Raw genomic sequence first — 110,903 nt, forward strand, 5'->3', positions numbered from 1 at the left:
CCCATAGCGTCTCACCATCTGCCGGTCCTCGTTACCGGCACCCTATGAATCACGCAGCGAGCCGCTTGGGAATCCGGCAAATGATGACACGCCCTCGTTTCGGCACCTCCCTGAGCCGCGCGAGACGCCCGCCCCAAGGAGACCCTGAAACAAGTTCAGGGTGACGGCTGATTGATCGAACACCGCCCCGACCCTTTACGCCCCCGCCCCGCGCGCCTACCTCGCCCCCATGCCGATGGATGCCCTTCCGGACCTGGCCACGCTCAGCCTGCCCGAAATTGCGCGACTCGCGGCCGAACGCCGCCTCCCGCCCGTCGAGCAGTGGAATCCGATGCATTGCGGCGACAGCGAGATGCGGATCGCGCGCGACGGCACCTGGTTTCATCAGGGATCGCCGATCGGTCGCGAGACGATGGTACGCCTGTTCTCGAGCATCCTGCGGCGCGAGGCCGATGGCGGTTATGTCCTCGTCACCCCGGTCGAAAAGCTCGACATCGCGGTCGAGGATGCGCCCTTCGTCGCCGTCGAGATGAAGGCGGATGGCGAGGGCCGCGACGCCCGCCTCGTCTTTCGCCTCAACACCGGTGACCTCGTCACCGCCGGCCCTGATCATGCGATGCGTTTCGCCGAGGAAGCGGACGGTCCCCGCCCCTATCTCCACGTCCGTGGCGGCATGGAGGCACTGGTCGCCCGCCCGATCTACTACGAACTCGCCGAGCGCGCCTTGGCCGAGGACCGCGACGTGCCCGGTGTCTGGAGCGACGGCGTCTTCTTCCCGCTTGCCGCCGGGCCCGCATGACGCTGGCCGAACGACTGGCCGACGCCCTAGTGCTCCACGACGATCCGACGCTGCCGATCCTGACCGGCGACGGGCGTGACGTCGAGGTGGCGACCGATCTGGCCGATGCTGCGGTGCTGGTCGCGATCACCGACCGCGCCGATCCCGGCGTCATCCTGACCCAGCGGACCGAGACGCTCAGCCGCCATCCCGGCCAGGTCGCCTTTCCCGGCGGCCGCGTCGACCCGACCGATCCCGATGCCATCGCCGCGGCTTTGCGCGAAGCGGAGGAAGAGATTGCGCTTCCCACCGGCGTCGTCGCGGTGATCGGCGTCGCCGACCGCTATCGCACCGGAACCGGCTTCGACATCACCCCCGTCATCGGGGTCGTCCCGCCCGACCTGCCGCTCGTCCCTGCCGAGGCGGAGGTCGCCAGCGTTTTCGAGGTCCCGCTCGCCTTCCTGCTCGATCCCGCCAACCACCGCCGCGCCTCGGCGATGTGGAACGGTCGCGAGCGTCACTATTACGAGATTCTCTGGCAGGATCGTCGTATCTGGGGCGCGACCGCGGGCATGATCGTCAATCTGTCGCGGCGGCTGGCATGGCATTGACGCTCGACGACGCGCCGTTCCGGCACCGCGAGGGGATCGACACGCTGCTGGCCGCGCTCGATGCCGGGGCGGGCTGCGCGCGCTACGTCGGCGGCATCGTTCGCGACACCTTGCTCGGCATCGACGCCGCCGACGTCGACATCGCCACCGTGTTCCCGCCCGAGGAAACGATGCGCCGGCTGCAGGCGGCCGGCATTCGCGTCGTGCCGACGGGGCTCGCCCATGGCACCGTCACCGCGGTGCTCCCTTCCGGACCGATCGAGGTCACGACCCTGCGCCGCGACGTCGATACCGACGGCCGCCATGCCGTCGTCGCCTTCACCGACGATTGGCGCGAGGATGCCGCGCGGCGCGACTTTACGATGAACGCGCTCTATGCCGATCCCGTCTCGGGGCGACTGTTCGACTATTTCGGCGGCCTCGACGATCTCGCCGCGCGCCGCGTCCGATTCATCGGCGATCCCTATCAGCGCATCGCCGAGGATCACCTGCGCATCCTGCGCTTCTTCCGCTTCCATGCCCGATTCGGCGATACGATTGACGCCGACGGTCTCGCCGCGTGCGAGGCGCGCGCCAACGACCTGATGGCCCTGTCGCGCGAGCGAATCGCCAGCGAGCTGATGAAACTGCTCGTCGCGCCCGGCGCGGTGCCGGTGATGCGGTTGATGGTCGAGCGCGGCATCCTGCGTGCCGTCCTGCCCGAAATCGCCGACGCCGGCCCGCTCGCTGGCCTCGCCACGCGGGAAGCGGCGGCGGGCGTTCGCGCCGATTCGGTCCGCCGCCTCGCCGCGCTGCTGCCGCCGGCCGCGGCGGATGCGGTGGGCGCGCGGCTGAAGCTGTCGAATGCCGACCGCAAGCGACTCGTCGCCGCCAGCCTGGGCGTCGGTGACGAGGGCGCCCGCGGCCTCGCCTATCGCATCGGCATTACCTCCGCGCTCGACCGCCTGCTGTTCGCGGGCGCGCCGGTCGACGACATCCTCGGGTGGGACGTCCCACGCCTGCCGATCGGCGGCGGTGCGCTGGTCGAGCGTGGGCTGTCGAAAGGGCCTGCGGTCGCTGCCGCACTTCGCGCGATCGAGGCGCAATGGATCGCCGAGGGGTTTCCCGACGCCGCTCGCGTCGATCAGATCGCCGATGCGATCGTCGGCACCAGCATCGCCAGCGCATCCGCCTCTTCCAGCGGCCGCGCGTAGTAATAGCCCTGGCCGTAAGAGCAGCCGAGCGCCGCCAGCGTCTGCGCCAGCTCGACCGTCTCGACCCCTTCCGCCGTCGTCCACATCCCCAGCGCCTGCGCCAGGCCAAGCACCGCGCGCACGATCGCGACCTTGTCGCGGTCGGCCAGCATCCCGGTGACGAAGCTCCGGTCGATCTTCAGCACATCGATCGGCAGCCGCTGGAGATAGGCGAGGTTCGAATAGCCCGTCCCGAAATCGTCCATCGCGAGCGTGCAGCCCAGCCCCTTGAGCGATTCCATGATCGTCGCGATTCGATCGGGCTCGCCGACGATCGCGCTTTCCGTCAGCTCGAGCGTGAAGCGATGCCCCTCGACCCGGTGCCGCGCCAGCGCGTCCTCGATCACCCAGGTGATCTGGTCGCGATGGAGCTGGATCGCCGACAGATTGACCGCCAGCTTGATCCCGCAATCGCCGCCGGCCGCCTTGTCCCAGCGCGCCAGCGTCGCCGCCGCCTGGTCGATCGCCCAGCGCCCCAGCGGTACGATCAGTCCCGATTCCTCAGCTACCGGGATGAAATCATTGGGCGAATGCACGCGCCCCTCACGGTCGGTCCAGCGTGCCAGCGCCTCGAACGACACGATCTGGCCCGATGCCAGGTCATAGATCGGCTGATAGGCAAGCCGCAGCTCGTTGCCGTCGATCGCACGGCGCAGCGCCGTTTCCATCGCGAACTGCTCGCGCGCGATCGAGAAGGCGTCGGGCTGGTACAGCTCGACCCGACCGGAGGATTTGGCGCGCTTCACCGCGAATTGCGCGTTGCGAATCAGGTCCTCGGGATCGTCGATCTCGGCATTGCCGACCGCGATGCCGATCGAGGCGGCGACGCCAATTTCATAGTCACTCAGGCGGAACGGGTCGGTCAGCGCCCGATCGATCCGCGCCGCCAGCTGTGCCGCCTCGATGGAGCCCTCGTCGGTTTCGATCAGCACGCCGAACTCGTCGCCGCCGATCCGCGCCAGCGCATCGCGCGCGCGCAGCACGCCCTTGATCCGACGCGCGATCGTGATCAGCAGCTCGTCGCCCGCCAAACTGCCCAGACACGCGTTCAGCCGGCCGAATCGGTCGAGGTTGATGACCAGCACCGCATAGCGTCCGCCGGTCACGTCGACCGCCTCCAGCATGTCGCTGAAGCCGACGCGGTTGGTCAGCCCGGTCAGGCTGTCGGTGGTCATCTCGCGGCGCAGCGTCCGCTCCGAATTCACCTGCGCCGTCTGGTCGAGGAAGGTGATCGCGCAGGCGTCGCGCCGCCGCACGCTCGGCCGCGCCAGCGTGACCTTGTAAAAACGGCAGTCGATGACCGCGCCGAAGCTCCAGTCGAACGTCTGCTGGATGTCGTCGGACAGCAGGAACGCGTCGATCCGCGCCGCCAGTGCTTGCAACATCGGCGATCGCTCGGCGACGATGCCCAGGCCCGCCAGACGATAGGGCGCGTTATAGGCTTCGAAGGCGAAGCCGCTGCCCTCGCGCACCAGATGGGCGGCGGGCACGGGCACCAGGTCGCAGCCGCGCTCCGGCGGCTCCTCTGAAAACGGTTGCTCTCGCGATGGGATTACGCGCGTCATCGCCGAACGCGATAGCCACACGGGAGTTAAGAGCGGCTGAAACAATAAATCGGTTTTAATCGACGAACGCCGCGTTTCACCCATCGAAACGATTGCTCCGGGGAAAGCCGCTCGGCGGCGTCCGTCCCGCCGCACCGCGCGCCGCGCGCCACAGCGACAGGTCTACCTCGGTCCGCGTCCGCCCGCTCTCGCCGCCCATCGGCCAGCTCAGCCCCTCGCTGAACACGAACGTCGTCGCATCGGCCAGCTGTCCCTCGCGGAACCGCTGCAGCTGAATGCCCTGCCCGCGCGTCATTTCGGGCAGCTCGCTCAGCGGAAACACCAGGAACCGGCGATTGTCGCCGACCGCCGCGACATAGTCCGCCCCCGCCGCCACCGGCCGCACCACGATCAGCTTCGCGCCGGTGCGCGGCGTCATCACCGTCTTGCCCTTGCGCGTTTCGGCGATCGTCTCGGCGATCGGCACGATGAAACCGCGCCCGTCGTTCGCCGCGATCAGCAGCTTGTCGACCCCGCGCGCAGTGAACAGCTTCACGATTCCCGTCGCGCCGTCGAGGTCGACCATCGCCCGCACCGGTTCGCCGAATCCGCGCCCGCCGGGCAGCTTGTCGGCGGCGAGCGTGTAGAAACGTCCGTTCTCCGCTGCCAGCAGCAGCTTGTCGGTGGTCTGCGCATGAAAGGCGAAGGCGGGGCCGTCGCCCTCCTTGAACTTCAGCGTCTCCGCGCTTGCCAGGTCGACATGCCCCTTCATCGCGCGGATCCAGCCGCGCTGCGACAGGATGACGGTGATCGGCTCGCGCTCGATCATCGCCTCCAGCGGAATGTCGCGCGTCGGCCCAGCCTCCTCGATCGTCGTCCGCCGCTTGCCCAGCGCCGTGTCGGGGCCATAACGATCGCGGATCTTCGTCAGGTCACGCTTCATCCGCGTCCGCTGCCGCGCCTCGGAACCGAGCAGCGTCGTCAGCATCGCCTGCTCCTGCTCCAGCGCCGCCTGCTCGCGCTTCAGCTCCATCTCCTCGAGCTTGCGCAGCGAACGCAGCCGCATGTTCAGGATCGCCTCGGCCTGGCGGTCGGTCAGGCCGAACTCAGCCATCATCACTGCCTTGGGTTCGTCCTCGGTGCGGATGATCTCGATCACCCGGTCGAGGTTGAGGAAGGCGATGATATAGCCGCCCACCAGCTCCAACCGGTCGGCGATTTTGCCCAACCGATGCTCGGTCCGCCGTCGCAGCACCACGAACTGATGCTCGACCCAGGCGCGCAGCACCTCGCCCAGCCCCATCACCCGCGGCGTGCGATCCTTGTCGAGGACGTTGAGGTTCAGCGCGAAGCGATTCTCCAGATCGGTCAGCCGGAACAGCCCGTCCATCAGCACCTGCGGATCGACCGTCCGGCTGCGCGGCTCCAGCACTAGCCGGATCTCGGCGTCGCTCTCGTCGCGCACATCGGCCAGGATCGGCAGCTTGCGGTCGTTGACCAGCGCCGCGATCGCCTCGATCAGCTTGCCCTTCTGCACGCCATAGGGGATCTCGCTGACCACCACCTGCCAGCCGCCGCCCTTCTCACGCTCGACCGACCAGCGCGCGCGCACGCGAAAGCTGCCGCGCCCGGTGGCATAGGCCTCGCGGATGATCGCCGGTGCATCGACCAGCAACCCGCCGGTCGGGAAGTCCGGGCCCTGGACGTACTGCAACGGATCGATCGTCGGATCGTCGATGATCGCGATCGCCGCGTCGAGCAGCTCGGCGGCATTGTGCGGCGGGATGCTCGTCGCCATGCCCACCGCGATTCCGCTCGCGCCATTCGCCAGCAGGTTGGGGAACAGCCCTGGAAACAGCTCGGGCTCCTGCTCCTCGCCGTTGTAGGTCGGGCGGAACGACACCGCGTCCTCGTCGAGCCCGTCCATCAGGTCGATCGCGACCTGCGTCAGCCGCGCCTCAGTGTAGCGATAGGCCGCGGCGTTATCGCCGTCGATGTTGCCGAAATTGCCCTGCCCGTCGACCAGCGGATACCGCAGCGCGAAATCCTGGGCCAGGCGGACCATCGCGTCATAGACCGACTGGTCGCCATGCGGGTGATATTTGCCGATCACGTCGCCGACGACGCGCGCGCACTTCTTGTATCCCTGGCTCGGATCGAGCTTCAGCAGCCGCATCGCCCACAGCAACCGGCGATGGACAGGCTTCAGACCATCTCTCAAGTCCGGCAGCGAACGCGCCGTGATCGTTGACAGCGCATAGACGAGATAGCGTTCCGACAGCGCACTGTCGAAAGGCGCGTCGAGGATGCCGATCGGCGGTTCGTCGGTGATGTCGGTGGCCATGGTTGGGGCCATGGATAGCAAGCGTGGAAGGCTTTCGCTAGGAACCCGCCATGATCCGTCTTGCGCTCGCCGCCGCGCTCGCCATGCAGTCCGCCATGCCGAGTTACACGCCCATGCGCTGGCCCGCGCTGCTCGACCGCCCGCACCCTCAGCCGAGCGCCACCGTCGCCTATGGCGACGACCAGATGCAGAAGGCCGATGTCTGGCTGCCGCGCGGCAAGGGGCCGTTCCCCGTCGTCCTGATGGTTCATGGCGGTTGCTGGCAGACCGAGATCGCCGACCGTCGCATCATGGACTGGATCGCCGATGACCTCGTCAACAGCGGCGTGGCGGTGTGGAACATCGACTATCGCGGCGTCGATCGTACCGGCGGCGGCTATCCCGGCACCTTCGCAGATGCTGCCAAGGCCGCAGACCAACTCGCTGTCGATGCAGCAAAATACAATCTCGATACGCGGCGGATCGTTGCGGTGGGCCACTCCGCGGGCGGCCATCTGGCGCTATGGCTCGCGGGCCGCGCCAGGCTGCCCCGCACCAGCCCGTTGTGGAGCGCCAGCCCGCTGCGCATCGCCCACGCGATCAGCCTCGGTGGCCTGCCCGATCTCGAGGCGACCGCCGCCAGCCCCGACAACGGCTGCGGGACCGAGGTGGTGAGCAAGCTGATCAGCGGACACTATGCCGACACCTCGGTCCCTCGCCTGCTGCCGCTCGGCGTGCCCCAGGATCTGGTCAACGGGCGCGAGGACAAGATCATCCCCTACCGCCTCGCCACCGACTATGTCACCAAGGCCAAGGCCGCTGGCGACACGGCCACCCTCCACACCGTTCCCGATACGGGCCACGTCGAACTGATCGCCCCCGAAACCCCTGCCTGGGCCGAGGCCAAGCGCCTGATCCTGGCGATCCTAAATCCTCCCCGGCACGGGGAGGGGGACCATCGCGCGACACGCGATGGTGGAGGGGGTTCTCCGCCAAACTCATCGCCCGTGAAACACGTGGCGCCTTCCCATGCCGGAAAGGACTGAGGACATGAACCTCGCCTCCGCCCGCGCCCTCGACGCCGCCGACCCGCTCGCCCGCTACCGCGATCTCTTCGCTCTGCCCGAAGGCGTCATCTACCTCGACGGCAACTCTCTCGGCGCGCTGCCCCGCGCGGTGCCCGCGGCGCTCCAGGACACCGCCACCCGCCAATGGGGCGAGCGCCTGATCCGCAGCTGGAACGAGGGCTGGATCGACGCACCGGCCCGCCTTGGTGCCAAGATCGCCCCGTTGATCGGCGCCGCGGCCGACGACGTGATCGTCGGCGATTCCACATCCTCCAATTTGTTCAAGCTGCTCGTCGCCGCGCTTCGCGTCGATCCGGCACGGCGGACCATCGTCAGCGAGACGGGCAACTTCCCCACCGACCTCCATATCGCCGAGGGTGCTGCCGGCTGCGTCGAGGGCGCCCGCCTCGTGGCCGTTCCCCGCGATGGACTGGCCCAGACGATCGGTCCCGATACCGCCGTCGTCCTGCTCACCCACGTCCACTACAAGACCGCTGAGCAATTCGACATGGCCGCCTGGACCCATGCGGCGCATGAGGCAGGCGCGCTGATCCTGTGGGATCTCAGTCACTCGACCGGCGCCGTCCCCATTGATCTCGACGCTGCGAACGCCGATCTCGCGGTCGGCTGCACCTACAAATATCTCAATGGTGGCCCCGGCGCCCCGGCCTTCCTCTTTGTTGCCAAGCGATGGCAAGAACGGTTTGCAAACCCCCAGTCCGGTTGGATGGGGCATGCCGAGCCATTCGCCTTCACCGACGCCTATGCCCCTGCCGCCGGCATGCGCCGCTGGCTGGTCGGCACCCCACCGATTTTCGGTCTTGCCGCCCTCGAAGCCTCGCTCGACATCTGGCGGGACGTCGATCAGCGCGCCGTCGCCACCAAGAGCGCCCAGCTGTTCGACATAATCGCCGCCGCCGGCGATGGGCTGGGCCTCGACTGCGTCTCGCCCCGCGATCCGGCAAAGCGCGGCAGCCACATCAGCTTCCGCCACCCTCACGCCTACGCGATTACCCAGGCACTGATCGACCGCGGCGTCATCGGCGACTTCCGCGATCCCGACATCCTGCGGCTCGGCCTGACGCCGCTGTATCTCAGCTACGAGGACGTCTTTCACGCCGGCGACATCCTCGCCGACGTCATGACGTCGGAAGCATGGCGCGACCCGCGCTTTGCCGAGCGGCAGACCGTGACCTGACGCCCCCTCGCCTTAATTCCCACGAAGTAGATGGTGATTGAATATCATCGTGGGAGGGCAAGGATGCGCGGACGTCTGCTGATCTCGTCGTTGCTGGCGCTGGCCGCCTGTTCCAAGGCGCCCGACGCCGACGACGCCGCGGACGCGCCTAGCGCCGGCCCTGCCGTCAACGTCACCGCCGCGCCAGGCGTCGCCTTCACCTACGCTTATCGCTTCCGCCTGCCCGCCGCCCGCATCGCCGGCGCGCAGGAGGCGCATGCCCAGGCTTGTGAAAGGCTTGGTGTCAGTCGCTGTCGGATAACTGGAATGCGTTACCAGCTTGCCGGCGAGAACGACATCCGCGCTGCCCTCGAGTTCAAGCTCGATCCCACGCTTGCCCGCGCCTTTGACAAGCGCGGGATCGACGCAATCACCGCCGCCCAGGGTACGTTGGTCGATGCCGACATCACCGGCCAGGATGCCGGCGCCGCACTCGCCCGGCTCGCCACCGACCGCACCCGCGCGATCGACGAACAGCGCCGCCTCGATGCCCAGCTCGCCACCGCCGGCAGCCGCGCCAGTGACCGTGATACCCTCCAAAACCAGCGGGCCGATGCGGCTCGCCGCCTCGCGAGCCTGGACGACGAGGCCGCCGGCCAGCGCGCCAGCCTCGTTACCACGCCGATGAGCTTCGCCTATGATTCGGGGCCCGCGATCGCCGGCTTCGACGCCAGCGCACCCATCCGCAGCGCCGCCGCGATCGCGATCGGTTCGGCCCAGCTCACCCTCGGCGTCGCGCTCGGCACCGCCGCGGCCTTTGGCCCGCCGCTCCTGCTGCTGGTCCTGTTCTGGCTCGGCTGGCGCCGCCTCGGCCCATCGATCCTGCGACGGTTCGTCGTCGAGCGACCCGCCGGCTGACGTGCGGCGCGCTTCACCCATGGCATTCGGTGTGTGAAGAGTCTCAACATTCGCCGTGGGCAAGCGCCCCGTGATTGCACCCCCCGCCCCCATCCCCTATAGCCCGCGGCATCTCAACGGCCCGGCCGCGCCCCTCGCCGCCGGGCCGCTCACTATTTATGCGAGGTAACGCGCATGGCTCGCCGCCGTCAGATCTACGAGGGCAAGGCCAAGATCCTCTACGAGGGTCCTGAGCCCGGCACGCTGATCCAATATTTCAAGGACGATGCGACCGCCTTCAATGCCCAGAAGAAGGGCACGATCAACGGCAAGGGCGTCCTCAACAACCGCATCTCCGAGCATGTGTTCACGCTGCTCGGCACGATCGGCGTCCCCACCCACTTCATCCGCCGCCTCAACATGCGCGAACAGCTTGTCCGCCAGGTCGAGATCGTGCCGATCGAGGTGGTGATCCGCAACTATGCGGCGGGCTCGCTGTCGAAGCGCTTGGGGATCGAGGAGGGCACGCAGCTGCCCCGCACGATCATCGAATATTATTACAAGGACGACGCACTCGGCGATCCGATGATCACCGACGAGCATATCGCCGCCTTCGGCTGGGCCAGCCAGGACGAAATGCACGACATCCAGGACCTCGCGATCCGGGTGAACGACTTCCTGTGCGGCCTGTTCGCCGGCGTCGGCATCCGCCTCGTCGATTTCAAACTCGAATTCGGCCGGATCTGGGACAACGACTACGGCCGGATCATCCTGGCGGACGAGATCAGCCCCGACGGCTGCCGGCTGTGGGACATGGAATCGAACGAAAAGCTCGACAAGGACCGCTTCCGCCGCGATCTGGGCGGCGAGGCGGAGGCGTATCAGGAGGTGGCGCGCCGGCTCGGCCTGCTGCCTGAAGGCGAGGATGGCGCCGTCCTCGATCTCGACTCCCACCGCAAGCGCCGGGGCAAGTAATGAAGCTGAACGTCTACGTCACGCTCAAGCCGGGCGTGCTCGACCCGCAGGGCAAGGCGATCCACCACGCGCTTGGCAGCCTGGGGTTCCAGGGCGTCGAGGATGTGCGTCAGGGAAAGCTGATCCAGCTCGACGTCGCCGATTCGACCAGCGACGCCGACATAGATTCGATGTGCCGCCAGTTGCTGGCGAACACCGTCATCGAAAATTATCGGGTGGAAAAGGCGTGAAGAGCGCGGTCATCGTCTTCCCCGGCTCGAACTGCGACCGCGACCTTGCCGTCGCGTTGAAGGCGGTGACCGGTCGCGAGCCGATGATGGTCTGGCACGGCGACAGCGCACTGCCCGACGGCGTCGACTTCGTCGGCGTGCCGGGCGGCTTCTCCTACGGTGATTATCTACGCTCCGGCGCCATCGCCGCCCGGTCACCGATCATGCGCGCCGTGGTCGAGGCCGCGGATCGCGGCGTCACCGTCTTCGGCGTGTGCAACGGCTTTCAGGTGCTGACCGAAGCGGGGCTGCTCCCCGGTGCGCTGATGCGCAACGCCGGCCTGAACTTCGTCTGCCGTACCGTGCCGCTCACTGTCGCAGGCGAATCGCGGTTCACCGCAGGATACAAGGTCGGCGAGACCATCGCCGTGCCCGTGGCGCACCACGACGGCAACTATGCCGCCGACGAGGCGACGCTGGACCGGCTCGAGGGCGAGGGACGAATCGCTTTCCGTTATGGCGAACCGGTCAACGGCTCTGCCCGCAACATCGCCGGCATCGTCAACGACCGCGGCAACGTACTGGGCATGATGCCCCACCCGGAACGCGCCTTCGAGCCCGCCCACGGCAACACCGATGGCCGCCGCCTGTTCGAGGCGTTGGTGGATGGTGTCGTGGCCTGAGCTACAGCTTGGCGCGGAACGGGGAGAAATCGGTGCCCTGATCGAAGACGTCGACGCCCTCCGCCCGTTTCAGCCAGCCGACGACCAGATAAGTCACGGGGGTCAGCAATACCTCCCAGCCCACCTTCAACGCCCATTGCGTGTACAGCACCGTGACAACGAGGTCGGGCGTCCACCCTGTCGCACCCCAAAAGGCGAGCGGGTAGAAGATCAGGCTGTCAACGCCCTGCCCGACTACCGTCGACCCGATCGTTCGCGCCCAGAGGTGCCGCCCACCCGTCCACAGCTTCATCCGGGCGAGGACATAGGCGTTGACGAACTCGCCCGCCCAGAAAGCGCAGACGCTCGCCAGCACGATCCGCGGCACCTGCCCGAACACGGTTTCGTAGGCCGCCTGATTCGTCCAGCTCGGCGCCGGCGGCAGCGCGACGACGACCCACGACATGCCCGCCATGAACAGCGTGGCGCCGAATCCGGCCCAGATGACCCGGCGCGTGCGACTGTATCCGTAAACCTCGGTCAGCACGTCGCCGATGATATAGCTTAGCGGAAAGAACAGAATTCCTGCCCCAAACGGCCACAGACCGACGACAGGCAGGTTGACCACCGCCACTTTGCCGGCACCCAGCACATTGGATAGCAGCAAAATCGCGACAAATGCCGACATGACGAAATCGAAGTAGCGAAATTGCCCGCCAGCGATCGCGTCCGCTCTAACCTGTGGCTGATCTCCATCCGTCATTGCCCCGCTATGATGGCGGTTTCCGCGCGGCGCAATCCGCGCTACGCGCCCTTCCGTGCGCGCCCGTAGCTCAGCTGGATAGAGCACGAGCCTTCTAAGCTTGTGGTCGCAGGTTCGAACCCTGCCGGGCGCGCCACTGCCTCATACGCGCCCGCCCTCCTCACCCAAAGCGCCGAGCCGCCCCGGTATTGCGGCGGCTCGACCTTAACCCGTGAAGTCAGCGCAAAGAAATTCCGACAAGGGTACGACTCCCCCCTGACGCCACTTGCGAGCAGCTTTCCGAACGCCGGCCCCCTACCGCGGCATTAACTACGAACGTCGAAGCGTGTCATAGTTAAGATCAAGTAAATCCCCCGTTTTTGCTGTGTTTTCAACGAACTTGAGGCCGGCACGATCCACCGCCATTTACGAGATCGCAAGCACTTAAGCCCTATTGAAATCGTCGACGACAGTCGCCCCAGCGGCGGCCACCTCCCGGCTCAGTGCCGAAGCGGAAGGCGATTGACGATGCCCAAAATCGGCATGAATTTGGAAAGCGCGGGCCTTACTTACTATGGTAAGACTTATCCATTCATCGACTTGATGATGACGCATGGTGGCTGGTCCGCTAAGAATTTGTCCTATGACAATCTCCCCGATGGTTCCGTGATTATTAACGCGGTTACCGGACTTCCCGGCGGCCAGGCGTCTAACGTCTCTCAGATCCGGACGGGCTTTGCCATTCAGCCTGCATCATGGTCAACAAGTGATCACTATGTCGTTACGTGGGAAGGTGCGGGATCTGTTCAGATTCTCAACGCCACGAACGTTGTTCAAGGAAATCACAGCTATACCTTTGACTATACCAGTGAGGATACCACAGCGGTCCTTGTCTTAACGGGCCTCAGTGATAGCGACCCACTTAGGGCGATTCACGTTGTACGAAGCGATGAAGTTTCCGCCTTCAACTCGGGCGCAATCTTTGGGCCGGAGTTCTTGGCTAAGGTTTCGCAATGGGGCGTCATACGTTTCATGGATTGGGGTCGGACGAACGGTAGTCAAGTCGTTTCTTGGGGCGAATTGCCGACTGATAAATCGGTCTGGGAAGAAACCGGCGTTCCGCTCAAGACAATGGTCGATCTCGCCAATGCAGCGGGAACCGACATGTGGTACAACATACCCGCGCACGCGAATGACGGCTTGGTGACGCAGGCTCTGACTTATATCCGTGATCACCTAAACCCCAGCCTGAAGCTGCATCTCGAATATTCGAACGAGGTATGGAACTGGTCGTTCGAGCAGACTCACTATGCCCAAGACCAGGGAAGGATTCTTGGTCAGCAGCTAGGCGTATCGAATATTGGCGCGATGGAATGGTATGGTTACCGTTCCGCGCAAATTGCCAAGATGACGGATGACGTCTTTGGCCAACACTCGCCACGCGTCGAGAATGTGATTGCTACCCAAGCGTATTATCGCGGCCTCGAAGATTACATCTGGACGGGTGTCCGCTTGGCGAACGTTGGAACGCCGGGGAGTCTATTCGAAGAATACGCCATCGGCGCCTACTTCGGGCACAATTTCGACGCCCAGAATGCAAGCGACAAGGCCAAGCTGCTAGGTTGGGCGCGCCAAGGCGCGGCGGGACTTGACGCAGCATTTCAGGAGCTGAGTGTCGGCGGCCAACTGACGGACAATTACTCGCTAACAACCCTCCGCTCGGTGGTCGCCTATCAGGCGTCCATCGCCCACCAGTACGGCTTGGATCTGGTCGCCTATGAAGCCGGTCAGCACCTGACCGCTAACGGCTATCAGGGGCAGGATCAGATCGATTTCGTCGCGTTCATCGGGCGGCTCGTCAACGATCCGCGGATGGGTCAGCTATACACACAGATGATCAACGATTTCGCGGCTGCCGGTGGTACGCTACTGACGGCGTTCAACGACATTGGGTCGGCCACGCGGTACGGCGCGTGGGGCGTCCTGGACGACATCCACCTGTCGAGCTCGCCTCGCTATGATGCGTTGGTCAGCGCGCAGCAGGCCGCTGCGGCCAGCACGCCGGCGCCTAGTCCGGCACCGACGCCCACCCCGGCTCCGACGCCTAGTCCGGCACCGACGCCCACCCCGGCTCCGACGCCAACACCGGCGCCAACGCCCACGCCAACGCCAACACCGGCGCCAACGCCAACGCCGACCCCGGCTCCCACTCCAACGCCAACACCTGCGCCCACCCCGGCGCCCACCCCGACGCCTGGCCCCACTCCGGCGCCGACGCCGACACCGGCTCCTACGCCTACGCCTGCTCCCCGGCCAACGCCCACTCCGACGCCGGCACCGGGTCCAACACCGACGCCGACGCCGGTGGTAGTCGCCGTGCCCGCGGTGACGGAGGCGCGCACCGTGATGACTAGCGTCAGCCAGGTACTCGGTGCGGCCGATCTGGTGACAAAGATGGCGGTGGCCGACCCCCTGTCGCACACGGCCATCAATCTGACCGGTAACGCGCTCGACCAGATGATCACCGGCAATGCCGGCGACAACATCATCAACGGCATGGGCGGCAACGATACGATGATCGGCCTCGGCGGCAACGACACCTACTTGGTGCGCGGGCCTGGCGACGTCGTGATCGAGGCGAACAGCGGTGGCCAGGACACGGTGTTCACCACCGTCAGCTACTCGATGGGCGAGTCGGAGGTCGAAATCCTTTCGACCGTCACTCAGATCGATACGACGCCCATCAACCTGACCGGCAACTTCACCAGCCAGACCGTTATCGGCAACTATGGCAACAACGTCATCAGCGGCGGCTATGGCACGGACACGCTGATCGGCCTGAAGGGCGACGACACCTACATCGTCTACGACTCGAACACGCAGGTCATCGAAAACGCCGGAGAGGGCACCGACGTCGTCCTGGTGGGCGTCAACTACACGCTCGCGCCCGGCGCCAGCGTCGAGCAGCTCATCGTCCAGGACCGCAGCTCCACCACCGGCTTCCGGCTCGGCGGCAACGAAGTGTCACAGCTCATCGCCGGCGGCCAGGGCGCCGACACGATCAACGGTGGCGGCGGGATCGACACGCTGATCGGCGGCGGCGGAGCGGATCACTTCGTCTTCTCGACGCCGCTCGGCAACGGCAATGTCGACATCCTCGCCGACTTCCAGCCCGGGGTCGACAAAATTGACCTCAGCCGGAACATCTTCTCGTCGCTGCCCGCGGGCACGACGCTCTCGGCCGACAATTTCGCGATGGGCAAGGCCGCCGACGCCAACGACTATATCATCTATGATCAGTCGAGCGGCCAGATCTTCTACGATGCCGACGGCAGCGGCAGCGGCGCAGCGGTGCTGTTTGCGGTCGTCAGCTCGGGCACCGCGCTGACCTTCAAGGACTTCGAGGTCATGAACACCGGCGTGGGTGCCTGACACCCGCATAGAGATCGAGCCGGACGGGGGCGGTGACCACATCGGTCGCCGCCCCCTTTTGTTATGGGCGCTCCGCCCTCTGCGTGCGCGACACAGGGCGATGATCATCAGGGCGGGATTGAGGCCCTTTATAGGTGAGGTCGAACAGCGCCCCGGCAAGAGCGACACCCGCCCTGCCGAAACGATGGCCCTGCTCCACGCCAACCATAGAAAAGGGGCGGCGACCCATCGGTCACCACCCCGCTTATATCGAACCTTGCCCGGCAGACGGCTCAGGAATAATATTCGGCGTAGGAACCCTGACTGCCATAGCCGAACCCGTAATCCCCGCCGAAGCCCTGAATGTAGCGGTTCAGCACCGTGCCGAGACACTTCTCGGGCCCCAGCAGGCGCATCGAGTCCTTCAACTGCTTCGAGGTGGTCACGCCATCCTCGACCACCAGCAGATAACCGTCGAGCTGCTCGCAAGCGATCATGGCGTCGTCGTTCGCGAACACCGGCGGCAGATCGCACATGAAGATCGACGGCTCGCGCACCGCCCGCATCCCGGCGATCAGCGACGAAAAGCGCGCGCTCGCCATCAGTTCGGACGAGTACATCTCCTTCTCGAAGGTCGGATAGATGATGAGCTTTTCGTCCTCCATCCGCCGCGCCATGCCGTCGATCGTGTCGACGTCGCCGCTCAGATAGTCCGCTAGACCGACGCTGGGTGGAATCCCGAAGCGCTGCGCCACGGACCCACGGCGAAGGTCGAAGTCGAACAGGAACGTCTGCATCTCGGGAATGCGCGACAGCGATGCCGACAGGTTGGAGATGACGAAGGTCTTGCCGACCTGCGGCGTCGGCGATGTCAGGCCGATGATCCGGCGGCCGTCACCCAGCATCCGCACGATCTGCGTGCGCAGCAGGTTGAACGCGCGCGAGCGCTGATCGCGACCCATGAAGCCGACCAACGCCGGATCCATATGTTCGCGCGTGACGGGAGCGGCTTCGGTCTTTGCACGAAGCATCTGCGCGGCGAGCGACGCCGCATCCATGTCTGCCACTGTGTGTCTCCTCAGCCGGCCGTTGCTTCGCGCTGGCGCTTGTTTCGGCGCCACGGCAGCCAGCCGCGCGGTTTGTTGCCCTTCTTGTCGCCGGTGATGATCGGAATCGTGACCAGGGGCATATGACCCGTGACCCGCTGGACCGCACCCACCCCGCGGATCGGCCGCATCAGCAGCTCGATCAGCAGCGCAATGCCGAGCCCGAGCGCCAGGCCGCCGAAGATGCCGCCGGCGACCAGCAGCGGCCGGTTCGGCCAGCTCGGCTCATCCGGCACGACCGGGGGATCGATGACAGAAAGACGCTCGCCCTTCTGCTGATTCTCCAGCTTGGCGGCGCCCTTGGCGTTCATCAGGTTCGTCGAGACGACCTGATAGTTGGCGCGAAGGCCATCGGCCTTCGATTCCAGCTGGGCGACCTGCTCGTTGACCGCCGGCGCCTTCGACTGCGCCGCCATCACCGATGCCGCCTGCGACCGCTCGCTCGACGACAGGCCGCGCAATTGCGCGATCGTCGCGTTGTTGGTGGCGATCTGCGCCTGGATCGACGAGACCGTGGTGCTCTGCTTCTGGTTGCGGGCGGCGAACTGCTTCGCTTCCGCCAGACGCTGCTCGGCCAGGCGGACGTCGGGGTGGTTGTCCGAATAGACTGCCTTGGCTCCCGCCAGCTGCGCCTCGGCCGCCAGCACCGCGGGATCACGCGCCGCGGCATTCGCCTGCAGGCTGGCCGCCTGGGCGAGCTGCGAATTCTCGCGCTGCAGCGACGCGATCTGCGCCTCGTATCCGCCGCCGCCGCTCGGCATCATCATCATGCCGGCGCTCGACAGAGCGGTGCCATTCGCCAGCTTCAAGCGCTGGATCTGCTGCTCGATAGCGGTGATCTGCGCCGACAGGTTCGATGCCTGATCCTGCAGGTAGCTGACGGCCCCGGCGGTCTGCTGCGAGCTTTGCGCCGCATCGAGGCGGATGAGCCGCTCGACGAAGTCCTGCGCGACGAGCTGCGCCTTCTGCGCTTCGGGATAGATGAAGCTCAGCGTGAACGCGATGGTATTGCTCTGGTTCGGCCCCTGCTGGCCGATGTCCGCGCTGACCGGAGCGATCGTCGTGTTCTTGCGCATCCGGTTGATCAACGCCGACAGCGTCTCGGTCTGGCGCTCGTCGGCGTAGAGGTTGTTGTTCTCGATCAGCTCGATCAGATCGGGGCGGCTGAGCACCTGCTGACGGATCTTGGCGACGCGCTTGTCGATCAGCGACGAAACATTGCCGGTCCCGGTCAGCTCGGCAGGCAGCTGGGGCGATTCAACCAGCAGCGTCGCGGTCGACTCATAGCGCGCGGGCAACAGCACTGCCGCTGCCACGCCGCCGACCGAACCCACCACCAACGGCGCCAGGATCCACCATTTGCGCTGCCAGGCGATCGACGGAAGATAGGCGAGGAACCCGCCGTCCTCCTGCTCCTGGTCCGCCTGCATCTGCGCCGCGGCGGTCGAGGTCATGTCGTTCATTGCGTCCTGCCCAGCGAGATCGAGAGACCCGCACGGCCGGAGATATCGGCGCGCGGCGAGAAATTGGCATAGGCCGCGTCGCGATATTGGGCCGTGGCGATCGCAGACAGCCGCTCGCTGAGCCGGCGCGAATAGGTTCCCGACACCACCCAGGTGTCCTGGTCGCCGATCACGAACGGCGAATTGACGAGGCGGCTCGAGAAATCGGATCGAACATAGCTGGCCGTTGCTGACAGCGTCGAATATTGGCCGACGCGCCGCGTGTAGCTGCCGCCGATCGACGTGGTCGTGTTGGTCCCCGCAAAACCGCTGATGCCGGGCGCGCGCGAGGCGAACAGGCAATAGCTCGTCAGCTCGTCGGATCGGCACAGGTTGGCCGAGCCGCTGAAGATCGTGCTGTTACGATCGGGCCCGAACGGACCCGAGGCATTGGTGAAGCTGGCGCCGAGCGACAGATCGAAGGTCAGCCGCTGCGACAGACGATAGGTCAGCGTCCCCTGCGGCGAATAGAAGGTCGAGCTTCCCTGCGATCGGTAATCGGCGCGCGTGGCGGAGCCGCGCAGGCCGATCGACAGCGCCTCGGTGACCCGGCGATTATAGCCGAGCGACCCGCCGTAGCTGGTAAAGTCCTGCACGAACTGGCCGGCCCGCAAGCCCGGATATGTCGTCCGCTCGCCGAAGACATTCGCCGACCAGGTCGAACGAGCGGTCGGCTGATAGGTGATGCCCGTTGCGGCATTCAGCGTGTTGCGTCGTTGACGCAGGCCGATCAGCCCGACGTCGCCGCCCGGCACTACGGGATTGATGCCCGTCTCACCGGGAAGGAAACTACCGTTGCCGACGATCGGATTGGTCGCCACCGGCAGGACACCAGGTGTCGTGACGGTCGTCGCGTCGATACCCGGCACTACTGTCGACACGGCGTTCTGAACCAGGCCGAAGCCATTGCTGTTGCCGATGATCCCGGTCGAGAAGCCCGCCGACGTATTCAGCGAGAAGCGCGGGCTGATCTGGTAATTCGCGCTCGCGGCGACGCCGGCGTTGTCGTTGCCGCCGTATTTCGAGAAATATTGCGACCGGTTGTAGAAGCCTTGGATCACGCCGCTCGCCCGAGCATCGGTGATCGACACCTGCGGGCGCAGGTCGATCTGGGCGGAGGCGGCGCCGGTATCGCGATTGGTGTCGAGCAGGAACGGGTTACGTTCGTAGCCGACGGTGGCGGTGGCGGTGGCCGACGTCCGGACGACCGGGTCGCTCGATGCCACCAGCGGCGTCAGACAGGTCGCAACGGCACCCAGCGTGCCGAAATAGCGGATGGCGCGGCTCACGGGACGATGACCGTGTCACCGCTGACCAGTTCCGGCAGGCCGGACAGGTCACGCTGGTTGGGATTGCCCTTCATCGCATCGGACAGACGGACGCGGATCGGCGCAAGCGCGCCGCCCTGCTTGCGCAGGATCAGAACGTTGCCGAGATCGGCGAACTCGGTGGGGCCACCGGCGACACCGATCGCTTCCAGGATATTGAGATACTTGCCCGGCGTGAACGTACCGGGCGACCGCACCTTGCCGATCACCGAATATTGCAGGCCGGTCGGCGCCCGCACCGACACGGTTACCTGCGGCACCTGGTCGCGGAACTGCGACGCCAGGCCGCGCGAGATCGCCGCCTCGATATCGCTCGGCAGCTTGCCCGCCGCCTCGATGCGGCCCGCAAGCGGGAAGGAAAAGGTGCCGTCCGGCAGAACGCGAATCTCGCGCTGGAGCCGTTCCTCGCCCCAGACATAGATCTCCAGCTCGTCGCCCGGGTTGATTCGATATGGCATCAACCTTGCAGCACTGGCGCTCTGCGCAGTGGCCGTTTGCGCCACCGCGGGCACCCCGATGGGTGCCAGCGACAGTAGAGACGCGACAGAAGCGACGATGATCCGATACATGTTATCCCTCCCCCTTGGGGCAATCCGCGGTTCCATACTGCTCGCCACCGTTACTGACCAGTCGTTTCGGGACTATTGACGTCGCGCGCCATTCGTCTCGCGACGGTACAGGGCGCCATACCCCTCGTTGCTTTTTGTGGCCGTTGCGGCATGAACCCAGCATGTCCTTCCTCCGCATCACGTCTGGACGGCGATTCCGCCGCGCCTTGCTGGCATCCACGTTGCTGGCGCTTGCCGCGTGCCAGTCCCCCAGCGAAAAGGCCGCCGCCCTCGGCGCCCAGGCCCAGCAGTTGTTCGAACAGCAGCGCTATTATGAAACGTCGCTGCTATTGCAGAAGGCGCTGCGCGCGCGCGACGACGTTCCCGAACTCTGGCTCCTGTTGGGCCGCGCGAAGATCGCGATGGGGGATTATCCCGGCGCCTATGCCGCCTATCGCTCGGCGCTCGACCTCGACCGTGCCAATCGCGAGGCGATGGCGGCGGTCGCTCAGCTGTCGCTCAACCGCGGCGACTTTGCCGGTGCCGACGATATCGCGACCCAGATCCAGGCGCTCGCCCCCGACGATGTCCTTGCCGCCCTCGTGCGCGGCTATGCCGCCCTCGGCCAGCAGCGCTACGACGATGCGCTCGGCATCGCCGACGGCCTCATCAAGCAGGATGGCAGCAACGTTGCCGCCCGTGTGATCCGCAGCATGGCGCTGGAACGGCAGGGTCAGATCGACGAGGCGCTCGCTGCGCTCAAGCCGGTCGCCGACCAGACCAGCCCCGACCTCTTGAGCCAGCTTCAGCGCCTATACGAGCGCACCGCCGACCCCCGAGCGATCGCTGGCGTCCTGCACCGCCAGCTCGCCGCCACTCCGCAGCGCGCAGACCTTCGACTCGGGCTCGCGCGCCAGGCCTACACCCTGGGGGCAAACAACGACGGCGCCGAGCAACTGGCGGCCGCCTTGCTGCGCAGCGACAAGGACGATCTTCGCCAGGGCGCGATCGCGGTCTGGATGGAGAGCGGGGCCGCTCCGGCGGCGGTCATCGCCAGCGTCGGCTCACTGTCGCGTGACGTCCCCACTCTGCGGCTCGCCCTCGCCCAATATCTCCTGGCGCGCGGCATGGGAGCCGAAGCACTGGCGCAGCTCAAGGATGTCGGCCCGCCGGCCGCTGCCAAGACCGACGACGCGTCGCGCCAGGGTACGCGGGCGCTGGCGGAAGCGATGAGCGGTCAGTTGCAGAGCGCGGCGACGCGTGCCGCGGCGACGCTTCAGCTCGACGACAACGAGCCGTTCGCGCTGATGGCGCTCGCACGCCTTGCGCTGGCACGCGGCGACACCAACCAGGCGCTGCGTGACTCGCGCGTCGTGCTGCGCGACAATCCCCGCCTGCCGATGGCCTACCGGCTGCTGGCCGAAATCTACACCAAGCGCGACGAAGGGCAGCTCGCCGACCGGACGATCGACGACGGCGCCACCGCCAATCCCGACAGTGGCGAATATCTGGCGATGAACATTCCGCGGCTGATCGCGCAGGGTAACGTCGACGAGGCGATGGATCTTTCACGCGATTTCACGATCCGCAATCCAGCGTCGATGACCGGTTGGCTGACGCGGCTCCAGGCATGCCGGAAGGCGGGCGATGCCGAATGCGTACGCCGCGGCTCGATCATCGCGGCGCGGCTTGCCGGCAAGGGCGGCGCCTTCCCCGCCATCCCCGATGACGAGCGCCCGACCGATCAGCCGCGTTGGACGATCTGACATGACCGGATTTCTCGGCATCGATTATGACGATCGCTCGACAGCCGCGATCATCGACGAGCTGGCCGCGCGCGATCCCGGCGCACCCTTCGCCTATCTGGTGACCCCGAACGTCGACCATGTCGTCCGCCTGCACGAGGATCAGGGCGCCGATCGCGACGCCGTCCACGCCGCCTATCGAACCGCCGACTGGTGTACCTGCGACAGCCGGATCCTTGCCGCGCTCGCGCGGACCAGCGGCGTCGATCTCAGCGTCGTGCCCGGCAGCGACCTGACCGCGGCGATCATCGGCAGCGTGCTGCGTCCGGGCGACCGGATCGCCCTGGTCGGCGGCAGCGACAGTACGACCGCGATCCTGGCCCGCATGCTACCTGGCGTGACGATCGTCGAGCATCGCCCACCGATGGGTCTGCGCCGCAATCGCGCGGCGATCGACGACGCGGCGGCGTTCATCGCCGGCGCTGGCGCACGGTTCGTCTTCCTGGCGGTGGGGTCGCCCCAGCAGGAGCTGGTGGCGGCGGCGACGCGAGCGCGGGGCGATGCCACCGGTATCGGCCTCTGCATCGGCGCCGGTATCGAATTCGTCACCGGCGAGCGGAAACGCGCACCGGTCTTTCTTCAGCGGCTGCACCTCGAATGGGCGCACCGCTTGCTCGGCGATCCGCGCCGTCTGTGGCGGCGCTATCTCGTCACCGGACCGCGCGTATTCGGCCTGGCGCTCGCCGACGCGCGCAGGCGCCGGCGAGGCACGTCGGCCTGATCAGTTCTTGGCAGCGCCGGCCGCGGGCTTCTTCGGCTCGAAGCCCGGCTGATACTCGATCTTCGCGGAGGCGCGGGCGTCCTTCACCTGCTTCTGCGCGGTATCCATCACGCTCTGGCGGCGGACCGCGTCGGCCGCGACGGCCTGGGCCTGCTTGGGATCGAGCGGCTGCGACTGCTTGCCGGTGACGACGCTGACGATCACGCCCTGACCGGCGTTCAGCACGAACGGCTCGCCCGGCGGCAGCGCGTCGATCTGCTTCAGCAAATCGGCGGGGACGCTGGCCGAATCGACCTGACCCTTGCGCTGCTGATACTTGATGCCGAGCGAGTCGAGCCGCTTGGCCACGGCCGCCAGGCTGTGGTCGTCCTTCAGCGCCTGCAGCTTCGACGGATCCGCCGGCGTCGGGAAACCGATCTGGTCGACCGAATAGATCACGCGGTTGGTGAACATGCCGGGGTTCTTGGCCTCGAACGCCTGGATCTGCGACGCGGACGGCACCGGCAGATTGCTCGTCACCTGCTTGCCCAGCATGCCGATCAGGATGTCGTCGCTGGCGCGGTTCTGGGTCTGGAGGAAATCGGGGCTCTTATCGAGGCCGCGCTCTTTCGCCTGCTGAACCAGCAGTTTGCGATCGATCAGCCGCTGCAGGGCGTCGGCGCGCGCAGCCTTCTGCTGTTCGGGCGTAGCGTTGGCGGGGAGGTTCGCGTTCTTGAGTTCGCCGTTCAGCTCGGACAGCGAGATCTCTTGCCCGTTCACCACCGCGACGACCTGGCCGGTCGCCTCGCGCTTGCATGCGGGCAGCAGCAGCACCGTGGCCAGCAGCGCTGCCGTGAGTGTCTTGTTCTTCACATTAACCCCCTTCTTCACTCGCGTGACGACGCACGCACTATACCAAATTGATTGACGTGATACAGACGGCCGACTGATCGCGACAGGAGAGATTTTTGGAAACGGTGTACGACTGGATCACGGTCGCCTTCTTTGCCGGCTTGATCGTATTGTTGCTCCAGCGTTCGGTCGGCGATGGCCCGCCGCGCGACTCCATGCTTCACTATGCGTTTCCGGCGGTCGGCTGCGCGGTGACCAACTATTTGGGCAACCACGATCAGCATGTTCTCGCCATCCTGCTGTTCGTCGCTGTGGTCGGCTATACTTTCTACTTCCTGAAGCCGCTGCAGCTGCGCTGATCAGCGGTCGCCGATCAGCATCTTGCGCCCTGGGGGCTTCAGCGCCCCCAGCATCGACCGGAAGAATCCATCCAGCGTTACCAGCGCATTGTCCGAATCCGGCGAGATCATCGAAACGCGGCCCAGCAATCCGTCGGGCACGAAGCCGTGCAGGTTGTCGATCGCCATGTCGATCCGCTGCTCCGCCCACCGCAGCGGGAAATCGTTGCCGACGCGCGTCCAGTATAACACGTTCTCGATCCGCGGGCCGCGCTGGGTCACCAGGAAGCGGGCGGGTATCGATTTGCCGTCGCCGATCGCAACGGTGACGTCGCGCGAACTGTTGATCGTGAAACCGGCCGCAGGGTAGCACACCTCCGGCCGGTGAACCTGCAACCGGCCTTCCTGCTGGCTGCTGTACGCGGCGAGCAGCATGATCGCGTCGGAATCGTCCGACCCGTCCTGGGTATACACCCGCGTCATGAGCTGCTCGTAGAGCATCTTCGACAGCTGGTCCTGCGGCGGCAGCACGAGGCCCGACGCGGCGGCATAGCTCCACTCGCCCATCTGATGGGGAAAGAGCGCCTCGAACTGCGAGCTGCTGATCGGCTGCGTGTAACGGCGCGGGTATAGGGCTTGGCCGAGCCCGGCGATGCCGAGCATGGCGCCGCCCATCAGCAGGCGACGACGGTCGGTTGCAAGCTTCATGCGGCCTCTCCCGTCCGCGACGCACCCATCAGGCGGGACATTCCCGCGTCGATCAGGAAGATGGCACCAACGGCGACGACGAACATGAACAGCCCTGCGAACTCGTGAAGGAAGCCCTGCGCCATCGCCTCGCCACCGTAATAGGTCAGCAGCACCAGGAACAGAACGCGGATGAAGTTGGCGAACACCGCGATCGGGAAGATCGCGAGCAACAGCACGGCGGTGTATCGCCAGCTCGCATTGTGCCGGAGGTACACATAGAAACTGCCGATCGCGGTCAGGCTGATCAGTGAATTGAGCCCGGCGCACGCCGCCGCGATCAACAGCTCGAACTGGCCGATGAAGATGCTGACCCCCGAACTGGCGACCGGATAACCAAGCGTCGACAGCAGGCCGACGACGGCGTTCGAGATTCCGATCTTCACCGGCTGGGTGCCGATATCGATGAAGGTGTCGGGGATCGGCACCAGGAAGATCGAATAGAGGATCGGGAACCACAGCACCGCCAGCATCGGCCCCCCACCGACGCCGTAGAGCAGGCTGACGAGGATCAGATACGTCGCCAGCGCCTGCACCTCGGTCAGACCGGTGATCGTCGAGGCCAGGTATAGTAGCAGCGACAGGCCGAGCAGCACCGCCGTCAGGGCGGGCGAGCCGGGCACCGCCGCCGCCTTCGCCCGGGCGGCGTGGAGGGCGAACAGCCAGATCGCGGTCCCGAAGACGATCGGCGCATGGCCCGCCGCCTCGGTATTCCAGCCGCGGGTCATCAGGCTGAACAGCGTCGGCACGGTGATCGCGAGAACGCCTAGCCAGAATATCGGATTGCGACGGAACGCGCGCAGGAGCGTCGCCATCTTCTGCTGTGCGACCACGCGAAGGTCGCGCGGCCCTTGCGGCGAAGCGTTACCGGCGGCGTCCACGGCCATCGTACCTGGGGGCGGCATCGCCGTCATACCCCGACCCCGACTAGGCGGCGTTCGTCGAATCGACGCACCTGCAGCACCACCAACACCGCCATTGAATCTCGATCCTTCCCCGCAACCTATGCCGTACAGCGTTCGATACGGAACGACAATCGTTCGCGCCGTGTCGGCACGCCATGGCATCTGCCGCTGAAGAATGCATGAATGACGAGACGATCGGCCGTCCGGCACTTGACGTCGTTCACCGCTCTTCAAGCAAGCGTCGGTAACGGCTACACCCGATGCGTTAATGGAGGCGGCATTGAGCGTTTTACATCTATCGAAGACCGGGACCTATCTGCATTTCGACCGCGCCGAGTGCGAGGCTGCCGGCGAGACGCGCGCTGCCGCCTATCAATCGGCGTCGCCCTTTCCCCACATCGTGATCGACGAATTGCTCGATCCGGCGATGCTGCGCCAGGTCGCCGCCGAATATCCCTCACTCGAGGGCTTCACCCATTTCGATCGCGACCAGGAGCGACTGAAGTACCAGTTCACGCCGGAGAAGATTCCGAGCGCGCTGACCCGCAACCTCCTCGCCGAACTCAACAGCATCGCCTTCGTCACCTTCCTCGAGAAGATGACGGGGATCGACGGCCTTATCCCCGACCCCCATTTCTCGGGCGGCGGCCTCCATCTCACCAAGCGCGGCGGCCATCTCGGCGTCCATGCCGACTTTAACCTCCATGGCGAGATGAAGTTGGAGCGACGGCTGAACCTCATTGTCTACCTCAACGACGACTGGGACGATTCTTATGGCGGCCACCTCGAACTGTGGGACACCGAGATGAAGGCTTGCGAGGTGAAGGTCGCGCCGCATATCGGGCGTGCGGTGGTCTTTTCGACCTCGCTCGACAGCTACCACGGTCATCCCGATCCGCTGACCTGCCCGCCCGAGCGCGACCGCCGATCGATCGCCACCTATTATTACACCGCCTTCGACGAGAAGCTGGCTGACGTGCCGGCGCGCGATACCAACTTCCGGCCCCGTCCCGGCACCGGCGATCGGATCGACTGGGCGGCACGCGCGCATCACTTCATCAACGATTGGGTGCCGCCGCGTCTCCAGCGCTACGCCCGCCGGCTCAATCCGATTCGCTGACGCCCGGCGACTACGCGGGCGATTCGCGATGGAGTCGCCCGGGCACGATGTTGACGTCCGAAGGCTCTGCTCCAGTCTGGCACAGCGCTTTCGGGCGTAAACTTTACGCCTCAATACTTTTGTTACGAACCGTGACAAAATTGTCAGTTAACGCCGCGTCATCGATCCCGGAAATGGTTAAGTCATTGACCGGAGCAACGACTTCCAACACTTTTCCTGCATCACGTCGTTCAGGAGATTTCGGATGTTCAATCGGTTAACGGTCGCTCTGGTGGGCACTGCCGCCGCCGCGATGCTGCCGACCGCGGCCAGCGCCACCGGCTACATCCAATATACCATGAGCGGCAATGTGTCGGGCACGCAGGTGACCCAGCCGATGAACGGCCCGGGATCCAGCCAGACGGTGTCGGGCCGCGCCACCTTCACCTATTACCTGCCCGCTACCGGCACTCAGGGCACCACCGCCTATTTCATGGGCGGCACGAGCAGCTTCGGCAGCAACAGCTTCAACGAAACCGGCATGAGCGGCACCGGGCGCGGCCAGATTGCGGGCACCGCCTGCAGTGGTACCAGCGGCATCGATCCCAGCTGCGGTTTCGCTCGCATTCTCGATGGCTGGCGCGGCGGCAGCTACGACCTGATCGGCACGATCGATACCTTCACCGCCACGGTAATGACGGCGCCGGTGTCGCAGATCGGCTTTTCGTCCTACCTGCTCGACCTGAGGCCGGTGACGGTCGGCACCGGATCGAACACCCGCATCGCCAACGTCGCTGCGGTGCCGGAGCCCGCGACCTGGGTCTCGATGATCGCCGGGTTCCTGCTGCTCGCCTATTCGCTGCGTCGCCGCCCGGCGCGCTCCACGGTCGCCGCCTGAGACGCTAGCGCCGACGGCGGTCCAACTCTGCGTCGATCCCGTCGCACAGCATCGGGTCGCCATCGGCGTCGCGACGCGCTGACTGTAGCTCGTCGTCATCGGCGGTGGCGAGCAGGTCGGCCATTCGCGTCGCGGTCGTCGTCGCAATCTCGGCGTCGAGCATCGGCGGCGGCTGCATTCCCAACGGATCAGTCACCAGCGGCGTCGCCAGATCGGCGCCGCCTGCCGATGACGCGAGCAATGCCTGCATCTGTTCGTAGAGCGTCATCGCATTCTCCTCGCCACCGTTCCGCCCGTCAACCGCCAGCCGCCTCGTCTAGAGCCGGGTCCGCCGCACGCGCGTGATCCACGATCAGCCGCGCAAGCAGCGGCAGCTGTGCCGGCGGCAAGTCATGCGCCATCTGCGCGATCCGCTCCAGCCGTGCGCCGGGGATGCGACGCACCAGATCCTCGCCGGCGGCAACCGGGATCAGCGGGTCCGCCTCGCCGTGGATCACCAGCGTCGGCGCCGTGATCCGCGCCAGCCGCTCGACCCGGCTGCCGTCCGCCAAAATCGCCAGCAGCTGCCGTCGCCCGCCCGCCGGGTCGTAGTTGCGATCGAACGCAGCCGCCGCCATCTCGGCCAGCATCGCCTCGTCGCGCGCCGGATCGGGAAAGGACAGCAGCCGCATGATCTCCGCGCCTCCCCGGATGGCAGCATCGCGTTCGCCGGGCTTCGGTCGCCGCCGCAGCAGCGCGCGGCGCACCTCGGCCGTAGGTCCGGGCACCTCGGGCGCGCCGCTCGACGACATGATCGACGTGAGGCTCGCGACCCGATCCGGCCATCCGGCCGCCATCAGCTGCGCGATCATGCCGCCCATCGACGCGCCGACGACATGCGCGCGGTCTACGCCGAGCGCATCGAGCAGCGCGATCCCGTCCGCCGCCATGTCGGTCAGCGTATAGGCCAGCGGCAATCGGACCCGCAGCTTCAGCGCGACCAGCGCCAGTAGCGGGTTGATCGCGAACGCGCCGTCGAGGTGCGTCGACAGCCCGACGTCGCGGTTGTCGTAGCGCACGACGAAGAACCCCTTCGCCGCGATCCGCTCCACCAAGGCATTGGACCAGGCGATCATCTGCGTGCCCAGCCCCATCACCAGCAACACGCACGGGTCGGCCGGATCACCGGTCGTATCGTAAAACAGCTCGATCCCGTTCGCGCGAACCTTCGGCAATGGCATCCTCCGCAACCTGCCGCCCCAGTGTCGGGGCCGTACCGATCCTCGTCAATTGCCCGGTCGTAACGATCCGAACTGCCGCCGGGTTCTGACGCGCGCGCGCATCAGCCGCCAAGGACGGCCACCACCTCGCCCGCCGCCCGCTCCCCGCTCTCCCAAGCGCCGTGAGCGGTCGAGAAATCGAACGGGTGCGTCGCCTCACCGGCGAAGAACAGCCGATCCTCGATAGGCGTCGCCAGCACGCCGCGTGCGTCGGCATGGCCCGGCAGCGCATGGCTGTACGATCCGCGGACATGCGTCATGCGGCACCAGCTCGACCCGATCATCGGACGCAGGTGCCGCCGGATGCCGCTACCAAGCAGCCCCGCCAACTCGTCGAGCGCGAAGGCGACGGCCGCGCCCAGTCCCTCGCGCTCGAGCATCACCGCGCCGCGCCCACCGAAGAACGCCTCGATCATGGGACGGCCGAAAGGCCGCATATAATAGCTGCCCGTCTCCGCCCGCCGCGGATCGCCGATCAGATGCGTCTCCGCAGCCAGCCCGTGCTCGCCGTCGAGCGCCAGGAACAGCTTGTCCGCCAGCCCCAGCGGCAATCGCGACGCCGCCTCGACATGCCCCCGCGCCGCCTGGGGCAGCGCGATGGCGCCGCCGGCCAGCACGTTGGTCGAAACGGTGACGACCGCCGCCGCCGCCTCAATCGATCCGCGATCGGTGACGATGCGAACGCCGTCCCGCGTCAGCGCGATCTCCGTGACCGCCGTCGCCAGCGCCATCGCCGCGGCCGGCAACTGCGCCGCCACCAGCGCGCCATACCCGGCCGGAACCCGCCAGTTATGATCGGTCGCCTTGGTATCGTAAGCCAGGAAATCGGCGATCGAGAGCCGATCGAGCTCGGCCCCGTTCATATAGCCGCTCAGCGCCTCGGCATAGCCGCGCCACGGATCGTCCACCGGCATCGCCTCGCCCGCGCGATCGCTCGGCGGTGGTGCCGTTTCGATCCGATGCTCGAAACGCTCCCAGGCTCGATGCGCCGCCTCCTGCTCGGCGGCGCTGAAGCTCAGGTCGCGATACTGCTCGCCCCATGCCGACCGCGACCGATCGACCGCGAAGCCCGATCGCTCCGCCAGCGCCACCATCGGATTGCGATCCGCCGAATGGAGCCAGCCGCAGCCGAGGTCGATCGCCATGCCGTCGATGGTCTCGGTCCACGCCCGTCCGCCGATCCGTGTGCTCGCCTCGACCAACAGCACGCGCCGCCCGGCCTCCTGCAACCGGGCCGCGGCGGCGATGCCTGCGGCGCCTGCGCCGATCACGACGACGTCATGGCTGGTGGTCACGGCATTCCCCCGCGTTCGAACGATGCCAGCCAATGCCGGGGACGGGGCGCCAGTTCCCGATGCTTGACAGCCGCCCGCCGAACGCGTTCGACGGCGCCGCCATGGCCGGCGGAAACTCGCGCAAGATCATCCACATCGACATGGACGCCTTCTACGCGTCGGTCGAGCAGCGCGACGATCCGTCGCTCCGCGGTCGTCCCGTCGCTGTCGGCGGATCGCGCGCGCGCGGTGTGGTCGCCGCTGCCAGCTATGAAGCGCGCGCATTCGGCGTGCGATCAGCGATGCCGTCGGTCACCGCGCTGCGCCGCTGCCCCGACCTCGTCTTCGTGCCGCCGCGCTTCGACGTCTATCGCTCGGTGTCGCAACAGATCCACGCCATCTTCCGCGACTACACCGACCTGATCGAGCCGCTGTCGCTCGACGAGGCCTATCTCGACGTCAGCGAGGACCGCCTCGGCCTCGGCTCGGCCAGTGCGATCGCCGAACAGATCCGCGCGCGGATCAAGGCAGACACCGGCCTCACCGCCTCCGCCGGAGTCAGCTACAACAAGTTCATCGCCAAGCTCGCGTCCGATCAGAACAAGCCCGACGGCCTGTGCGTCATCACCCCAGCCAAGGGCGCGGCCTTCGTCGCCTCGTTGCCGGTCAAGCGCTTCCACGGCGTCGGCCCGGTGACGGCGGCGAAGATGGCGCGCCTCGGCATCGAAACCGGCGCCGACCTGCGCGACCGTCCCCTCGCCTTCCTCCAGGCGCAGTTCGGCAGCTACGCCGATTACCTCTACGGCGCCGCGCGCGGCGAAGACCATCGCCCCGTCCGCGCCGACCGCCCGACCAAGTCGGTCGGGGCAGAGCGCACCTTCGAGACAAACCTGTCCGACCCCGCCGACCTCCACGCCGCGCTCGATCGCGTCGCCGACGCCGCCTGGATCCGCATCGAGCGCCTTGGCACGCGCGGTCGCACGGTGACGCTCAAGCTGCGCCATGCCGACTTTCGCACGATCACCCACGCCCGCTCGTTCGCGGGCGCGGTGCCGGACAAGGCGACCTTCCTCGCCACGGGCCGCGCCCTGCTCGATGCCCAGCTACCGGTGCCGGCCGGTGTCAGGCTGCTCGGCCTGACGCTATCGGGTATCGTCGAGGACGATGCTGACAACATTCAACCGACGCTTCCGCTCTAAACACGCCCTTCGACAGGCTCAGGGCGAACGGATCGAGGCAAACGACCAGAAAACCGTTCGTGCTGAGCCTGTCGAAGCACCTGCCCCACACCGACGCGCTTATCCCCCGGCGTAGGAGCGATGCAGATGCTCCTCCAGCGCCTGCGCGCCCAGCACGATCGCGCCGAGCGGCCCGGCATTGTCGCCCAGCGCCGGCGGCACCACGAACGTCTCGGCCAGCTGTACCTCGGGTAGCGCGATATAGCCCGCCAGCGACTTCGTCATCGCCGAGCGCACGCGCGGAAACAGGTGGCTGTTTCCCATCATCACCCCGCCGCCCATCACGATCCGCCGCGGGGTGCCGGTCAGCACCAGCGTATGGCACAGCTGGCCCAGCGCATGGGCGACGCCCTCCCACACCGGATCGTCGGCGCCGATTTCCTGCCCCTTGCGTCCGGTCCGCGCCGCCAGCGCCGGCCCTGCGGCCAGCCCCTCGCAGCACGCGCCGTGATAGGGGCAGCTGCCGACCCAGTCGTCACCCGGCAACCGGACGGGTCGGATATGGCCCAGCTCGGCATGCGTCAGGCCATCGACGGGTCGATGCCCGGCGATGACGCCGACGCCGATCCCCGTCCCGACCGTCGCATAGGCGACGTCGGCCAGCCCCTTCGCCGCGCCCCACCGCGCCTCCGCCAGCGCCGCCCCGACCACGTCGGTATGGAACGCCGTCGGCACGCCGTATCGCGCCTCGAGCCGCTTCGCGACGTCGGTCCCCGCCCAGCCGGGCTTGGGCGTCGACGTGATCTGGCCATAATCGGCGGCGTGGCGATCGATCGAGATCGGACCGAAGCTCGCGATGCCCAGTGCCGAAAACCCGCCCCAGCCGTCGAGGACGCGTTCGATCCCAGCCATCGTCTCGTCGGGCCGCGTCGTCGGCAGCGACACGCGATCCTCGATCTGCTCGGGACCGCGCGCCAGGATGCAGACGCATTTGGTGCCGCCCAATTCGATCCCGGCAACCAGCGGTGCGTCGGTCATCCTTGCTTCTCCTACAAACGAGTCGCCTGCCGGCCTATTCGACCGTGACCGACTTGGCGAGGTTGCGTGGCTGGTCGACATCCGTCCCCTTGGCGACGGCGACGTGATACGCGAGCAGCTGCACCGGCACCGCATAGACCAGCGGCGCGATCAGCGGGTGCACCTTGGGCATGGTGATCGTCGCGATGCAACCCTCGCCTGCCGCCTGGATGCCGTCATAGTCGCTGATCAGGATGACCTTGCCGCCGCGTGCCTGGACCTCCTGCATGTTACTGACGGTCTTCTCGAACAACGGCCCCGACGGCGCGATGACGATGACGGGGACGTTCTCGTCGATCAGCGCGATCGGCCCGTGCTTCATCTCGCCCGCGGCATAGCCCTCGGCATGGATGTAGCTGATTTCTTTCAGCTTCAGCGCGCCCTCGAGCGCCAGCGGATAATCGGTGCCGCGCCCCAGATACAGCACGTCGCGCGCACCCGCGACCGCGCCCGCCATTTCCTGGATCGATTCGTCATAGGCCAGCGCGGCGTTGAGCGCCGCCGGCGCCTCGCCCAGATGCCGGACGATCTGCCGCTCCTCGCCGTCCTTGAACAGCCCCTTGGCATGGGCCAGGTTCGCCGCCAGCGCTGCCAGCACCGCCAGCTGGCAGGTGAACGCCTTGGTCGAGGCGACGCCGATCTCCGGCCCGGCATGCGTCGGCAGCAGCAGGTCCGCCTCGCGCGCCATCGAGCTGGTCGGCACGTTGACCACCGCCGCGATCGTCTGGCCTTCCGCCTTGGCGTGGCGCAGCGCCGCCAGTGTGTCGGCGGTCTCGCCCGACTGGCTGATGACGATCATCAGCCCGCCCGGCTCCATCACCGGCGCGCGGTAACGAAACTCGGAGGCGACATCGAGGTCGACGGGCACGCGCGCGAATTGCTCGAACCAGTATTTGGCGACCATGCCGGCGTAGAAGCTGGTGCCGCAGGCGACGATCGTTACCCGCTTGATCGCCGACAGGTCGAACTCCGGGATCGGCAGCGTTACCCGCTCTTCCATCCGCTGAAGATAGGATCGCAGCGTCTGCGCGACGACGATCGGCTGCTCGTAGATCTCCTTCAGCATGTAATGCCGATGGTTGCCCTTCGACACCAGCTCGCCGGTCACGCCGGAGATGGTGACGGCCCGCTCTACCGGCTTGTTGTCGCGATCATAGACCTGCGCCCCCTCCTCGGTGCAGACCACCCAGTCGCCCTCGTCGAGATAGGCGATCCGCTGCGTCAGCGGCCCCAGCGCCAGCGCGTCCGAGCCGAGATACGTCTCGCCCTCGCCATAGCCCACCACGAGCGGCGAGCCGAGCCGCGCGCCGATCAGCATGTCGGGGTGCTTGCGGAACAGGATCGCGAGCGCGAACGCGCCATGGAGCCGGGGCAGCACCTCGCGCACCGCGCCGACCGGGTCAAAGCCGGCCTCCACCTTCTCGCTGACCAGATGCGCGACCACCTCGGTATCGGTCTCGCTGGTAAACACGCGCCCGCGCCCGATCAGCTCGTCGCGCAGCGCCTTGAAATTCTCGATGATGCCGTTGTGGACCACCGCGACCTCGTCGGTCGCATGCGGGTGGGCGTTGTTGGTCGTCGGCCCGCCGTGCGTCGCCCAGCGTGTGTGCGCGATGCCGGTGCAGCCCGGCAGCGGATCGGCCGCCAGTTCGCGTGCCAGGTTGACCAGCTTGCCCGATGCGCGACGCCGCTCGATCCGACCGCCGTGATCGGTCGCGATCCCAGCGGAATCATAGCCGCGATATTCCAGCCGGCGCAGCCCGTCGAGCAACCGCTCCGCCACTTCTTCCCGACCGACGATGCCAACGATGCCGCACATGTGTGAACGCCTTGTTCTGAGGAAGATTGATTAGCGAGCGGCCTTCTTTGCCGCCATCCGCTCGCGAAAGCGCTTGGCCCAGCCGGGCTTGCTCTGCCGCTCGGCCCGGACCAGCGCCAGCGAGTCCGCGTCGACGTCGGCGGTCACCACCGATCCCGCGCCGACGATCGCGCCCGCACCGATGCTGACCGGGGCGACGAGCGACGAGTTGGATCCGATGAACGCCCCCTCGCCGATCTGCGTGCGATACTTCAGGAAACCGTCGTAGTTGCAGGTGATCGTGCCCGCGCCGATGTTCGCGCCCGCGCCGATTTCGGCATCGCCCAGATAGCTCAGGTGGTTGGCCTTGGCGCCTTCGCCCAGCACCGCCTTCTTCATCTCGACGAAATTGCCGACCTTGGCCTTCCGGCCGACGACCGCGCCGGGGCGCAGCCGGGCATAGGGGCCGATCTCCGCGCCCTCACCGACGGTTGCGCCCTCCAGATGGCTGAACGCATGGATCGTCACGCCATCGGCAATGCTGACGCCGGGCGCGAAGACGACATTGGGCTCGATCACGACGTCGCGGCCGATCGCCGTGTCGTGCGCGAACCAGACGGTATCGGGCGCGATCAGCGTCGCGCCGTCCGCCATCGCCTGCGCGCGCCTCGCCGCCTGCCAGGCCGCCTCGACGCCGGCCAGTTCGGCGCGGCTGTTGACGCCCGCGACCTCGTCCGCCGACGTCTCGACCACGACGGCCGAGCCACCCTCGTCGTTCGCCAGCCCGATGACGTCGGGCAGATAATATTCGCCCGCCGCATTGTCGTTGCCGACGCGATCGAGCAGGCGCCACAGATCGTCGGCGCGTGCCGCCATCAGCCCCGAATTGCACAGCGTCACCGCCCGTTCGGCGGCGTCGGCGTCCTTATATTCGACGATCCGGTCGATGCTGTCGCCGCTGCCGACGATCACCCGGCCATAGGCCGCCGGATCGGCCGGCCGAAACGCGAGTACCACCGCGTTTGGTCGCGGCTTGGCATGAAGCGCGCCCAGCATCCGTCGCATCGTCGCCGCCGTCACCAGCGGGACGTCACCATACAGGATCAGCACGTCACCCGCGAAGCCGTCGAGCGCGTCGCGCGCCTGAAGAACGGCATGCGCCGTCCCCAGCTGCTCGGCCTGCAATGCCGTGCCGATCCCCAGCGGCGCCACCGCCGCCTCGACCTGTTCGCGCCCGGCGCCGGTCAAGACCACGACCTTTTGCGGCGACAGTGCCGACACGCTGTCGATCAGGTGCAGCAACATCGGCCGCCCGGCGATGGGGTGAAGCACCTTGTGCAGGTCGGATTTCATCCGCGTGCCCTTGCCGGCGGCAAGGATGATGACGGCGAGTGGCGTGGTCATATCTGCCGCTTGCCACCAAGACATTGCCAATTCCAGTCCGCCACGTCAGCAGCCGCGGCCATGACCGAGATTTCACGCCCCCGTTTCCCGTTCGACATCGTCGGGTTCGACCTCGACGGTACGCTGCTCGACACCACCGCCGACCTCGCCGCCGCGGTAAACCACGCGCTCGCGTCCGCCGGGCGCGCGACGCTGACCATCGATCAGGTCCGGCCGATGGTGGGCGGTGGCGGGCGGCACATGCTCGCGCAGGGCATGGCGGCGACCGGCGGCTGCACCGACGACGAGCTCGACGCGCTGCTCCAGCGCCTGCTCGCCTATTACGAGGAACATATCGCCGATCTCACCCGCCCGTTTCCCGGCGCGCTCGCTGCGCTCGATCGACTGGCGGAAGTCGGGGTGAAGCTCGCCATCGTCACCAACAAGCGCGAACGACTGGCGCGACTGGTGCTTGGCCAGCTCAGGCTGACGGGCCGGTTCGCGACGATCATCGGCGGCGACCGGCTCGGTGATGGGCGCGGCAAGCCGGCGCGCGACCTGATCGATCTCATGATCGAGGAATGCGGCGGCGGCCGCGCCGCCTTCGTCGGCGACACCGTCTACGACGTCGAGGCGGCGCGTAACGCGGGCATTTCGGTCGTGACCTTCAATCCCGGCTTTCCCGACATGCCGACAGGCGATCTCGGCGCCGATGCCGTGATCGACCATTACGATGCGCTGATCCCCACCCTCGAACGGCTCGGCTGACGCCAGCGGCTTGGACAAGCCGCCGCCGCCCCGCCAAAGAGCCGCGCATGACGTCCCGATTCGCGCAACGTCTGCTCGGCGCCATCGCCATCGCCGCGATCGGGGCGATGGCGGCCGGGGTCGTCGCCAACGCCGATGCGGCGGCGATCACGCTGGTCGTCGGCATCGCCGGTGCGCTCGCGGCGATCGGCACCCGCGACGACGAGAATGTCGCCAAGGGCGATGCCGAGGGCAATGCCGACCAGCTGCTCGGCGAGGTGCTCGACACCATCGTCGAGCCGGTACTGCTGATCCGCGGCGGCGTCGTCAGCTTCGCCAACGCCGCCGCGACCAAGCTGCTCGGCGACCATATCGTCGGCGAGGACGCCCGGGTCGCCATCCGTCACCCCGCCGCCGCCGGCCGCCTCGCCTCGCGCGGTGGCGACGATCGGCCGGTCGAACTGCATGGGCTGGGCTCCCCCGACCAGCGCTGGGAAATGCGCGTCGGCGAGGCGGGTGACGGCGCGCGCATCGTCCAGCTGATCGATCGCACCGGCAACTATGCCGCCGAACGGATGCGCGTCGATTTTGTCGCCAACGCCAGCCACGAGCTGCGCACCCCGCTCGCCTCCATCCTAGGCTATGTCGAGACGCTCTCGGAGGAAGCGGGCGAGGACCCCGGCATCCGCGCCCGCTTCCTGAAGGTGATGTTCGACGAGGCACGCCGGATGCAGCGGCTGGTCGAGGACCTGATCTCGCTCAGCCGGATCGAGGCGGAGAAATACCGTACCCCCGCCGAGACAATCGACCTCGCCATGCTGGCCGAGGACATTCGCGACGAGCTCGCCCGCGGCGGCAGCGAGCGCGCCCGCGACGTCTCGTTGACGATCCAGACCGAGGGCGCGCTGGTCGCCGGCGACCGCGCCCAGTTGTCGCAGCTGCTCCACAATCTCATCGGCAACGCGATGAAATACGGCCGCCCCGGCACCCCCGTCCGCGTCACCCTTGGCCGCGATGGCGAGCGGATGCTTCGCCTCGCCATCGAGGATCAGGGCGACGGCATCGCGCCCGAGCATATCCCCCGCCTCACCGAGCGTTTCTATCGCGTCGATGCCGGGCGCAGCCGCTCGCTCGGCGGCACCGGCCTCGGCCTCGCGATCGTCAAGCACATCGTCGAGCGCCATCGCGGACGGCTCGACATCCAGAGTCGAGTCGGCGTCGGCACCACCGTGGCGGTCGTCATGCCGCGCGCCCAGACCGCTGTCATCAAAGGGTAACGCCACTGTCACAGAGGGCAGCGCAGCGGTGACGGGGGCAGTCGCCGCGGCGAGGTTTCGATGCGGACTTTGGTTGCGATTCTCGGGCTGTTGCTCGCGGGTTGCCAGGATCAGGCGAACGGTGGGGGCGGCACGCGGGATCAGATCACCGTGGTCGGCTCGTCGACCGTCTATCCCTTCACCACGATCGTCGCCGAGCGCTTCGTCGCCCGCGCACCCTCTGCGCGCGCGCCCGTGATCGAATCGACCGGCACCGGGGCCGGCATGCGCCTGTTCTGCGGCGGCATCGGCGCGGCCTATCCCGATATCGTCGACGCCTCGCGCCGGATGACCGCGGGCGAATATGCCGCCTGCCGCCGCCATGGCGTGAACGAGGTGATCGAAGTGCCGATCGGGCTCGACGGCCTTGCCTTCGCCCAGGCACGGGGCGGGCCGTCGCTCCGCCTGACCCCGGCGATCCTCTACCGCGCCCTCGCCGCCGATCCGGGCGGCCGGGTCAACACCGCGCGTACCTGGGCCGATGTCGACCCCTCGCTGCCGCGCGTGCCGATCAAGGTCTATGGTCCGCCTGCGACCAGCGGCACCCGCGACGCCCTCGTCGAATTGATCCTGATCCCCGGCTGCCGCGCCGTCGAGGGCGAGGCGCTCGTCGCCGCGCGCGCCAACCCCGACGCCCGCCGCGCCTTCTGCGGTCGCCTGCGCGAGGACGGCGCCTTCGTCGACGCCGGCGAAAACGACAATCTCGTCGTCCAGAAACTCGGTAGCGACCCTACCGCGATCGGCATGTTCGGCTACAGCTATCTCGAGGAGAATCGCGGCGCCGTCACCGGCTTGCCCGTGGCCGGCGTATCGCCCAGCTACGAAGCGATCGCGCGCGGCGACTATCCCGGCGCCAGGCCGCTCTACATCTACGTGAAGAAGGCGCATCTGCGCGCCGTACCGGGCCTGCGTGCCTTCCTTCGGCTCTACGCCGCCAGCTGGGGCCCGGGCGGCCCCCTCGTCCGACGCGGCCTCATCGCCGGGTCGGCCGACAGCCGGGCGCGCGCCGCCACCATCGTCGCCGCGGAAACCCCGCTCGATCCACGGTCGCTGTCGTGACTACCACCGGGCTGCTCTTCACCATCGTCGGCCTCGCGCTGATCGGCTGGCTGTCGGCGCGGATGCGCGCCGCCGCCTTCCGCCGGCCGGCGATCCAGCGGTTCGGCTCGCTGCCCGTCCACCATGCATGGGTCGTCGCGCTGTGGGTGCTGGGGCCGCCGTTGACCTTCCTCGTCATCTGGTCGCTGACATCCCCCGCGCTCGTCACCGACCGCGTGCTGGCCTCGCCGCTCGCCGCCGCGCTGCCCGCCAGCGCATTCGAGCGCGCCTCGATCCTCTCCGACGCGCGGGCATTGGCGCAGGGCAGTGGCGGCGTCTTCCATCCCGCCGCCGTCCGCCTGGCCCCCGCCTATGCCGCGGCGCAGCGTCACTATGATTGGCTGGCGAGCGCCGCCGCACTGATCCTCGCGCTTGCCGGCGGCGTCTTCGCCTTCGTCCGCGTCTCGCCCGCCTTTTCGGCGCGCTGGCGGCTCGAAAACGGCGTCGTCCTGCTCCTCCTCGCCGCGGCGCTGGTCGCGATTCTGACCACCGCGGGCATCGTCGGCTCGCTGCTGTACGAAGCCGCGCGCTTCTTCGCGATGGTGCCCGCGATCGACTTCCTGACCGGTACGCGCTGGAGTCCGCAGGTCATCGATCCCGCCGATCCCGGCGCCAGCCTCGGCGCGCTGCCGCTGTTCTGGGGCACCTTCTTCATCGGCGCGATCATCGCGATGGCGGTCGCGCTGCCGCTCGGCCTGATGAGCGCGATCTACCTCGGCCAATATGCCCGGCCGCGCACGCGCGCCTGGGCCAAGCCGGCGCTCGAGGTGCTCGCCGGCATCCCCACCGTCGTCTACGGCTATTTCGCCGCGCTCAGCGTCGCGCCGCGCGTTCGCGACCTCGGCCTCTTCCTCGGCATCGCCGACGCCTCGTCGGAAAGCGCGCTCGCGGCGGGGCTCGTGATGGGGATCATGATCGTCCCCTTCGTCTCCTCTACCGCCGACGACGCCTTGCGCGCGGTGCCCGCCGAGATGCGCGACGGCAGCCTGGCGCTGGGCGCCACGCCGTCGGAGACGATCCGCCACGTCCTCATCCCCGCCGCGCTGCCCGGCATCGCCGGCGGAGTCCTGCTCGCGATCAGCCGCGCGATCGGCGAGACGATGATCGTCGTCATGGCGGCCAGCGGCGTCGCCACGCTGACGCTCGATCCCTTTGCCAGCACTACCACCGTCACCAAGCAGATCGTCGACCTGTTGACCGGCGAAGCGGAGTTCGACAGCGCCAAGACGCTCGCCGCCTTCGCGCTGGGGCTCGTCCTGTTCGCGGCGACGCTGCTCCTTAACGTCGTCGCGCTGGTCATCGTGAAGCGCTATCGCGAGGCGTATGAATAGCGCCGCGCCCCTCGCCGCGCGCCGTCGCCAGCGCAATGCCGCCGAGCGCCGGTTCCGGCTGGCCGCGCTCGCCGCCGTCTGCCTATCGCTCGGCTTCGTCGTCTTCCTGCTCGGCACGATGGCGGTGGAGGGCGCGCGCGGCTTCGTCGAGACGCGCGTCACGCTGCCGATCGACCTCAAGGCCGCCGGGTTGACCGCGACGGATGGCGAGGCCCGGTTCGCCGCGGCCATCGACGACGCCGCCACCCGTGCCTTTGGCCGCAACGGTCCCGCCTGTCTCGCCGAGGGCAGCTGGATGCACCTGCGCGACGCCGTACGCCAGGACCCCGCCTTGCTTGTCCGCCCCGGCTCGATCGAGCTGCCCGCGAGCAGCCCGGTCGATGTCGCGGCCAAGCATGACGGCACCCCCGCCGCTGAAGCCGCTGTCGCTCGCCTCACCGCCGCCGGGGCGCTGTCGCGGGGGATCGACTGGGCGTTCCTGACCGGCGCCGACGCCACCGACCCGGTTCGCGCCGGGATCTGGAGCGCGCTCAAGGGCTCGCTCCTGACCCTTACCGTGACGTTGCTGCTCGCCTTCCCGATCGGCGTCCTCGCGGCGCTGTACCTCGAGGAATATGCGCCGCGAAACCGCTGGACCGACTTCATCGAGGTATCGATCAACAATCTCGCCGCCGTCCCCTCGATCATCTTCGGGCTCCTCGGCCTGGCCGTCTTCCTCGGCACCCTCCACCTGCCGCGCTCGGCGCCGCTGGTCGGCGGGCTAACGCTGGCGCTGATGACGATGCCGGTGATCGTCATCGCCGGGCGCAACGCGATCCGCGCCGTGCCGCCCTCCATCCGCGACGCCGCGCTCGCGGTCGGTGCGACGCCCGTGCAGGTGATGTTCGACCATGTCCTGCCGCTCGCCATGCCGGGCATCCTGACCGGCACCATCCTGGGTCTCGCCCGTGCGCTCGGTGAGACGGCGCCGCTGCTGATGATCGGCATGCGCGCCTTCATCGCTGCAGCCCCACGGGGGTTCACCGATCCCGCGACCGTACTGCCGGTGCAGATCTTCCTCTGGTCCGACCAGATCGATCGCGGCTTCGTCGAGAAGACCAGCGCCGCGATCATCGTCCTCCTTGTCCTGCTGCTCTCGATGAGCGGCATCGCCATCTGGCTGCGCCAGCGCTTCGAGGCCCGCCGATGACCGACGCCAAGCTTTCCGCCCGCAACGTCAGCGTCTTCTATGGCGCCACCCGCGCGATCGACGACGTCTCGATGGACATCACCCGCGACGAGGTGGTCGCCTTCATCGGCCCGTCGGGCTGCGGCAAGTCGACCTTCCTGCGCACGCTCAACCGCATGAACGACACCGTCGCCAATGCGCGGGTCGAGGGTACGATCCTGCTCGATGGCGAGGACGTCTACGCCCCCGCGATGGACGTGGTCGAGCTGCGCGCCCGCGTCGGCATGGTGTTCCAGAAACCGAACCCCTTCGCCAAGTCGATCTACGCCAACGTCGCCTACGGCCCCAGCATCCACGGCCTCGCCCGCCATCGCGACGACATGGACCGGATCGTCGAGGACGCGCTGCGCCGTGCCGGCCTGTGGGACGAGGTGAAGGACCGGCTCGACGCCAGCGGCACTACCCTGTCGGGCGGCCAGCAACAGCGGCTGTGCATCGCCCGCGCCATCGCCGTCGATCCCGAGGTGATCCTGATGGACGAGCCTTGCAGCGCGCTCGATCCGATCGCGACCGCCCGGATCGAGGAGCTGATCCACGAGCTGCGCGGCCGCTACGCGATCGTGATCGTCACCCACAACATGCAGCAGGCGGCGCGCGTCAGCCAGCGCACCGCCTTCTTCAACCTCGGCCGTCTCGTCGAATTCGGCGCCACCTCCGACATCTTCACCAACCCGGTGGAGGAGCGGACCAAGGACTATATCACGGGACGCTACGGATGACCGACCCCACACGCTCCGCCCGGCATACGGTCAAAGCGTTCGACGCCGATATCGGCCAGCTGCGCGGCCTCATCAGCCACATGGGCGGCCTTGCCGAGGATGCGATCCAGCGCGCGATGCTGGCGCTTCAGCGCCCCGACAGCGCCCTCGCCGCACAGGTCCGCGCCGACGACAAGGCGATCGACGCGATCGAGGCGGAGGTCGAGCGCCTCGCCGTCCGTATCATCGCCCTGCGCGCGCCGATGGCGAACGACCTGCGCGAGGTCGTTGCCGCGCTCAAGATTGCCGCCGTCGTCGAACGCATCGGCGATTATGCCAAGAACATCGCCAAGCGCGTGCCGCTGATCGAGAGCGAGCACCGGATCGAGCCGATCTCGACCATCCCCGCGATGGCGACGATCGCCGCGCGCATGGTCCGCGACGCGCTCGACGCCTTCGCCGCGCGCGATGCGGATGCGGCGGTGCGCGTGTGCCAGAGCGACGCCGCGCTCGACGATTTCTACGACAGCATCTTCCGCACCCTCGTCACTCACATGGTCGAGAATCCGCGTACGATCACCCAGGTCGCCCATCTGCTCTTCGTCGCGAAAAATCTCGAGCGGATCGGCGATCATGCCACCAACGTCGCCGAGATGGTGTATTTCGCCGCCACCGGCAGTCAGATGGCCGACCGCGATCGCGATCGCGGCGCGCTTCCCGAGGAGGACCGTCGATGATGCCCCGTGCCCGTATGCTGCTCGTCGAGGACGACGCCGCACTTGCCGAGCTGCTCGTCTATCACTTCAAGCGCGAGGACTTCGAGATCGTCCAGACGCCCGACGGCGAAGAGGCGCTGCTGCTCGCCAAGGAGAAGGCGCCCGACATCGTCCTGCTCGACTGGATGGTCGAGGGGCTGTCGGGGATCGAGGTATGCCGCCGCCTGCGCCGCATGCCCGAGACGGCGAACGTGCCGATCATCATGCTGACCGCGCGCGGCGAGGAGGAGGACCGCGTCCGCGGCCTCGAAACCGGTGCCGACGATTACGTCACCAAGCCCTTCTCCCCGCGCGAACTCGTTGCGCGCGTCGGCGCCGTCCTGCGCCGCGTCCGCCCTGCACTCGCCGGCGAGGCGCTGATCTATGCCGATATCGAGATGGACACCGTCGGCCACAAGGTCCGCCGCGGCGGCGAGGTCGTCCAGCTCGGCCCGACCGAATTCCGCCTGCTCAAGCATTTCCTCGAGCATCCCGGCCATGTCTTCTCGCGCGAGCGGCTGCTCGACAGCGTCTGGGGCCACGACAGCGACATCGAGAGCCGCACCGTCGACGTCCATATCCGGCGACTGCGCAAGGCGATCAACGTCGGCGATCGGCCCGACATCATCCGCACCGTTCGCTCGGCGGGCTATGCGCTCGACTCGGGCGCCTGATCGGTCCGCTTTCGGATCGAACACGAAACGAGGGAGCCATCGCGGCAGTCGGGCGTTGGGCGAGGGCGCTGATGCACTCACGCATAAGAATTAGGAGAATGGCATGAAGCTCTTCCTGCTGGCAGCCACCGCCCTCGCCGCAACGCCGTTGATGGCCCAGACCACCCCGGCCCCTGCCGGATCGACCGATTCGACCATGTCGACGCAGACGACCACTGACGCGGCCCCCGCGACCCAGGACCCGTCGATGCAGCAGACGACGCCGCCCGACGCGTCGACGACGACCACCCCGCCCCCGGCCGACGCCTCGTCGATGCCGGCGCAGTCGACCGGTGGCATGGCCGGCACGATGCCTGCGCAGCCCAACGGCGGCATGGCGGCCGATCCCAACGCGCCGACCCCGGCGGGTGGCTACGCCCCGACCCAGCCGGCGATGACCGGCCAGATGCAGCCGGGCGTGCAGCCGACCTTCCGTCCGGCGCCGAGCCCCAGCGAGGCGTTCCCGCCGCCGCCGCCGAAGGCCAGCTATCCGATCTGCAAGAAGGGTCAGTACGACGGCTGTCGCCAGCGCGGCGGTAAGTAACCGATCCCCTCTGGCGGCGGTTGCATAGCCGCCGCCAGCTACTACGAAGGGCGCTCCATCACCGCGAAGGAGCGCCCTTTTTCATGTCCATCCGCTTCGACGACAAGGTCGCGATCGTCACCGGCGCCGGCGGCGGCCTGGGCCGCGAATATGCGCTCGAACTCGCCCGCCGCGGCGCCCGCGTCGTGGTCAACGATCTCGGAGGCTCGCGCGACGGCACCGGCCATTCCGACGCCGCGCTGAAGGTGGTCAAGGAGATCGAGGCCGCCGGCGGCCAGGCGATGTCGAACGGCGGCAACGTTGCCGAATACGACCAGATGGCCGACATGGTCGCCCGCGCGAAGGAAAAATGGGGCGGCGTCCATATCCTCATCAACAATGCCGGCGTCCTGCGCGACAAGACCTTCGCCAAGATGGACCCTGCCGACTTCGAATTCGTCGTCCGCGTCCACCTGCTCGGTTCGGCCTTCGCTACCAAGGCCTGCTGGGAGACGTTCCGCGAGCAGAATTACGGCCGCGTCCTCATGACCGCCTCGTCGACCGGCCTGTTCGGCAACTTCGGCCAGGCGAACTATGGCGCCGCCAAGATGGGCCTCGCCGGCCTCACCAAGACGCTTCAGATCGAGGGCGCGAAGAACAACATCCGGGTCAACACGATCGCGCCGACCGCCGGCACGCGGATGACGCAGGACATCTTCCCCGAGGCGCTGTTCGACGCCTTCTCGCCGGAAAAGGTCGCACCCGGCGCACTCTACCTCGTCAGCGAGGATGCGCCATCGAACGTCATCCTCGGCGCCGGCGCCGGCGTCTTCCAGGCAAGCTACGTCACGCTCACGCCGGGCAAGCTGCTGAAGGGCGACGACTTGTCCGTCGAGGGCGTCGCCGCGCACTGGGACGCAATCGTGTCGCGCGAAGGCGAGATCGTGCCGCAGTCGGGTGGCGAACAACCAATGATGATCGGGCGCATCCTCCAGCAAGGCTGAGCAACAAGGCTGTATTGCTCTACCAATACACATGCACTAATCTGTGTCGAACGGGAGGTGCCGATGTATAGTGAAAGCGATATCGACGCTGCGGTGGGTGCGGGGGCGCTCACCGCACAGGCTGCGGATGATTTCAGGACCTATATAGCCCGGATGCGGGTGACCCCCGCGGTCGACGAGGAGAGCTTCCGCCTCCTCACCGGGTTCAACGACATTTTCGTCTCGATCGCGATCGTGCTGCTGCTCGTCGCGACCAGCTGGATCGGCGGCACCATCGCATCGCCCTTCGCCGGGCTCGGCGTCGCCGCCGTCGCCTGGGGCCTCGCCGAATATTTCACCGCCAGGCGCCGCATGGCGCTGCCCTCGATCGTGCTGCTCATCGCCTTCGTCGGCGGTGTGGCCGCGACCTTCGCGGCGCCGATCGCGGCGAACGCCGATGCCGTCAACGCCTGGCTGAAGACCGTCGCCAGCACCGAGGACGGCCAAGCCGCGATCGCCGCGCTGATCGCGGCCGTCATCGCTGCCGTCACCGCCGCCGCCGCCTTCGTCCACTGGCGCCGCTTCATGGTGCCGATCACCGTCGCCGCGGCGGCGGTCGCGGTGGTGGGTGTCGGCATCTCGCTGATCGTGGCGCTGATCCCGGTAGCACGCGAGGCGATCTATCCGCTGGTGTTCGTCGCTGGCCTCGCCATGTTCGCCTTCGCGATGCGCTGGGACATGAGCGACCGCGAACGTCGCACCCGCCGCGCCGACGTCGCCTTCTGGCTGCATCTCGCCGCCGCGCCGATGATCGCGCATTCGCTGTTCAACCTGATCGGCGTGTTCGGCGGCGATGTCGATGCCGGGCGGGCCTTGCTGGTACTGCTGCTCTACATCGGCTTTGCCGTCGTCGCGCTGGCGGTGGACCGGCGCGCGCTGCTCGTCTCGAGCCTCGTTTATGTGCTCTATGCGATGTACGCGCTGTTCCAGACTGCCGGCGCCGTCGAGCTGTCGGCCGCCTTCACCGCGCTCGTGATCGGATCGGCGTTGCTGCTGCTCTCGGCCTTCTGGCAGCCCGTTCGCGCCCGCGTGGTCGCGATGCTCGGCGATATCGGCGGCCGGCTACCCCCGGTCCAGCTCGCACACTGACCCGATCAGCCGGCGGCGCGCGCCAGCGTCGCCGGTTGACCGTCGACATCGGCGCGGCCGCTGCCGTCGCCCTGATCGGCGAACAGCACGATCGTCAGCCGATCGAGCCCCGCCAGCTCGATGCCGTCGGGCGCCGGTCGCCACCCAGCGACGGCCTTGCCCAGCATATCGCCCAGGCACGCCGCGCCCTCGTCGATTCCATAGGCGTTGGCGTCCTCAACTCGTCCGGTACCCAACCGCACGGTGCATTGCCGCCCGCGTACGCTAACGTTCCAGCGTCCTGCCACCTCGGCGGGCTCAGCCATGCGCAGGCTGCGGACGGTTGCTCGGCTCGTCTCCATTGCGGCTCCGTTCGTGGCATCGGCGGCACAACCGGTTGCAAAGCCGCCAACATATATCAACATGACTGTCGCACTCAGCGAAGCAATTCCGCTTTGTAGTCGTGCGGGGGCACCGGTACGGTCCGACGGGAAAGCGGATCGAAGCCGGATCACCGGGAGACGACGATGCGCTGGGAGAACCAATTTACCGCTGCCCGAGAGATTTCGCCGTGGCAGGCCATGGGTGTGGACTCCGATCGATACGACAGGGCTTTCAGCAGCCCCAACAACAATCAGGACGGCCGATTGTGCCAATGCCCGTCGTGCGCGGGCGGTGCCGGGCCTGACACCAACCACGTCAGCACCGGATTCTTTGCACTCAATGCCGAGGATCGCGGCGAGACAGGCACCAACGGCAAGACCTCGCTGACCATTGCCGAGGCCGCCGCGCAGATCGGCCGCGCGAACACGACGTGGAACGGCTCGACGCTCGGCCAGGCGGCAGAGGTCACCTACGCCTTCCGCGCCAGCGCGCCCGCGACGATGCCCAACGGCACCTCGGGCTTCTCGGTGTTCAACGCCGCGCAGATCGAACAGGCCAAGATCGCGCTGCAGAGCTGGTCCGATGTCGCGCAGATTACCTTCCGCCAGGTGACCGGGACCAACGGCTACAGCAACAATGCGTCGATGTTACTCGGCAACTACTCGACCGGTGCGTCGGGCGCGGCTGCCTTTGCCTATTATCCCGGCAACGGCGTCGGCGGCGATAGCTGGTACAACAGCTCGCTCAGCTACAATAGCGCGCCGGACAATCTGAACTACGGCGGCCAGGTGCTGGTCCACGAGATCGGTCATGCCATCGGCCTCGGCCATCCCGGCGATTACAACGCCGGCAACGGCTCGCCGACCTACGCCAACAGCGCGCAATATTACGAGGATACGCGCCAGTATTCGGTCATGAGCTACTGGTCGGAAACGAACACCGGCGGCAATAACGGCGGTCTCTACGCCGCCGCCCCGCTGCTCGACGACGTCGCCGCCGCGCAGCGCCTGTACGGCGCCAACATGACGACGCGGACGGGCGATACGGTGTACGGCTTCAACTCGAACACCGGCCGTGACTATTACACCGCGACCACCTCGTCGTCGGGCCTCATCTTCGCCGCCTGGGACGCCGGCGGCAACGACACGTTCGACTTTTCCGGCTACGCGAAGAACCAGCTGATCGACCTTAACGACGGGCATTTCTCCAACGTCGGCGGGCTCGTCGGCAACGTCGCGGTGGCGGCTGGCGTCATCATCGAGAATGCGACCGGTGGCAGCGGCAACGATTCGTTGATCGGTAACGAGGTCGCCAACGTCCTGCGTGGCGGCGCCGGTGCCGATACCATCGACGGCGGGCTAGGTGCCGACCTTCTTTACGGCGGATCGGGGGCCGATCGCTTCGTCTTCGATCAGCTGGCGGATTCGACCTCCAGCGCGCGCGACCGCATTCTCGACTTCACCAGCGGCTCGGACAAGATCGACTTCTCGGCGATCGACGCCAATCCGAACGAGAGCGGTGACCAGGCGTTCACTCAGGTGTCGAGCTTCAGCGGCCAGTCGGGCCAGGCGATCTTCGCCTATGACCAGGGCAGCAACACGACGACGATCAGCCTCGACGGCAACGGCGATCGGGTCGCCGACCTCGGCCTGTCGGTCACAGGCACGGTCATGCCGTCGCTCGACGTCGTCTTCTGATCGGGTGGCCGGGCGGCCGATCGCGCCGCCCGGCTTCTCGTCAATCGTCGTCGACCAGCTTCATTAGCCGCCGCTCGACCGGCGCCAGCACCGGCCCCAGCTCGTGCCCGCGCTTGAGCACGGTGCCATGCTCGCCGATCAGCGCCCACATGCCCTGCCGGCTGCGCAAGGAAGGGCGTTTCTCGATCCTGAACTCGGGTCGCTCGGCCGACCGGCGGAACGCCGCGAAGATCGCCGCCTCGCGGCCCAGCTCCATCGCATAGTCGCGCCAATGCCCCGCCGCGACCATTCGCCCGTACAGATCCAGGATCCGTGTCAGCTCGGCCCGGTCGAAGCCGATCTGGCTCGGCTTGCCGCCGGCGTTGGGAAAGGGCGTGACGGTGCCCATCAGGCCCGATCGCGCTCCTGTTCGGCCAGCACCGCATCAAGCCGCTTGCGCATCGCGTCCAGCTCGCAGCGCATGATCTCCAGCTTCTGCGTCTGCGGATCGAACATCTCGGAACAGGGCGTGCCATAGGGCACAAACCGCGGCGCCTCGCCCGCGCCGCCCTCGATCACCGTCGGCCGGGCGGGAATGCCGACCATCACTGCGCCCTCGGTCACGTCCTTCGTCACCACCGCATTGGCCCCGACGCGCGCGCGCTTGCCGACCAGGATCGGCCCCAGCACCTGCGCGCCGGATCCGATGATGACGCCGTCCGCCAGCGTCGGATGCCGCTTTCCCGCAACGCCGTTGTCGGGACTGGTCCCGCCGAGCGTGACGCACTGATAGATGGTGACATCATTACCGATTTCCGCCGTCTCGCCGATCACGACGAAGCCGTGGTCGATGAAGAAGCGCTTGCCGATCTTGGCGCCCGGATGGATGTCGATCGCGGTCGTCGCGCGGCTGTAGTGATTGACCATCCGCGCCAGCAGGAACAGCCGCCTGCCGTACAACCGGTGCGCGATACGATGCCAGAACAGCGCCCAGACACCCGGATAAGTCAGCACTTCCCAGCGGCTGTGCGGCGCCGGATCGCGGGCGCGGATCGAATCCAGATACTCGGTCAGCTTCGCGAACATTCGTCTCGATCCCCTTATCGCCCCCGATTTAGGTCGCCACTCGTCCGATTGCCAGCACCGGGCATCGGCGCCCTAAAGCCTATCTATCTTGTCGGGGATGCTCGCGTCGGGCAGGTCGGGAGCGTGCCCGATCTTGCCAGCTTCGATGTCAGCGCCCTGCTGCCCTTCATCGCGGTGGGATTCGCCGCTCAGGTCGTCGACGGCGCGCTCGGCATGGCGTTCGGCGTCATCTCGAACACCATGCTGTTGTGGATCGGCGTCCCTCCCGCCGCGGCGTCGGCGGGCGTCCACACCGTCGAGACCTTCACCACCGCCGTCTCGGGGATCAGCCACGTCGCGCATCGCAACGTCAACTGGCGGCTGTTCCTGCGAATCATGATCCCCGGTGTCATCGGCGGCGTACTCGGTGCCTATGTGCTGTCGAACGTCGATGCCGCGGTGACGAAGCCGTTCATCCTCGGCTATCTCAGCGTCATCGGCCTCTATCTGCTCTGGCGCGCCTGGCGGTATCCACCTCAGGTGAAGGAGCCGAAGATCGTCGAGCCGCTCGGCCTCGTCGGCGGCTTCCTCGATGCGGCGGGCGGCGGCGGCTGGGGGCCGGTCGTCACCAGCAACCTGCTCGTCCAGGGCGCGTCGCCGCGGACGACGATCGGCACCGTCAACACCGCCGAATTCTTCCTGACGACGACGATCTCGATCACGTTCCTTACCCAGCTCGGCTGGGCGGCTTTCACCGTCGCCACCCTCGGCCTGCTGATCGGCGGCATCGTCGCGGCGCCGTTCGGCGCGATGCTTGCCAAGCGCGTGCCCCCGAAGCGGCTGCTCGGCCTTGTCGGCACGATCCTGACGATCACCAGCGCCTTCGGCCTCTATCGCGCCATATTCCACTGACGCTGGCATGATCGACCGCTTCGACTAGGATGGCGTCGCACGATCGACTGAGGCGATAATGGCGACGACGTACCTACCCACGCTCAAGCAGCTGCAATATCTACTCGCCTTGCGCGATCACGGCCATTTCGGCCGCGCAGCGGAGGCGTGCTTCGTCACCCAGTCGACCCTGTCCGCCGGCCTGCGCGAGCTGGAGACGCTGATCGGCGTGACGCTGGTCGAGCGTACCCGCCGCGTCGTCCGCTTCACGCCGCTGGGGGAACGCATCGCCGCGAAGGCGCGCATCGTCCTGCGCGAGGCGGAAGAGCTCGGCGATATGGCCCGCGCCGCCGGCCGCCCCCTGTCGGGGGACATGCGCATGAGCGTGATCCCCACCATCGCCCCCTTCATGCTTCCGCGCATTCTGCCCCGGCTGCGCCGCGACTATCCCGACCTGAAGCTGTTCCTGCGCGAGGAGCCGAGCGGCCCCGCGTGCGAGGGGTTGCACAATGGGCGCACCGATTGCGTCCTGCTCGCCCTCCCCTTCACCTGCGGCGAGGTAGCGTCGCAGGCGCTGTTCGACGATCGTCTCTTCGTCGCTTTCCAGCCGCAGGACATGCCCAACCTTCCGCCCAAGGTCCCGGCCGAAGCGATCGACGAGACGCGGCTGCTGCTGCTCGAGGACGGCCACTGCCTGAAGGACCATGCGCTGTCCGCCTGCAACCGTCCCGAACTGCGCGCCGAGGCGACGATGCTCGGCACCTCGCTCCACACCATCGTCCAGATGGTCGACAATGGCCTCGGCATGACGATGCTGCCCGAAATGGCGGTCAACGCCGGCATCCTCGAGCATACCAGCATCGTCGCCCGCCCCCTCGATGCGGTGAACGCGACGCGCACGATCGCGCTCGTCTGGCGGCGCTCGTCGCCGCGAGAGCGCGATTTCCAGCTGCTGGCCGGGGTCCTTGCCGAGGCGCCGTGAAACCGATCGTGGCGATCGACCGTAGTGCCTCGCAAAGGGAGACCATCGATGACCCGCACCATCCTGTTCACCGCCGTCGCCGCGCTGGCGCTGGCCGGTTGCGGTGGCCGTAAGGACGAGGCCGAAAGCGCCGGCTCCGCCGCCCCAACTGCGCTGCCCAGCCCCACGCCCACCGCCACCCCGGTCGCCGCGACGGGCAATCCCGAGATCGCCGGTACCGCGGTTCCGACGGACCGCTCCATCGCGGACACCATCGCCGCCACACCCTCGCTGTCGACGCTGGCGCAGGCGATCCGTGCCGCCGACCTCACCCCGCGCCTCGCCGCGCCCGGCTCGATCACCGTTTTCGCGCCCAGCAACGCCGCCTTCGGCCGCCTCGCCCCCGGCACCGTCGACAGCCTGCTGAAGCCCGAGAACAAGGCCTCGCTCGTCAAGCTGCTGAGCTATCACGTCGTCGCCGGCTCGATCACCGCCGACCAGCTCGTCGCCATGATCCGCGCCGCCGGCGGCACCGCCACGCTGACGAGCATCCTCGGCCAGCCGATCCGCGCGACGATGACCGGCAACGTCGTCACGCTGACCAGCGCCACCGGCAACCTGAGCTACGTCGAGATCGCCGACATCCGCCAGACCAACGGCGTGATCCACGTCGTCAACGGCGTGCTGGTCCCGACGCTGGCGAACTAGGCAAATCCCCCCCGGCATGGGGAGGATTTCAATACACCACCCCCAGCAACCCCGGCTTCCGCCGCTCCAGATCCAGCACCAGATCCCCGAACAACCCGTTCGCCCACGCAAACCATTTGCGCGTGAACTTGCTAGGATCGTCCTTCAGGAAACTCTCGTGCATGAAGCCGGTGTCGGCATGGGTCCGCTTCAGCCACGTCAGGCACTGGCGGATCACCGCATCGTCGTCGCTCAGCAACGCACGCGCTATAATCGACATCGGCCAGATCATGTCCATCCCCGCATGCGGCCCACCGATTCCCTCGGCCGCCGAACCCGAAAAGAAATAAGGGTTGCGCCCCGACCACGCGAGCGCAGCCGTGCGGCGCCACAGCGGATCGTCGCGCGTCGCCGATCCCAGCAGCGGCAGGGCCGACAGGCTCGGCACATTGGCGTCGTCCATGAAGATCGCATTGCCGAAGCCGTCGACCTCGTACGCCCACACCTCGCCGCCCCTGCCGTCCGTCATCCGGCCATGCGCCCGAAGCGCCGCCTCGACCTCCGCCGCCAGCGCTTCGGCGCGCCCCGCCGCCGCCGCATCGCCGCGCGCCTCGCGCAGCACCGTCGCCAGCATCTGCAACGCCGACACCGCGAACAGATTCGACGGGATCAGGAACGGATAGACGCACGCATCATCCGACGGCCGGAACCCCGAATGGATCAGCCCGACCTTGCGCGTCGGCGCGCCATAGCCGCCGAACATCAGCGTCTCGGTCGGCGTCGTGTCGCGCCGCTGGAAATGATACGGCCCCGGCCCGTCCTTGCGCTGCTGTACCCGAAGCGTCTCGACCGCCAGCGCCATCGCTTGCGCCCAGGTCGCATCGAACGGCACCTTGTCGCGCGTCGCGGTCCAATAGCCATGCGACAGCCGCATCGGATAGCAGAGCGAGTCGATCTCCCACTTCCGCTCGGCCACGCCCGGCTTCATCTCGGTCAGGTCGGTCCGCGCACTCAAGCTCGAGAGCGCGGTCGGATCCTCCATATAGGCGTTGGCATAGGGATCGATCAGGATGCACCGCGCCTGCCGCTGGATCAGCCCGTGGAACAGCCGCCGCAGCGCGGCATCCCTGGGCGTCAGATGGACATAGGTCTGCAACTGCGCCGAGCTGTCGCGTAGCCACAGCGCGTCGATGTCGCCGGTGATGACGAACGTATCGGGCTTGCCGTCGATCGTGCCGACCTTGGTCACGGTGGTATCGAGCGTATTCGGATAGCAATTCTCGAACAGCCACGCGATCTCGGGATCGGCGATCCGCCGCTTCACCCGCGCGATCTCCGCCTCCACCGCCGGGCTGGTGAAGCGCCGCTCGCCCTGCGGCGGTCGCTTGCTGGCGAACGCAGGTGCCGCCGCAACCGGCACCGCGGCCGATACCGCCAGCACGCCTGCCCCCGCCATCAGCTGGCGCCGGTCGACCCAGCTCATCGTGCGTCGCTCATCGAAAACGGCCGGTCCTTGATCGCCACGCCCCACTCCCTGTTCGGCGTCGGCCCCATGATGAAGCGCAAAGTCCCGCCGGCCTGAAGCTCCTGCCGCGGCAGATAGGGCTTGGTCCAGTCCCTGCCGTTCAGCGTCACCGACTGGATATAGACATTCTCGGCCGAATTGTTCGCGGCCTCGATCACCAGCCGATTGCCGCCTGGCATCGTCAGCCGAACCTCGCAGAACAGCGGACTGCCGATCGCATATTGCCCGGTCGCCGGCGTCACCGGGTAGAAACCCAGCGCGGAGAACACATACCACGCCGACGTCTGGCCATTATCCTCGTCACCCGGATAGCCGTCGGGCGTCGCCGCATAGAGCCGGCGCATCACGTCGCGCGCATGGAACTGCGCCTTCCACGGCGCACCGGCCCAGTCGTACAGATAGATCATGTGCTGGATCGGCTGGTTGCCGTGGGCGTACTGGCCCATGTCGACGACTTGCATCTCGCGGATCTCGTGGATCGTCTCGCCATAATAGCTGTCGTCGAAGCGCGGCGGCGTCGTGAAGATCGAATCGAGCCGCTCGACGAACCGGGCATCGCCGCCCATCAGCTCGGCCAGCCCGCGAACGTCCTGCATCACCGACCAGCTGTAATGCAGGGCATTGCCCTCGGTGAACGCATCGCCCCATTTCAGCGGGTTGTAGGGCGTCGCCCAGCTGCCATCCTGGCTTCGCCCGCGCATCCAGCCGCTCTCGCCATCGAACAGCTTGCGGTAATTCTGCGCTCGCGCCGCAAACAGCCGGGCGTCGTCGGTCTTGCCGAGCGCGCTCGCCAGCCGCGACAGGGCGAAGTCGGCGGTCGCATATTCCAGCGTCCGCGCCGCATTCTCGTTGATGCCGACGTCATAGGGCACATAGCCGAGTCGGTTGTAATATTCGACGCCTTCGCGCCCGACCGCGGCGATCGGCTTGCCCTTCTTGTCGAGCGGCCGCCCCTCGCTCGTCGTCGCCGCCTTCTTCGCCGCAGCATAGAGCGTCTTGACGTCATAGCCGCGGACGCCGTTGGTCCAGGCATCGGCGATGATGTTCGCCGAATTCGCCCCGATCATCACGTTACGATAGCCGGGGCTCATCCATTCGGGCAGCCAGCCGCCCTCCTTCACGGTGTTGGCGAGGCCCTGCATGATCTCGGCATCGCGCTCGGAATACATCAGCACGAAGAACGGGAACACCGCGCGCCACGTGTCCCAGAAGCCGTTGTCGGTATAGAGCGGCCCGGGATGCACCTTGCCGTCGAACGGGCTGTAATGGACCTGCCTGCCGGCCGCGTCGATCTCGTGAAACTGCCGCGGAAACAGCAGCATGCGATACAGCGCCGAATAGAAGGTGCGGCGATTGTCCTCGTTGGGATCGACCACCTCGATCCGCGCGAACTCCTTCTCCCATGCCGCCTTGGCCTTCGCCTCGGTCGCGGAAAAGCTGTCGCGCCCGATCTCGCTGTCGAGATTGCGCTGCGCCTGCTCGGCACTGACGAACGACGAGGCGACCCGCACCCCCACCTGCTCGCCGGCCTGCGTCCGGAAGCTGACCGCCGCGCCGACATGATCGCCCTCGCGCGACGGCGTGGCGGCGAGCGTGCCGTTGTCGTCCCACGTCCGCGTCACCGCGAAATCATGGTCGAACTCGGCAACGAACCAGTTGCGGAAATTCCCCGGCACCCCGCCATGATTGTTGCGGACATAGCCCGTAATCCGGCGCCGCTTCGCATCGATGCTGACCATCGATCCACCGGCATAACCGTCGAGGATGATATGCGCGTCGTCATTTTTGGGAAAGGTGAAGCGGAACTGCGCGGCGCGCGTCGTCGGCACCACCTCGGCGGTCACGTCATAGTCGGCCAGATACACCTTGTACCGGTACGGCCGCGCCTCTTCCGCCTTGTGGCTGTACCAGGAGGCGCGCTCCTCCTCGCCGACCTTCAGCGCCCCGGTCTCCGCGAACAGGGCGAAGGCGGCATAGTCGTTCATCCACGGGCTGGGCTGGTGCGTCTGCTTGATCCCGTTGATCTTCTCAGCATCGTAGGTGTAGCCCCAGCCGCTCCCCATCTTCCCGGTGACGGGGGTCCAAAAATTCATCCCCCACGGCACCGCCACCGCCGGATAGGTGTTGCCGTAAGACATGGTGTAGCTGGAATCGGTACCCATCAGCGGGTTAGCGAGGTCGACCAGAACGGTCTTTGCTGCAGCATTTTGCTGCGCAGCAATCGGCGTCGGCAGGGCGATCGCCGCCATCGTCGCCACGGTAATCATGCAGTGTCGCATCGCCATCTCCCGGCTCGTCACCGCCTTGCTAGCCGGTTCCGCCGGTGTAGGAAAATGTCGGACATGGCCCCCGCGCCCTAAAACCGACACCAATCGTCCGCAGGAGGACGCGGCATGACAGACCTGCTCAAATTTCCTCTGTTATTGGCGGCGCTTGCGGCGACTGCACCGACCCCGGCTGTCGCCGAATCCGCGCCCTTCGACCTCGTCGGCCCGCGCCTTCGCGTCACCATCGCGCGCAGCGGCCGCACGCTGCCGCTCGGCTCGGTCCCCAACCTCGCCGCCGGCGACCGGATCACGGTCCATGCCGAACTCGGCCGCGACAACGATACCCGCTACCTGCTCGTCGCTGGCTTCCTGCGCGGCCCCACCAGCCGTCCGCCCAAATCCTGGTTCAGCCGTGCCGAAACCTGGCGCGACAAGAAGGCCGACCTCTCGATCACCGTGCCCGGTGGCGCGAAGCAGTTGGTCTTGTTCCTCGCCCCCGATTCCGGCGGTTTCGACGCGATCGTCGATGCGGTGCGCAAGCAGCCCGGCTCGTTCGTCCGCGCGACGCAGGAGCTGAACCAGGCCAGCCTCGACCGCGCCCGTCTCGACATGTTCGTCGAGCGGATGCGCGAGCAGGAGCGCGTCGATCCCGACAAGATCGAAACGCTATCCCCCACCCTCACCCGCAGCCTCGCGGTGAAGCTCAAGACGGAGTGCCTGACGCTCTACGCCGCGGCGCAGGCGGGCTGCCTCACCGACAGTCGCGAATCGCTGCTGCTCGCCGACAGCCACACCTCGGCGCTCGCCGACACGCTGGTCGGTGCGCCGACCGACCTCGCCTTCCAGCTCAGCGCAACCCCGCAGGGCGGCTATGGCTATTACAGCCCCTATATCGGCGTCGTCCGCGATCTCGCCCGGATCTTCGGTGCATTCCAGGCAACGCAGTTCCGCTACATTCCAACGCTCACCAGCGTCCACGGCGGCGAAGCGACACTGCTGCTCAACGCCGCGCCCTCCTTCGCCAAGCCCAAGTCGGTGATGGTCGTCGCCATGCCAGCGATCGAGCCGGGCGAGGCACCGCCGCTCCGCCGCAGCGATCCCGGCGCGCCGGTCTGCCTGTCGCGCCCCGACCTGGTCCTGCCGATTGAAGGCGCGCCGCTGATCTACGCCACCCAGTTCGCGCACGATATGACGCTGTCGATCGAGCGACCAGGCGGCAAGCCGCTCGACCTGCCGCTGACCGCCGATGCGGGCCGTGGCGGCTATGTGCTGGCCAACGGCAAGGCGGGTTTCGCCGGCCTGCCGTCCAGCACTGACGCCAGGCTGCGCGGGCAATGGGGCTTCCTCCCCTTCACCGGCCCCGGCTATCGCCTACAGATCGCGCCCGCCGCGCCCGAGTGGAAGGCCGACGCCGCGCCGCTGGCTGCCAGCAAGGACGCCGCCGTCACCCTGACCGGCGCCGCCCCCGCCTGCGTGTCGTCGGTCGAGCTGCGTGGCGCAGGCGCATCGCGTCCGCTGCCGTGGAAGATCGACGGCACCGACAAGCTGATCATCTCGCTACCCGCCAGCGGCGTCACCGGCAGCGCCGTCCGCGTCGCCATCCGCTACGCCGGCCAGGACCAGCCCTCGCTCGTAGAGCTGCCGATCGCCCGGCCCGAGCCGGCGCCGTTGGCCGAACCCGTCGAGCCAGCGCCGCTCACCGCCCCGCTGCCCAACTGACTAGGTCAGGCCGCCGCCACCAGCCGGTAATCCCGATACCGCTCGCGCAGCGCCGTCTTCAGCAGCTTGCCCGTCGCGGTATGCGGCAACTCGTCGACGAACTCGATCGCGTCGGGCAGCCACCATTTGGCGACATGCTGCGCCAGATGCGCGCCGATCTCCTCGGCCGTCACCGTCGATCCCGGCTTGCGCACCACCAGCAGCAGCGGGCGCTCATCCCATTTCGGATGCGCGATCCCGATCGCCGCCGCCTCGGCGACGCCGGGACAGCCCACCGCTGCATTTTCCAGATCGACCGAGCTGATCCACTCGCCGCCCGACTTGATGACGTCCTTCGACCGGTCGGTAATCTGCATCGTGCCGTCGGGATGCAGCACCGCGACGTCGCCGGTGTCGAACCAGCCGTCAGCATCGACCGCATCCTCGCTCGCCCCGAAATAGCGCTTCACCACCCAAGGCCCGCGGATCTGCAGCCGCCCCGATGCCTCGCCGTCGCGCGGCAATTCCCGATCCTCGTCGTCGACGATGCGCAGCTCGACGCCGAACGGAATGCGCCCCTGCTTGGTCAGGATGTCGAGCTGCGCCTCGATGTCGAGGTCGTCCCAGTTCGCCGGCGGCGCGGCGGCGGTGCCGACCGGCGACGTTTCGGTCATCCCCCACAGATGCTTCACCTCGACTCCCATATCGGTCAGGCGCGCAATCATCGCGCGGGGCGCCGCGGAGCCGCCGATCGTCACCAGCTTCAGATGGGCCGGCGACTCCGCCCCGCCGTCGAGATGCGCGAACAGGCCAAGCCACACCGTCGGCACCCCCGACGACACCGTCACCTTCTCGCGCGTCATCAGCTCGCACAGCACCGCCGGCTCGTTGACCGCCGAAAACACTAGCTTCGATCCCGCCAACGGCGCAGCAAAGGGGATGCCCCAGGCACCGGCGTGGAACAGCGGCACGATCGGCAGCACCGACGATCGCGACGACAAGCCCAACACCGACGGCGATACGATCATCATCGCGTGCAGCAGGGTCGAACGATGCTCGTACAGCACGCCCTTCGGATTGCCCGTCGTCCCGCTGGTGTAGCAGAGCATGCACGGCTCGCGCTCGCCGCCCTCGACCCAGGCGTAATCGCCGTCTTCGGCATCGGCCAGCGCACGAAAGCTGCCCTCGCCGTCGCCATCGAACACGACATAATGCTCGATCGTCGTCCATTGATCGCGCAGCCGGTCGACGATCGGCTGGAACGCGCGATCGTAGAACAGCACGCGGTCCTCGGCATGGTTGGCGATATAGACCAGCTGTTCGTCGAACAGCCGCGGGTTGATCGTATGGACCACACCGCCCATCCCGATCGCGCCATACCAGGCGGTCAGGTGATGGCCGTGGTTCATGCCCAGCGTCGCGATCCGATCGCCGGGCTTCATGCCCAGCCGCTCCAGCGCCTGCGCCAGCCGCCGCGCGTCGGCATGGATGCCTGCCCAATCGCTCCGCGTCTCGCTGCCGTCGGCCCAGCGCGTCACGATCTCGCGCCCGCCATGTTCGCGCGCGGCATGGTCAAGCAGCCGTGGCACCCTCAGCTCGAAATCCTGCATCCCGCCGAGCATCACGCACCTCTCCTATGTTTTAAGGCAGCTTACGCGAACGGAAAGCGGGGGCAAGGGGCGGGGTGTGACGAAAGGTTGCCGCCTGTCGAGAACCGTTCGAGGAAGATCGTCATCCTGAGCTTGTCTCAGGATCTCAAGCCACAAGCCCGACGGCGGTAAGATGCTGAAACAAGTTCAGCATGACGAAGGAGGTGAGGTACCGACAGGCGTCACCCCACCAGTTTCAACCGCGTCTCCGACGACTTCAGCTCGACCTTGCCGACCCCCGGCAGCTCCTCGATCCGCGATACCAGTTCCGCATCGAGCAGGAAGTCGCGCCCGAGCAACAGCCGCGCCTCGCCCCCCTCCAGCATCACCCTGGCGCGCACCTCGCCGCGGGCACCGCGATGATCCGCCAGCATCCGCGCCAGGGCGGCAAAGCCGACCGGATCGGCGATCTCCACCTCGACGACGAACCGCGCCATCGATGCGAGCGCCTCGAACGGCTGCAACCGCTTCACCGACACCCGCGGCGTCTCCTCACCCGGGCGCCGATCCAGCTCCACCGTCGCCAGCCCGCAGCCGCCGATCCGCGCGGCGTCCTCCAGGTCCTTGGCGACCGAATCGTCGAAGCAGGTCGCGATGAACTGCCCGCTCGCATCCGACAGCGTCGCCATCATGTAGCGCTTGCCGCGCGCCGATGTCCGCCAGCGCGCATCCTCGACCAGCACCGCCATCGTCGCGCCGATGCGGTTGCCGTCGTCGGGGATAACCAGGTCCGACAGTGAGACGTAGCTGCGCGCGCCGTGCGCCTGCGCGATATGCCGGTGCCGGTCGACCGGATGTGCCGAGAAATAGAAGCCGAATGCCTCCTTCTCCTGCTCCATCCGCGTCGTCAGGTTCCAGTGGGCATTCTGCGGCAACTTGATGTCGTCGCCGGCATGGCTCTCGCCGCCGAACAGCCCGCCCTGCCCGCTCGTCCGCTGATCGTGCTGCCGCGCCGCCACCGCCAGGATCGTCTCGGCAACCGCATGGACGCCCGCACGGTTGGCATCGATCGTATCGAACGCACCTCCCGCGGCCAACGTCTCCAACTGCCGCTTGTTGAGCAGCCGCGGATCGACGCGATGCGCCAGATCGTCGAGGCTCGTGAACGGCCCGTTCGCCTGCCGCTCGGCGACCAGCTTCTCCATCGCCCCCTCGCCGACCGACTTCAGCGCGGCGAGCGCATAGCGCACCGCCAGCCCGTCCTCGGTCTGCTCGACGTCGAACTCCGCCTCGCTCTTGTTGATGTCCGGCCCACACAGCGCCACGCCCAGCCGCCGCGCGTCATCGACGAAGATCGCGAGCTTGTCGGTCAGCGCCATGTCATAGCACATCGACGCGGCGAAGAATTCGTGCGGGTGGTGCGCCTTCAGCCACGCCGTCTGGTACGCCAGCAGCGCATAGGCCGCCGCGTGGCTCTTGTTGAAGCCATAGCCGGCGAATTTGTCGATCAAATCGAACAGCTGGTTCGCATAGTCCTTGCCGATGCCGTTATGCTTGGCGCAGCCCTCGACGAAGGTCGCGCGCTGCGCGTCCATCTCCGCCTTGATCTTCTTGCCCATCGCGCGGCGCAGCAGGTCGGCGCCGCCGAGCGAATAGCCCGCCAGCACCTGCGCGGCCTGCATCACCTGCTCCTGATAGACGAAGATCCCATAGGTCTCCTTCAGGATCGGCTCGAGCAGCGGGTGCGGATAAGTGAGCTCTTCCGTCCCCTGCTTGCGGCGTCCGAAGCTCGGGATATTGTCCATCGGGCCCGGTCGGTACAGCGACACGAGCGCGATGATGTCGCCGAAGTTGGTCGGGCGCACCGCGCTCAGCGTCCGCCGCATCCCTTCCGATTCCAGCTGGAACACGCCGACCGTGTCGCCCTTCTGGAGCAGCTTGTAGACCTCGGCATCGTCCCACGACAGCGCCGCGAGATCGACGCTGATCCCGCGCTTGGCCAGCAGTTGCACCGCCTTCTGCAGGACCGACAGCGTCTTGAGGCCGAGAAAGTCGAACTTCACCAGCCCGGCGCCCTCGACATATTTCATGTCGAACTGGGTCACCGGCATGTCCGATCGCGGATCGCGATACAGCGGCACCAGCTGCGCCAGCGGCCGATCGCCGATCACCACGCCCGCGGCGTGCGTCGACGAGTGGCGCGGCAGGCCCTCCAGCTTGGTCGCCAGGTCGAGCAGCCGGCGGACCTGATTGTCGTTGGCATATTCCTTCGCCAACTCGGGTACGCCGTTCAGCGCCCGCTTCAGGTCCCAGGGATCGGTCGGGTGGTTGGGCACCAGCTTGGCGAGGCGATCGACCTGGCCATAGCTCATCTGCAGCACGCGACCGGTGTCCTTCAGCACCGCACGCGCCTTCAGCTTACCGAAGGTGATGATCTGCGCCACCTGGTCGCGGCCGTATTTCTCCTGGACATAGCGGATGACCTCGCCACGCCTGGTTTCGCAGAAATCAATGTCGAAGTCGGGCATCGACACGCGCTCGGGATTCAGGAACCGCTCGAACAGCAGCCCCAGCGCCAGCGGGTCGAGATCGGTGATCGTCAGCGCCCAGGCGACGACCGAGCCTGCGCCCGAACCACGCCCTGGTCCCACGGGAATGTCGTGGTCCTTCGCCCATTTGATGAAGTCCGCGACGATCAGGAAGTAACCGGGGAAGCCCATCTGGACGATGACGTCGACCTCGAACGTGAGGCGTTCCCAGTATGGCTTGGTCCAGTCGCCCTCGCCGCCCGCATCGGTCGGCGGCCAGGGCTTGCCCTCAAGCTGCGCGATCCATTTCAGCCGCGCCTCCAGCCCGGCTGTGGCATCGCGCCGCAGCATCTCCGCCTCGCCCGCCAGATCGCCCGCCAGCGTCGGCAGGATCGGCTTGCGACTCGGCGCCATCACCGCGCAGCGCTGAGCGACGACCAGCGTATTCGCGATCGCCTCCGGCAGATCGGCGAACATCGCCTTCATCGCGTCTGCCGGCTTCAGCCACGCATCGGGGCAGGTGCGCGGCCGATCCTCGGTCTCGACATAGGTCGAATGCGCGATGCACAGCATCGCATCGTGCGCATCGCCGAACTCCGCTTCGGCGAAGCAGCAGGGATTGGTCGCCACCAGCGGCAGATCGCGCGCATAGGCGAGGTCGATCAGCGCATCCTCCGCCGCCTCCTCGATCGCGTTGCCGCGCCGCGACAATTCGACGTACAACCGATCGCCGAACAGCGCCTGCAACCGATCGACATAGGCCGCAGCCCGCGCCGGCTGGCCTTCCTCGAACAACCGCGCCACCGCCCCCTCGCCGCCCGCCGTCAGCGCGATCAGCCCGTTCGTGCGCCCCGCCAGCGCATCGAAGGTGACATGGGCGTTCCACTCGATCGGGCGATCGAGGTGGGCCATCGACACTAGCGCGCACAGATTGTCGTAACCCGCCGCCTCCTGCGCATAGAGCGCGATCCAGTCGAGCACCGGGATCGCGCCCTCGGGCATGTCGGGGCGGGCCACGCACAGCATCGTGCCGATGATCGGCTGCACCCCGTCCTTCTTGGCCGCATCGCTGAACGCCATCGCGGCGTAGAGGCCGTTGCGATCGGTCAGCGCCGCGGCCGGGAAGCGATGATCCTTCGCGGCCTTGGCGATCGCCTTCGGCTCGATCGCGCCGTCGAGCATCGTGTAGGACGAGAAGATACGGAGGGGAACGAAGCCCGAATGCGTCATGCCCCGAAGTAGCGCGCCCCACGTGATTCGACCAGTCGGGCGCGCGGAACCGGCGGTGGATAACCTCGTTCCCGAGAAGAACGAAGGAAACCGATCCATCACCGACCTGCGCGACACCGCCCGCGGCCTCGCTGCCCCAACTGCGCCTGCCGGCAATGGCTGGGGCTGGCTGATGGCCTACGGCATCCTCTGCGTCCTGCTAGGGCTAGGCGCCTTCATCTGGCCGTTCGCTGCGACACTGGCGGCGACGCTGGTCATCGGCGCCTTCTTCATCGCGTCGGGCGTGGTCTCGCTCGGCGTTGGCATCTTCGGCAAGGTGGCGGAGGGGCGCGGCTATGCGATCCTGTTCGGCGCGATGTCGCTCGCCATCGGCCTCGTCATGGCGTTCGAACCGACCACGGGAGCGCTGTCGATCACGCTGCTCGTCGCGATCTGGCTGGCGCTGCGCGGTATCCTCGAAATCGCGCTCGGCGCCCGAATGCGCCGTGGCAAGGCGCTGATGATCGTGCTCGGCGTCGTCAACATCCTGCTCGCGATCTACGTCATCGCGACGCTCGGTGTCACCGGGCTCGTCCTGCCGGGCTTCATCCTCGGCATCAGCTTCCTGTTCAGCGGCGTCGTATCGATCGTCTCCGCGGCCCACCACCGGAAGGGCGCGCAGGCGTTCGCCCTTCCCTCCTAGCTACAGCAACGCCTCGATATCCGCCGCCAGATCGTCCGGCTTCGTCGTCGGGGCATAGCGCCGCACCGTCCGCCCGTCGCGGTCGACTAGAAACTTGGTGAAGTTCCACTTCACTGCCTTCGACCCCATCAGCCCCGGCGCATCCGCCTTCAGCCGCTCGAACAGCGGATCGGCATCGCCGCCGTTCACGTCGATCTTGGCGAAGACGGGAAAGGTCACGTCATAGGTCAGCGTGCAGAAATTGGCGATCTCCGCCGCTTCGCCCGGCTCCTGCGCCCCGAACTGGTTGCAGGGAAACGCCAGCACCTCAAATCCTTGGCTGCCGAAGCGCCGGTGCAGCGCCTCCAGCCCCTCATATTGCGGCGTGAACCCGCATTTGGACGCGGTGTTGACGATCAGCAACACCTTGCCGCGGTAGGCCTCCAGCGGGGCATCGCTGCCATCCGCAGCCTTGACGGTGAAGTCGGTGATCGTGCTCATCCATGCCTCGCCAGTAGATAGTGAAGGTTCGCCCGCACCCCCGGCCATTCGCGGTCGAGGATCGAATAGACCACCGAGTCGCGCAGCCGTCCGTCGGCCGCGACCTGATGCCCGCGCAGCACGCCGTCCTTCTTCGCCCCCAGCCGCTCTATGGCGGCCTGGCTCCGCAGATTGAGCGCATCGGTGCGGATCTGCACGCACTGGCAGTCGAGCACGTCGAAGGCGTGAGTCAGCAGCATCAGCTTCGCCTCGGTATTCACGCCGGTCCGCTGCACCGCCTTGGCGTAGAAGGTCCCGCCAATCTCCAGCCGCCGATGCGCCGGCGCCATCCGCATGTATCGCGTCGTACCGACGACGTTCCCGTCGGGCGTCTCGACGGCGAACAGCAACGCGCGCCCGAAATCCTGCTCAGCCGATGCCGCCGCCCACCATCGCTCCGGCGCCTTGAGCTGCGACACATTGGCATAGAACAAGTCCCACAGGTCACCCGCCCGCGCGACCTCGACCAGCGCGGGAACATCGGCCTCGACCAGCGGGCGCAAGGTGACATGGCGGCCGGTCAAGGTGGGCACCGTCCGCCAGCCGCTCACGCCAGCGTTCCCTCGTGAAGCCTCACCACGCGATCCATCCGCTGCGCCAGCCGCTCGTTATGCGTCGCGATCAGCGCTGCCGAGCCCTCGCCGCGGACCAGCCGCAGGAATTCGGCCAGCACCACGTCGGCGGTCGTTTCGTCCAGATTGCCGGTCGGCTCGTCCGCCAGCACCAGTGCCGGGCGGTTGGCGAGTGCGCGCGCCACCGCCACCCGCTGCTGCTCGCCGCCCGACAGCTGGCTCGGCCGATGCGTCAGCCGGTGCCCCAGCCCCAGCGTCGTCAGCAGGCCGCGCGCCCGCTCCTCGGCCGCGGCCCGTTCGGCGCCATGGATCATCTGAGGCAGCACGACATTCTCGGTCGCGTTGAAGTCGGGCAGCAGGTGGTGGAACTGATAGACGAAGCCCAACCGGTCGCGCCGCACCACGGTGCGGCCATGCGCATCGAGCTTCGCCGCCTCGACGCCCATGATGCGGATCGAGCCGACGAAGCCGCCCTCCAGCAGGCCGACCGCCTGAAGCAGCGTCGATTTGCCCGAACCCGACGGCCCCAGCAGCGCGACGATCTCGCCGGGCGCTACCGTCAGATCGACGCCGCGCAGCACCTCGATCGTCTCGTCGCCTTGCTTGAAGCTACGCGCGAGACCCTGGGTCGCCAGCACCGCGCTATTCATAACGCAGCACCTGGACCGGATCGGTGCTCGCCGCCTTCCACGCGGGGTACAGAGTCGCCAGGAAGCTGAACACCAGCGCCATCAGCGCGATCACCACCACCTCGACCGGATCGGTCTTCGACGGCAGCTCGGTGAGGTAACGGATCGACGGATCCCACAGGTTCTGCCCCGTCACCGCCTGGACGACGTTCACCACGCCCTGGCGATAGAACAGGAAGACGAAGCCCAGGATCACCCCGGCAAGGGTCCCCAGCGCGCCGATCGTCGTGCCGACGGTCATGAAGATACGCATCATCCCCGCGCGCGTCGCGCCCATCGTCCGCAGGATCGCGATGTCGCGCGTCTTGGCGCGCACCAGCATGATCAGCGACGACAGGATGTTGAACACCGCCACCAGGATGATGATCGACAGCACGGTGAACATCGCCACCCGCTCCACCGCCAGCGCCTCGAACAGCGAGGCATTCATCGTCCGCCAGTCACTGACGACCGCGAACCCGCCGACCTTGTCGGCCAGCGGCTTCAGGATCGGCCCGACCTTATCGGCGTCGACGGTCTGAAGCTCGATCATGCCGACGTCGTCGCCCATCAGCAGCAGCGTCTGCGCATCCTCGATCGGCATGATCACATAGGCTTTGTCGTAATCGTAGATGCCGATCTCGAAGATCGCGCCGACCGTATAGCTGACGATCCGCGGCACGGTGCCGAACGGCGTCGTCTGCCCTTGCGGGCTGATCATTGAAATCTCGCTGCCGACCGTCGCGCCCAGCGCCTCGGCGAGTCGACTGCCGATCGCGACTCGACCAGCGCCGGGCCTGATGCTGGTGAGCGTGCCCATCACGATCTTGCCGCCCAGCGTCTTGTTGCTGCGCAGATCCTCGACGCGCATCCCGCGCACCATCACGCCCTCGACCCGGCCGTTATAGCTCGCCATCAACGGCTGATCGATCAGCGGGACCGCGCTGGTGACACCCGGCGTTGCCTTCGCCTGCGCCACAACATCGCGCCAATTTGGCAGTCGACCACCGATCCCCTGCACCACGGCATGGCCATTGGTGCCGACGATCTTGTCGAACATCTCGGCACGAAAGCCGTTCATCACGCTCATCACGATGATTAGCGCGGCGACGCCGAGCATCACCGCCACGAGGCTGATCGACGCGACCAGGAAGATGAACGCCTCGCCCTTGCCCGGCAGCAAATAGCGGCGGGCAATCATGCGTTCGTAGCGGGATAGGAAAAGAGCGCGCATCGGCATGCCAGCCTCTAGGGGGGCGCATGGGGTTGCGCAACGCATTGTTGCCAAATTCACACAGCGCGGAACCAATCGCCGGCGGCATGCCACATTGGCGATGACAAACGCCGAACCTGCGCTTAGCAAAACAATCACTGAGACACAGCCGAGGCCGTGGTTCGGGGAAATTGCTGAGGAGGAACGCAGCGATAACGCGCGACTTCCAAAGCTTAGGGGGCTGACGATTTTCCATCGTCACGCAGGCGCCCGGATCGGCAACGGTCCGGGCGTTTGCCGTTTCTATACTCCTGTTATCGACAACGAAGCCGGACAGGCGCGGGAGCTTCCAATTCGCGCGCCCGTCCGGCTCCCCCTCTTAACAATCGATATGATGTCGCGGCTGAACCGCGTCAGAACGACTTGCCGATGGTGATGCCATAGGTGCGCGGATCGCCGACGTTGCCCGCGATCAGCCCGGTGTTGCCCGGCGTCGTCGCTAATACCTCGTAATAGTGCGCATCGAACAGGTTGCGCGCCCAGCCGAAGACGTTGAGTCCCGAGTCGGTGCGGAAGCCGGCGCGTACGTTCGTCAGCGTGTACCCGCCGATGTCGGTATAGATCGACCGCGAGGCATTGGACGAGAATTTGCTGCGCGTGTTGGCATCGACGCCCAGATACGCTTCGCCGTCCTGCCCCAGCACCTTGGCCGGCAGATTATATTCACCACCATAGGAGAAGGCGACGCGCGAGATCCCCGGCAGCCACTGGCCGGAGATATCGCATACGACCGGGCTGTTGGTCCCCGGCTGGCCCGGCGCTCCGATCGTCGGGTTGGCCGCGGTCGGCGTCGATCCGCCCGACAATTCCGGCGGGCACGGAGCGTTCTTGAAATCGACGTAGCGGCCGTCGGTGAAGGCGCCGTTGACGTAGAGGTTGAACCGCTCGCTCGGCCGGATCGAGAAATCGGCCTCCGCACCCCTCACCCGCACCTCGCCCGCATTCGCCAGATAGCCGCGCAGCGTCGAGGTTGAGCTGTTGTTCACCACCGCCTGGTAATCGTGGATGATCGTCCAGAAGCCGGTGACGTTCAGCGTCACGCGCCGATCCCAGAACTGCGTCTTCGCACCCAGCTCGAGATGGTCGACCTTCTCGGGCGCGATCTGGGCCAGCTGCGTCTGCACGACCCCGTTCACCACCGGCACGCCGTTGAGGTTGAGCCCGCCCGATTTGAAGCTGTGCGCATAGGTCGCGTAGAGGAGTGCGTCGCGCGACGGCTTGTACGATCCGGTCACGTCATAGCTGACGTTCCACGCCCGATACGTCTCGTCGGTGAACGCCTGCGGCTGGATTGCATCGCGCTGCGCCGCCTGGCGCGCCGTCCCGCCGCTGTACGGCACCAGATTGCCTTGGGCGTCACGGACGATGCTGACGTAGCTGCCGACCTTGTCGTCATAGTTCAGCCGGACGCCGGGCGACACGGTGAAGCGATCGCCGACCTTCCAATTGAGCTTGCCGAACAGCGCGCCGGAAAAATTCTTGAGCCGGATGTCGTTGTTCGCGGTCAGCCCGTCGAGCACCGACGGATCGCTCGCCAGCGCGCTCGACGGATTGATCAGCCAGCGACTCGCGGCAGCACCCTGCTGCTGGACGCCGGTAGTATGGATGTCCTGGTAGAAGCCGAACGCGCCCAGCACATAGTCGAAGCTCTTGCCCTCACCGGCATATCTAAATTCCTGCGTATATTGGTTCTGGCGAGTCGGATTGTTCGACTTTGTCGTGATCGGCAGACCAGTGAAATCGCGATCGTTGGACGGCAGCCAATGCCAGAATCGAAATGCCGTCACCGACGTCAGCGTGCCCGATCCCAACTGCGCTTCGCCGCGCAGCGAAACCCCGCCAAGCTCGTTCTTCGCGCGCAGCGACGCATCCAGATCCGTAAGCCGATCGAACGCGTTGCGACTGGGCGGGGCATAGTTCAACGCCCGCGACAGCGCGTCGTACTGGCGGTTGAGCGGCCGCTGCGTCGATCCCACCCGCACGAAGATCTGTGCGCAGCAATTGGGGTCCTGCCGGCTATAGTCGCCCGACAGCGTCAGGTTCAGCGTATCCGTCGCCCGCCACAGGATCGCGGTGCGCAGGCCGAGGTTGTCCTGCGAATTGACGTAGCTCTTGCTCGCGACGTTGTAGATCGTGCCGCGCCGATCGGTGCTCGTCAGCCCCAGGCGGATCGCGATATTGTCGGTCAGCGGCCCCGAGATCGACGCCTTCGCCTGCTTGAAGTCGAGGTTGCCGACGCTCACCTCGGCACGCCCGTCGAAGGTGAAGCTGGGCGCCTTGCTAGTGATGTTGATCGCGCCGGCGACGGTGTTCTTGCCGTACAGCGTGCCCTGCGGCCCGCGCAGCGTCTCGATCTGCTGGACGTCGAGGAAGTCGAGTGTCGCGACCGCGACGCGGCTCAGATACACCTGGTCGATATAGACGCCGACGCCCTGCTCGATCCCGTCGTTGGTCAGTCCCAGCGGTGCGCCGAGCCCGCGGATGTTGACCGACGAGTTGCGCGGATTGGTCGAATAGAATTGCAAGGTCGGCTGTAGCTGTTGCAACCGCGCGATGTTGAAGCTGCCGGTGTTGTCCAGCTCCTTCACGCCCACGACCGAAATCGGGATCGGCACGTTCTGCGCCTGCTCCGACCGCCGCCGCGCCGTGACGACGACGTCGCCGGCAACGGACCTGCGCTGCAGTTCCTCCTCCGCCGGCGTTTTCTGCGGCGGGGCCGGAACGGTCACCCCGGCGCCCGGCGAAGCGGCTTGCATGGCGAACAGGATCGCGAGTGTCGGCGTCATTGATGGGTCTCCCTGAACCTCTTGACACCGAAACTCCATCAATGCGGTGGGAGAACAATGCGGCTTGAACTTGGGACCGGGAAAGCGCGGCTATGCGGCTGCCGATTTTCCGCCGATCGACCCTCTTGAACGCACGATCGATCGCCCCAAATCCGGGTCCTGCGGTGCTGCTTGACGGACCGCAGACGGCGACGCTGCCACGCTGGCGGGCGCCGGAACCCACATCATGACGCTCAATGGAGGTTTTGATATGCGACTCGACCTGACCCCGTACCGCCGCTCGACCATCGGCTTCGACCGGCTGTTCGACCTTCTCGAGAACAACGCGCGCGGCGCGTCGGCCGAGAACTACCCCCCCTTCAATCTCGAGCGGATCGCCGACGACCGCTATCGCATCACCCTGGCGGTGGCCGGCTTCAGCCGCGACGAGATCGAGATCACCGCTCAGCAGAACCTGCTGCTGGTGACCGGCAAGAAGGATGAGCGCGGCAACGCGAACTTCCTCCACGTCGGCATCGCCAACCGCTCGTTCGAGCGGCGCTTCGAGCTCGCCGACTTCGTGTTCGTCGAGGACGCGCGGCTCAACGACGGACTGCTGGTGATCGACCTGGTCCGCGAGGTGCCCGAGGCAATGAAGCCCAAGACCATCGCGATCAAGACCGGCGCGCCCCTCGCTGCGGTCGAGAACAAGACTGAGGACGAGGCGAAGGCCGCCTGACCCGCTCGGCGTCTGTCGCTCCCTTTTCCAGACGCCGTGGGGCGCCCGGGCCGAACGGTCCGGGCGCTTTCTTTTGCAGGAAAGCTGCCGATGATCGTCACCAGCCCCCAAGCCGTCACGCTCAACTAATTTCAGCGTCTTCGCGTAACTCGGACGACGCTCGCCGCCTCATGGAGATGCTGAGCCTAGTTCAGCATGACGAACGCGGCAGATCGCGGGCCTACCAGTTTTCTACACCAGCCGGCTCTGCCTCACCGCCGCGCCGATGAAGCTTGCGAACAGCGGGTGCGGGTCGAACGGCTTGCTCTTCAGCTCGGGATGGAACTGGACGCCGACGAACCACGGGTGATCCGGCCGCTCGACGATTTCGGGCAACGTGCCGTCGGGCGACATGCCGCTGAACACCAGCCCGCCCTTCTCCAGCGCTTCCTGATAGCCGGTGTTCACCTCGTAGCGATGGCGATGCCGCTCGCTGATCGAGGTCGAGCCGTAGATCGCTGACACCACGCTGTTGCCGTCGAGCTTCGCCTCATAGGCACCGAGCCGCATCGTGCCGCCCATGTCACCTTCGGCGGCGCGCTTCTCGAGCCCGCCGCGGCCCATCCATTCGGTGATCAGGCCGACGACCGGTTCCTCGGTCGGTCCGAACTCGGTGGACGAGGCATCCTTGATCCCGGCCAGGTCGCGCGCACCCTCGACGCAGGCCATCTGCATTCCGAAGCAAATGCCGAAATAGGGGATCTCGCGCTCACGGGCGAAGCGCACCGCGGCGATCTTGCCCTCCGCACCGCGCTCGCCGAACGCACCCGGCACCAGGATGGCGTCGCACGGCTCGAGATGGGCGGCGATGTCGCCGTCCTCCTGCTCGAACAGCTCGGCGTCGATCCAGCGGACGTTGACCTTCACCCGGTTGGCGATGCCGCCATGAACCAGCGCCTCGTTGAGCGACTTGTACGCGTCCTGCAGCCCGACGTACTTGCCGACGACGCCGACCGTCACTTCGCCCTCGGGATTGGTCAGCCGGTCGACGATTTCGACCCAGCGCGACAGGTCCGGCGCCGACGACGGTACGATGCCGAAGGCACGTAGCACCTCGGCATCCAGGCCCTCGCCATGATATTGCAGCGGCACCGCATAGATGCTCTTCGCGTCAAGTGCCGGGATCACCGCCGTCTCGGGCACGTTGCAGAACAGCGCGATCTTCGCCCGCTCGCTCGCCGGCAGCGGCTGCTCGCAGCGGCAGACGAGCACGTCGGGCTGAACCCCCAGCGCCGCCAGCTCGCGCACCGAGTGTTGCGTCGGCTTGGTCTTCAGCTCGCCCGCTGCCGCGATATACGGCACCAGCGTGACGTGGATCGAGATCGCGTTGGCGCGCCCCTCCTCGTTACGCAGCTGGCGAATCGCCTCGATGAACGGCAGCGACTCGATATCGCCCACCGTCCCGCCGATCTCGCACAGCACGAAGTCGAGGTCGTCGGTTTCGGCCCGCGCGAACGCCTTGATCGCGTCGGTGACGTGCGGGATCACCTGCACCGTCGCCCCCAGATAGTCGCCACGCCGCTCGCGCTCGATGATCGTCTTGTAGATCCGGCCGGACGTGACGTTGTCCGACTGACGGCTCGCGACGCCCGTGAAGCGCTCGTAGTGCCCCAGATCCAGGTCCGTTTCCGCCCCGTCGTCGGTGACGTAGACCTCGCCGTGTTGATAGGGGCTCATCGTGCCCGGATCGACGTTCAGATAGGGATCGAACTTGCGGATCCGCACGCGATAGCCGCGCGCCTGGAGGAGAGCCGCAAGAGAGGCCGCCATGAGGCCCTTGCCGAGCGACGAGACCACGCCGCCGGTGATGAAGATATACCGCGCCATGGGAGGAATCGCCTAGCTTGGATTGGACACGCGCGACAAGCACCCGCGTGAAGCTCGCGGGCGCGTCGCCAGGATTTTGCGGTGGATTACTGCGCCAGCGGAACGGCGTTGTTCGACGCCGGTGCGGTCGCGTTTCGATTCGCCTGGTCGGCGACGTTGGTCGATGCGCCGCCGAACGGCGTGTCGTTGGCGGCCGGCGGCGTCTGCGGCTGGGCCACCGGCGCCGTGCGGGCCAGCGAGGTGTCGATGGTCTGCGTCCGCCGCGTCGCGGCATAGACCGCCAGGACGATCGACAGCGCGACGAACAGTGTCGCGAGCGTCGCGGTCGCCCGCGTCAGGAAGTCGGCGGCACCACGCGCCGACATCAGCCCCGACGGGCTACCGCCCATGCCGAGCCCGCCGCCTTCCGACCGCTGCATGAGAATCACCGTCACGAGCGCGGCGGCGATGATGGCATGGACGACGAGCAGGAAGGCGAACATGAAAGGTCCTGGCAGTGCAGCGAAGGCGCGCACATAGGCGACCCGTCCCGCGCGATCAATGGCGGCTCAGATCACCAGCCGCCGTCATTGTCGTCGAGCCACACTTGCTCCTCCGACGTGGTCCGCCGGCCCAGCGCCGCATTACGCCCCGGAAAGCGGCCGAAACGCTCGAACACGTCCCGATGCGATCGAGCGAAGGCGGCGTTCTCCTCGATCCCCAGCTTCTCGAATTCCTCGACCGACATCGCCTGCAGCGGCCCGTCCTCGGCGTGCATCAGCGGCATCAGCAGGAACACCCGGCGTTCGCGCGCCAGGTGCTGGTCGTAGCCGTGCGTCAGCGCCTCCAGCGTGAGCGCCGCGGCCAGGTCGTCCGCCGCGAACGCCGCCGCCGACCCGCGGTGGATGTTGCGCGAAAACTGGTCGAGCAGTATGATCGCCGCCAGCATCGTGTCGGGATGGTCGCGCCAGCCGGCCGCCGCCGTCGCCAGCACGCGATCGCGCAGTGCCCCGAACCGCTCGCCGATCTCGGCATCGAGGGCGGCATCCTTTTCGAAATGCTGCTTGGCGTCCAGCCCGAACCAGAAGTCGAGCACACGCGCCGCCTCGCTGCGAATGGCTGCGTCGTCGTGGACTTGAGGCTCGCCTGTCCCTAGATCGCCGCTCATGTCCCCGTCCTCCCAGCCAGAGGTCATCACCCTCGGTTGCCGCCTCAACATCGCCGAGAGCGAAACGATCCGCGCGCTCCTCGCGGGGCGCGACGCGGTGGTGGTGAACAGCTGCGCGGTGACCAATGCCGCGGTCAAGGCGACGCGCAGCGCCATCCGTCGCGCGCGCAAGGCTCGCCCCGGTGCCGAACTGATAGTGACCGGCTGCGCTGCCCAGATCGATCCGGTCGCCTTTGCCGCGATGCCAGAGGTCGATCGCGTCGTCGGCAATGCCGACAAGCTCTCGCCCGCCGCCTGGGCACCCGATGCGCCGCCGATCGTCGTCGGCGACGTGATGCGCCTGACCGACACCGCACCCCACCTCGCCGACAGCTTCGCCGGCCACGCCCGCGCCTTCGTCGAGGTGCAGAACGGTTGCGACCATCGCTGCACCTTCTGCGCCATTCCCTTCGGCCGCGGCGCCAGCCGCTCGGCGCCGGCAGGCGCGGTGGTCGAGCGCATCGCCGCACTGGTCGACGCCGGCCACCGCGAGGTGGTGCTGACCGGCGTCGACCTGACCAGCTATGGCCAGCATCTGCCCGGTGCGCCGACGCTCGGCACGCTGGTCGAACGGATCCTGCGCCACGTTCCCCGGCTCGAACGACTGCGGCTCTCGTCGCTCGACTCGATCGAGATCGACGATCGGCTGTTCGACCTCGTCACCGGCGAGCCGCGCGTGATGCCGCACCTCCATCTGTCGTTCCAGTCGGGCAGCGACCTCATCCTCAAGCGGATGAAGCGTCGCCACAACCGTGCGCAGGCGGTGGCGATGGTCGAACGTCTCAAGGCCGCGCGGCCGGACATCGCGATCGGCGCCGACCTGATCGCCGGCTTTCCCACCGAGGACGAGGGCATGGCCGCCGACACGCTCGCGCTGCTCGACGATGCCGACATCGTCCACGCGCATATCTTCCCATACTCCCCCCGCGCCGGCACCCCCGCCGCCCGCATGCCGCAGGTCGCACCCGACATCCGCCGTACCCGTGCCGACCGCCTCCGCACCCGCGCCGCGACACGCAAGGCTGCGTGGCTCGCGTCGCAGGTCGGCAGCACCCAACACGTCCTGTTGGAGCAGCCTGGCGATCGTGGTCACGCTCCGCATTTCGCGGAGGTGCGGTTCTCGACCTTCCCCTCCCCCGTTCGTGCTGACCTTGTCGAAGCACATGTCCCGAGTACCCCGCCCGGGGCGCGCCCTTCGACAGGCTCGGGGCGAACGGGAATAGGGTTGATAGCCCCCATCCACATCACCGCCGCCACGGCGACCCATCTCATCGGAACCCTTGCATGAGCACCACCCCTACCTGGCACGAGCGACTGCTCGGCGGGCTTCGCAAGACATCCGACCGGCTCGTCGGCAATCTCGCGGGGCTTGGCGGCGCGCGGCTCGACGACGCGACGCTCGACGACATCGAGGAAGCACTGATCGCCTCCGATCTCGGTCCCGAAACCGCGGGCAAGATCCGCGCCCGCCTCGCCGAGGGCACGTTCGAGCGCGACATGGAGGATCTCGGTATCCGCCTCGTCGTCGCCGAGGAAGTGGAGAAGGCGCTTCAGCGCGTCGCCACCCCGCTAGAGGTCGACGCCTTTCCGCGGCCGCAGGTGATCCTCGTCATCGGTGTCAACGGCTCCGGCAAGACGACCACCATCGCCAAGCTCGCCCATCTGCTGATGGAGCAGGACTATTCGGTGATGCTGGCGGCGGGCGACACCTTCCGCGCCGCCGCGATCGGCCAGCTTGCGACCTGGGCGGACCGGGTGGGCGTGCCGATCATCCGCGGGCCCGAAGGCGGCGACGCTGCCGGCGTCGTCTGGGACGCCGTCAAGCAGGCGACCGCGACCGGCATCGACGTCCTGATCGTCGACACTGCCGGACGCCTCCAGAACAAGCGCGAGCTGATGGACGAGCTGGCCAAGATCCGCCGCGTCCTCGGCCGCCTCAACCCCGAAGCGCCGCACGACGTCGTCCTCGTCCTCGACGCGACGACGGGCCAGAACGCGCTCAGCCAGATCGAGGTGTTCAAGGAGGTGGCCGGCGTCACCGGCCTCGTCATGACCAAGCTCGACGGCACCGCGCGCGGCGGCGTCCTCGTCGCGGCGGCCGAGAAGTTCGGCCTGCCCATTCACGCGATCGGCGTCGGCGAGGGCATGACCGACCTGCGCCCCTTCGACGCCAACGAGGTCAGCCGTATCATCGCCGGTGTCGAGGGAGCGCGGAAGTGACCCAGGACAAATCCTCCCCCGGCCTGTCGATGGCGATCGACTACGCCCCGCTCGTCGTCTTCTTCGCGGTCAACTTCCTTCTCCCCCCGCCGCTGGCGATGACGATCGTCGCCTCGCTGACCTCGTCGCTCAACGACATGGACCGCCTCGCCGCGATCGTCGTCGCGCGGGTCATCGTCGCCACCGCAGCCTTCGTCGTCGCCACCGTGGCCGCGATGATCGTGTCGAAGGTGAAGCTCGGTCGCATCTCGCCGATGCTGTGGATCTCGGGCGGGCTGGTCGTCGTGTTCGGAGGGCTGACGCTCTATTTCCACGATCCCCGCTTCATCCAGATGAAGCCGACCTTCGTCTACACGATTTTCGCCGGGGTTCTGGCGATCGGCCTCGCCACCAACAGGCCGCTGCTGCAGGGCCTGCTCGGCGCCGCCTATCCGGGACTGACGGCGGAAGGCTGGGGCAAGCTGACGCGCAACTGGGCGATCTTCTTCGCGCTGATGGCGCTGCTCAACGAGGCGGTGTGGCGATCGACATCGTGGAACTTCTGGGTCGGGTTCAAGCTGTGGGGTGCGATCCCGCTCACCCTCCTGTTCGCCGTCGCCAACCTGCCGATGCTGATGCGCCACGGCCTGAAAATGGAAGAGGATGCCGTCACCGACATCCCCCCCGAAGGCTGATTGATCCAGCGTCGCCGGGCGTTCCCGGGACGCTGGCGGCCCCTTACTTCGCCGCCGCGTCGAAGCGCTTGCCGACCTCGTCCCAGTTCACGACGTCCCACCACGCCTTCAGATAGCCGGGGCGGTCGTTCATGTAGGTCAGATAGTAGGCGTGCTCCCACACGTCGTTGCCCAGGATCGGCGTGCCCTTCTCCTTGGCGTCGTCCATCAGCGGGTTGTCCTGGTTCGGGGTCGACGTCACCTTCAACACGCCCGACTCGTCGACGATCACCCACGCCCAGCCCGAACCGAACTGGCCCGCGCCCTTGGTGTTGAAGTCTTCCTTCAGCTTGTCGAGCCCGCCATAGGCGTCGATCGCCTCGGCCAGCTTGCCCGACGGGCCGCTCGACGAACCCTTCTTGCCCATGATCTTCCAGAAGAAATCATGGTTCCAGTAACCGCCGCCGTTGTTGCGCACGAGCGGCGGCTGCGACGAGATCATGCCCAGGATGTCCTCGATCGACTTGCCCTGCAGCGCGGCGTCCTTCTCGACCGCCTCGTTCAGCTTGTCGGTGTACGCCTTATGATGCTTGTCGTGATGGAAATGCATCGTCTCCTTGCTGATGACGGGCTCCAGCGCGTCATAGTCGTACGGTAGCGGCGGCAGTTCGAAAGCCATCTTCCATCTCCGAAAAAGGGAACGCGTGGGCAAACGCCCGTCGCGTCCAAATGGCTCCGGCCGGCTCGTTGCGCAAGCGTAAGGAGGCGGCGGTCCGTTATCCCCCGGCGTTGATGAGATCGTGCCGTCGCAACGCATGGCGAAGCTGGTCGTAGGTCAGCCCCAGCGCCTCCGCCGTCGAACGCTGGTTGAACCGGTTTTCCGCCAGCGCCCGTGCCAGCAACTCGCGCTCGAACCGGGCCACGCGCGACTTGAAATCCGATGGCCCGGCCTCGCATGCCGCGATCGGCGCATCTTCCGGGATAGGGGTGGCGTCCGCCGGCGTGGCGGTCGACGCGCGTCGTCCACCGGACTGTTGCGGTCGATACGGCGACTGGAACGGATCGATCTCGATCGAATCGATCGGCCCCGCGCCCTCCCAGCGATAGACCGCCCGTTCGACCACGTTGCGCAGTTCGCGCACGTTGCCCGGCCAGCGATAGTTGGTCAGCGTGTCGAGCGCCATCGCCCCGAACCCCGGCCAGCGTTCCCACCCGATCTCCGATGCCATCCGTCGCCCGAAATGATCGGCCAGCACGACGATATCGCCTGCCCGTGCACGCAGCGGCGGCAGCGTCACGACCTCGAACGACAATCGATCGAGCAGATCGGCGCGAAACTCACCGGCGTCGACCTTGTCGGGCAAATGCTCGTTGGTCGCCGCCACGATGCGGACGTCGACGCGCATCGGCCGCGACGAGCCGATCCGCGTCACCTCGCCATATTCCACCGCGCGCAGCAGCCGGTCCTGCGCCGCCATCGACAGCGTCCCTAGCTCGTCGAGGAACAGCGTGCCGCCATCGGCTTCCTCGAATCGCCCCGTCCGCGCCTTGGAAGCGCCGGTGAAGGCACCCGCCTCATGACCGAACAGCTCCGCCTCGATCAGCGTCTCGGGTAGCGCCGCACAGTTCATCACGACCAGCGGCTGGTCCCAGCGTGGGCTCAGGCGGTGGAGACGCTCGGCGACCAGTTCCTTGCCGGTCCCGCGCTCGCCGATCACCAGCACCGGCCGGTCGAGCGCCGCCGCCCGGCTCGCCCGTTCCAGCGCATCCAAAAAGGCCCCCGCCTGGCCGATGACTTGGCTCGTTCGCTCCATGGCGAATGTCTGGCGCAGGACACCAATGATTGGCAACCCGCAACGTGGCGTCTTGCAGAAATAAGACAGCAAACTGGCAGATTTCTGCCGTTTTCGAAACTGGCACGGTGGATGCAATATCCTTGGCATACCGCCCCAACGGCGGATCACAAGGTTTCAGAGACGAGGAGCTTCCACCATGTTCGCCAACCGCTTGGGCCACACCGCCGCCGCCGTTTTCTGCACGATCCTGTTCAGCGCCACGTGCGTGCTGGGCGCGGTCGGACCGGCAACGACGCACGGCAGCCAGGCCGCCGTTATGGTCGAGCGCGCTTCGGCGTAATCGGCTATACCGGGGTGGGCTTTCTTTCCCTCGCTCACCCCGGACCAGTTTCAGGAGCACCGATACCGATGGGCATTTTCTCCCGCACCCGCGACATCGTCGCCGCCAACTTCGCCGACCTCATCGAAAAGGCGGAAGATCCGGCGAAGATGATCCGGATGATCATCCTGGAGATGGAAGAGACGCTGGTCGAGGTTCGCGCCTCCGCCGCGCGGACCATCGCCGATCAGAAGGAGATGCGTCGCCATATCAGCAAGCTGGAGCAGCTCCACGACAGCTGGACCGAAAAGGCCGAGCTGGCGCTGAGCAAGAACCGCGAGGATCTGGCGAAGGCCGCCCTCGTCGAGCGCCAGAAGGCGGGCGACATGGTCGAGCAGCTGAAGATCGAGGTGCAGGTGCTCGACGACGCGCTGCGCGCCAGCGAAGAGGACATCGCCAAGCTCCAGAAGAAACTCGGCGAGGCCCGCGCCCGCCAGGCCAACGTGCAGACCCGCCTCGAAAGCGCCAACAACCGCTTCCGCCTGCGCGAGATGTACGCCGGTGCCAAGACGCAGGACGCCTTCAGCCGCTTCGACGTGCTGGAACGCCGCGTCGACGACGCCGAGGGTCGCGCCGAGGCGATGGGGCTGGGCACCGTCAAGACGCTCGACGACGAAATCGCCGAGCTGCGCGCCAGCGACAAGGTCGATGCCGAGCTTGCCGCGCTCAAGGCCAAGATGAACCGGGAGGGCTGAGACGATGGAAACCGTACTGATCTGCGCCTTCCTCTTCGTCGGCCTGCCCTGGGTCATCATGCACTATGTTACCAAGTGGCGGCAGGCGCCGAAGATCACCGAGGAGGACGAGCGGATGCTCGACGAGATGTACAATCTCGCCCGCCGCCTCGAGGATCGCGTCAACACCGTCGAGCGCATCGTCGCCGCCGACAATCCCGACTGGCAGCCGGGCCTCAACGCCCCCCAGTCGAACTATCAGATCGAACGGAGGAACTAAGATGTCTTCGTCAGGGAGCCGCACCAAATTCTACCTGGATAAGCAGGACGGCAAGTGGAAGGGCGTGTGCGCCGGCATCGCGGACTATACCGGGGTCGACGCATTGTGGATCCGCCTGGGCGTCGCCGGCATGACGCTGATCGCCCAGCAGTGGTGGATCGTCGTCGCCTACATGGTCGTCGCCTGGGTCGCCGAGGACAAGCCGAACGACCTCTACGTCACCGGCGAGGACGCGAAGTTCTGGCAGGGCGTGCGCACCAACACCAAGCGCTCGACCGCCGAGGTGCGCAGCAAGTTCCGCGACATCGACCGCCGCCTCGCCGACATCGAGCTTCACTACACCAGCCGCAACAAGCAGCTGGCCGACGAGATCGACAGCCTGCGCTGAAACGATCTCGGGGGAGAGAGGGGTAACGACAATGAGCCAATTGGGTTTGATGATCCCGATCGTCGCGATCGCGATCGGTCCGGTTTGCTGGGTCGCCAACAACTGGATCCGTGCCCGTCACGGCCACGAGCTGGAACGGTTCGAAGGCGAGTTCGAGAAGCGCGACAAGGAAACGGGTCGTACCGTGGCGCTGCTGACGAACCAGAACGAAAAGCTGAACGGTCAGGTCAGCCGCCTGGAAGAGCGGATCGCGGTCCTCGAGCGGATCGTCACCGATCCCGCCGATCGCACCGCCCGCGCGATCGACCAGCTGCGCTGATCGCCACCGGCAGACAAAGAGGACACATCCCATGGAATCCTGGCAAGGACCTGGTTTCGTCATCGCCATCATCGCGATCGTGATGCTGGGCAAGATCATCAACAACTATATCCGCGTCCGTCACGGCTACTCGCCGGAAGAACTGAACCGTCGGGGCTTCCGCGGTCGATCGGATAGCAACCTCGACGCGGAACGCCGTGTCACGCTGCTCACCAACGAAAACGAGCGGCTCAACGGCCAGGTCAGCCGCCTCGAAGAGCGGATCACGGTCCTCGAGCGGATCGCCACCGATCCCGCCGAGCGTACCGCCCGCGAAATCGACGCGCTGCGCGATCGCTGAGGAGAGACGAGATGTTGTTCGAACTCCTACGAGAATTCAACGGCTTCACCATCTTCATGCTTGCCTTCGTGGTGGTCGGCCTTCCCGTCATCCTCGGCGTCGGCAGCGAGATCTTCAAGCGCTGGCTGAAGCACAAGGAATTCATGGCCGGCGCGCTCAACGCCCAGGCCGCCGAGAAGGCCGCGCAGTACGCGGCGCAGAACGAGCGGCTGGAGCAGCGGGTGCGCGTGTTGGAGCGGATCGCGACCGACAAGGGCGCTGACCTCTCCGACGAGATCGAGCGGCTGCGCGACCAGCGCAGCGTCAACTGAACCCATAGCGAAGCGAGCATCCCATGCCCTTCACCGTCGCCTTCATGGTCGTGTCGATCGTCCTGATCTCGATGATCGGGAAGGTCCTGACCGCCCGCTACCGAGCCCTTGGCGAGCAGCAGCATCGAACTGTCGAGAGTGCCGACACGATGCGGCTGCGCGAGGAGGTACGCAACATGCGCGAGCGCATCCAGGTGCTCGAGCGGGTCATCACCGACAATCACCAGAGCACCGACCTCGATCGCGAGATCGAGCGGCTGCGCGACCGCTGAGAGGAGGCGGGAAGATGAACGACGCAAATGTCTATGTGACGCTGGCGCTGAGCGGCCTCGCCGGACTTGGCATGGTGGTGACCGGATGCCTCGCCGGCTGGCGCGGCTGGCTGGCGCTCAAGCGCACCGAGCTGGAACAGTGCCACGACCAGGCGATGCCGACGCCTACCGCCGGCGCACGGATCGAGATCGCCGACCTCAAGGAACGCATCCGCAAGCTCGAGGCGATCGCCGCCGGGGTGGACCTGTAACGCGCCACCCGGTAGCGGACGCGGCCATGCAGAGCCTGGCCGACGTCCGCGACGAATATGAATTCCTCGAGGCCGACGATCGCTATCGCCTGCTGATCGACCTGGGCCGGGCGCTGGAGCCGATGCCCGACGCGCTGAAGACCGACGCAACGCTGGTGCGGGGGTGTTCGGCCGCGGTGTGGGTCTACCCCACCACCCGCGACGATGGCACGCTCCACTTCCTGGCGGACAGCAACGCCGCGATCACCAAGGGCATCATCGCCCTGGTGCTGCTCGCCGTCCAGGATCGAACGCCTAAGGACATTCTGGCGAGCGATATCCCCGGCGACTTGGCCCCATTCGACCTCGGCAACCAGCTCAGTAGTAACCGGACGCAGGGCATCCCCAACATGATCGCCCTGATCCGCGAGACGGCGCAGCGCTACGCGTAAAGCCGTGAACCGCCGTCATCCTGAACTCGTTTCAGGATCTCTGGCGATGACGCCCCGACCCACCAAGAGATGCTGAATCAAGTTCAGCATGACGGATCTTAGAGCGGCTACGCCAACCGCTCCACCACCGCCTCGACATCCGCGCCCTCCGGCACCACCAGCCAGCCGTCCGGCCGCCGCGTATCGACCACCACGACCCCGCGCTTCGGGCATACGCCCAGGCACCGCGTCTCGACGATGCCCATCCGCGCCCGGCGCCCCTTTCCCAGTCCCAGCAGCTTGCGCAGCATCTTGGCCAGCGGCCGCTTCTTCGGCCCGAAGCCGTCGACCTTGCGACTGCACTTCCCGCAGACTAGGATCGCGCCCTCCCAGTCGCTGCGCAGCGTCTTCACGGGCGGCGGCGTGCCCGTTCTTCATCGGCGCGGCGCAATACCTCATAGGCGGCCTGCACCGACTGGAATCGCACCGCAGCCGACGCGTCGCCGGGCCGGACGTCGGGGTGGTTTTCCTTCGCCATCCGCCGCCACGCCGTCTTCACCTCGTCGGCATCGGCGTCGCTGTCGAGCCCCAGCACCTCGAGCGCGCGCAATTCGTCGCCCGATCGCGTGCCATCGCCCGCCCCGCCCCACGCATAGTGGCTGGCCGAGGCATAGCCCGAGGCGGTGCGCTGCTCGCCCTTCTCCCGCGCCGCGGCTTCCTCAGCGGACAGGCCCTCGAAGTAATTCCAGCCGCGGTTGTACTCGGCGGCGTGGGCCTCACAGAAATACCAGCGCTCGGGGCTGTTCGGCGACTTGGGCGCGGGGCAGTTCCCCGGCTCTTCGCATCCCTGCCGGTCGCACAATCGCACCGTCTGCGCCTCGCGCGACGATCCATAGCCGCGCCAGCGCGGAAAACCCCAGTCGTTAGAGCGCGTCGTCGAGCGTGCCATGCGCGCCCGACATAGCCCCGGTCATCCGTGGCGCAAGGGCATGCCACCCCTATCGTCACTTCGGCATCGTGAACTTCACCCGAGTCGTCGATGCCCCGCAGCCAAGGCTGCCATCGGGCCGATAGGTCTTGGCAAAGGTCGCACTGTCGAAGAATTTCGTCCCGGCCTTGGTGAAAATGAAGGGCGGATAGCTCAGCAGCGCGCGGACGTTGCCGGCGCGGCCGTTGCTGCCGACGTCGTACTGAACCTGGGTCCAGCCTTCGAAGCCCCACTGCAATGCCTCCATCGGGAACGCTTCCGCCCCCGGCATGGCGACCATCTTGGGCGGCGCATCGAGCAGCCCGCACTGGCTGGGGCTGAGCCCCGTCTTCATGAACGCGTCTCGCGCACCGGCCGGGTTGCCCGCGCGCTCCTCGATCGATGCCAGCCGAACCAGCGCGCCGACACGCAAGGGATCGTTGGCCGCCAGCGCCTTGTCGTCGACCACCTGCTGCAGAACCAGCGTCGCGGTGTCGCTCGCGCCGCCCCGGCTTTTCCCCGAATCGATCCGGTCGGCCATCATCAGTCGCAGGAGCGCCCGCGCCTGCGGATCGGCGGCATAGGTCGGCTCGGTCAGCATTGCGGTCGCGAGCCGCTGGAATACCGGCGGCTTCCAGCTGTCGAGCCTTGCGCCCTCGCGCTGCGGCAGGTCGAAGGCGAGCTGGACCACAGGAGGCGCCCCTTGCGTCCGTGCGATACCTAGCCCGCGAGCGGCAAGTGGCGTGGTGGGATCGGGATTGAAGGGGTTGTTCATCAGTCGATACAGCGCCGCCAGCGTCTGCAGCGACGTCGCCGACCGCGCCTCCGCTGCGCCGAGCGCCGCCCGCTGCTCGCCGATGGCGGTCGAGGGCTGCTGCGGCTCGGGCGACGCCACGGCACCCTTGGTCGCCAGCCATTCTTCCACCGCCACGCCGAGCTGGCCACGCAGCGAAGGGCGCGCGAACGCCGTCGAGCAGCGCATCTCGACCCGGGCCGCGGCGCGGAAGAAGGGCGGGATCGCCTTTACCTGCTCGGGCGTCCACGACCAATCGCGGACCGCCCGAGCGAAGGCGAGACCGGCGGCCGGGCCGCCCGCAGCGTAGACCGGGCGGATCGAAACCGGCCGCCCGTCGTCGTCGACGGCGAATTCGACCACCGCCACATCGCTCGGCCGCAGTTCCGCTTCGCCGCCACAATCGGGGGCCTGCATCGCCGCCGCCGGATCGAACCGGCTGGTGCCCAGCCGCCCCGCCCCGGTCATCGCCATGTACCGCCGCGCCTCGTCGGGCGCGTTGTTGAGCAGCAGCGCGATCGCCGCGTCCGACCGCGCCCGCGCGTCCTCGACCGACGTCTTCTCGGTGATCCCGCCCAGCTTCGTGACCGCCTCCAGCGCACTGGCGCTGGCGGTACGAAGATCACCGGTGTTGAGCGCGACCAGCGTGTGCAGCCGCGCGATCTGCGCCAGGTCGGATTTGCCCAGCTTCGCAGCCGGCGCGATCCGATCGAGCCGCGCCAGCGCATCCCGCGCCGCCAACCGATCGACGAACGTCAGCGTCCTGACCACGCCGACCAGCGCCACCACGCCCTCGACGCCATCCGCGATTTCCTTCTCGGCTGCGCTATATTGGCTGGCCGCCATCGCGTAATCGAGCGAGTTTTCCGCCGCCAGGCCAAGGTTGTAATTCGCGCGCCAGCGATCGGGCGCCAAAGCCGCCTCGTTCTTCGGCAGGTTCGCCAGCCCGAGCCGGGTGGCCTCCGCGCCTTCGTCGAGGCGCCGCAAGGCGATCAGGTCGGCGCCTTCGCGGACCTTCGCGATGCCGCGGGTGCGCGCGGTCAGACCGGGCCGCTGGCCGAACCGCTGCCATGCCGCCAGCGCGCCGGCCTTATCGCCCTGGTCGTCGAGCACGACGGCGGCGTTATACTCCTGCTGCGCCGTCGCTGCGCCGGTGGCGGCCGGTGGCGGCGGCGCCGTCTGCGCCACTACGCCCGCTGCGCTGACACTCGCCAACCCAACCGTCATCCACCGCTTCATCGTCCGCCCCCCGAGATTCACCTGTGTCAGTGATCCTGCCCCAGGGCGGGGTCGTTTGCCAGAGGGCCTGTAAGCCGGGTTCTGTCCACCGGCATCGCTGCCGGATGGGCGACCATTCCTCTCGGACGACGCTCGCACGCCGTCTCTAGCGACCAACCCGGGCGACAGGCGGAAACACGCCCCGGAGCCAAAGGCTCCTTGCCGCCCCTATTCGGTCTTGCTCCCGGTGGGGTTTGCCATGCCGCGGCCGTTACCGGCGCGCGCGGTGCGCTCTTGCCGCACCCTTTCACCGTGACCGGGCCGAAGCCAGGCCGTCTGCTCTCTGTGGCACTTTCCCTAACCCCGCGTCCGAAGGCGCGTGGCCGGCGGGCGTTACCCGCCACCGTCGTTTCGTGGAGCCCGGACTTTCCTCGGCATCCATCGCTGGATGACGCGGCCGCCCGGCCCTCTGGCACTGCCCCTCTAGTCGTCGCCTTGCGGCTTGGGAAGCAGAAGCGCGAGCAGGATCATCCGGCATTCGCCGTCCATCTCGCCGTCGATCAGTTCGGGCCGGAAGCGGCGCTGGAACGCCATCGTCGCCGCCAGCGGGTTGCTGACGTCATAGCCGAACCGCTCCAGCGCCAGCAGGAAGCCGGCCTCGGGCCACTTCGGATCGAGCAGGTTCTTCGTCGGCCTCGGCAGCGCCAGCCGCAGCCGCGCCAGCCTAGCCCACGGAAACAGCTCGCCAGGATCGCGCTTGCGGGCCGGTGCGACATCGGAATGGCCGACGACGTTGCCGCGGGTGATTCCGTGCCGCGCCTTGATCGCCGCCACCAAGCGAACGACCGCATCGACCTGCGCCTCGGGAAAGTCGCGATAGCCGAACTCATGGCCGGGATTGACGATCTCGATACCGATGCTGGCGGAATTGACGTCGGTGATCCCGCGCCAGTGCGAGCGGCCGGCGTGCCAGGCGCGCTTGTCCTCGTCGACGAGGCGAAGGACGGTGCCGTCCTCCTCGACCAGATAATGCGCCGACACCTTCGCCTCGGGATCGCGCAGCCGCGCCAGCGCCGACGCGCCGTCCTGCATCCCCGTATAGTGGAGCACGATCATCGAGATCGGCAGCAGGCGATCGTCGAAATTCGGCGACGGCGCGTCGGTCATTTCCGGCTCGGCGGGCTCGTCCATCGACCAGCGCCTTAGCCGCATTCTCGCGGATGTGAAGAGCCGGTCAGGCGACGCGTTCGTAGAATCCCCGCCAGCGCCGGCTCGGCTCCAGCGCGTCGCTCTGTCCGATCACCGTCTCGCCCGCCCCCAAAACCAGCACGCCGCCGGGTTTGAGCGCCTTTGCCAGCCCGGCATAGACCGCGACGCGCGTCGCCGGCGACAGGTACAGCATCACGTTGCGGCACAGGATCAGATCGAACCCGCCCGACAGTGCCGCCTCCGCCACCAGATTATGGCGCCGCCACTGGATCATGCGGACGAGCTCGGGCTTGGCGAACCATTCCGACGCGTCACCGCCGTCGAACCATTTCATCAGCTGGCGGATCGGCAAGCCGCGCTGCACCTCGAACTGCGTGAACTTGCCCGACTTGGCACGCTGGATCGCAGCGTCCGACACGTCGGTGGCAATGATGTCGACCGGCGGCAGGCCCCCCGCCGACCGGTCAGCGATGGCCATCGCCAGCGACAGCGGCTCTTGTCCGGTCGAGCATCCTGCCGACCAGACCCGCGGCCGCCGACGCTCGCACGCCGCCAGCACCTCGAGCGCCTGGTCGAAGATCGGCCCGTCGCGGAAGAACGAGGTCTCTTGATTCACCAGCGCGTCGACGATGCGATCACCGATCGCGGCATCGTTGCCGTCGAGCAGCTGGGCGACGAGCTGGTCGAGCGTGTCGAGCCCGCGCTCGCGGATCAGCGGCTTCAGCGCGGTATCGACCCGCCAGGATCGATAGCTCGCCAGTTGCTGGCCGGTGCGCGCCTCCAGCAGCGCGGTCAGAACGCTGAACGCGATAGACGAAACCGCGGCGCCGCCGGTCGAGATCGGTTCCATCTTCATGACGGCCGCCGCGCGGCGAGAGCGCGGCCGATCGACGCGGGGGGCAGGATGGCATCGGCATGGCCGGCCTGCGCAACCGTGCCGGGCATGCCCCACACGACGGAGCTCGCCTGGTCCTGCACCAGCACCTTGCCGCCGGCGTCGCGTACGTTGCGGACCCCTTCGGCTCCATCTCGACCCATGCCGCTCAGGATCACCGCGACCATCCGTGCTCCATAAACATCTGAAAACGACGCCAGCATCGGATCGATCGAGGGCATGCAGCCGGATGACGCCGGCTCCGTCAGCAGGCGCACCGCCGCCGCACCATCGCCGAGCGACACCGCGCCCACATGCGCGTCGCCCGGCGCGACGATGATCCGCCCCGGCCGTACCCGCATCCGATCGGTAGCGACGTCGCACGGGCGCTGGCCCAGCACCGCGATCTGCGCCGCGAAATAGGGCATGAACGATCCCGGCAGATGCTGGGTGATGACGATGGGCTGGCGGAACGACGGCGGCAACTCGCGCAGCAGCTGGCTCAGCGCGTGGATACCGCCGGTCGAGGCGCCGATCGTCACGATGTCGAACGCGCCCAGCGCCGGAACGGCAACCGGCGAGGTGTCATCCTGCGGTGCGGCGCTGGACCGCGCCGGCGTCGCAGGCTCGGCGCCGGTGGCGCGCGGCATCGCCGCCGGACCACGCCGGCTCAGCCGCATCAGCTTTTCGAGCAGCATGTCCGAGAAATGCGCGAGGCGCTGGCCCATCGGCGGCTTGACCAGCGTATCCGCCGCCCCCAGCGCCATCGCCCGGATGCTGCTCTCGGCCCCGTCGCTGGCGAGCGACGAGACGACGATGATCCGGGCGCCCTGCCCCGCCGCCAGCAGCTGCGGCAGCGCGGTCAGCCCGTCCATGCCCGGCATCTCGACGTCGAGCAGGACGACGTCGACACGCTCGCGCTCTAGGAACGCCAGCGCCGCACTGGCCGTCGGCACCGCCCCCACCGCCGCGAAGCGATCGGACGCATCGATGATCCGCGCCAGCACCGCGCGGGACACCGCCGAATCGTCGACGATCAATACCCGTTCGGTATCCGGCGCCATCGCGCGGGGGGAAGGAGACGCGGCCATGGCGCCCTCAGCGATCCGGGCTGGGGCTCAGACGAGGCCGACGATCTGCAGCTTGCTTTCGAGCGTGTCGCGGTCGAACGGCTTCATCACATATTCGTCCGCGCCCGCCTCGATCGCGGCGCGGATGTGGCCCATGCCGTTCTCGGTCGTGCAGAACACGACCTTGGGCTTCTGCGTCATCCCGGATTCGCGCAACGCACGCAGGAAATCCATGCCGTTCATGACCGGCATGTTCCAGTCGAGCAGAACGACGTCGGGCGTCGCCGCCTGGCACGCCTCCAGCGCCTCGCGCCCGTCGCACGCCTCGCGCACCTCGAACTGGAGCGTCTCGAGGATGTGACGCGCAACCTTGCGGATCACCTTCGAGTCGTCGACGACCAGACACGTCTTCATGGGGTGGTGGGCCTTTTAGCTTTCGGGGGCACCGCGTTTATGCGGCGCAACAGGTAACGGCGGGGTTAAGCGGCGAGCGACTGGCGCGCGATCAGCGCGGACAGGTCGACGATCAGCACGGGCTCGTCGTCCCGCTCGATCATGCCGACGCCGAGGGCGCGCCAGCCGCCTTCGAGCAGCACGCCCGACATCAGCGGCAGCCGGGTGAACGGCGCCACATCCTCCAGCGAATCGACGAGTACCGCATAGAAATGGCCGTCGATGTTGGTGATGATCGCGCGCTTGGCGGCCTGCTTGGGCACCGGCAGGCCCATCGCGATCCGCGTGCAGATCACGGTGACGACCCGGCTGCGCAGCGCCACCAGCCCGCGCACGCACGGGTTGGCGCGCGGCACCGGGATGATCTCGCCGATGTCGACGACCGAATGGACCTGGTCGGCATCGATCGCGACTGTGCGGCCGCCCATCTCGGCAAGGAGGAACAGGTCCATCAGGCGGCTCCTGCCAGTGTTTCCGCGATCGCGCCCAACAGCGACACCCGGTCGTAGCGATAGACGCTGCCGTCGCCGCGCCGCTGCGGCGAGGTGGTGAGGCGAACGACGGGTGCGGCAACCGGGATGGTAGCGGCGTCGGCGTCTTCCATCGCCAGCGCCACCTGCACCCGCTCGCCCGGGACGAGTTCCGACACGCAATGATATCCCGCCGCCTCCAGCGCCGGGCGGAGGAACGTCGCCATCCAGCCGCTCTGGTCGCCATGCAGCAGGCAGGTGGCCTTCGTCGGTATCGTCGTCTCGATCTCGGCGAATAACGCGTGGACGTCGACCAGCTCGATCTGCTGCCCCTCCACCATCACCACGCCGGCGATCATGCCGCCCCCCTGCGCCGCGACGAAGCCCGCCGGCAGCGAGACGATCTCGACCGGCTCGGCGATGGCATAGCCGACGACGCTGACGCCATCGGCCAGGCGCAGCATGTTGATCTCGCCCTTTTGGGGCAAGGCGGCCATCGTGTGGATCGCGACGCTGGCACCGTCGATGACGATGCGCAGCCGCCCGCCGACCGCCTGGATCGCGCTCGCCTCGACCGCCTCGACACGGTCGACCGCGGGCAGCGGCACCGCACGGCGGCGGCCGTCGACGTCGTCGAACAGCAATGCCGACCAGCGCTGTTCCTGCACCGCCTCGTCGGCCTCGACCTCCGCAAAGTCGACCGCGCCGTTATGGAACGTCAGCCCCGCCACCGCGGCGACGCCGGCGCTGTCGAGCAGCAGCATCGGCAGCCCGGTATCGGGCAGCGTCTTGCCGGCGTAGATCCCCGTCGCCATCACCATCGGCGACGCGGGCTTCACGACCAGCTCTTCGGTATCGAGCACCTCGTCGATCGCCAGCGCATATTCGCCGTCGCGGGTGTTGACGATGGCGAGCGTTCGGGGCTCGCTGTCGCCCAATCCCAGCAGCTTGTCGAGCGACACGACGGCCAGCCTGCGCCCGCGGACCGTCGCGATCGACGTGTCGCCGACATTGTCGATCCGCACCGCGGCCCCGCGCGTCGTCACGATTTCCTCGACCGCCTGTCGCGCCAGCGCGAAGCGCTGATTGCCGGCGGCGACGATGATCGCCGGGATGATCGACAGCGTCAGCGGCACCTGGATCGAGACGGTCAGCCCCTGACCCCGCCTGTTGGTCAGGACGATCCGCCCGCCGATCTGTTCGATATTGGCGCGCACCACGTCCATGCCGACGCCGCGGCCCGAGATCGCGGTCACCGTGTCGCGGCTCGACAGCCCAGGATGGAACGCCAGCTCCAGCTTGGCGAGCGGGCTCATCGCCGCGGTCTCGGCAGCCGTCTTGATCCCGAGCTTGCATGCCTTGGCGGCAAGGCGCTCGACGTCGATGCCGCGGCCGTCGTCGCGTACTTCGACCAGGATCTGGTTGCCCGACTGCCGCGCCGATACGACCAGCCGACCGGCCGCGGGCTTGCCCGCCGCCTGCCGTTCGGCATTCGGTTCGATGCCGTGATCCAGCGCGTTGCGGATGATGTGGACCAGCGGATCGCGCATCAGCTCGATCATCTCGCGATCGAGCTCGACGTCGCTTCCCTCGATCGTCAACATCACCTGCTTCTCGAGTTCGGCAGATGTGTCGCGCACCATCCGCGGCAAGGCCGAAAACAGCGCGTCGATCTTCTGCATCCGCGTCCGCGTCACCGTGTCGCGCATGTCGGCGACGGTCTGCGACAGGCGCTCCAGCGCCCCTTCGATGCCGGGCAAGGTGCTGTGGTTGCGCAGCTGGCGGGCCAGCTCGTTGCGCGCCAGCACCATTTCCGACATCCCGCTCATCATCCGGTCGAGCAGGTCGACGCCCAGGCGCACCGAGCGGCTCGGCGCGCGATGCACCGCCGGCTGCACGGCCTGGCTCGCCAGCGGCGCCGCATCCGCCGATAGCGCCGCGATCAGCAGTTCCTCGCTCGAATCGTCGAGCGCCGCGCCTGCGTCGATCGCCTCGACCAGCTCGCCGATCCGATCGACGATCGCCAGCACCGCATTCACCAGCTGACGGTCGGGCACCCGCGTACCGTCGCGGACCTGGGCCAGCGTGTCCTCGGCGGCATGGCTCAGCCGCTCGAGCCGCGGCAAATCGAGGAAACCGCAGCTTCCCTTCACCGTGTGGACGAAGCGAAAGATCGAATCCAGGCGCGCACGATCGGTCGGCGCGGCCTCCCAGGCCACGATCTCACCCGCCAGCGCTTCGAGCGTCTCGCGGGTTTCGGCAATGAATTCCTGCAGCAGCTCGTCCATGGTGCCCCGACGTGTTCCGCCGGAGTCTTGGACGCAAAGACGTTAAAAGCCGGTTTACCGCGCGTTGAAGACCGTGCCCAGGATCATGACCCCGGCGGTCGGCTCCGACACCTGAACCGCCCCGCCGGCATCGCGCGCGATGCTGTTGACCAGATACGCCGCCGACGTCCGCGGCGTCACGGGCACGTCGCCCGGCCCCTCGACCAGCACACGGCGAATCTCGCTGTCGAGCAGGATGCGCGACGCCTCCAGCTGGGCGACGATCTCGACCTGGCCGCCGTTCTCCTCGGCACCGACGCTCAGGCTGCCGCCGCGCACCAGCGCCTCGGTCGCGATCAGCACGATGTTGAGCATCGCCTTCACCGCCGCCTTGGGCAGCGCCTCGGCCTCGACGATCCAGTTCAGCTCGATCCGCTTGTGGTCGGACACCAGCCCCTCGATCGCCGACTTCGCCTCGCGCACGTCGATATTCTCGCCGAAGCCGCCGCCCGCGCCGAACGCCAGGCGAAAGAACTTCAGCTTGTTCGCCGAGGTCCGCGCGCTCTCGGTCAACAGCTCCATGCACCGCTCGCGCATCGCCGGATCGGTCTCGTCGGCGAGCAGTTCCAGGCCGTTGTTGAGCGCGCCGACCGGCGACAGCAAGTCGTGACACAGGCGCGAGCACAACAGGCTGGCGAATTCGACAGGGCTCGGCGTCATGGATCGTCCTTTTGGGAAGTGCCCCTAGTGACGGGCTAACCCGCAACGCGCAAGGCGACCGGATCGAAGCGGCCATGGACCGCGCCATTTTTTACCGCACGCCAGGCTTTTACCGTGCCATCACCGCCGACGATCAGCCACAGCCATCCGTTCGCCGCGGCATCGGCGGCATCGCGCGGCGAGGGTACCGCCGAGCCGTTCGGGTGCGAATGATAGCAACCGACGATCGCTGGACCGCCGCGCCGGCCGTCGCGATAGGCCGCGATCAGCGCCGCCGGATCGATCTCGAACCGCGTCGCCGGTGCGTCGGCGACGTTGCGACACGGCACCGCCCGCTCCCCGATCAGCAGCCCGCAAATCTCGACGCCGGGGGAGGATCTCGCCTCCGCAACGATTTGCGCCACCAGCTCGCTTGCAATCGTCAACGCCATCCCCATTTCGCCTACAGAATGGACCGGGGGGTTTCCATCATCGAAGCGACCATCGCACCTGCCGCCGACGGCTGGCGCCTGGATCGCGCGCTCGCCGATGCGGTCCCGACGGTCTCGCGCGAACGGCTAAAGGTGCTGATCGCCGCCGGCCAGGTGCAGCGCGCCGGCATCCTCACCCGCGATCCCGCCAAGCGGGCCACGGCGGGCGACGTCTTCACCGTCGCTGTCCCCGATCCCACGCCTGCGCACAACGAGGCACAGGATATCCCGCTCGTCGTCGCCTATGAGGACGAGCATCTGATCGTCGTCGACAAGCCTGCCGGCCTCGTCGTCCACCCGGCGTGCGGCAACCTCGACGGCACGCTGGTCAACGCGCTGCTCCACCATTGCGGCGGCTCGCTGTCGGGGATCGGCGGCGTTGCGCGGCCGGGCATCGTCCACCGCATCGACAAGGACACCAGCGGCCTGATGGTCGCCGCCAAGACCGACCGCAGCCACGAAGGCCTGGCGAAGCAGTTCGCGGCGCACAGCATCGACCGCCGCTACAAGGCGATCGTCGGCGGCGTGCCCAAGCCGTCGGCGGGCAGCGTCGACGCGCCGCTCGGCCGCAGCCCGCAGAACCGCAAGAAGATGGCGATCGTCGCCGGCGGCAAGCGCGCGGTGACGCATTATTCGACGATCGAGCGGCTGCATGACGCCGCAATGGTCGAATGCCGCCTCGAAACCGGGCGCACGCATCAGGTGCGCGTCCACATGGCATCGCTTGGTCACGCCTTGCTCGGCGACCCGGTTTACGGTAGAACAAAAGGAAGCCAGCGGGCGCTGTTGGAGCGCCTCGGTTTCCAGCGCCAGGCGCTGCACGCCGCACGCCTCGGCTTCATTCACCCGGTGACGGGCGCCGCGCTGGCGTTCGAAAGCCAGCTTCCCGCAGATATGCAGGAACTGTTCACCGAGCTTCACGTATAGGACAGGCGACTTCGCCGCAGTGCGGGAAGAACGCCCCAGCTAGGGAGATTTTCGACGATGGCAGCCCGCAGCAACGTCCCGGCGACGATCCCCGCGCTCGGCAGCGAGGCGGGCCTGAACCGCTACCTTGCCGAGATCAAGAAATTCCCGATCCTCCAGCCGGAGGAGGAATATATGCTCGCCAAGCGGTTCCAGGAACATGCCGATACCGAAGCCGCTGCGAAGCTGGTGACCAGCCACCTGCGCCTCGTCGCTAAGATCGCGATGGGCTATCGCGGCTACGGCCTGCCGACGTCCGAGCTCATCAGCGAGGGCAACATCGGCCTGATGCAGGGCGTCAAGAAATTCGAGCCCGACCGGGGCTTCCGCCTCGCCACCTATGCGATGTGGTGGATCCGCGCCTCGATCCAGGAATATATCCTGCGCTCGTGGAGCCTGGTGAAGATGGGCACCACCGCCGCGCAGAAGAAGCTGTTCTTCAACCTGCGCCGGATGAAGTCGAAGCTAGATGCGTTCGAGGATGGCGATCTGCGTCCCGAGGACGTGACCAAGATCGCGACCGACCTCGGCGTGCCCGAAACCGACGTCGTCAACATGAACCGCCGCATGGCGATGGGCGGCGATACCAGCCTCAACGTCTCGATGAACGAAGACGGCGAGGGGCAATGGCAGGACTGGCTGGCCGACGACAGTCCCTTGCAGGACCAAGTCGTCGCCGAGGAGCAGGAAGCGGACGTCCGCCACACCATGCTCGTCAGCGCGATGGACGACCTCAACGATCGCGAGAAGCACATCCTGACCGAGCGTCGGCTAACCGATGATCCCAAGACGCTGGAAGAGCTGAGCCAAGTCTACGGCGTATCGCGCGAACGTGTCCGCCAGATCGAGGTCCGCGCCTTCGAGAAGCTGCAAAAGGCGATGATGCGCATCGCCGGCGAAAAGCGCCTGCTGACCGCGGCTTAACCCGGCCGTGCTCCCCTCCCTGCAAGGGAGGGGTCGGGGGTGGGTAAGGAGCCTCGCAGAGCGGGGCGTTCGCGTCGACTACCCACCCCTAACCCCTCCCTTCCAGGGAGGGGCATCGCTCCCGGGTCTACGCAACCCGAACCCGCAGCCCGTCCAGTCCAGCCGTCAACACCAGCTGACACGCCAACCGGCTGGTCCGCCCCGCCCCCGGCGCCAGGTCGAGCATATCCTCCTCCTCCGCCGACGCCGCCGACAGCCGAGAAAAATCCGCCGGATCGATCACCACATGGCATGTCGCGCAGGCCATATCACCGCCGCAGGTCCCCTCGAGCGGCTGGCCGTGCTCCTGCGCCACGCTGAGCAGCGTCCGCCCTTCGGCCGCCATCGCCTCGCTGACGACGCCATCCCGCTCGAACACGACCCGAATCATGCCGCGACCCGCTGGCGATCCGCCGCCGCGACGATCGCGTCGATCGCCCCCGCCAGTTCGCCTTCGGTCGTATAGCGCCCCCAGCCCAGCCGAAGCGACGACCGCGCCGCCCGCTCGTCGAGCCCGATCGCGCGCAGCACATGGCTCGAACGCCCCGATCCGCTCGCGCAGGCAGATCCCGCCGAAAAGGCGACGTCGCGCAGGTCGCTCATCAGCCGCGCCACGTCCAACCCTTCGCGCCGCACGTTGAGGTTGCCGCGATAGCGCCGCTCGGCATCGCCGTTGATCGTCCAGCCCGCCAGCCGCGCCGTGGCGATATCCCATAGTCGCTCGACCAACGCCGCATCCTCGTCATGCCGCTCGACCATCAGCGCCGCCGCCGCGCCGAAGCCAGCGCACAGCGCCGGCGACAGCGTGCCCGAACGCCCCGCCGCCTCCTGCCCGCCGCCATGCAGCAACGGCGCCAGCGTCAGCCCGTCGCGCGTCCACAACGCCCCGATCCCCTTGGGCCCATAGATCTTGTGCGCCGACACCGCGATCAGGTCGGGGCCGTCGGGCAGGTCGATTCGCCCCGCCCCCTGCACCGCATCGCACAGGAACAACCAACCGGCCTCACGGGCGATCGCCGCGAGCTCGCCGATCGGCTGCACCACCCCGATCTCGTTGTTGACGAGCATCACCGCGAGCAACCCCGGCTCGCCGCCCAGCGCCTCGCGCACCGACGCCAGCTCGACGATCCCATCCGCCCCCACCGGCAGCAGCCGATGCTCTCGCCCCGATGCCGCCACCGTGTCGAGCACCGCGGCATGCTCGGTCGGCAGCGTCACGGTCGGCCCACGGCTGCCCTTGATCGCCCAGTTCAGCGCCTCGGTCGCGCCGCTGGTGAACGACACCGTCCCTCCGGCAGGCAGCAGGCGCGCGACCCGTCCCCGCGCCACCTCCACCGCCGCCTTCGCCTCACGCCCTGCACGGTGCGAAGAGTGCGGATTGGCGTGTTGCCGCTCCAGCCACGGCAGCATCGCCGCCAGCGCTTGCGGATCGAGCGGTGTCGTCGCCTGATAGTCGAGATAGGTCACGCTGCGAACGTCCGCGTCGCCCGCGCCACGTCGCGCCAGGCGGTGATGAAGCGAGTCACATCCTGCTCGCGCGTATCCCGCCCAAAGCTCACCCGCACCACCTCGCGCCCCGCCGTCTCGCTCCAGCCCATTGCGCCGAGGACATGGCTCGGCTTCATGCTGCCGGAACTGCACGCGCTGCCCGCCGACACGGCAATCCCGGCGAGGTCGAACCGGATCAACTGCGCCGCCGCCGCCACGCCCGGCAATCGGTACGAGGCGATCGCGGGATGCCGCAGGCTCGCGTCCGCCACCACCTCGCCCCCAGACCGGCGCACCGCATCGTCGAGCCTCGCACGCATCGCCGTCCAGCGCTCGATCGGCTCGGCCTCGCGCAGCGCCGCGGCATAGCCGAGCACGCCCGGCAGATTCTCCGTCCCCGGTCGGTATCCCCGCTCCTGCCCGCCCGTCGGCGTCAGCGTCGCCAGGTCGCGCACGAGCAGCGTACCGACGCCGGCCGGCCCGCCGCGCTTATGCGCCGACAGCGCGACGAAATCAGCATGCTCGGCGACCGCATCATCGACACCCGCCGGCATCTGCGCCGCATCGACCAGCAGCAGCCCGCCGGCCTCGTGAACGACGGCGGCCACCGCGGCGACTGGCTGAAGAACCCCCGTCTCGCTGTTGCACCACTGCACCGCGATAAGTGCCCGCTTGCTCTGCCCAAGCAGCGATGGCAGCACCCCCAGGTCCACCACCCCATCCGCTCCGACCGGCACCATCTCGGCCGCCCCAGCCGCACGCATCGCGGCGTCGTGCTCGACTGCCGACACCAGCCGCCGCGCCGCCACGCCCCGCCCCAGCGCGATGGCTAGCGACTCGCTCGCACCGCTCGTCAGCAGCACCTCGCCGCGCCAGCCATAGGCCGCGCCGATCGCCGCCCGTGCCGCTTCCAGCGCCGCGCGCGCCGCACGCCCCTCGGCATGCGGACTCGACGGGTTGGCCCAGCGCGCCATGCCCTCGATCACCGCGGCCTTGGCGGCATCGGTCATCGGCGTAGTCGCGGCATGATCGAGATAGAGACGGTCCAGGGTTCGTTCCAATTTGCGTGAGAAGCGCTCGTCCCTATATAGCGCGCCACGATCCGCGCTCCACCGGGCGCGACCTAGACCTTGCGAGATCCATGCCCGAAGTCATCTTCCCCGGCCCCGAAGGCCGCCTCGAAGGGCGCTTCGCCCCCGCGCCCCGCCCTCGCGCGCCCGTCGCGATGATCCTTCACCCGCATCCTAGCGCGGGCGGCACGATGAACAACCGCATCGTGCAGGAGCTGTACAAGACCTTCCAGCGCCGCGGCTTCGCCACGCTGCGCTTCAACTTCCGCGGCGTCGGCAAGAGTCAGGGGACGTTCGACAACGGCATCGGCGAACTGTCCGACGCTGCGTCGGCGCTCGATTGGGTGCAGAGCTTCCATCCCGAAGCCTCGTCGACCTGGGTCGCCGGATCGGGCTTCGGCGCGTGGATCGGCATGCAGCTGCTGATGCGCCGACCGGAGATCCGCGGCTTCATTTCGATCGCGCCGCCCGCGAACATGTTCGACTTCACCTTCCTCGCCCCCTGCCCCTCGTCGGGCATCATCATCCAGGGGGAGAACGACGAGGTCGTGACCCCCGGCTCGGTGCAGAAGCTCGTCGACAAGCTCCGCACGCAGAAGCACATCACGATCCACCACGACACGATCCCGAAGGCGAACCATTTCTTCGAGCACGAGATGCCCGAGCTGATGCAGTCGGTCGATCGCTATCTCGACATGCGGCTAGATCCCAACTCGCCGATCAAGTGAGCCTGGTGCAGCGGATTGGCCATGGCCTGAGCGGTATCAGGTTAAGTCAGCCGACAGCCGTTCGTCCTGAGCGAAGTCGAAGGACAAGTTTCAGGCGACATCGTCTGGGGCCTGTGCTTCGACTTCGCTCAGCACGAACGGGTTGAAACGTTGCTGCGGCGGGTCGATCTACCCGACCCAGATCAGCACGTTGACCAGCAGCACCACCGCCATCACCAGCATCAGCACGCCCTTGCGTCGATCGCGGCCGCGCACGATCAGCACCGATCCGCCGGCAACGCAGGCGAAGCACGCCAGCATCGCGATCGCGGGCGCCGCATGGGCGATCGACACCAGCGCCGCGTTCATGCCGCCAGCACCCGCGCATAGTCGGCCCGGTCGACATTGCCGCCCGACAGGATGACGAGCATCCCCGGCGCCGCCGCGACCTTGCCCGCCAGTACCGCCGCCAGCGCCACCGCCCCGCCCGGCTCGATCACCAGCCGCAGCCGCTCCGCCGCCCAGCGCTGCGCCGCCGCCGTCTCCTCCTCGCTCACCGCCACGCCGGTCGCATCGCGGCGCGACAGCACGTCGAAGGTCAGCGGCGAGACGCGCGTCGTCATCAGCGCGTCGCACTTGGTCGGCGGCGGATTGGCGCCGACCGGCTCGATCCAGCTCGCTTCCAAACTCATCCGCATATCGTCCCAGCCCTCGGGTTCCGCGATGGTCATCCGCGCCTCGGGCAGCGCCAGCGCAATTCCCGCCGCCAGCCCGCCGCCACCACATGGCACCACGACCCGCGCCGGCGTGCCAAGGCCCTGCTCAGCCATCTGCGCCGCCGCCTCGATCCCGGCGCTGCCCTGCCCCTCGATCACCCAGGGATCGTCGAAGCTCGGCACCAGCGTCGCGCCGCGCGCCTCCGCCAGCCGCGCGGCGATCTGCTCGCGGCTTTCGCGCATCCGGTCATAGCCGACGACCTCGGCGCCGAGCGCCAGCGTCGAGTCGCGCTTCGCCGCCGGCGCGTCGTGCGGCATCACGATCGTCGCCGGCATGCCGAGTCGCTTCGCGGCCCAGGCGATGCCTTGCGCATGGTTGCCGCTCGAAAAGGCGACCACCCCCCGCGCCCGAGTCGCCTCGTCGAGAGCGGTCAGCCGATGCCACGCGCCGCGGATCTTGAAGGCGCCGACAGGCTGCAGCGACTCGGCTTTGAACGCGACTGTCACCCCCTTGATATCGGCGGTGAAAAGCGGGGTCGGCGGCAGGATCGCCGCCAGCTTTGCAGCGGCGTCGCGGGTGCCCGCGCGGGTCGGTTGTCTCACGATCGTCACGCCTCGTCCCTGCCGCAAAATCGGGGGCGCCGAAACACTTTACATGGGGGTCCGTTACCCCTATCTGCCCGCCTCCGCTGCCCCATGGGACTTCCACCGCAAGGCAGTGCTTGTTCAACAGAAGACCGGGGCGTTGCCCCTGGCATTGGAGGTCCCTTGAGTTGCACCAGGATCATTGCGCGCTGGGGGTAGCCCCCCGTTCGACCTCGTCTTCTCGAATCGTTGAGGGGGCTATCGATATCGCCAAGGGTGCGCCGGTTCAGCCGGTGACGCTGATTCGCCCGCACGCCGGTGCGCGCGCCGCCCGCTTCTTCACGGAGAAGTTTCCGGGCCGGACGATGTACGCGGTCAAGGCGAATCCGAGCCCGGAGCTGCTAGCCACCTTGTATGACAACGGTGTGACGCATTTCGACGTCGCCAGCCTCGCCGAGGTTCGCCTCGTCGCGCGCACGGTGCCGGGCGCCACGCTCTGCTTCATGCACCCGGTCAAGGCCGAGGAAGCGATCGCCGAGGCGTATTTCACCCATGGCGTCCGCGTCTTCAGCCTCGATTCGATCGAAGAGCTGGAAAAGATCGTGCGCGCCACCCGCAACGCCAGCGACCTGACGCTGTGCGTCCGCCTGCGCGTGTCGTCGGAGCATTCGAAGCTCAGCCTCGCCTCGAAGTTTGGCGCCCTGCCGCACGAGGCGCGCGAACTGCTGTTCCGCACCCGCCAGGCTGCGGACGCGCTTGGCATCTGCTTCCACGTCGGCAGCCAGGCGATGACCCCGTCGGCCTATGCCGAGGCGATGGAGCGCGTGCGTGCCGCCATCGTCGAGGCGGCGGTGACGGTCGACGTCATCGACGTCGGCGGCGGTTTCCCGTCGGTCTATCCCGGCATGGAGCCGCCTGCGCTAGAGGCTTACTTCGAGACGATCCACCGCGCCTTCGAATCGCTGCCGGTGAGCTATTCGGCCGAGCTGTGGGCGGAGCCGGGCCGTGCGCTCTGCGCCGAATATGCCTCGCTCGTCGTCCGCGTCGAGAAGCGCCGCGGTGCCGAGCTCTACATCAACGACGGCGCCTATGGCGCGTTGTTCGATGCGGCGCATATCGGCTGGCGCTTCCCCGTCGCGCTGCTGCGCGAGCCGGAATCGGACGTGCGCGATCATCCCTTCTCCTTCTACGGCCCGACCTGCGACGACATGGACCATATGGCGGGCCCGTTCCTGCTGCCGGCCGACGTCCAGGCCGGCGACTATATCGAGATCGGCATGCTCGGCGCCTATGGCTCGGCGATGCGTACCGCGTTCAACGGCTTCGGATCGGACGAGACGGTGATCGTCACCGACGAACCGATGGCCAGCCTATACGCCGACGTCGAGCGCCGGGTCGCGTCGAACGTCGTCACGCTGTAACAGCCTTCACGCAATCTCTCGTCATTACCGCGAGAGCGGGAATCCATATTGGCTGACCGATCGGCTCCTGCCGCAAGTTCAGCGACGATGGATCCCCGCCTCCGCGGGGATGACGGCTGTGAATTCGAGGACCGGAAATTGACCGACACCCTGACCAAGACCGCGGCGGCGAACGCGCCGATCAACGACACCCGCAAGGCCGAGCTGCTGTCGAAGCAGGTGAAGCACATTGATATCAAGAGCTTCGACGCGCGCCCGATCGTCGACGCGATGAGCGACATGAGCTTCACCAGCCGCGACCTTGGCCGCGCGACGAAGATCTACAACGAGATGCTGGCCGACAAGGACTGCACCGTCTGCCTCGTCATCGCCGGCTCGACCTCGGCCGGCGGCTGCATGGACCTGTATGCAGAGCTGGTGCGCAACAACATGGTCGACGTCATCGTCGCCACCGGTGCGACCATCGTCGACATGGATTTCTTCGAGGGCCTTGGCCACAAGCACTACCAGGCGCTTGAGATTCCCGACGACGACACGCTGCGTTCGCTCTACATCGACCGCATCTACGACACCTATATCGACGAAGAGCAGCTTCAGGACTGCGACCACACGATCAACAAGATCGCCGAGTCGCTCGATCCCAAGCCCTATTCGTCGCGCGCCTTCATCCGCGAGATGGGCAAGTATCTGGTCGAGCACGGCAAGAAGGACAACAGCCTCGTCAAGCTCGCCTATGAGCATGACGTGCCGATCTTCTGCCCGGCGTTCGTCGACTCCTCGGCGGGCTTCGGTCTCGTCAAGCACCAGGTCGATCGCGCCAAGGCGGGTCAGCCTTACATGGTGCTCGACGCCATCGCCGACTTCCGCGAGCTGACCGAAATCAAGATCCAGGCAGGCACCACCGGCCTGCTGATGATCGGCGGCGGCGTGCCCAAGAACTTCATCCAGGACACCGTCGTGTGCGCCGAGATCCTCGGCCACGAGGATGTCGAGGTCCACAAGTACGCCGTCCAGATCACCGTCGCCGACGTCCGCGATGGCGCCTGCTCGTCGTCGACGCTGCAGGAAGCGGCCAGCTGGGGCAAGGTGAACACCGGCATCGAGCAGATGGTCTTCGCCGAGGCCGGCTCGGTGATGCCGCTGCTGGCGTCCGACGCCTATCACCGCGGCCACTGGAAGGATCGCGCCAAGCGCGGCTGGGCCAAGTTGTTCGCCTGAGCCGCACGCAGATAGCGCAAGCTATCTGCGAGACGGCGACTGGCCGGCCGGCGCGGGGCGAAAGCCCCGCGTCCGACGTCACGGGATTAGCTCCCGTGACGGCCCGTCAAGTTCCCATTTGATACGCGCAACACCGTCATCCCCGTGAAGGCGGGGATCCATACAGGCTGACGTCACGGCTCCCGCCCTTCGCTCCGCGCCAATGGATTCCCGCCTTCGCGGGAATGACGAAGGAGGTGGATGCGGGCTGCCGAAGCTCACCAAAGGGGCACGACAGCCCCTTGAGCCACAGCCCCACCCAACGCACACTCCCCGTCCACCAGGGGATCCATTGATGCCGCTCCTCCTCGCCGCCCTCCTCGCGCAAGCCGCCACAGCCGCGCCCGCTCCCGGCTCGATGCCCGACCAGCTTGCCGCGCTCTACGACGAGGTCTGCCTGCGCACCTTCCCCTATGACGCCGCCGTCGACGAACTGATGAAGCGCAAGGCTGCCATCCCGCTGACGCCGGCCGAGGTGAAAACCACGCTGCGCGACGACCCCGGTCGCGGTTGGCGGCTGCCCGGTCCCGATGGCCGCTCGATCTCGATCTTTATCGAACTGCCGCCCTATCACGCCTGCTCGGTGCGCGCCGGGATCGGCACCGCGCCACTCGACCTTGCCGCCTATCGGCGCGCCGTCGCCGCCTTCGAGGAAACGCGCCCGGGCTTCGCCGCGCAGAAGCCCGCCGACATGACCGTGGAGTCGATCCGCATCCGCGCGATCCAGGAGGTGCGCCCCCTGCCCGGCGGCCACGAATCGCTGCTCGTCATTACCCAGCAGCTCACCGACCCGGTGCGCATCGCCAAGGGGGAAGGCGGCACCGAGCTGCGCTTCGTCCACCAGATCGTCACCACCCGCTGATGGGAGCCGCCATGACCCACGACATTCTCCGTCCCGTCGTCGCGCTGATCGCCTGGTCGATCGTCATGCTCGTCTGGATGCTGGCGACGCGATTGCCCGCGATGCGCCGCGCCGGCATCGATCTCGGCAAGCTCGTCGGCACCAAGGCGAGCGACGCCGATCGCGGCCTGCCGCCCGAGATCCAGTGGATCGCCCACAACTATAATCACCTGATGGAACAGCCGACACTGTTCTACGCGGTCTGCCTGACGATCGCGCTCGCCGGCGCCGATCATCCGGTCAATACCGCCATCGCCTGGGCCTATGTCGGCCTTCGCATCGCGCATAGTCTGGTGCAGGCGACGTCGAACCGGGTAAGGCCTCGCTTCATGCTCTTCCTGCTGTCCAGCATCGCGCTCTTCGCGCTCACGCTCCATGCCGCCATGGCGGTGTTCTGATGGCCAAGGGAGAGGGCTTCGAACGCCACCGCCAGCCCTGGACCACCGACGAGATCCAGAAGCTCCACACCCTCGCGAAGAAGGGCATGGCGCTGAAGGCGATCGCCAAGGCGCTGAAACGCAGCGAGGAATCGACCAAGGACCGCGCCAAGGCCGACGGCCTGTCGATCGCCAAGCTGCGATGATCGACCGCCGCCATCTACTCGCCGCCGGGGCCGCGGCGGTCCCCGGTGCCGCGCTCGCTCAGGCCACCGCCCCGCTACCCAGCTGGCCACCGGCAGAGGCAGTGCCGCTGTGGCAGGCGGGTGCGATCCGCGTGCCGCCGGGGCTGCGTCCCGAACCGACGATCACCGACCGCCCGGGTGGCTATCGTGACATCCAGCTGCGCGGCACGATCCAGCCGCTGTTCGGTGTCTTTCGTCCGGCCCGTCCCGACGGCCGCGGCGTGCTCATCATCCCGGGCGGCGGCTATTCGATCACCTCGCAGCGCAACGAGGGCATCGACGTCGCCCAGGCGCTGCTGCCGCACGGCATCACCTGCTTCGTCCTCGCCTATCGCCTGCCCGGCGAGGGTTGGGCCGACCGCGCGAACGTCCCGCTCGCCGACGCGCAGCGGGCGATGCGGCTGATCCGGTACGAGGCGCGACGCTACGCGATCGATCCCGGCAAGCTCGGCTGCATCGGCTTTTCCGCCGGCGGCCATCTCGCCGGCTCGCTGGCGACGCTGTCCGATGTCGAGGCTTATGCCCCGATCGATCGCGCCGACCGCGACAGCGCGCGGCCCGACTGGACGGGGCTGATGTACGCGGTCTCCACCGTCGATCCGGGCCGCAGCCACGGCGGTTCGCGTCAGCAACTGCTCGGCCCCGATCCCGACCCGCGGATGCAGGAACGTTACGCCGTCGACCGCCGCATCACTCGCACGACGCCGCCGCTCTTCCTCGTCCATGCCCAGGACGACCAGACCGTGCCCGTCACCAATTCGCTCGACAGCTTCGCCGCCGCCCGCGTCGCCCGCGTACCCGTGGAAGCGCATTTCCTCGAGCGTGGCGGCCACGGCTTCGGCACCCGCCTGCCCCGCGACAATCCCGGCTCGCTCTGGCCGGAGATGTTCGCCCGCTGGTCATGGCTTCACAGCTTCGGCTGATCCCGGTCTAGCCGACCACCATCTCCCGCGCCGGCGGGTGTCCCAGGAACCCCGCCGGGCTCGCGCTCGCGCCATAGGCACCGGCCAGGAACACCGCGACTAGATCGCCCACCGACAATCGCGGCAAGCCCACATGATCGCCCAATCGATCGAGCGGCGTACACAGCGGCCCCACCACCGACACCTCCTCGATCACGTCCGCCCCCATCGCCCCGGCATGCGCCAGCGGATAGTTCCGCCGCACCACCGTCCCGAAATTGCCCGACGCCGCCAGCTGGTGATTGAGCCCGCCGTCGACCACGACGAACGTCTCCCCGCCGCTCTGCTTCACATCGACGACGCGGGTCAGATAGACGCCCGCCTCCGCCACCAGCCACCGCCCCAGCTCGATCGCGAACCGCGTCTCGCGCAGCACGTCCGCGCGACCCGCCATCGCCTCCGCCAATCGTTCGCCGACCGCCTCGACATCCAGCGGCACGTCGCCGGCGAAATAGGGCACGCCGAACCCACCCCCCAGATTGACCAGCGGCGGCATCGCGCCCGCTTCCGCCGCCAGTCGCCCGGCCAGCGCCAGCGTCGCCGCCTGCGCCTCCGCCACCGCGCCCGCATCGAGCGCCTGGCTTCCCGCATAGATATGGAACCCGCGCCAATCCGCGCCGGCGTCGCGAATGACCCGCACCAGCGCCGCCGCGCGCACCGCATCGACCCCGAACGGCGAGGGTCTCCCGCCCATCCGCATCCCCGATCCGCGCAGCTCCAGCTCGGGATTGACCCGCACCGCGATCCGCGGCGTCAAACCCCGCCGCTCGCCGATCGCCAGCGCGCGCGCCACCTCGCCCTCCGACTCGGCGTTCAGCGTCGCTCCAGCCTCGATCGCCGCCGCCAGCTCGTCGTCGCGCTTGCCCGGCCCGGCGAAACTGATCCGGGCGGCCGGCTTCGACGCCAGCGCGGTCGCGAGCTCGCCCTTCGACGCGACGTCGAATCCATCGACCAGCGGCGCCATCGCGTCGAGCAGTAACGGCAGCGGGTTGGCCTTGATCGCATAATGCAGGTCGACATCGGCAAAGGCAGCGCGAAACCGCGCCACCTGCCCGGCGATCAGCCCGCGGTCATAGACGAACAGCGGCGTATCCCCCGCCGCCTCCACCCACGCCTCCGCAGCCTTTCCCGCGATGGTCAGCGTACCCTGCTGCCCCGCAAACCCCACAGGCACCGGCCCCATCGGTTTCACGACGTCAATCCTTCCCGCAGCCGTGCTGCGATCGCCGCTCGGTCGAGCTTGCCATTGGCGTTGCGCGGCAGCTCGTCGAACCAGACATAGCGTTGCGGCTGCATGAAGCTCGGCAGCTCGCCGCGCAGCCGTGCGCGCAGGCCCTCCTCGCCGGCCGCATCGCCCGCTAGCGCCACCGCGATTCCCTGGCCCAGCCGCTCGTCGGCAATGCCGACCGCCACCGCCTCGCGCGCCTCGCCGCCGGCGATCACCGCCTCCTCTATCTCCTGCGGACTGATACGGTTACCCGCCGACTTTATCATCTCGTCATCACGCCCGACGAAGCGCAATAGCCCATCCTCGCCCTGCACCACCGTATCACCTGACCACACCCCCAGGCTGCCGTCGGGTTCGGCGCGAAACCGCTGCGCTGTCCGCTCGGCATCCTGCCAATAGCCCTTGGCGACCAGCGGGCCGGCATGGACCAGTTCCCCCGGTTCCCCGACGGCTGCTATCGTCCCGTCCTCCCGCCGCACGCTGACCTCGGCGAAGGGGATAGCCCGGCCGATCGCATCGGGATGCGCATCGACCAGCGCGGGGTCGAGATAGGTCGAACGAAACGCCTCGGTCAGCCCGTACATCGGATAGACGTCGGCATTGGGAAACCGGTCGCGCAGCCCACGCACCAGCCGCATCGTCAGCGCCCCGCCCGAATTGGTGACCCGCCGCAGCTGCCCGGCCACCGCATCGGGCCATGTCGCCTCCAGCAACTGCACCCACAGCGGCGGCACCCCCGCCAGCGTCGTCGCCCCCGTCCGCTCGACCGCCTTCACCACGTCGCGCGCGGTCAGATAGTCGAGCGGCGCCACCGCCGCCCCCGCCGCCCAGGTCGAGAGCAACTGGTTCTGCCCATAGTCGAACGACAGCGGCAACACGCCGAGCACGTGGTCGTCGGCCGCCAGCTTCAGGTAATGCGCGACGCTGATCGCCCCCAGCCACAGGTTCGCGTGGCTCAGCATCACCCCCTTGGGCCGCCCCGTGGAACCCGAGGTATAGAGGATCGCCGCCAGCCCGTCGGGATCGGCGCTCGACCGGCCCAGCCCATCGCCCGCCAGCGGCACTGCCGCCTCGTCGATCACCGCGCACCCTTCGGGCACGTCGCCATCGGCCAGTGTCGCCACCCGCGCCGGCTGGCTGACCAGCAGCCGCGCCCCGCTATCCCCCAGGATATGCGCCACCTGCGCCCGCCGCAGCAGCGGGTTGACCGGCACATGCACCAGCCCCGCCCGCGCCGCCGCCAGCGGCATCAGGCACGCGACCCGCGTCTTGGGCAGCCACGTCGCTACCCGCTCGCCCGGCGCCAGGCCCCGCGCCGCCAGCCACGCCGCTATCGCGCCGACGGCGGCCTCGGCCTGCGCGACGGTCAACATCCCGCCGCGATCGATCAGCGCGATGGCGCCGGCCGCCCCGCGCAGGACGTGGTCGATGGGCTGGGGAACGGGATCGAGCGACACCATGGCGCGCGTCATACGCACCCCCGTTGCCGAATTCACCCCCGCGCTCTAACGCACAGGCCTTCGCAACGATCGACGAGCTGCCGCTTGCTCCCCGAAACCTACCCCCAGGTCGCCACCACCGTCCGCGCCGTGCTGCGCGACACGCTCGGCCTCTCCGCCACCCGCGCCGACGCGCTGGACGACGACACCCCGCTGTTCGGCGCGATGCCCGAGATGGACTCGATGGCGGTCGCCGGTGTCCTGACCGAGATCGAGGATCGCCTCGGCATCCTGATCGAGGACGACGAGGTCGACGGCGAGATGCTCGAAACCTTCGGCGCGCTGGTCACCTTCTGCGCCGCGAAGACGCTGAGCTAGTTCCCCGAAAACCGTCACGCTGAACTTGTTTCAGCATCTCCTCACGACGGCGCGATACGGCAAGAGATCCTGAACCGAGTTCAGGATGACGGTGCCGTGGCCTACTCCGCCGCCTCGGCCATCTCTTGGAACTCCATCTCCGCCAGGAAGCGCTCGGCATCCAGCGCCGCCATGCAGCCCGTCCCTGCCGCCGTCACCGCCTGGCGATACACCTTGTCCTGAACGTCGCCGCACGCGAAGACGCCCGGCACGCTGGTGCGGGTCGAGCCGATCTCGACGCTGACATAGCCGTCGTCGTCGAGCGCGAGATGCCCGCGGAACAGCTCGGTCGCCGGATGGTGCCCGATCGCGACGAAGCCGCCATCGACGTCGATCCGCGAATGCTCGCCGGTGACGGTATCCTCCAGCTCCAGCGCGACGAGACCCGCGTTGCCGCCGCCGTCGACGAACTCGCGCACTTCCTTGTTCCACAGCACCGTAATGCCCGGATGCGCGAACAGCCGCTCCTGCAGGATGCGCTCGGCGCGCAGCGAATCGCGGCGGTGGATCAGCGTCACGTCGTCGCTGTGGTTAGTCAGGTACAGCGCCTCCTCGACCGCGGTATTGCCGCCGCCGATCACCGCCACCTTCTTGCCGCGATAGAAGAATCCGTCGCACGTCGCGCAGGCGCTGACGCCCTTACCCTTCATCGCGTCCTCGCTTTCGAGGCCCAGCCACTTCGCCTGCGCCCCGGTCGCGATCACCAGCACATCGCCGAGATACGTGTCGCCGCCATCGCCGACCAGCCGGAACGGCCGCTGCGTCAGGTCGACCTCGGTGATCGTGTCCCACATCATGGTGGTGCCGACGTGCTCGGCCTGTTTCTGCATCTGCTCCATCAGCCAGGGGCCCTGGATGACGTCGGCGAAGCCCGGGTAATTCTCGACGTCGGTCGTCGTCGTCAGCTGGCCGCCGGGCTGGATGCCCTGGACGACGATCGGCTTCATCCCCGCGCGCGCGCCATAGATCGCGGCGGACAGCCCCGCCGGCCCCGAACCGAGGACGAGCATGCGGGTGTGATGGGTGGTCATGGCAACGGCAACCTTCGTGGGAGTCGGCAGCCGATCTAGGATAGATGAGGCGGAATTTGAACCGTCAGCCGATCAGCCCAGATGCCAGATGTTCGCACCCCAGGCGCGCGTCGTCGCGGCGTCGTCGTTCAGGCGATTGACCGCGGCGCGCCAGTAATAGCTGTTCCAGATTGTCGCATCGACCATCGCGAACGCGAGCACCGCCGCGATCGTCGGCGCCACGATATTGCGCGATCGCGCGCGATACCTCCGCCGCTCACCCTGACGCCGCTCGGGCCCCGTGTAATTGGGATCGATCGCCTGCCGGCGTTCCATCAACCGTCGCTCGTCACCCCAATGGTAATCCATCACGATCTCTCGCCCATGCAAGAGAACCGGCTAGCAGCCAGGGTGTTAACGAGTGGTATAGAGGGGATGTCCGCACGCCGGCGTACCGCCGCGGCGAAGGATGGTAGCGGAGGAATGCTACACCCGACATCATCCGGTCAAGACACTTAAGGTTTGACGACTTGGGCCGCTGCGCGCGGCCCGCCTTCGACATCGTTAGCGAGGATCCGCGCTCCGCCGTAAGCGCGGCTCGCCTGCTCAACAGCACCGTCATCACGCCAGCGCGCGACTGAGACCTGTGTCTCGGCCGGCGCTTTTGTGCGCCCATCGACCTTCCCGCCCGGGGGCCGAAACGATGTCGTTTACCCATTCGACCGAGGCAAAGAATGCCCGGCTCGCGAAGCAGCTCCAAAAGAAGCTCGCCGCCCATTTCACCGGCCGCAAGCGCGGCCCCAACCCCGAGGTTCGTCGGGACAGCTACGATCACGAGGATCCGCGCGCGAAGCCGTGGCGCAGGATCGAGGATGGCTCGGTCGGCGCCGGCCTGGCGCACCGCGAGGCGCTGATCCAGGCAGCCGAGGAGCTGTACCGCGAGCAGTGGCGCGACATGCCGCTGCGCGAAATACGCGAGGCGCGGGCGCAGCGCGCGGCGCTGGCCGACGAGCTGGAGGGCCTGGTCGCCGGCGGCGCCGCGCCGATCGGCCGGCCGGCGACGCTGCGCCAGGCTATCGCCAGGCTCGACGCCTTCCTCGATCGCGCACGGGCTCGGCTGCGGCGCACCGACCTGACGGTGTTGCGCGGGCTGCTGCGACACCTCGAGTTCGCGACCGGCCGGCTGTTCCCCTCGATCGAGACGATCGCGGCCGAGGCGGGGTGCCACCGCAACAGCGTCGTCGCGGCGCTCAGGCGACTGAAGGCGCACGGCTTCGTCGCCTGGGTGCGCCGGTCGATCGCGACGGGCAACGACGGCGCCTTCGCGCCCCAGCGCGAGCAGACGTCGAACGCCTATTACTTCGACCACCAGCGCCGGATGGCCTCGCGCACCTTCCAGCGCTTCAAGCAGCTGCTCGTGGCCAAGCTGCGGCGGCTGGGCCGCGTGCCGGCCACGGTGAGGCCGGACGGGCCGCGGACCCCGGCCGATCCCGGCCTGGTCGATGTGCTCTCCCGTTTGGGGGAGGCCATCGAGGCGCGCGCCGCCCTCGCCGCCAACGCGAGTACATAGAATGTGCTCTATCCGCCCTCAGGATCGAAGGAATAAGGAACGGTCTCGCTGAACGCGAGACCGGCGTGAGTTTGTTCTCCCCCCACGCCGCACCGACGGCCCCCGTCCTCACCCGACAGCCAAGACCCGGCTGTCGGAACGTGGCGGCTTGCGCCGCCCCGGGCTGCCTGAGGGGGGAGTGGCGGCGGATTGCGGTCCCCTCCCCGTCGGCGGCGCGCACGCGGCGACGGATCACGGCGCGGTCAGGATCTCGCCCCACGCCTCGAAAAGGCGACGCCGGGCGGCGAGCTGCTCCGACCGGTTGTACGCGGCCTCGACCTTGTCCTTCGCCGCGTGCGCCAGCGCGCGGTCGATCGTCGCGCGCTCGGCCGGGAACCGCTCGTTGAGGATCGTCGAGAAGCTCGCCCGCCAGCCGTGGGGCACGTGCCGGCCGGCGAAGCCCGCGCGATCGTAGAGCGCGCCGATCGCCGCCTCGCCGATCGGTGCGTCGTCGTCGCGGCCGGGAAAGATGTGCATCGTGGGAATGCAGGTCCGTGACGCCCGCGCCTCGCGCAGGACCGCGACCGCCGCCGGCGAGAGCGGCACCAGGTGGTCGTTGTCGGCACTGAGCTTCTTCGCCGCGCCGAGCTTCATGTGCGCCGCCGGCACCCTCCAGAGCGGCGCCGGGCCGTCGAGCTCCTCGATCTCGAGCCACCGGGCGTGGCGGACCGCCGCCAGGCGCACCGCGGTCAGCGCGAGGAAGCGCGACGCCAGCGTCACCGCCTGCGCCGCGTCGAGCTGGTCGACCGCGGCGAGCAGCCGCCGCACCTCGGCGGGATCGACGATCGCGGGGTGGCCGCGCTGTGGCGCAGGCGGCTGGAGCGCCTTGCCGATCACCGCGGCCGGGTCGGCGTCGATCAGCCCCTCGCCCATCGCGAAGACGAACACCGCCGAGATCCGCTGGCGAACCCGCCGCGCGGTTTCGAAGCAGCCGCGCTGCTCGACCCGGCGCAGCGCATTGAGCACCACCGGCGCGGTGATCGCGGCGATCGGCATCGCGCCGATGACGGGGAAGATGTCGCGCTCGAGGCTGGCGAGGACGTCGGCCGCGTGGACCGCGCTCCACCGGCCCGCCATCAGCGCGTGCCAGCGCCGGGCGGTCGCTGCGAAGTCGCGCGTCGGCGCCGCCTCGCGGAAGCGGGCGCGCGGATCCTCGCCGCGGTCGAGCAGCGCGCGGGCGCGGGCGCCGCTCGCCCGCGCCTCGTCGATCGACACGTCGGGCCAGGCGCCGATCGTCAGCAGCTGCTCGCGACCGCCGAAGCGAAAGCGCAGCCGCCACGACTTGTGGCCGCTCGGAGCGACGAACAGGTGGAGGCCGGCGCCGTCGGTCAGCTTGTAGCCGGCGGCGCGCGGCCGCGCGCGGCGCACGTCGTTGATCGTGAGCATCGTTTCATCCGATGGTGGGAGGGAGGGTTCGCGCCGACGGTCGCGGCCGGCGGATCAGCGCGCGCCGCGACGTTGACCCAGGTTTCTTGTCTGCTGCAGCGATCGCTCTAGGCTGGGCCGATGGACGAGCCTCTTGCCCTTGCGATCATCCACCTTCGCCGGTTCCGCGCGACGTTCAACGCGGGCGAGCTGGTCGACGAGGAGAGCGGCCTTACCGCCGACGACTTCGACCGGATCTTCGAGGCGCTGCGCGTGCCGCTCGATCCGGCGGCGATCGCCACGCCGGCCGGCGACGACGCCGGCTGAGCGGTGTGCAACCGCGCCCGCCTTGCCGCTGAACCGGAGACGCTGTTCGAGCGGTTCGGCGGTAGGTGGCTGACCGACAGGCCGCGCGACAACCGCTTCAACCCTGTCGAACTGCGCCCCGAGGAGCGCGCCTACGTCGTGCGCGAGGAGGAAGGGCGACGGGGCGTCGACGTGATGGGCTGGGACGTCCTGGGTGGCCAAGCCAAGTGGGCGATGACCAACGTCCGCAACCTGGCATTGCCGCAGTGGACCCGGCTCGCCGAGCGGCCTGAAAACCGCTGCCTCGTCCCGCTGACCGAGTTCTGCGAATTCACACCCGAGCGCCACGAC

The 110,903-nt window shown here is 67.6% G+C and carries 114 protein-coding genes, 1 tRNA gene and 1 other RNA gene (1 of these 116 running past the window's edge); 61 read left to right on the forward strand and 55 right to left on the reverse strand.

Annotated features, from left to right (window positions below):
* Positions 1-229: 229 nt before the first annotated feature.
* The 3 genes from GGQ80_RS03240 to GGQ80_RS03250 are packed head-to-tail and all read left to right on the forward strand — an operon-like array spanning position 230 to position 2,582.
* Entirely contained in the window at positions 230-799 is a 570-nt protein-coding gene (locus GGQ80_RS03240) for a DUF1285 domain-containing protein (protein WP_183982476.1), read from the forward strand.
* The gene (locus GGQ80_RS03245) at positions 796-1,389 is read left to right on the forward strand and encodes a CoA pyrophosphatase (protein ID WP_183982477.1); all 594 of its coding nucleotides are present in this window, start codon (positions 796-798) and stop codon (positions 1,387-1,389) included. Before GGQ80_RS03240 ends, GGQ80_RS03245 begins: the two co-directional genes overlap by 4 nt.
* Entirely contained in the window at positions 1,380-2,582 is a 1,203-nt protein-coding gene (locus tag GGQ80_RS03250; protein ID WP_183982478.1) for a CCA tRNA nucleotidyltransferase, read from the forward strand. The genes GGQ80_RS03245 and GGQ80_RS03250 overlap by 10 nt, the downstream gene beginning before the upstream one ends.
* Here GGQ80_RS03250 and GGQ80_RS03255 read toward each other — a convergent pair.
* Positions 2,513-4,186 carry a putative bifunctional diguanylate cyclase/phosphodiesterase gene (locus tag GGQ80_RS03255; protein WP_183982479.1) on the reverse strand — a complete coding sequence of 558 codons (1,674 nt, stop codon included), beginning with the start codon at positions 4,184-4,186 and terminating at the stop codon, positions 2,513-2,515. The genes GGQ80_RS03250 and GGQ80_RS03255 overlap by 70 nt on opposite strands.
* A gap of 76 nt (positions 4,187-4,262) precedes the next feature.
* Positions 4,263-6,509, reverse strand: a complete 2,247-nt coding sequence (gene parC / locus GGQ80_RS03260) for a DNA topoisomerase IV subunit A (RefSeq protein ID WP_183982480.1) — start codon at positions 6,507-6,509, stop codon at positions 4,263-4,265.
* 50 nt (positions 6,510-6,559) lie between these two features.
* Between parC and GGQ80_RS03265 the strand changes: the two genes are divergently transcribed.
* The 6 genes from GGQ80_RS03265 to purQ all read left to right on the forward strand — a co-directional run bounded on the left by GGQ80_RS03265 (position 6,560) and on the right by purQ (position 11,496).
* A complete protein-coding gene (locus GGQ80_RS03265) occupies positions 6,560-7,534 on the forward strand; it encodes an alpha/beta hydrolase (protein ID WP_246346839.1) in 975 nt (324 codons plus the stop codon).
* Positions 7,535-7,538: 4 nt separating this feature from the next.
* Complete coding sequence (gene kynU, locus GGQ80_RS03270; RefSeq protein WP_183982481.1) at positions 7,539-8,753, forward strand: kynureninase; 1,215 nt, start codon at positions 7,539-7,541, stop codon at positions 8,751-8,753.
* 63 nt (positions 8,754-8,816) lie between these two features.
* Positions 8,817-9,650 (forward strand): hypothetical protein, encoded by an 834-nt coding sequence (locus GGQ80_RS03275; protein WP_183982482.1) that lies wholly within the window; start codon positions 8,817-8,819, stop codon positions 9,648-9,650.
* 174 nt (positions 9,651-9,824) lie between these two features.
* Positions 9,825-10,604, forward strand: coding sequence for a phosphoribosylaminoimidazolesuccinocarboxamide synthase (gene purC / locus GGQ80_RS03280; protein ID WP_183982483.1), 780 nt, complete (start codon positions 9,825-9,827; stop codon positions 10,602-10,604).
* On the forward strand, positions 10,604-10,834 hold the full coding sequence (purS, locus tag GGQ80_RS03285) for a phosphoribosylformylglycinamidine synthase subunit PurS (protein ID WP_183982484.1): 231 nt from the start codon (positions 10,604-10,606) through the stop codon (positions 10,832-10,834). The genes purC and purS overlap by 1 nt, the downstream gene beginning before the upstream one ends.
* Positions 10,831-11,496: a phosphoribosylformylglycinamidine synthase subunit PurQ gene (purQ, locus tag GGQ80_RS03290; protein ID WP_183982485.1), complete on the forward strand. Its 666-nt coding sequence runs from the start codon at positions 10,831-10,833 to the stop codon at positions 11,494-11,496. The genes purS and purQ overlap by 4 nt, the downstream gene beginning before the upstream one ends.
* Position 11,497: 1 nt before the next feature.
* Here the strand turns inward: purQ and GGQ80_RS03295 are convergent, their stop codons facing one another.
* Complete coding sequence (locus tag GGQ80_RS03295) at positions 11,498-12,163, reverse strand: queuosine precursor transporter (RefSeq protein WP_183982486.1); 666 nt, start codon at positions 12,161-12,163, stop codon at positions 11,498-11,500.
* Positions 12,164-12,297: 134 nt separating this feature from the next.
* Here GGQ80_RS03295 and GGQ80_RS03300 point away from each other — a divergent pair.
* Together GGQ80_RS03300 and GGQ80_RS03305 are read left to right on the forward strand one after the other, a co-directional pair.
* Positions 12,298-12,374 (forward strand) — tRNA-Arg (locus GGQ80_RS03300).
* A 371-nt stretch (positions 12,375-12,745) separates the two neighbouring features.
* Positions 12,746-15,649 (forward strand): calcium-binding protein, encoded by a 2,904-nt coding sequence (locus GGQ80_RS03305; protein WP_183982487.1) that lies wholly within the window; start codon positions 12,746-12,748, stop codon positions 15,647-15,649.
* 272 nt (positions 15,650-15,921) lie between these two features.
* Here the strand turns inward: GGQ80_RS03305 and GGQ80_RS03310 are convergent, their stop codons facing one another.
* From GGQ80_RS03310 to GGQ80_RS03325, 4 genes are read right to left on the reverse strand one after another with little or no spacing between them, the layout of a single operon-like run.
* Positions 15,922-16,695, reverse strand: a complete 774-nt coding sequence (locus GGQ80_RS03310; RefSeq protein WP_183982488.1) for a CpsD/CapB family tyrosine-protein kinase — start codon at positions 16,693-16,695, stop codon at positions 15,922-15,924.
* A gap of 11 nt (positions 16,696-16,706) precedes the next feature.
* The gene (locus GGQ80_RS03315) at positions 16,707-18,197 is read right to left on the reverse strand and encodes a GumC family protein (RefSeq protein WP_246346840.1); all 1,491 of its coding nucleotides are present in this window, start codon (positions 18,195-18,197) and stop codon (positions 16,707-16,709) included.
* The gene (locus GGQ80_RS03320; protein WP_183982489.1) at positions 18,194-19,525 is read right to left on the reverse strand and encodes a hypothetical protein; all 1,332 of its coding nucleotides are present in this window, start codon (positions 19,523-19,525) and stop codon (positions 18,194-18,196) included. The genes GGQ80_RS03315 and GGQ80_RS03320 overlap by 4 nt, the downstream gene beginning before the upstream one ends.
* On the reverse strand, positions 19,522-20,022 hold the full coding sequence (locus GGQ80_RS03325; RefSeq protein WP_246346841.1) for a polysaccharide biosynthesis/export family protein: 501 nt from the start codon (positions 20,020-20,022) through the stop codon (positions 19,522-19,524). Before GGQ80_RS03325 ends, GGQ80_RS03320 begins: the two co-directional genes overlap by 4 nt.
* A 272-nt stretch (positions 20,023-20,294) precedes the next feature.
* Between GGQ80_RS03325 and GGQ80_RS03330 the strand changes: the two genes are divergently transcribed.
* The gene (locus tag GGQ80_RS03330) at positions 20,295-21,878 is read left to right on the forward strand and encodes a tetratricopeptide repeat protein (RefSeq protein WP_183982491.1); all 1,584 of its coding nucleotides are present in this window, start codon (positions 20,295-20,297) and stop codon (positions 21,876-21,878) included.
* Position 21,879: 1 nt separating this feature from the next.
* Entirely contained in the window at positions 21,880-22,638 is a 759-nt protein-coding gene (locus tag GGQ80_RS03335; protein ID WP_183982492.1) for a WecB/TagA/CpsF family glycosyltransferase, read from the forward strand.
* On the opposite strand, the gene GGQ80_RS03340 is transcribed toward GGQ80_RS03335, so the two are convergent.
* Positions 22,639-23,490: an EpsD family peptidyl-prolyl cis-trans isomerase gene (locus tag GGQ80_RS03340; protein ID WP_183982493.1), complete on the reverse strand. Its 852-nt coding sequence runs from the start codon at positions 23,488-23,490 to the stop codon at positions 22,639-22,641.
* Positions 23,491-23,594: 104 nt separating this feature from the next.
* On the opposite strand from GGQ80_RS03340, the gene GGQ80_RS03345 reads away from it, so the two are divergent.
* The gene (locus GGQ80_RS03345; RefSeq protein ID WP_343050875.1) at positions 23,595-23,828 is read left to right on the forward strand and encodes an XrtV sorting system accessory protein; all 234 of its coding nucleotides are present in this window, start codon (positions 23,595-23,597) and stop codon (positions 23,826-23,828) included.
* Here GGQ80_RS03345 and epsI read toward each other — a convergent pair whose 3' ends face one another.
* Positions 23,829-24,515, reverse strand: a complete 687-nt coding sequence (gene epsI, locus GGQ80_RS03350; RefSeq protein ID WP_183982495.1) for an exosortase-associated protein EpsI, V-type — start codon at positions 24,513-24,515, stop codon at positions 23,829-23,831.
* Positions 24,512-25,441: an exosortase V gene (gene xrtV, locus GGQ80_RS03355; protein WP_183982496.1), complete on the reverse strand. Its 930-nt coding sequence runs from the start codon at positions 25,439-25,441 to the stop codon at positions 24,512-24,514. Before xrtV ends, epsI begins: the two co-directional genes overlap by 4 nt.
* Before the next feature lie 298 nt (positions 25,442-25,739).
* Between xrtV and GGQ80_RS03360 the strand changes: the two genes are divergently transcribed.
* The gene (locus tag GGQ80_RS03360; protein ID WP_246346842.1) at positions 25,740-26,579 is read left to right on the forward strand and encodes a 2OG-Fe(II) oxygenase; all 840 of its coding nucleotides are present in this window, start codon (positions 25,740-25,742) and stop codon (positions 26,577-26,579) included.
* 244 nt (positions 26,580-26,823) lie between these two features.
* Complete coding sequence (locus tag GGQ80_RS03365; protein WP_183982498.1) at positions 26,824-27,456, forward strand: PEP-CTERM sorting domain-containing protein; 633 nt, start codon at positions 26,824-26,826, stop codon at positions 27,454-27,456.
* A gap of 4 nt (positions 27,457-27,460) precedes the next feature.
* Here the strand turns inward: GGQ80_RS03365 and GGQ80_RS03370 are convergent, their stop codons facing one another.
* The 3 genes from GGQ80_RS03370 to GGQ80_RS03380 form a co-directional block, all read right to left on the reverse strand.
* Positions 27,461-27,724, reverse strand: coding sequence for a hypothetical protein (locus GGQ80_RS03370; protein WP_183982499.1), 264 nt, complete (start codon positions 27,722-27,724; stop codon positions 27,461-27,463).
* A 28-nt stretch (positions 27,725-27,752) separates the two neighbouring features.
* A complete protein-coding gene (locus tag GGQ80_RS03375; RefSeq protein WP_183982500.1) occupies positions 27,753-28,670 on the reverse strand; it encodes an alpha/beta fold hydrolase in 918 nt (305 codons plus the stop codon).
* A gap of 107 nt (positions 28,671-28,777) precedes the next feature.
* Positions 28,778-30,010, reverse strand: a complete 1,233-nt coding sequence (locus GGQ80_RS03380; RefSeq protein ID WP_183982501.1) for an FAD-dependent oxidoreductase — start codon at positions 30,008-30,010, stop codon at positions 28,778-28,780.
* Between the two features lie 59 nt (positions 30,011-30,069).
* Between GGQ80_RS03380 and dinB the strand changes: the two genes are divergently transcribed.
* Positions 30,070-31,188: a DNA polymerase IV gene (dinB, locus tag GGQ80_RS03385; RefSeq protein ID WP_246346843.1), complete on the forward strand. Its 1,119-nt coding sequence runs from the start codon at positions 30,070-30,072 to the stop codon at positions 31,186-31,188.
* A 99-nt stretch (positions 31,189-31,287) separates the two neighbouring features.
* Here dinB and GGQ80_RS03390 read toward each other — a convergent pair whose 3' ends face one another.
* From GGQ80_RS03390 to glmU, 3 genes are read right to left on the reverse strand one after another with little or no spacing between them, the layout of a single operon-like run.
* Positions 31,288-32,205, reverse strand: a complete 918-nt coding sequence (locus tag GGQ80_RS03390; protein WP_183982502.1) for an ROK family protein — start codon at positions 32,203-32,205, stop codon at positions 31,288-31,290.
* A 34-nt stretch (positions 32,206-32,239) separates the two neighbouring features.
* Entirely contained in the window at positions 32,240-34,063 is a 1,824-nt protein-coding gene (glmS, locus tag GGQ80_RS03395) for a glutamine--fructose-6-phosphate transaminase (isomerizing) (protein ID WP_183982503.1), read from the reverse strand.
* Between the two features lie 30 nt (positions 34,064-34,093).
* A complete protein-coding gene (gene glmU, locus GGQ80_RS03400; protein ID WP_183982504.1) occupies positions 34,094-35,446 on the reverse strand; it encodes a bifunctional UDP-N-acetylglucosamine diphosphorylase/glucosamine-1-phosphate N-acetyltransferase GlmU in 1,353 nt (450 codons plus the stop codon).
* Between the two features lie 60 nt (positions 35,447-35,506).
* Between glmU and GGQ80_RS03405 the strand changes: the two genes are divergently transcribed.
* From GGQ80_RS03405 to GGQ80_RS03455, 11 genes are all read left to right on the forward strand, one after another.
* Positions 35,507-36,193 carry an HAD-IA family hydrolase gene (locus tag GGQ80_RS03405; protein ID WP_183982505.1) on the forward strand — a complete coding sequence of 229 codons (687 nt, stop codon included), beginning with the start codon at positions 35,507-35,509 and terminating at the stop codon, positions 36,191-36,193.
* A gap of 47 nt (positions 36,194-36,240) precedes the next feature.
* On the forward strand, positions 36,241-37,449 hold the full coding sequence (locus tag GGQ80_RS03410; RefSeq protein ID WP_183982506.1) for an ATP-binding protein: 1,209 nt from the start codon (positions 36,241-36,243) through the stop codon (positions 37,447-37,449).
* Positions 37,450-37,509: 60 nt separating this feature from the next.
* Positions 37,510-38,547, forward strand: coding sequence for a substrate-binding domain-containing protein (locus GGQ80_RS03415; RefSeq protein WP_183982507.1), 1,038 nt, complete (start codon positions 37,510-37,512; stop codon positions 38,545-38,547).
* Complete coding sequence (gene pstC / locus GGQ80_RS03420) at positions 38,544-39,917, forward strand: phosphate ABC transporter permease subunit PstC (RefSeq protein ID WP_183982508.1); 1,374 nt, start codon at positions 38,544-38,546, stop codon at positions 39,915-39,917. The genes GGQ80_RS03415 and pstC overlap by 4 nt, the downstream gene beginning before the upstream one ends.
* The gene (pstA, locus tag GGQ80_RS03425; protein ID WP_183982509.1) at positions 39,910-41,106 is read left to right on the forward strand and encodes a phosphate ABC transporter permease PstA; all 1,197 of its coding nucleotides are present in this window, start codon (positions 39,910-39,912) and stop codon (positions 41,104-41,106) included. The genes pstC and pstA overlap by 8 nt, the downstream gene beginning before the upstream one ends.
* Complete coding sequence (pstB, locus tag GGQ80_RS03430; RefSeq protein ID WP_183982510.1) at positions 41,103-41,864, forward strand: phosphate ABC transporter ATP-binding protein PstB; 762 nt, start codon at positions 41,103-41,105, stop codon at positions 41,862-41,864. Before pstA ends, pstB begins: the two co-directional genes overlap by 4 nt.
* Entirely contained in the window at positions 41,861-42,580 is a 720-nt protein-coding gene (phoU, locus tag GGQ80_RS03435) for a phosphate signaling complex protein PhoU (RefSeq protein WP_183982511.1), read from the forward strand. Before pstB ends, phoU begins: the two co-directional genes overlap by 4 nt.
* Positions 42,580-43,272, forward strand: a complete 693-nt coding sequence (phoB, locus tag GGQ80_RS03440; RefSeq protein WP_183982922.1) for a phosphate regulon transcriptional regulator PhoB — start codon at positions 42,580-42,582, stop codon at positions 43,270-43,272. The genes phoU and phoB overlap by 1 nt, the downstream gene beginning before the upstream one ends.
* Positions 43,273-43,375: 103 nt before the next feature.
* Positions 43,376-43,855, forward strand: coding sequence for a hypothetical protein (locus GGQ80_RS03445; RefSeq protein ID WP_183982512.1), 480 nt, complete (start codon positions 43,376-43,378; stop codon positions 43,853-43,855).
* An 83-nt stretch (positions 43,856-43,938) separates the two neighbouring features.
* On the forward strand, positions 43,939-44,838 hold the full coding sequence (locus GGQ80_RS03450; RefSeq protein ID WP_183982513.1) for an SDR family NAD(P)-dependent oxidoreductase: 900 nt from the start codon (positions 43,939-43,941) through the stop codon (positions 44,836-44,838).
* Positions 44,839-44,901: 63 nt separating this feature from the next.
* The gene (locus tag GGQ80_RS03455) at positions 44,902-45,966 is read left to right on the forward strand and encodes a hypothetical protein (protein ID WP_183982514.1); all 1,065 of its coding nucleotides are present in this window, start codon (positions 44,902-44,904) and stop codon (positions 45,964-45,966) included.
* A gap of 5 nt (positions 45,967-45,971) precedes the next feature.
* Here the strand turns inward: GGQ80_RS03455 and GGQ80_RS03460 are convergent, their stop codons facing one another.
* Positions 45,972-46,307: an AprI/Inh family metalloprotease inhibitor gene (locus tag GGQ80_RS03460; protein ID WP_183982515.1), complete on the reverse strand. Its 336-nt coding sequence runs from the start codon at positions 46,305-46,307 to the stop codon at positions 45,972-45,974.
* Positions 46,308-46,526: 219 nt separating this feature from the next.
* Here GGQ80_RS03460 and GGQ80_RS03465 point away from each other — a divergent pair, with 219 nt between their 5' ends.
* Positions 46,527-48,026: a serralysin family metalloprotease gene (locus GGQ80_RS03465; protein ID WP_183982516.1), complete on the forward strand. Its 1,500-nt coding sequence runs from the start codon at positions 46,527-46,529 to the stop codon at positions 48,024-48,026.
* Between the two features lie 40 nt (positions 48,027-48,066).
* Here the strand turns inward: GGQ80_RS03465 and GGQ80_RS03470 are convergent, their stop codons facing one another.
* A complete protein-coding gene (locus GGQ80_RS03470) occupies positions 48,067-48,414 on the reverse strand; it encodes a DUF2794 domain-containing protein (protein ID WP_183982517.1) in 348 nt (115 codons plus the stop codon).
* Positions 48,414-49,091, reverse strand: a complete 678-nt coding sequence (epsC, locus tag GGQ80_RS03475; protein ID WP_183982518.1) for a serine O-acetyltransferase EpsC — start codon at positions 49,089-49,091, stop codon at positions 48,414-48,416. Before epsC ends, GGQ80_RS03470 begins: the two co-directional genes overlap by 1 nt.
* Before the next feature lie 123 nt (positions 49,092-49,214).
* Here epsC and GGQ80_RS03480 point away from each other — a divergent pair, with 123 nt between their 5' ends.
* The 3 genes from GGQ80_RS03480 to GGQ80_RS03490 are packed head-to-tail and all read left to right on the forward strand — an operon-like array spanning position 49,215 to position 51,630.
* Complete coding sequence (locus tag GGQ80_RS03480; protein WP_183982519.1) at positions 49,215-49,982, forward strand: TSUP family transporter; 768 nt, start codon at positions 49,215-49,217, stop codon at positions 49,980-49,982.
* A gap of 58 nt (positions 49,983-50,040) precedes the next feature.
* Entirely contained in the window at positions 50,041-50,943 is a 903-nt protein-coding gene (locus GGQ80_RS03485; RefSeq protein WP_183982520.1) for a hydrogen peroxide-inducible genes activator, read from the forward strand.
* A gap of 48 nt (positions 50,944-50,991) precedes the next feature.
* Positions 50,992-51,630 carry a fasciclin domain-containing protein gene (locus tag GGQ80_RS03490; RefSeq protein ID WP_183982521.1) on the forward strand — a complete coding sequence of 213 codons (639 nt, stop codon included), beginning with the start codon at positions 50,992-50,994 and terminating at the stop codon, positions 51,628-51,630.
* 28 nt (positions 51,631-51,658) lie between these two features.
* Here the strand turns inward: GGQ80_RS03490 and GGQ80_RS03495 are convergent, their stop codons facing one another.
* Both GGQ80_RS03495 and GGQ80_RS03500 read right to left on the reverse strand, forming a co-directional pair.
* Positions 51,659-53,092, reverse strand: coding sequence for a glycoside hydrolase family 125 protein (locus GGQ80_RS03495; protein ID WP_183982522.1), 1,434 nt, complete (start codon positions 53,090-53,092; stop codon positions 51,659-51,661).
* A complete protein-coding gene (locus GGQ80_RS03500) occupies positions 53,089-55,413 on the reverse strand; it encodes a GH92 family glycosyl hydrolase (RefSeq protein ID WP_183982923.1) in 2,325 nt (774 codons plus the stop codon). The genes GGQ80_RS03495 and GGQ80_RS03500 overlap by 4 nt, the downstream gene beginning before the upstream one ends.
* Positions 55,414-55,527: 114 nt before the next feature.
* Here GGQ80_RS03500 and GGQ80_RS03505 point away from each other — a divergent pair, with 114 nt between their 5' ends.
* The gene (locus GGQ80_RS03505; RefSeq protein WP_183982523.1) at positions 55,528-57,120 is read left to right on the forward strand and encodes a hypothetical protein; all 1,593 of its coding nucleotides are present in this window, start codon (positions 55,528-55,530) and stop codon (positions 57,118-57,120) included.
* A 5-nt stretch (positions 57,121-57,125) separates the two neighbouring features.
* On the opposite strand, the gene GGQ80_RS03510 is transcribed toward GGQ80_RS03505, so the two are convergent.
* Positions 57,126-58,721 (reverse strand): long-chain fatty acid--CoA ligase, encoded by a 1,596-nt coding sequence (locus GGQ80_RS03510; RefSeq protein ID WP_183982924.1) that lies wholly within the window; start codon positions 58,719-58,721, stop codon positions 57,126-57,128.
* Between the two features lie 209 nt (positions 58,722-58,930).
* Positions 58,931-62,446, reverse strand: coding sequence for a DNA polymerase III subunit alpha (gene dnaE, locus GGQ80_RS03515; RefSeq protein ID WP_183982524.1), 3,516 nt, complete (start codon positions 62,444-62,446; stop codon positions 58,931-58,933).
* Positions 62,447-62,501: 55 nt separating this feature from the next.
* Between dnaE and GGQ80_RS03520 the strand changes: the two genes are divergently transcribed.
* Positions 62,502-63,128: an HdeD family acid-resistance protein gene (locus GGQ80_RS03520; protein ID WP_343050809.1), complete on the forward strand. Its 627-nt coding sequence runs from the start codon at positions 62,502-62,504 to the stop codon at positions 63,126-63,128.
* On the opposite strand, the gene GGQ80_RS03525 is transcribed toward GGQ80_RS03520, so the two are convergent.
* The 5 genes from GGQ80_RS03525 to GGQ80_RS03545 all read right to left on the reverse strand — a co-directional run bounded on the left by GGQ80_RS03525 (position 63,129) and on the right by GGQ80_RS03545 (position 68,946).
* Positions 63,129-63,608 (reverse strand): glutathione peroxidase, encoded by a 480-nt coding sequence (locus GGQ80_RS03525; RefSeq protein WP_183982526.1) that lies wholly within the window; start codon positions 63,606-63,608, stop codon positions 63,129-63,131. It abuts the gene before it with no gap.
* A complete protein-coding gene (locus GGQ80_RS03530; protein WP_343050810.1) occupies positions 63,605-64,198 on the reverse strand; it encodes a GNAT family N-acetyltransferase in 594 nt (197 codons plus the stop codon). The genes GGQ80_RS03525 and GGQ80_RS03530 overlap by 4 nt, the downstream gene beginning before the upstream one ends.
* On the reverse strand, positions 64,195-64,869 hold the full coding sequence (locus tag GGQ80_RS03535) for an ABC transporter ATP-binding protein (RefSeq protein WP_183982527.1): 675 nt from the start codon (positions 64,867-64,869) through the stop codon (positions 64,195-64,197). Before GGQ80_RS03535 ends, GGQ80_RS03530 begins: the two co-directional genes overlap by 4 nt.
* Complete coding sequence (locus GGQ80_RS03540) at positions 64,862-66,088, reverse strand: lipoprotein-releasing ABC transporter permease subunit (RefSeq protein WP_183982926.1); 1,227 nt, start codon at positions 66,086-66,088, stop codon at positions 64,862-64,864. Before GGQ80_RS03540 ends, GGQ80_RS03535 begins: the two co-directional genes overlap by 8 nt.
* Before the next feature lie 425 nt (positions 66,089-66,513).
* Complete coding sequence (locus tag GGQ80_RS03545; RefSeq protein ID WP_183982528.1) at positions 66,514-68,946, reverse strand: TonB-dependent receptor; 2,433 nt, start codon at positions 68,944-68,946, stop codon at positions 66,514-66,516.
* A 250-nt stretch (positions 68,947-69,196) separates the two neighbouring features.
* Here GGQ80_RS03545 and GGQ80_RS03550 point away from each other — a divergent pair, with 250 nt between their 5' ends.
* Positions 69,197-69,664: an Hsp20 family protein gene (locus GGQ80_RS03550; RefSeq protein WP_183982529.1), complete on the forward strand. Its 468-nt coding sequence runs from the start codon at positions 69,197-69,199 to the stop codon at positions 69,662-69,664.
* 231 nt (positions 69,665-69,895) lie between these two features.
* On the opposite strand, the gene pyrG is transcribed toward GGQ80_RS03550, so the two are convergent.
* The 3 genes from pyrG to GGQ80_RS03565 all read right to left on the reverse strand — a co-directional run bounded on the left by pyrG (position 69,896) and on the right by GGQ80_RS03565 (position 72,677).
* Positions 69,896-71,530, reverse strand: coding sequence for a CTP synthase (gene pyrG, locus GGQ80_RS03555; protein ID WP_183982530.1), 1,635 nt, complete (start codon positions 71,528-71,530; stop codon positions 69,896-69,898).
* Positions 71,531-71,616: 86 nt separating this feature from the next.
* Positions 71,617-72,012 carry a preprotein translocase subunit SecG gene (gene secG / locus GGQ80_RS03560; RefSeq protein WP_183982531.1) on the reverse strand — a complete coding sequence of 132 codons (396 nt, stop codon included), beginning with the start codon at positions 72,010-72,012 and terminating at the stop codon, positions 71,617-71,619.
* Between the two features lie 71 nt (positions 72,013-72,083).
* Positions 72,084-72,677, reverse strand: coding sequence for a DUF924 family protein (locus GGQ80_RS03565; protein ID WP_183982532.1), 594 nt, complete (start codon positions 72,675-72,677; stop codon positions 72,084-72,086).
* Between GGQ80_RS03565 and mtaB the strand changes: the two genes are divergently transcribed.
* Genes mtaB through GGQ80_RS03580 form a run of 3 tightly spaced genes read left to right on the forward strand, consistent with a single transcriptional unit; the run spans position 72,676 to position 75,610 of the window.
* On the forward strand, positions 72,676-74,004 hold the full coding sequence (mtaB, locus tag GGQ80_RS03570; protein WP_183982533.1) for a tRNA (N(6)-L-threonylcarbamoyladenosine(37)-C(2))-methylthiotransferase MtaB: 1,329 nt from the start codon (positions 72,676-72,678) through the stop codon (positions 74,002-74,004). The two genes, GGQ80_RS03565 and mtaB, sit on opposite strands and share 2 nt — an antisense overlap.
* Positions 74,001-74,936, forward strand: a complete 936-nt coding sequence (ftsY, locus tag GGQ80_RS03575; protein WP_183982534.1) for a signal recognition particle-docking protein FtsY — start codon at positions 74,001-74,003, stop codon at positions 74,934-74,936. Before mtaB ends, ftsY begins: the two co-directional genes overlap by 4 nt.
* 29 nt (positions 74,937-74,965) lie before the next feature.
* A complete protein-coding gene (locus GGQ80_RS03580) occupies positions 74,966-75,610 on the forward strand; it encodes an inner membrane-spanning protein YciB (RefSeq protein WP_183982927.1) in 645 nt (214 codons plus the stop codon).
* A gap of 43 nt (positions 75,611-75,653) precedes the next feature.
* On the opposite strand, the gene GGQ80_RS03585 is transcribed toward GGQ80_RS03580, so the two are convergent.
* Positions 75,654-76,268, reverse strand: coding sequence for a superoxide dismutase (locus GGQ80_RS03585; protein WP_183982535.1), 615 nt, complete (start codon positions 76,266-76,268; stop codon positions 75,654-75,656).
* Between the two features lie 97 nt (positions 76,269-76,365).
* Entirely contained in the window at positions 76,366-77,403 is a 1,038-nt protein-coding gene (pspF, locus tag GGQ80_RS03590; RefSeq protein WP_183982536.1) for a phage shock protein operon transcriptional activator, read from the reverse strand.
* Positions 77,404-77,581: 178 nt separating this feature from the next.
* Here pspF and GGQ80_RS03595 point away from each other — a divergent pair, with 178 nt between their 5' ends.
* The 10 genes from GGQ80_RS03595 (at position 77,582) to GGQ80_RS03640 (ending at position 81,030) form a co-directional block, all read left to right on the forward strand.
* The gene (locus tag GGQ80_RS03595) at positions 77,582-77,725 is read left to right on the forward strand and encodes a hypothetical protein (RefSeq protein WP_183982537.1); all 144 of its coding nucleotides are present in this window, start codon (positions 77,582-77,584) and stop codon (positions 77,723-77,725) included.
* A 68-nt stretch (positions 77,726-77,793) separates the two neighbouring features.
* Positions 77,794-78,459 (forward strand): phage shock protein PspA, encoded by a 666-nt coding sequence (pspA, locus tag GGQ80_RS03600; protein WP_183982538.1) that lies wholly within the window; start codon positions 77,794-77,796, stop codon positions 78,457-78,459.
* A gap of 4 nt (positions 78,460-78,463) precedes the next feature.
* Positions 78,464-78,718 (forward strand): envelope stress response membrane protein PspB, encoded by a 255-nt coding sequence (gene pspB, locus GGQ80_RS03605; RefSeq protein WP_183982539.1) that lies wholly within the window; start codon positions 78,464-78,466, stop codon positions 78,716-78,718.
* Between the two features lies 1 nt (position 78,719).
* A complete protein-coding gene (gene pspC, locus GGQ80_RS03610) occupies positions 78,720-79,106 on the forward strand; it encodes an envelope stress response membrane protein PspC (protein ID WP_183982540.1) in 387 nt (128 codons plus the stop codon).
* A gap of 31 nt (positions 79,107-79,137) precedes the next feature.
* Positions 79,138-79,425 (forward strand): hypothetical protein, encoded by a 288-nt coding sequence (locus GGQ80_RS03615; protein ID WP_183982541.1) that lies wholly within the window; start codon positions 79,138-79,140, stop codon positions 79,423-79,425.
* A gap of 31 nt (positions 79,426-79,456) precedes the next feature.
* The gene (locus GGQ80_RS03620; protein WP_246346844.1) at positions 79,457-79,765 is read left to right on the forward strand and encodes a hypothetical protein; all 309 of its coding nucleotides are present in this window, start codon (positions 79,457-79,459) and stop codon (positions 79,763-79,765) included.
* Positions 79,766-79,776: 11 nt separating this feature from the next.
* Entirely contained in the window at positions 79,777-80,076 is a 300-nt protein-coding gene (locus GGQ80_RS03625) for a hypothetical protein (protein ID WP_246346845.1), read from the forward strand.
* Positions 80,077-80,099: 23 nt separating this feature from the next.
* Positions 80,100-80,348 (forward strand): hypothetical protein, encoded by a 249-nt coding sequence (locus GGQ80_RS03630; protein ID WP_246346846.1) that lies wholly within the window; start codon positions 80,100-80,102, stop codon positions 80,346-80,348.
* Between the two features lie 14 nt (positions 80,349-80,362).
* A complete protein-coding gene (locus GGQ80_RS03635) occupies positions 80,363-80,599 on the forward strand; it encodes a hypothetical protein (protein ID WP_183982542.1) in 237 nt (78 codons plus the stop codon).
* Between the two features lie 26 nt (positions 80,600-80,625).
* Positions 80,626-81,030 carry a SufE family protein gene (locus tag GGQ80_RS03640; RefSeq protein WP_183982543.1) on the forward strand — a complete coding sequence of 135 codons (405 nt, stop codon included), beginning with the start codon at positions 80,626-80,628 and terminating at the stop codon, positions 81,028-81,030.
* A 107-nt stretch (positions 81,031-81,137) separates the two neighbouring features.
* On the opposite strand, the gene GGQ80_RS03645 is transcribed toward GGQ80_RS03640, so the two are convergent.
* From GGQ80_RS03645 to GGQ80_RS03700, 12 genes are all read right to left on the reverse strand, one after another.
* Positions 81,138-81,422: a (2Fe-2S) ferredoxin domain-containing protein gene (locus GGQ80_RS03645; RefSeq protein WP_183982544.1), complete on the reverse strand. Its 285-nt coding sequence runs from the start codon at positions 81,420-81,422 to the stop codon at positions 81,138-81,140.
* Positions 81,419-81,958, reverse strand: a complete 540-nt coding sequence (locus tag GGQ80_RS03650) for a J domain-containing protein (protein ID WP_183982545.1) — start codon at positions 81,956-81,958, stop codon at positions 81,419-81,421. Before GGQ80_RS03650 ends, GGQ80_RS03645 begins: the two co-directional genes overlap by 4 nt.
* 55 nt (positions 81,959-82,013) lie before the next feature.
* On the reverse strand, positions 82,014-83,996 hold the full coding sequence (locus GGQ80_RS03655; protein ID WP_183982546.1) for a hypothetical protein: 1,983 nt from the start codon (positions 83,994-83,996) through the stop codon (positions 82,014-82,016).
* A gap of 66 nt (positions 83,997-84,062) precedes the next feature.
* Positions 84,063-84,460, reverse strand: an RNA gene (gene rnpB, locus GGQ80_RS03660) — RNase P RNA component class A.
* Positions 84,461-84,470: 10 nt separating this feature from the next.
* Positions 84,471-85,178, reverse strand: a complete 708-nt coding sequence (locus tag GGQ80_RS03665; RefSeq protein WP_246346847.1) for an N-acetylmuramoyl-L-alanine amidase — start codon at positions 85,176-85,178, stop codon at positions 84,471-84,473.
* 43 nt (positions 85,179-85,221) lie between these two features.
* Positions 85,222-86,052, reverse strand: a complete 831-nt coding sequence (locus GGQ80_RS03670) for a CheR family methyltransferase (RefSeq protein WP_246346848.1) — start codon at positions 86,050-86,052, stop codon at positions 85,222-85,224.
* Positions 86,049-87,161, reverse strand: coding sequence for a chemotaxis-specific protein-glutamate methyltransferase CheB (cheB, locus tag GGQ80_RS03675; protein ID WP_183982547.1), 1,113 nt, complete (start codon positions 87,159-87,161; stop codon positions 86,049-86,051). The genes GGQ80_RS03670 and cheB overlap by 4 nt, the downstream gene beginning before the upstream one ends.
* A 27-nt stretch (positions 87,162-87,188) precedes the next feature.
* Positions 87,189-87,554, reverse strand: a complete 366-nt coding sequence (locus GGQ80_RS03680; protein ID WP_183982548.1) for a response regulator — start codon at positions 87,552-87,554, stop codon at positions 87,189-87,191.
* Positions 87,555-87,619: 65 nt separating this feature from the next.
* Positions 87,620-88,045, reverse strand: coding sequence for a chemotaxis protein CheW (locus GGQ80_RS03685; protein ID WP_183982549.1), 426 nt, complete (start codon positions 88,043-88,045; stop codon positions 87,620-87,622).
* Entirely contained in the window at positions 88,045-90,351 is a 2,307-nt protein-coding gene (locus tag GGQ80_RS03690; protein WP_183982550.1) for a chemotaxis protein CheA, read from the reverse strand. The genes GGQ80_RS03685 and GGQ80_RS03690 overlap by 1 nt, the downstream gene beginning before the upstream one ends.
* Before the next feature lie 54 nt (positions 90,352-90,405).
* Positions 90,406-91,050, reverse strand: coding sequence for a histidine phosphotransferase family protein (locus tag GGQ80_RS03695; RefSeq protein WP_183982551.1), 645 nt, complete (start codon positions 91,048-91,050; stop codon positions 90,406-90,408).
* Between the two features lie 35 nt (positions 91,051-91,085).
* Positions 91,086-91,481, reverse strand: coding sequence for a M67 family metallopeptidase (locus GGQ80_RS03700; protein ID WP_183982552.1), 396 nt, complete (start codon positions 91,479-91,481; stop codon positions 91,086-91,088).
* Between the two features lie 18 nt (positions 91,482-91,499).
* On the opposite strand from GGQ80_RS03700, the gene GGQ80_RS03705 reads away from it, so the two are divergent.
* The gene (locus GGQ80_RS03705) at positions 91,500-92,447 is read left to right on the forward strand and encodes an RluA family pseudouridine synthase (protein ID WP_183982553.1); all 948 of its coding nucleotides are present in this window, start codon (positions 91,500-91,502) and stop codon (positions 92,445-92,447) included.
* 57 nt (positions 92,448-92,504) lie between these two features.
* On the forward strand, positions 92,505-93,410 hold the full coding sequence (gene rpoH / locus GGQ80_RS03710; protein WP_183982554.1) for an RNA polymerase sigma factor RpoH: 906 nt from the start codon (positions 92,505-92,507) through the stop codon (positions 93,408-93,410).
* A gap of 127 nt (positions 93,411-93,537) precedes the next feature.
* Here rpoH and GGQ80_RS03715 read toward each other — a convergent pair whose 3' ends face one another.
* From GGQ80_RS03715 to GGQ80_RS03725, 3 genes are read right to left on the reverse strand one after another with little or no spacing between them, the layout of a single operon-like run.
* Positions 93,538-93,840, reverse strand: coding sequence for a 2Fe-2S iron-sulfur cluster-binding protein (locus GGQ80_RS03715; RefSeq protein ID WP_183982555.1), 303 nt, complete (start codon positions 93,838-93,840; stop codon positions 93,538-93,540).
* Complete coding sequence (locus GGQ80_RS03720; protein WP_183982556.1) at positions 93,837-94,916, reverse strand: aminotransferase class V-fold PLP-dependent enzyme; 1,080 nt, start codon at positions 94,914-94,916, stop codon at positions 93,837-93,839. Before GGQ80_RS03720 ends, GGQ80_RS03715 begins: the two co-directional genes overlap by 4 nt.
* A complete protein-coding gene (locus GGQ80_RS03725) occupies positions 94,913-95,998 on the reverse strand; it encodes a cysteine desulfurase family protein (protein ID WP_183982557.1) in 1,086 nt (361 codons plus the stop codon). Before GGQ80_RS03725 ends, GGQ80_RS03720 begins: the two co-directional genes overlap by 4 nt.
* An 80-nt stretch (positions 95,999-96,078) precedes the next feature.
* Here GGQ80_RS03725 and GGQ80_RS03730 point away from each other — a divergent pair, with 80 nt between their 5' ends.
* Positions 96,079-96,735, forward strand: a complete 657-nt coding sequence (locus GGQ80_RS03730; protein ID WP_183982558.1) for an alpha/beta hydrolase — start codon at positions 96,079-96,081, stop codon at positions 96,733-96,735.
* 168 nt (positions 96,736-96,903) lie between these two features.
* On the opposite strand, the gene GGQ80_RS03735 is transcribed toward GGQ80_RS03730, so the two are convergent.
* Together GGQ80_RS03735 and GGQ80_RS03740 are read right to left on the reverse strand one after the other, a co-directional pair.
* Positions 96,904-97,083: a hypothetical protein gene (locus GGQ80_RS03735; RefSeq protein WP_183982559.1), complete on the reverse strand. Its 180-nt coding sequence runs from the start codon at positions 97,081-97,083 to the stop codon at positions 96,904-96,906.
* On the reverse strand, positions 97,080-98,042 hold the full coding sequence (locus GGQ80_RS03740) for a pyridoxal-phosphate dependent enzyme (RefSeq protein WP_183982560.1): 963 nt from the start codon (positions 98,040-98,042) through the stop codon (positions 97,080-97,082). The genes GGQ80_RS03735 and GGQ80_RS03740 overlap by 4 nt, the downstream gene beginning before the upstream one ends.
* 161 nt (positions 98,043-98,203) lie before the next feature.
* Here GGQ80_RS03740 and GGQ80_RS03745 point away from each other — a divergent pair, with 161 nt between their 5' ends.
* From GGQ80_RS03745 to GGQ80_RS03770, 6 genes are all read left to right on the forward strand, one after another.
* Positions 98,204-99,436, forward strand: a complete 1,233-nt coding sequence (locus GGQ80_RS03745; protein ID WP_183982561.1) for a type III PLP-dependent enzyme — start codon at positions 98,204-98,206, stop codon at positions 99,434-99,436.
* Positions 99,437-99,574: 138 nt separating this feature from the next.
* Positions 99,575-100,654 carry a 1,9-bis(guanidino)-5-aza-nonane synthase gene (locus tag GGQ80_RS03750; protein ID WP_183982562.1) on the forward strand — a complete coding sequence of 360 codons (1,080 nt, stop codon included), beginning with the start codon at positions 99,575-99,577 and terminating at the stop codon, positions 100,652-100,654.
* Between the two features lie 334 nt (positions 100,655-100,988).
* A complete protein-coding gene (locus tag GGQ80_RS03755; RefSeq protein ID WP_183982563.1) occupies positions 100,989-101,555 on the forward strand; it encodes an NMCC_0638 family (lipo)protein in 567 nt (188 codons plus the stop codon).
* Between the two features lie 11 nt (positions 101,556-101,566).
* Positions 101,567-101,992 (forward strand): MAPEG family protein, encoded by a 426-nt coding sequence (locus GGQ80_RS03760; protein ID WP_183982564.1) that lies wholly within the window; start codon positions 101,567-101,569, stop codon positions 101,990-101,992.
* On the forward strand, positions 101,992-102,177 hold the full coding sequence (locus GGQ80_RS03765; RefSeq protein WP_183982565.1) for a hypothetical protein: 186 nt from the start codon (positions 101,992-101,994) through the stop codon (positions 102,175-102,177). Before GGQ80_RS03760 ends, GGQ80_RS03765 begins: the two co-directional genes overlap by 1 nt.
* Positions 102,174-103,139: an alpha/beta hydrolase gene (locus GGQ80_RS03770; RefSeq protein ID WP_183982566.1), complete on the forward strand. Its 966-nt coding sequence runs from the start codon at positions 102,174-102,176 to the stop codon at positions 103,137-103,139. The genes GGQ80_RS03765 and GGQ80_RS03770 overlap by 4 nt, the downstream gene beginning before the upstream one ends.
* Before the next feature lie 7 nt (positions 103,140-103,146).
* Here GGQ80_RS03770 and GGQ80_RS03775 read toward each other — a convergent pair whose 3' ends face one another.
* On the reverse strand, positions 103,147-104,370 hold the full coding sequence (locus GGQ80_RS03775; RefSeq protein WP_183982567.1) for a pyridoxal-dependent decarboxylase, exosortase A system-associated: 1,224 nt from the start codon (positions 104,368-104,370) through the stop codon (positions 103,147-103,149).
* Positions 104,367-105,866, reverse strand: coding sequence for an AMP-binding protein (locus tag GGQ80_RS03780; RefSeq protein WP_183982933.1), 1,500 nt, complete (start codon positions 105,864-105,866; stop codon positions 104,367-104,369). The genes GGQ80_RS03775 and GGQ80_RS03780 overlap by 4 nt, the downstream gene beginning before the upstream one ends.
* Before the next feature lie 84 nt (positions 105,867-105,950).
* Between GGQ80_RS03780 and GGQ80_RS03785 the strand changes: the two genes are divergently transcribed.
* Entirely contained in the window at positions 105,951-106,223 is a 273-nt protein-coding gene (locus GGQ80_RS03785; protein ID WP_183982568.1) for an acyl carrier protein, read from the forward strand.
* A 101-nt stretch (positions 106,224-106,324) separates the two neighbouring features.
* On the opposite strand, the gene trxB is transcribed toward GGQ80_RS03785, so the two are convergent.
* Positions 106,325-107,293: a thioredoxin-disulfide reductase gene (gene trxB / locus GGQ80_RS03790; RefSeq protein WP_183982569.1), complete on the reverse strand. Its 969-nt coding sequence runs from the start codon at positions 107,291-107,293 to the stop codon at positions 106,325-106,327.
* A gap of 72 nt (positions 107,294-107,365) precedes the next feature.
* The gene (locus GGQ80_RS03795) at positions 107,366-107,608 is read right to left on the reverse strand and encodes a hypothetical protein (RefSeq protein ID WP_183982570.1); all 243 of its coding nucleotides are present in this window, start codon (positions 107,606-107,608) and stop codon (positions 107,366-107,368) included.
* 367 nt (positions 107,609-107,975) lie between these two features.
* Here GGQ80_RS03795 and GGQ80_RS03800 point away from each other — a divergent pair, with 367 nt between their 5' ends.
* Positions 107,976-108,842 (forward strand): helix-turn-helix domain-containing protein, encoded by an 867-nt coding sequence (locus tag GGQ80_RS03800; protein WP_183982571.1) that lies wholly within the window; start codon positions 107,976-107,978, stop codon positions 108,840-108,842.
* A gap of 231 nt (positions 108,843-109,073) precedes the next feature.
* On the opposite strand, the gene GGQ80_RS03805 is transcribed toward GGQ80_RS03800, so the two are convergent.
* The gene (locus GGQ80_RS03805; protein WP_183982572.1) at positions 109,074-110,267 is read right to left on the reverse strand and encodes a tyrosine-type recombinase/integrase; all 1,194 of its coding nucleotides are present in this window, start codon (positions 110,265-110,267) and stop codon (positions 109,074-109,076) included.
* 120 nt (positions 110,268-110,387) lie between these two features.
* Between GGQ80_RS03805 and GGQ80_RS03810 the strand changes: the two genes are divergently transcribed.
* Entirely contained in the window at positions 110,388-110,573 is a 186-nt protein-coding gene (locus GGQ80_RS03810) for a hypothetical protein (protein WP_183982573.1), read from the forward strand.
* A 3-nt stretch (positions 110,574-110,576) separates the two neighbouring features.
* On the forward strand, positions 110,577-110,903 hold the 5' portion of the coding sequence (locus GGQ80_RS03815) for an SOS response-associated peptidase family protein (RefSeq protein ID WP_183982574.1). 303 nt of this gene lie beyond the right edge of the window; 327 of the gene's 630 nt are visible here — the first part of the coding sequence; its start codon is at positions 110,577-110,579; its stop codon lies off the right edge, out of view.

Origin of the sequence: Sphingomonas jinjuensis, assembly GCF_014197105.1 — a bacterium.
In the GTDB taxonomy this organism is placed as follows: Bacteria; Pseudomonadota; Alphaproteobacteria; order Sphingomonadales; family Sphingomonadaceae; genus Sphingomonas; species Sphingomonas jinjuensis.

Excerpts from the sequence above, each read along its gene's own strand:
- GGQ80_RS03240 (WP_183982476.1), top strand. The coding sequence starts at position 230 with ATGCCGATGGATGCCCTTCCGGACCTGGCCACGCTCAGCCTGCCCGAA.
- GGQ80_RS03245 (WP_183982477.1), top strand. The coding sequence starts at position 796 with ATGACGCTGGCCGAACGACTGGCCGACGCCCTAGTGCTCCACGACGAT.
- GGQ80_RS03250 (WP_183982478.1), top strand. The coding sequence starts at position 1,380 with ATGGCATTGACGCTCGACGACGCGCCGTTCCGGCACCGCGAGGGGATC.
- GGQ80_RS03255 (WP_183982479.1), bottom strand. The coding sequence starts at position 4,186 with ATGACGCGCGTAATCCCATCGCGAGAGCAACCGTTTTCAGAGGAGCCG.
- parC (WP_183982480.1), bottom strand. The coding sequence starts at position 6,509 with ATGGCCACCGACATCACCGACGAACCGCCGATCGGCATCCTCGACGCG.
- GGQ80_RS03265 (WP_246346839.1), top strand. The coding sequence starts at position 6,560 with ATGATCCGTCTTGCGCTCGCCGCCGCGCTCGCCATGCAGTCCGCCATG.
- kynU (WP_183982481.1), top strand. The coding sequence starts at position 7,539 with ATGAACCTCGCCTCCGCCCGCGCCCTCGACGCCGCCGACCCGCTCGCC.
- GGQ80_RS03275 (WP_183982482.1), top strand. The coding sequence starts at position 8,817 with ATGCGCGGACGTCTGCTGATCTCGTCGTTGCTGGCGCTGGCCGCCTGT.
- purC (WP_183982483.1), top strand. The coding sequence starts at position 9,825 with ATGGCTCGCCGCCGTCAGATCTACGAGGGCAAGGCCAAGATCCTCTAC.
- purS (WP_183982484.1), top strand. The coding sequence starts at position 10,604 with ATGAAGCTGAACGTCTACGTCACGCTCAAGCCGGGCGTGCTCGACCCG.
- GGQ80_RS03295 (WP_183982486.1), bottom strand. The coding sequence starts at position 12,163 with ATGTCGGCATTTGTCGCGATTTTGCTGCTATCCAATGTGCTGGGTGCC.
- GGQ80_RS03305 (WP_183982487.1), top strand. The coding sequence starts at position 12,746 with ATGCCCAAAATCGGCATGAATTTGGAAAGCGCGGGCCTTACTTACTAT.
- GGQ80_RS03315 (WP_246346840.1), bottom strand. The coding sequence starts at position 18,197 with ATGAACGACATGACCTCGACCGCCGCGGCGCAGATGCAGGCGGACCAG.
- GGQ80_RS03325 (WP_246346841.1), bottom strand. The coding sequence starts at position 20,022 with ATGCCATATCGAATCAACCCGGGCGACGAGCTGGAGATCTATGTCTGG.
- GGQ80_RS03330 (WP_183982491.1), top strand. The coding sequence starts at position 20,295 with ATGTCCTTCCTCCGCATCACGTCTGGACGGCGATTCCGCCGCGCCTTG.
- GGQ80_RS03335 (WP_183982492.1), top strand. The coding sequence starts at position 21,880 with ATGACCGGATTTCTCGGCATCGATTATGACGATCGCTCGACAGCCGCG.
- epsI (WP_183982495.1), bottom strand. The coding sequence starts at position 24,515 with ATGAAGCTTGCAACCGACCGTCGTCGCCTGCTGATGGGCGGCGCCATG.
- xrtV (WP_183982496.1), bottom strand. The coding sequence starts at position 25,441 with ATGGCCGTGGACGCCGCCGGTAACGCTTCGCCGCAAGGGCCGCGCGAC.
- GGQ80_RS03365 (WP_183982498.1), top strand. The coding sequence starts at position 26,824 with ATGTTCAATCGGTTAACGGTCGCTCTGGTGGGCACTGCCGCCGCCGCG.
- GGQ80_RS03370 (WP_183982499.1), bottom strand. The coding sequence starts at position 27,724 with ATGACGCTCTACGAACAGATGCAGGCATTGCTCGCGTCATCGGCAGGC.
- dinB (WP_246346843.1), top strand. The coding sequence starts at position 30,070 with ATGCTTGACAGCCGCCCGCCGAACGCGTTCGACGGCGCCGCCATGGCC.
- GGQ80_RS03390 (WP_183982502.1), bottom strand. The coding sequence starts at position 32,205 with ATGACCGACGCACCGCTGGTTGCCGGGATCGAATTGGGCGGCACCAAA.
- glmS (WP_183982503.1), bottom strand. The coding sequence starts at position 34,063 with ATGTGCGGCATCGTTGGCATCGTCGGTCGGGAAGAAGTGGCGGAGCGG.
- glmU (WP_183982504.1), bottom strand. The coding sequence starts at position 35,446 with ATGACCACGCCACTCGCCGTCATCATCCTTGCCGCCGGCAAGGGCACG.
- GGQ80_RS03405 (WP_183982505.1), top strand. The coding sequence starts at position 35,507 with ATGACCGAGATTTCACGCCCCCGTTTCCCGTTCGACATCGTCGGGTTC.
- GGQ80_RS03410 (WP_183982506.1), top strand. The coding sequence starts at position 36,241 with ATGACGTCCCGATTCGCGCAACGTCTGCTCGGCGCCATCGCCATCGCC.
- GGQ80_RS03415 (WP_183982507.1), top strand. The coding sequence starts at position 37,510 with ATGCGGACTTTGGTTGCGATTCTCGGGCTGTTGCTCGCGGGTTGCCAG.
- pstA (WP_183982509.1), top strand. The coding sequence starts at position 39,910 with ATGAATAGCGCCGCGCCCCTCGCCGCGCGCCGTCGCCAGCGCAATGCC.
- pstB (WP_183982510.1), top strand. The coding sequence starts at position 41,103 with ATGACCGACGCCAAGCTTTCCGCCCGCAACGTCAGCGTCTTCTATGGC.
- phoU (WP_183982511.1), top strand. The coding sequence starts at position 41,861 with ATGACCGACCCCACACGCTCCGCCCGGCATACGGTCAAAGCGTTCGAC.
- phoB (WP_183982922.1), top strand. The coding sequence starts at position 42,580 with ATGCCCCGTGCCCGTATGCTGCTCGTCGAGGACGACGCCGCACTTGCC.
- GGQ80_RS03445 (WP_183982512.1), top strand. The coding sequence starts at position 43,376 with ATGAAGCTCTTCCTGCTGGCAGCCACCGCCCTCGCCGCAACGCCGTTG.
- GGQ80_RS03450 (WP_183982513.1), top strand. The coding sequence starts at position 43,939 with ATGTCCATCCGCTTCGACGACAAGGTCGCGATCGTCACCGGCGCCGGC.
- GGQ80_RS03455 (WP_183982514.1), top strand. The coding sequence starts at position 44,902 with ATGTATAGTGAAAGCGATATCGACGCTGCGGTGGGTGCGGGGGCGCTC.
- GGQ80_RS03460 (WP_183982515.1), bottom strand. The coding sequence starts at position 46,307 with ATGGAGACGAGCCGAGCAACCGTCCGCAGCCTGCGCATGGCTGAGCCC.
- GGQ80_RS03465 (WP_183982516.1), top strand. The coding sequence starts at position 46,527 with ATGGGTGTGGACTCCGATCGATACGACAGGGCTTTCAGCAGCCCCAAC.
- GGQ80_RS03470 (WP_183982517.1), bottom strand. The coding sequence starts at position 48,414 with ATGGGCACCGTCACGCCCTTTCCCAACGCCGGCGGCAAGCCGAGCCAG.
- epsC (WP_183982518.1), bottom strand. The coding sequence starts at position 49,091 with ATGTTCGCGAAGCTGACCGAGTATCTGGATTCGATCCGCGCCCGCGAT.
- GGQ80_RS03485 (WP_183982520.1), top strand. The coding sequence starts at position 50,041 with ATGGCGACGACGTACCTACCCACGCTCAAGCAGCTGCAATATCTACTC.
- GGQ80_RS03490 (WP_183982521.1), top strand. The coding sequence starts at position 50,992 with ATGACCCGCACCATCCTGTTCACCGCCGTCGCCGCGCTGGCGCTGGCC.
- GGQ80_RS03495 (WP_183982522.1), bottom strand. The coding sequence starts at position 53,092 with ATGAGCTGGGTCGACCGGCGCCAGCTGATGGCGGGGGCAGGCGTGCTG.
- GGQ80_RS03500 (WP_183982923.1), bottom strand. The coding sequence starts at position 55,413 with ATGCGACACTGCATGATTACCGTGGCGACGATGGCGGCGATCGCCCTG.
- GGQ80_RS03505 (WP_183982523.1), top strand. The coding sequence starts at position 55,528 with ATGACAGACCTGCTCAAATTTCCTCTGTTATTGGCGGCGCTTGCGGCG.
- GGQ80_RS03510 (WP_183982924.1), bottom strand. The coding sequence starts at position 58,721 with ATGCTCGGCGGGATGCAGGATTTCGAGCTGAGGGTGCCACGGCTGCTT.
- dnaE (WP_183982524.1), bottom strand. The coding sequence starts at position 62,446 with ATGACGCATTCGGGCTTCGTTCCCCTCCGTATCTTCTCGTCCTACACG.
- GGQ80_RS03525 (WP_183982526.1), bottom strand. The coding sequence starts at position 63,608 with ATGAGCACGATCACCGACTTCACCGTCAAGGCTGCGGATGGCAGCGAT.
- GGQ80_RS03535 (WP_183982527.1), bottom strand. The coding sequence starts at position 64,869 with ATGAATAGCGCGGTGCTGGCGACCCAGGGTCTCGCGCGTAGCTTCAAG.
- GGQ80_RS03540 (WP_183982926.1), bottom strand. The coding sequence starts at position 66,088 with ATGATTGCCCGCCGCTATTTGCTGCCGGGCAAGGGCGAGGCGTTCATC.
- GGQ80_RS03545 (WP_183982528.1), bottom strand. The coding sequence starts at position 68,946 with ATGACGCCGACACTCGCGATCCTGTTCGCCATGCAAGCCGCTTCGCCG.
- GGQ80_RS03550 (WP_183982529.1), top strand. The coding sequence starts at position 69,197 with ATGCGACTCGACCTGACCCCGTACCGCCGCTCGACCATCGGCTTCGAC.
- pyrG (WP_183982530.1), bottom strand. The coding sequence starts at position 71,530 with ATGGCGCGGTATATCTTCATCACCGGCGGCGTGGTCTCGTCGCTCGGC.
- secG (WP_183982531.1), bottom strand. The coding sequence starts at position 72,012 with ATGTTCGCCTTCCTGCTCGTCGTCCATGCCATCATCGCCGCCGCGCTC.
- mtaB (WP_183982533.1), top strand. The coding sequence starts at position 72,676 with ATGTCCCCGTCCTCCCAGCCAGAGGTCATCACCCTCGGTTGCCGCCTC.
- GGQ80_RS03565 (WP_183982532.1), bottom strand. The coding sequence starts at position 72,677 with ATGAGCGGCGATCTAGGGACAGGCGAGCCTCAAGTCCACGACGACGCA.
- ftsY (WP_183982534.1), top strand. The coding sequence starts at position 74,001 with ATGAGCACCACCCCTACCTGGCACGAGCGACTGCTCGGCGGGCTTCGC.
- GGQ80_RS03580 (WP_183982927.1), top strand. The coding sequence starts at position 74,966 with ATGGCGATCGACTACGCCCCGCTCGTCGTCTTCTTCGCGGTCAACTTC.
- GGQ80_RS03585 (WP_183982535.1), bottom strand. The coding sequence starts at position 76,268 with ATGGCTTTCGAACTGCCGCCGCTACCGTACGACTATGACGCGCTGGAG.
- pspF (WP_183982536.1), bottom strand. The coding sequence starts at position 77,403 with ATGGAGCGAACGAGCCAAGTCATCGGCCAGGCGGGGGCCTTTTTGGAT.
- GGQ80_RS03595 (WP_183982537.1), top strand. The coding sequence starts at position 77,582 with ATGTTCGCCAACCGCTTGGGCCACACCGCCGCCGCCGTTTTCTGCACG.
- pspA (WP_183982538.1), top strand. The coding sequence starts at position 77,794 with ATGGGCATTTTCTCCCGCACCCGCGACATCGTCGCCGCCAACTTCGCC.
- pspB (WP_183982539.1), top strand. The coding sequence starts at position 78,464 with ATGGAAACCGTACTGATCTGCGCCTTCCTCTTCGTCGGCCTGCCCTGG.
- pspC (WP_183982540.1), top strand. The coding sequence starts at position 78,720 with ATGTCTTCGTCAGGGAGCCGCACCAAATTCTACCTGGATAAGCAGGAC.
- GGQ80_RS03615 (WP_183982541.1), top strand. The coding sequence starts at position 79,138 with ATGAGCCAATTGGGTTTGATGATCCCGATCGTCGCGATCGCGATCGGT.
- GGQ80_RS03620 (WP_246346844.1), top strand. The coding sequence starts at position 79,457 with ATGGAATCCTGGCAAGGACCTGGTTTCGTCATCGCCATCATCGCGATC.
- GGQ80_RS03625 (WP_246346845.1), top strand. The coding sequence starts at position 79,777 with ATGTTGTTCGAACTCCTACGAGAATTCAACGGCTTCACCATCTTCATG.
- GGQ80_RS03630 (WP_246346846.1), top strand. The coding sequence starts at position 80,100 with ATGCCCTTCACCGTCGCCTTCATGGTCGTGTCGATCGTCCTGATCTCG.
- GGQ80_RS03635 (WP_183982542.1), top strand. The coding sequence starts at position 80,363 with ATGAACGACGCAAATGTCTATGTGACGCTGGCGCTGAGCGGCCTCGCC.
- GGQ80_RS03640 (WP_183982543.1), top strand. The coding sequence starts at position 80,626 with ATGCAGAGCCTGGCCGACGTCCGCGACGAATATGAATTCCTCGAGGCC.
- GGQ80_RS03650 (WP_183982545.1), bottom strand. The coding sequence starts at position 81,958 with ATGGCACGCTCGACGACGCGCTCTAACGACTGGGGTTTTCCGCGCTGG.
- GGQ80_RS03655 (WP_183982546.1), bottom strand. The coding sequence starts at position 83,996 with ATGACGGTTGGGTTGGCGAGTGTCAGCGCAGCGGGCGTAGTGGCGCAG.
- GGQ80_RS03665 (WP_246346847.1), bottom strand. The coding sequence starts at position 85,178 with ATGGACGAGCCCGCCGAGCCGGAAATGACCGACGCGCCGTCGCCGAAT.
- GGQ80_RS03670 (WP_246346848.1), bottom strand. The coding sequence starts at position 86,052 with ATGAAGATGGAACCGATCTCGACCGGCGGCGCCGCGGTTTCGTCTATC.
- cheB (WP_183982547.1), bottom strand. The coding sequence starts at position 87,161 with ATGGCCGCGTCTCCTTCCCCCCGCGCGATGGCGCCGGATACCGAACGG.
- GGQ80_RS03680 (WP_183982548.1), bottom strand. The coding sequence starts at position 87,554 with ATGAAGACGTGTCTGGTCGTCGACGACTCGAAGGTGATCCGCAAGGTT.
- GGQ80_RS03685 (WP_183982549.1), bottom strand. The coding sequence starts at position 88,045 with ATGGACCTGTTCCTCCTTGCCGAGATGGGCGGCCGCACAGTCGCGATC.
- GGQ80_RS03690 (WP_183982550.1), bottom strand. The coding sequence starts at position 90,351 with ATGGACGAGCTGCTGCAGGAATTCATTGCCGAAACCCGCGAGACGCTC.
- GGQ80_RS03695 (WP_183982551.1), bottom strand. The coding sequence starts at position 91,050 with ATGACGCCGAGCCCTGTCGAATTCGCCAGCCTGTTGTGCTCGCGCCTG.
- GGQ80_RS03700 (WP_183982552.1), bottom strand. The coding sequence starts at position 91,481 with ATGGCGTTGACGATTGCAAGCGAGCTGGTGGCGCAAATCGTTGCGGAG.
- GGQ80_RS03705 (WP_183982553.1), top strand. The coding sequence starts at position 91,500 with ATGGACCGGGGGGTTTCCATCATCGAAGCGACCATCGCACCTGCCGCC.
- rpoH (WP_183982554.1), top strand. The coding sequence starts at position 92,505 with ATGGCAGCCCGCAGCAACGTCCCGGCGACGATCCCCGCGCTCGGCAGC.
- GGQ80_RS03715 (WP_183982555.1), bottom strand. The coding sequence starts at position 93,840 with ATGATTCGGGTCGTGTTCGAGCGGGATGGCGTCGTCAGCGAGGCGATG.
- GGQ80_RS03730 (WP_183982558.1), top strand. The coding sequence starts at position 96,079 with ATGCCCGAAGTCATCTTCCCCGGCCCCGAAGGCCGCCTCGAAGGGCGC.
- GGQ80_RS03735 (WP_183982559.1), bottom strand. The coding sequence starts at position 97,083 with ATGAACGCGGCGCTGGTGTCGATCGCCCATGCGGCGCCCGCGATCGCG.
- GGQ80_RS03755 (WP_183982563.1), top strand. The coding sequence starts at position 100,989 with ATGCCGCTCCTCCTCGCCGCCCTCCTCGCGCAAGCCGCCACAGCCGCG.
- GGQ80_RS03760 (WP_183982564.1), top strand. The coding sequence starts at position 101,567 with ATGACCCACGACATTCTCCGTCCCGTCGTCGCGCTGATCGCCTGGTCG.
- GGQ80_RS03765 (WP_183982565.1), top strand. The coding sequence starts at position 101,992 with ATGGCCAAGGGAGAGGGCTTCGAACGCCACCGCCAGCCCTGGACCACC.
- GGQ80_RS03770 (WP_183982566.1), top strand. The coding sequence starts at position 102,174 with ATGATCGACCGCCGCCATCTACTCGCCGCCGGGGCCGCGGCGGTCCCC.
- GGQ80_RS03780 (WP_183982933.1), bottom strand. The coding sequence starts at position 105,866 with ATGGTGTCGCTCGATCCCGTTCCCCAGCCCATCGACCACGTCCTGCGC.
- trxB (WP_183982569.1), bottom strand. The coding sequence starts at position 107,293 with ATGACCACCCATCACACCCGCATGCTCGTCCTCGGTTCGGGGCCGGCG.
- GGQ80_RS03795 (WP_183982570.1), bottom strand. The coding sequence starts at position 107,608 with ATGGAACGCCGGCAGGCGATCGATCCCAATTACACGGGGCCCGAGCGG.
- GGQ80_RS03800 (WP_183982571.1), top strand. The coding sequence starts at position 107,976 with ATGTCGTTTACCCATTCGACCGAGGCAAAGAATGCCCGGCTCGCGAAG.
- GGQ80_RS03805 (WP_183982572.1), bottom strand. The coding sequence starts at position 110,267 with ATGCTCACGATCAACGACGTGCGCCGCGCGCGGCCGCGCGCCGCCGGC.
- GGQ80_RS03810 (WP_183982573.1), top strand. The coding sequence starts at position 110,388 with ATGGACGAGCCTCTTGCCCTTGCGATCATCCACCTTCGCCGGTTCCGC.